Source organism: Micromonospora sp. NPDC023956 (assembly GCF_040639195.1).
In the GTDB taxonomy this organism is placed as follows: Bacteria; Actinomycetota; Actinomycetes; order Mycobacteriales; family Micromonosporaceae; genus Micromonospora.
In genome coordinates, this window is the sequence record NZ_JBEZZN010000007.1 from 229,909 (window position 1) to 340,210 (window position 110,302).

The 110,302-nt window shown below is 73.0% G+C and carries 107 protein-coding genes, 1 tRNA gene and 3 pseudogenes (1 of these 111 cut by a window edge); 61 read left to right on the top strand and 50 right to left on the bottom strand.

Annotation, left to right across the window (positions count from 1 at the left end; all coding sequences use genetic code 11):
- Positions 1 to 264 carry the final stretch of an MFS transporter gene (locus AB0F58_RS16370; protein ID WP_357143047.1) on the top strand. 1,140 nt of this gene lie to the left of the window's left edge, so only the last 264 of its 1,404 coding nucleotides appear in the window; its start codon lies off the left edge, out of view; its stop codon occupies positions 262 to 264.
- Between the two features lie 72 nt (positions 265 to 336).
- Here AB0F58_RS16370 and AB0F58_RS16375 read toward each other — a convergent pair whose 3' ends face one another.
- From AB0F58_RS16375 to AB0F58_RS16395, 5 genes are all read right to left on the bottom strand, one after another.
- A complete protein-coding gene (locus tag AB0F58_RS16375; RefSeq protein ID WP_357143270.1) occupies positions 337 to 1,995 on the bottom strand; it encodes a glycoside hydrolase family 13 protein in 1,659 nt (552 codons plus the stop codon).
- A 77-nt stretch (positions 1,996 to 2,072) separates the two neighbouring features.
- On the bottom strand, positions 2,073 to 3,098 hold the full coding sequence (locus tag AB0F58_RS16380; RefSeq protein ID WP_357143050.1) for a LacI family DNA-binding transcriptional regulator: 1,026 nt from the start codon (positions 3,096 to 3,098) through the stop codon (positions 2,073 to 2,075).
- A 66-nt stretch (positions 3,099 to 3,164) separates the two neighbouring features.
- On the bottom strand, positions 3,165 to 4,133 hold the full coding sequence (locus AB0F58_RS16385; RefSeq protein WP_357143052.1) for a carbohydrate ABC transporter permease: 969 nt from the start codon (positions 4,131 to 4,133) through the stop codon (positions 3,165 to 3,167).
- A gap of 1 nt (position 4,134) precedes the next feature.
- A complete protein-coding gene (locus AB0F58_RS16390) occupies positions 4,135 to 5,187 on the bottom strand; it encodes a sugar ABC transporter permease (RefSeq protein ID WP_357143054.1) in 1,053 nt (350 codons plus the stop codon).
- A 76-nt stretch (positions 5,188 to 5,263) separates the two neighbouring features.
- Positions 5,264 to 6,610: an ABC transporter substrate-binding protein gene (locus tag AB0F58_RS16395; protein WP_357143056.1), complete on the bottom strand. Its 1,347-nt coding sequence runs from the start codon at positions 6,608 to 6,610 to the stop codon at positions 5,264 to 5,266.
- A gap of 261 nt (positions 6,611 to 6,871) precedes the next feature.
- Between AB0F58_RS16395 and AB0F58_RS16400 the strand changes: the two genes are divergently transcribed.
- Entirely contained in the window at positions 6,872 to 7,654 is a 783-nt protein-coding gene (locus tag AB0F58_RS16400; RefSeq protein WP_357143058.1) for a peptidoglycan DD-metalloendopeptidase family protein, read from the top strand.
- Between the two features lie 67 nt (positions 7,655 to 7,721).
- Here the strand turns inward: AB0F58_RS16400 and AB0F58_RS16405 are convergent, their stop codons facing one another.
- From AB0F58_RS16405 to AB0F58_RS16425, 5 genes are all read right to left on the bottom strand, one after another.
- Entirely contained in the window at positions 7,722 to 8,213 is a 492-nt protein-coding gene (locus tag AB0F58_RS16405; protein WP_357143060.1) for a TspO/MBR family protein, read from the bottom strand.
- Between the two features lie 190 nt (positions 8,214 to 8,403).
- A complete protein-coding gene (locus AB0F58_RS16410; RefSeq protein WP_357143062.1) occupies positions 8,404 to 8,550 on the bottom strand; it encodes a GPGG-motif small membrane protein in 147 nt (48 codons plus the stop codon).
- Between the two features lie 41 nt (positions 8,551 to 8,591).
- The gene (locus tag AB0F58_RS16415; protein ID WP_357143272.1) at positions 8,592 to 9,317 is read right to left on the bottom strand and encodes a metallophosphoesterase; all 726 of its coding nucleotides are present in this window, start codon (positions 9,315 to 9,317) and stop codon (positions 8,592 to 8,594) included.
- A gap of 10 nt (positions 9,318 to 9,327) precedes the next feature.
- Positions 9,328 to 9,603 carry a hypothetical protein gene (locus tag AB0F58_RS16420; protein WP_357143064.1) on the bottom strand — a complete coding sequence of 92 codons (276 nt, stop codon included), beginning with the start codon at positions 9,601 to 9,603 and terminating at the stop codon, positions 9,328 to 9,330.
- On the bottom strand, positions 9,600 to 10,184 hold the full coding sequence (locus tag AB0F58_RS16425; RefSeq protein WP_357143066.1) for a nucleotidyltransferase: 585 nt from the start codon (positions 10,182 to 10,184) through the stop codon (positions 9,600 to 9,602). Before AB0F58_RS16425 ends, AB0F58_RS16420 begins: the two co-directional genes overlap by 4 nt.
- Before the next feature lie 169 nt (positions 10,185 to 10,353).
- Here AB0F58_RS16425 and AB0F58_RS16430 point away from each other — a divergent pair, with 169 nt between their 5' ends.
- The gene (locus AB0F58_RS16430; RefSeq protein WP_357143068.1) at positions 10,354 to 11,049 is read left to right on the top strand and encodes a dTMP kinase; all 696 of its coding nucleotides are present in this window, start codon (positions 10,354 to 10,356) and stop codon (positions 11,047 to 11,049) included.
- Positions 11,050 to 11,066: 17 nt separating this feature from the next.
- On the opposite strand, the gene AB0F58_RS16435 is transcribed toward AB0F58_RS16430, so the two are convergent.
- Positions 11,067 to 11,744 (bottom strand): SDR family NAD(P)-dependent oxidoreductase, encoded by a 678-nt coding sequence (locus AB0F58_RS16435; protein WP_357143070.1) that lies wholly within the window; start codon positions 11,742 to 11,744, stop codon positions 11,067 to 11,069.
- A gap of 196 nt (positions 11,745 to 11,940) precedes the next feature.
- Between AB0F58_RS16435 and AB0F58_RS16440 the strand changes: the two genes are divergently transcribed.
- The 4 genes from AB0F58_RS16440 (at position 11,941) to AB0F58_RS16455 (ending at position 16,316) form a co-directional block, all read left to right on the top strand.
- On the top strand, positions 11,941 to 12,948 hold the full coding sequence (locus AB0F58_RS16440; protein WP_357143072.1) for an NAD-dependent epimerase/dehydratase family protein: 1,008 nt from the start codon (positions 11,941 to 11,943) through the stop codon (positions 12,946 to 12,948).
- 172 nt (positions 12,949 to 13,120) lie between these two features.
- Complete coding sequence (locus tag AB0F58_RS16445) at positions 13,121 to 13,990, top strand: MurR/RpiR family transcriptional regulator (protein WP_357143274.1); 870 nt, start codon at positions 13,121 to 13,123, stop codon at positions 13,988 to 13,990.
- Complete coding sequence (gene murQ, locus AB0F58_RS16450; protein WP_357143074.1) at positions 13,987 to 14,922, top strand: N-acetylmuramic acid 6-phosphate etherase; 936 nt, start codon at positions 13,987 to 13,989, stop codon at positions 14,920 to 14,922. Before AB0F58_RS16445 ends, murQ begins: the two co-directional genes overlap by 4 nt.
- Before the next feature lie 404 nt (positions 14,923 to 15,326).
- Complete coding sequence (locus AB0F58_RS16455) at positions 15,327 to 16,316, top strand: sigma-70 family RNA polymerase sigma factor (RefSeq protein WP_357143276.1); 990 nt, start codon at positions 15,327 to 15,329, stop codon at positions 16,314 to 16,316.
- A 98-nt stretch (positions 16,317 to 16,414) separates the two neighbouring features.
- Here the strand turns inward: AB0F58_RS16455 and AB0F58_RS16460 are convergent, their stop codons facing one another.
- The 3 genes from AB0F58_RS16460 to AB0F58_RS16470 form a co-directional block, all read right to left on the bottom strand.
- Positions 16,415 to 17,386, bottom strand: a complete 972-nt coding sequence (locus tag AB0F58_RS16460; RefSeq protein ID WP_357143076.1) for an NlpC/P60 family protein — start codon at positions 17,384 to 17,386, stop codon at positions 16,415 to 16,417.
- 177 nt (positions 17,387 to 17,563) lie between these two features.
- Positions 17,564 to 17,887, bottom strand: coding sequence for a DUF3817 domain-containing protein (locus tag AB0F58_RS16465; protein ID WP_357143078.1), 324 nt, complete (start codon positions 17,885 to 17,887; stop codon positions 17,564 to 17,566).
- A 24-nt stretch (positions 17,888 to 17,911) separates the two neighbouring features.
- The gene (locus tag AB0F58_RS16470; RefSeq protein ID WP_357143080.1) at positions 17,912 to 18,373 is read right to left on the bottom strand and encodes a hypothetical protein; all 462 of its coding nucleotides are present in this window, start codon (positions 18,371 to 18,373) and stop codon (positions 17,912 to 17,914) included.
- Positions 18,374 to 18,505: 132 nt separating this feature from the next.
- On the opposite strand from AB0F58_RS16470, the gene AB0F58_RS16475 reads away from it, so the two are divergent.
- Genes AB0F58_RS16475 through AB0F58_RS16485 form a run of 3 tightly spaced genes read left to right on the top strand, consistent with a single transcriptional unit; the run spans position 18,506 to position 19,796 of the window.
- A complete protein-coding gene (locus AB0F58_RS16475; RefSeq protein ID WP_357143082.1) occupies positions 18,506 to 18,847 on the top strand; it encodes a DUF6158 family protein in 342 nt (113 codons plus the stop codon).
- A complete protein-coding gene (locus AB0F58_RS16480) occupies positions 18,847 to 19,182 on the top strand; it encodes a hypothetical protein (RefSeq protein ID WP_357143084.1) in 336 nt (111 codons plus the stop codon). The genes AB0F58_RS16475 and AB0F58_RS16480 overlap by 1 nt, the downstream gene beginning before the upstream one ends.
- A gap of 53 nt (positions 19,183 to 19,235) precedes the next feature.
- Positions 19,236 to 19,796: a DUF1360 domain-containing protein gene (locus tag AB0F58_RS16485; protein ID WP_357143278.1), complete on the top strand. Its 561-nt coding sequence runs from the start codon at positions 19,236 to 19,238 to the stop codon at positions 19,794 to 19,796.
- A 111-nt stretch (positions 19,797 to 19,907) separates the two neighbouring features.
- Here the strand turns inward: AB0F58_RS16485 and AB0F58_RS16490 are convergent, their stop codons facing one another.
- From AB0F58_RS16490 to AB0F58_RS16500, 3 genes are all read right to left on the bottom strand, one after another.
- Complete coding sequence (locus AB0F58_RS16490; protein WP_357143086.1) at positions 19,908 to 20,102, bottom strand: hypothetical protein; 195 nt, start codon at positions 20,100 to 20,102, stop codon at positions 19,908 to 19,910.
- A 31-nt stretch (positions 20,103 to 20,133) separates the two neighbouring features.
- Complete coding sequence (locus AB0F58_RS16495; protein WP_357143280.1) at positions 20,134 to 20,316, bottom strand: hypothetical protein; 183 nt, start codon at positions 20,314 to 20,316, stop codon at positions 20,134 to 20,136.
- A gap of 370 nt (positions 20,317 to 20,686) precedes the next feature.
- Complete coding sequence (locus tag AB0F58_RS16500; RefSeq protein ID WP_357143088.1) at positions 20,687 to 21,808, bottom strand: 3-deoxy-7-phosphoheptulonate synthase; 1,122 nt, start codon at positions 21,806 to 21,808, stop codon at positions 20,687 to 20,689.
- A gap of 596 nt (positions 21,809 to 22,404) precedes the next feature.
- Here AB0F58_RS16500 and AB0F58_RS16505 point away from each other — a divergent pair.
- The 11 genes from AB0F58_RS16505 to AB0F58_RS16555 all read left to right on the top strand — a co-directional run bounded on the left by AB0F58_RS16505 (position 22,405) and on the right by AB0F58_RS16555 (position 33,112).
- The gene (locus AB0F58_RS16505; protein ID WP_357143090.1) at positions 22,405 to 22,623 is read left to right on the top strand and encodes a hypothetical protein; all 219 of its coding nucleotides are present in this window, start codon (positions 22,405 to 22,407) and stop codon (positions 22,621 to 22,623) included.
- Between the two features lie 120 nt (positions 22,624 to 22,743).
- On the top strand, positions 22,744 to 24,036 hold the full coding sequence (locus AB0F58_RS16510; protein WP_357143092.1) for a pitrilysin family protein: 1,293 nt from the start codon (positions 22,744 to 22,746) through the stop codon (positions 24,034 to 24,036).
- 94 nt (positions 24,037 to 24,130) lie between these two features.
- Positions 24,131 to 25,477, top strand: coding sequence for a pitrilysin family protein (locus AB0F58_RS16515; RefSeq protein WP_357143094.1), 1,347 nt, complete (start codon positions 24,131 to 24,133; stop codon positions 25,475 to 25,477).
- A 99-nt stretch (positions 25,478 to 25,576) separates the two neighbouring features.
- Entirely contained in the window at positions 25,577 to 26,602 is a 1,026-nt protein-coding gene (locus AB0F58_RS16520) for an aspartate-semialdehyde dehydrogenase (RefSeq protein ID WP_357143096.1), read from the top strand.
- A 252-nt stretch (positions 26,603 to 26,854) separates the two neighbouring features.
- Positions 26,855 to 27,295 (top strand): PPOX class F420-dependent oxidoreductase, encoded by a 441-nt coding sequence (locus AB0F58_RS16525; RefSeq protein WP_357143098.1) that lies wholly within the window; start codon positions 26,855 to 26,857, stop codon positions 27,293 to 27,295.
- 188 nt (positions 27,296 to 27,483) lie between these two features.
- Complete coding sequence (locus AB0F58_RS16530; protein ID WP_357143100.1) at positions 27,484 to 27,900, top strand: CBS domain-containing protein; 417 nt, start codon at positions 27,484 to 27,486, stop codon at positions 27,898 to 27,900.
- Between the two features lie 224 nt (positions 27,901 to 28,124).
- Complete coding sequence (locus tag AB0F58_RS16535) at positions 28,125 to 28,496, top strand: SCP2 sterol-binding domain-containing protein (protein WP_357143102.1); 372 nt, start codon at positions 28,125 to 28,127, stop codon at positions 28,494 to 28,496.
- Positions 28,496 to 30,553, top strand: a complete 2,058-nt coding sequence (locus tag AB0F58_RS16540; RefSeq protein WP_357143104.1) for a glycogen debranching N-terminal domain-containing protein — start codon at positions 28,496 to 28,498, stop codon at positions 30,551 to 30,553. Before AB0F58_RS16535 ends, AB0F58_RS16540 begins: the two co-directional genes overlap by 1 nt.
- 156 nt (positions 30,554 to 30,709) lie before the next feature.
- Positions 30,710 to 31,462: a lysophospholipid acyltransferase family protein gene (locus AB0F58_RS16545; RefSeq protein ID WP_357143106.1), complete on the top strand. Its 753-nt coding sequence runs from the start codon at positions 30,710 to 30,712 to the stop codon at positions 31,460 to 31,462.
- Positions 31,463 to 31,590: 128 nt separating this feature from the next.
- A complete protein-coding gene (locus AB0F58_RS16550; protein WP_357143108.1) occupies positions 31,591 to 32,199 on the top strand; it encodes an isochorismatase family protein in 609 nt (202 codons plus the stop codon).
- 4 nt (positions 32,200 to 32,203) lie between these two features.
- Complete coding sequence (locus AB0F58_RS16555) at positions 32,204 to 33,112, top strand: DJ-1/PfpI family protein (protein ID WP_357143110.1); 909 nt, start codon at positions 32,204 to 32,206, stop codon at positions 33,110 to 33,112.
- A gap of 4 nt (positions 33,113 to 33,116) precedes the next feature.
- Here the strand turns inward: AB0F58_RS16555 and AB0F58_RS16560 are convergent, their stop codons facing one another.
- The 7 genes from AB0F58_RS16560 to yidD all read right to left on the bottom strand — a co-directional run bounded on the left by AB0F58_RS16560 (position 33,117) and on the right by yidD (position 41,338).
- Positions 33,117 to 36,440 carry an NACHT domain-containing protein gene (locus AB0F58_RS16560; RefSeq protein WP_357143112.1) on the bottom strand — a complete coding sequence of 1,108 codons (3,324 nt, stop codon included), beginning with the start codon at positions 36,438 to 36,440 and terminating at the stop codon, positions 33,117 to 33,119.
- Between the two features lie 105 nt (positions 36,441 to 36,545).
- Positions 36,546 to 37,268 (bottom strand): hypothetical protein, encoded by a 723-nt coding sequence (locus tag AB0F58_RS16565; protein WP_357143114.1) that lies wholly within the window; start codon positions 37,266 to 37,268, stop codon positions 36,546 to 36,548.
- Positions 37,269 to 37,348: 80 nt separating this feature from the next.
- Positions 37,349 to 38,077, bottom strand: a complete 729-nt coding sequence (locus AB0F58_RS16570; protein ID WP_357143116.1) for a response regulator transcription factor — start codon at positions 38,075 to 38,077, stop codon at positions 37,349 to 37,351.
- The gene (locus tag AB0F58_RS16575) at positions 38,047 to 39,180 is read right to left on the bottom strand and encodes a hypothetical protein (RefSeq protein ID WP_357143118.1); all 1,134 of its coding nucleotides are present in this window, start codon (positions 39,178 to 39,180) and stop codon (positions 38,047 to 38,049) included. The genes AB0F58_RS16570 and AB0F58_RS16575 overlap by 31 nt, the downstream gene beginning before the upstream one ends.
- Entirely contained in the window at positions 39,170 to 40,387 is a 1,218-nt protein-coding gene (locus AB0F58_RS16580; protein ID WP_357143120.1) for an ATP-binding protein, read from the bottom strand. Before AB0F58_RS16580 ends, AB0F58_RS16575 begins: the two co-directional genes overlap by 11 nt.
- A 151-nt stretch (positions 40,388 to 40,538) precedes the next feature.
- Complete coding sequence (locus AB0F58_RS16585; RefSeq protein WP_357143122.1) at positions 40,539 to 40,868, bottom strand: hypothetical protein; 330 nt, start codon at positions 40,866 to 40,868, stop codon at positions 40,539 to 40,541.
- Positions 40,869 to 40,939: 71 nt separating this feature from the next.
- Positions 40,940 to 41,338, bottom strand: a complete 399-nt coding sequence (yidD, locus tag AB0F58_RS16590) for a membrane protein insertion efficiency factor YidD (protein ID WP_357143124.1) — start codon at positions 41,336 to 41,338, stop codon at positions 40,940 to 40,942.
- Between yidD and AB0F58_RS16595 the strand changes: the two genes are divergently transcribed.
- The 4 genes from AB0F58_RS16595 (at position 41,337) to AB0F58_RS16610 (ending at position 43,955) form a co-directional block, all read left to right on the top strand.
- Entirely contained in the window at positions 41,337 to 41,891 is a 555-nt protein-coding gene (locus AB0F58_RS16595) for a YfbM family protein (RefSeq protein ID WP_357143126.1), read from the top strand. The genes yidD and AB0F58_RS16595 overlap by 2 nt on opposite strands.
- Positions 41,892 to 42,029: 138 nt before the next feature.
- Entirely contained in the window at positions 42,030 to 42,500 is a 471-nt protein-coding gene (locus tag AB0F58_RS16600; protein ID WP_357143128.1) for a GNAT family N-acetyltransferase, read from the top strand.
- An 86-nt stretch (positions 42,501 to 42,586) separates the two neighbouring features.
- Positions 42,587 to 43,102 carry a M23 family metallopeptidase gene (locus tag AB0F58_RS16605; RefSeq protein WP_357143130.1) on the top strand — a complete coding sequence of 172 codons (516 nt, stop codon included), beginning with the start codon at positions 42,587 to 42,589 and terminating at the stop codon, positions 43,100 to 43,102.
- A 325-nt stretch (positions 43,103 to 43,427) separates the two neighbouring features.
- Positions 43,428 to 43,955, top strand: coding sequence for a M23 family metallopeptidase (locus tag AB0F58_RS16610; protein ID WP_357143132.1), 528 nt, complete (start codon positions 43,428 to 43,430; stop codon positions 43,953 to 43,955).
- Between the two features lie 83 nt (positions 43,956 to 44,038).
- On the opposite strand, the gene AB0F58_RS16615 is transcribed toward AB0F58_RS16610, so the two are convergent.
- The 3 genes from AB0F58_RS16615 to AB0F58_RS16625 form a co-directional block, all read right to left on the bottom strand.
- Positions 44,039 to 44,914 carry an NlpC/P60 family protein gene (locus AB0F58_RS16615; RefSeq protein WP_357143134.1) on the bottom strand — a complete coding sequence of 292 codons (876 nt, stop codon included), beginning with the start codon at positions 44,912 to 44,914 and terminating at the stop codon, positions 44,039 to 44,041.
- Positions 44,915 to 45,130: 216 nt separating this feature from the next.
- Entirely contained in the window at positions 45,131 to 45,325 is a 195-nt protein-coding gene (locus AB0F58_RS16620; protein ID WP_357143136.1) for a DUF397 domain-containing protein, read from the bottom strand.
- The gene (locus AB0F58_RS16625; protein WP_357143138.1) at positions 45,318 to 46,205 is read right to left on the bottom strand and encodes a helix-turn-helix transcriptional regulator; all 888 of its coding nucleotides are present in this window, start codon (positions 46,203 to 46,205) and stop codon (positions 45,318 to 45,320) included. Before AB0F58_RS16625 ends, AB0F58_RS16620 begins: the two co-directional genes overlap by 8 nt.
- Before the next feature lie 252 nt (positions 46,206 to 46,457).
- On the opposite strand from AB0F58_RS16625, the gene AB0F58_RS16630 reads away from it, so the two are divergent.
- The 3 genes from AB0F58_RS16630 to AB0F58_RS16640 are packed head-to-tail and all read left to right on the top strand — an operon-like array spanning position 46,458 to position 47,624.
- Positions 46,458 to 46,637: a hypothetical protein gene (locus AB0F58_RS16630; protein ID WP_357143140.1), complete on the top strand. Its 180-nt coding sequence runs from the start codon at positions 46,458 to 46,460 to the stop codon at positions 46,635 to 46,637.
- Positions 46,638 to 46,671: 34 nt separating this feature from the next.
- Complete coding sequence (locus AB0F58_RS16635) at positions 46,672 to 46,950, top strand: hypothetical protein (RefSeq protein ID WP_357143281.1); 279 nt, start codon at positions 46,672 to 46,674, stop codon at positions 46,948 to 46,950.
- Positions 46,951 to 47,000: 50 nt separating this feature from the next.
- Positions 47,001 to 47,624 (top strand): hypothetical protein, encoded by a 624-nt coding sequence (locus AB0F58_RS16640; protein WP_357143142.1) that lies wholly within the window; start codon positions 47,001 to 47,003, stop codon positions 47,622 to 47,624.
- A 146-nt stretch (positions 47,625 to 47,770) separates the two neighbouring features.
- Here AB0F58_RS16640 and AB0F58_RS16645 read toward each other — a convergent pair whose 3' ends face one another.
- Positions 47,771 to 49,189 carry a hypothetical protein gene (locus AB0F58_RS16645; protein WP_357143144.1) on the bottom strand — a complete coding sequence of 473 codons (1,419 nt, stop codon included), beginning with the start codon at positions 49,187 to 49,189 and terminating at the stop codon, positions 47,771 to 47,773.
- A gap of 638 nt (positions 49,190 to 49,827) precedes the next feature.
- Between AB0F58_RS16645 and AB0F58_RS16650 the strand changes: the two genes are divergently transcribed.
- Entirely contained in the window at positions 49,828 to 50,340 is a 513-nt protein-coding gene (locus tag AB0F58_RS16650; RefSeq protein WP_357143146.1) for a hypothetical protein, read from the top strand.
- Positions 50,341 to 50,403: 63 nt separating this feature from the next.
- Here the strand turns inward: AB0F58_RS16650 and AB0F58_RS16655 are convergent.
- From AB0F58_RS16655 to AB0F58_RS16665, 3 genes are all read right to left on the bottom strand, one after another.
- Positions 50,404 to 50,476: transfer RNA gene (locus AB0F58_RS16655), tRNA-Arg, on the bottom strand.
- Between the two features lie 120 nt (positions 50,477 to 50,596).
- Positions 50,597 to 51,553, bottom strand: a complete 957-nt coding sequence (locus tag AB0F58_RS16660) for an alpha/beta hydrolase (protein ID WP_357143148.1) — start codon at positions 51,551 to 51,553, stop codon at positions 50,597 to 50,599.
- Positions 51,554 to 51,662: 109 nt separating this feature from the next.
- A complete protein-coding gene (locus AB0F58_RS16665; protein ID WP_357143150.1) occupies positions 51,663 to 52,082 on the bottom strand; it encodes an HPF/RaiA family ribosome-associated protein in 420 nt (139 codons plus the stop codon).
- Between the two features lie 416 nt (positions 52,083 to 52,498).
- On the opposite strand from AB0F58_RS16665, the pseudogene ssb reads away from it, so the two are divergent.
- The 3 genes and pseudogenes from ssb to AB0F58_RS16680 form a co-directional block, all read left to right on the top strand.
- Positions 52,499 to 52,975 (top strand): annotated as a pseudogene (gene ssb, locus AB0F58_RS16670) (single-stranded DNA-binding protein); the annotation flags it as partial.
- A 768-nt stretch (positions 52,976 to 53,743) separates the two neighbouring features.
- A pseudogene (locus AB0F58_RS16675) lies at positions 53,744 to 54,709 on the top strand (cobalamin biosynthesis protein); the annotation flags it as partial.
- A gap of 155 nt (positions 54,710 to 54,864) precedes the next feature.
- Positions 54,865 to 56,406: a cobyric acid synthase gene (locus AB0F58_RS16680; protein ID WP_357143152.1), complete on the top strand. Its 1,542-nt coding sequence runs from the start codon at positions 54,865 to 54,867 to the stop codon at positions 56,404 to 56,406.
- Positions 56,407 to 56,552: 146 nt separating this feature from the next.
- Here AB0F58_RS16680 and AB0F58_RS16685 read toward each other — a convergent pair whose 3' ends face one another.
- The gene (locus AB0F58_RS16685; RefSeq protein ID WP_357143283.1) at positions 56,553 to 56,954 is read right to left on the bottom strand and encodes a rhodanese-like domain-containing protein; all 402 of its coding nucleotides are present in this window, start codon (positions 56,952 to 56,954) and stop codon (positions 56,553 to 56,555) included.
- A gap of 6 nt (positions 56,955 to 56,960) precedes the next feature.
- Here AB0F58_RS16685 and AB0F58_RS16690 point away from each other — a divergent pair.
- From AB0F58_RS16690 to AB0F58_RS16705, 4 genes and pseudogenes are all read left to right on the top strand, one after another.
- Positions 56,961 to 57,720 (top strand): annotated as a pseudogene (locus AB0F58_RS16690) (hypothetical protein); the annotation flags it as partial.
- On the top strand, positions 57,698 to 59,065 hold the full coding sequence (locus AB0F58_RS16695) for a dipeptidase (RefSeq protein WP_357143154.1): 1,368 nt from the start codon (positions 57,698 to 57,700) through the stop codon (positions 59,063 to 59,065). The pseudogene AB0F58_RS16690 and the gene AB0F58_RS16695, both read left to right, overlap by 23 nt.
- Positions 59,066 to 59,132: 67 nt before the next feature.
- Positions 59,133 to 59,339 (top strand): hypothetical protein, encoded by a 207-nt coding sequence (locus AB0F58_RS16700; RefSeq protein ID WP_357143156.1) that lies wholly within the window; start codon positions 59,133 to 59,135, stop codon positions 59,337 to 59,339.
- Positions 59,340 to 59,369: 30 nt separating this feature from the next.
- A complete protein-coding gene (locus AB0F58_RS16705) occupies positions 59,370 to 60,962 on the top strand; it encodes an ATP-dependent DNA ligase (protein ID WP_357143159.1) in 1,593 nt (530 codons plus the stop codon).
- 18 nt (positions 60,963 to 60,980) lie between these two features.
- Here the strand turns inward: AB0F58_RS16705 and AB0F58_RS16710 are convergent, their stop codons facing one another.
- Positions 60,981 to 61,892, bottom strand: coding sequence for an SURF1 family protein (locus AB0F58_RS16710; protein ID WP_357143161.1), 912 nt, complete (start codon positions 61,890 to 61,892; stop codon positions 60,981 to 60,983).
- Between the two features lie 313 nt (positions 61,893 to 62,205).
- On the opposite strand from AB0F58_RS16710, the gene AB0F58_RS16715 reads away from it, so the two are divergent.
- Together AB0F58_RS16715 and AB0F58_RS16720 are read left to right on the top strand one after the other, a co-directional pair.
- Positions 62,206 to 63,660 carry a cobyrinate a,c-diamide synthase gene (locus AB0F58_RS16715; RefSeq protein WP_357143285.1) on the top strand — a complete coding sequence of 485 codons (1,455 nt, stop codon included), beginning with the start codon at positions 62,206 to 62,208 and terminating at the stop codon, positions 63,658 to 63,660.
- Positions 63,657 to 64,226, top strand: a complete 570-nt coding sequence (locus tag AB0F58_RS16720) for a GNAT family protein (RefSeq protein WP_357143163.1) — start codon at positions 63,657 to 63,659, stop codon at positions 64,224 to 64,226. Before AB0F58_RS16715 ends, AB0F58_RS16720 begins: the two co-directional genes overlap by 4 nt.
- Before the next feature lie 69 nt (positions 64,227 to 64,295).
- On the opposite strand, the gene AB0F58_RS16725 is transcribed toward AB0F58_RS16720, so the two are convergent.
- Positions 64,296 to 66,428: a transglycosylase domain-containing protein gene (locus AB0F58_RS16725; protein WP_357143165.1), complete on the bottom strand. Its 2,133-nt coding sequence runs from the start codon at positions 66,426 to 66,428 to the stop codon at positions 64,296 to 64,298.
- Positions 66,429 to 66,582: 154 nt separating this feature from the next.
- On the opposite strand from AB0F58_RS16725, the gene cobC reads away from it, so the two are divergent.
- From cobC to cobA, 3 genes are all read left to right on the top strand, one after another.
- Positions 66,583 to 67,668: an Rv2231c family pyridoxal phosphate-dependent protein CobC gene (gene cobC / locus AB0F58_RS16730; protein ID WP_357143167.1), complete on the top strand. Its 1,086-nt coding sequence runs from the start codon at positions 66,583 to 66,585 to the stop codon at positions 67,666 to 67,668.
- Positions 67,668 to 68,747: a nicotinate-nucleotide--dimethylbenzimidazole phosphoribosyltransferase gene (gene cobT / locus AB0F58_RS16735; RefSeq protein ID WP_357143169.1), complete on the top strand. Its 1,080-nt coding sequence runs from the start codon at positions 67,668 to 67,670 to the stop codon at positions 68,745 to 68,747. The genes cobC and cobT overlap by 1 nt, the downstream gene beginning before the upstream one ends.
- A gap of 108 nt (positions 68,748 to 68,855) precedes the next feature.
- The gene (cobA, locus tag AB0F58_RS16740) at positions 68,856 to 70,079 is read left to right on the top strand and encodes a uroporphyrinogen-III C-methyltransferase (RefSeq protein WP_357143170.1); all 1,224 of its coding nucleotides are present in this window, start codon (positions 68,856 to 68,858) and stop codon (positions 70,077 to 70,079) included.
- Between the two features lie 109 nt (positions 70,080 to 70,188).
- Here cobA and AB0F58_RS16745 read toward each other — a convergent pair whose 3' ends face one another.
- From AB0F58_RS16745 to AB0F58_RS16755, 3 genes are all read right to left on the bottom strand, one after another.
- Entirely contained in the window at positions 70,189 to 70,731 is a 543-nt protein-coding gene (locus AB0F58_RS16745) for a M23 family metallopeptidase (RefSeq protein WP_357143172.1), read from the bottom strand.
- Positions 70,732 to 70,929: 198 nt separating this feature from the next.
- Entirely contained in the window at positions 70,930 to 73,533 is a 2,604-nt protein-coding gene (gene otsB / locus AB0F58_RS16750; RefSeq protein WP_357143174.1) for a trehalose-phosphatase, read from the bottom strand.
- Positions 73,530 to 74,930 (bottom strand): trehalose-6-phosphate synthase, encoded by a 1,401-nt coding sequence (locus AB0F58_RS16755; protein WP_357143176.1) that lies wholly within the window; start codon positions 74,928 to 74,930, stop codon positions 73,530 to 73,532. The genes otsB and AB0F58_RS16755 overlap by 4 nt, the downstream gene beginning before the upstream one ends.
- A 328-nt stretch (positions 74,931 to 75,258) precedes the next feature.
- On the opposite strand from AB0F58_RS16755, the gene ettA reads away from it, so the two are divergent.
- The 4 genes from ettA to AB0F58_RS16775 all read left to right on the top strand — a co-directional run bounded on the left by ettA (position 75,259) and on the right by AB0F58_RS16775 (position 78,816).
- A complete protein-coding gene (gene ettA, locus AB0F58_RS16760; protein WP_357143178.1) occupies positions 75,259 to 76,935 on the top strand; it encodes an energy-dependent translational throttle protein EttA in 1,677 nt (558 codons plus the stop codon).
- A 2-nt stretch (positions 76,936 to 76,937) separates the two neighbouring features.
- Positions 76,938 to 77,390, top strand: a complete 453-nt coding sequence (locus tag AB0F58_RS16765; RefSeq protein WP_357143180.1) for a thioesterase family protein — start codon at positions 76,938 to 76,940, stop codon at positions 77,388 to 77,390.
- Positions 77,387 to 78,094, top strand: a complete 708-nt coding sequence (locus AB0F58_RS16770; RefSeq protein WP_357143182.1) for a hypothetical protein — start codon at positions 77,387 to 77,389, stop codon at positions 78,092 to 78,094. The genes AB0F58_RS16765 and AB0F58_RS16770 overlap by 4 nt, the downstream gene beginning before the upstream one ends.
- Positions 78,095 to 78,225: 131 nt before the next feature.
- The gene (locus tag AB0F58_RS16775; RefSeq protein WP_357143184.1) at positions 78,226 to 78,816 is read left to right on the top strand and encodes a YbjN domain-containing protein; all 591 of its coding nucleotides are present in this window, start codon (positions 78,226 to 78,228) and stop codon (positions 78,814 to 78,816) included.
- Between the two features lie 198 nt (positions 78,817 to 79,014).
- Here AB0F58_RS16775 and AB0F58_RS16780 read toward each other — a convergent pair whose 3' ends face one another.
- From AB0F58_RS16780 to AB0F58_RS16790, 3 genes are all read right to left on the bottom strand, one after another.
- Positions 79,015 to 79,434, bottom strand: coding sequence for a globin (locus AB0F58_RS16780; RefSeq protein ID WP_357143186.1), 420 nt, complete (start codon positions 79,432 to 79,434; stop codon positions 79,015 to 79,017).
- 67 nt (positions 79,435 to 79,501) lie between these two features.
- A complete protein-coding gene (locus AB0F58_RS16785) occupies positions 79,502 to 80,932 on the bottom strand; it encodes an MFS transporter (RefSeq protein ID WP_357143188.1) in 1,431 nt (476 codons plus the stop codon).
- Between the two features lie 256 nt (positions 80,933 to 81,188).
- Positions 81,189 to 82,166: a mechanosensitive ion channel family protein gene (locus AB0F58_RS16790; RefSeq protein WP_357143287.1), complete on the bottom strand. Its 978-nt coding sequence runs from the start codon at positions 82,164 to 82,166 to the stop codon at positions 81,189 to 81,191.
- Positions 82,167 to 82,507: 341 nt separating this feature from the next.
- Here AB0F58_RS16790 and AB0F58_RS16795 point away from each other — a divergent pair, with 341 nt between their 5' ends.
- The gene (locus tag AB0F58_RS16795; protein ID WP_357143190.1) at positions 82,508 to 83,053 is read left to right on the top strand and encodes an HNH endonuclease; all 546 of its coding nucleotides are present in this window, start codon (positions 82,508 to 82,510) and stop codon (positions 83,051 to 83,053) included.
- A gap of 124 nt (positions 83,054 to 83,177) precedes the next feature.
- Here the strand turns inward: AB0F58_RS16795 and AB0F58_RS16800 are convergent, their stop codons facing one another.
- The 3 genes from AB0F58_RS16800 to AB0F58_RS16810 form a co-directional block, all read right to left on the bottom strand.
- Positions 83,178 to 83,957: a class F sortase gene (locus tag AB0F58_RS16800; RefSeq protein WP_357143289.1), complete on the bottom strand. Its 780-nt coding sequence runs from the start codon at positions 83,955 to 83,957 to the stop codon at positions 83,178 to 83,180.
- Between the two features lie 271 nt (positions 83,958 to 84,228).
- Entirely contained in the window at positions 84,229 to 84,759 is a 531-nt protein-coding gene (locus tag AB0F58_RS16805) for a hypothetical protein (protein ID WP_357143291.1), read from the bottom strand.
- A gap of 215 nt (positions 84,760 to 84,974) precedes the next feature.
- Positions 84,975 to 85,454, bottom strand: a complete 480-nt coding sequence (locus tag AB0F58_RS16810; RefSeq protein WP_357143192.1) for an Lrp/AsnC family transcriptional regulator — start codon at positions 85,452 to 85,454, stop codon at positions 84,975 to 84,977.
- A gap of 144 nt (positions 85,455 to 85,598) precedes the next feature.
- On the opposite strand from AB0F58_RS16810, the gene AB0F58_RS16815 reads away from it, so the two are divergent.
- The 4 genes from AB0F58_RS16815 (at position 85,599) to AB0F58_RS16830 (ending at position 88,825) form a co-directional block, all read left to right on the top strand.
- Positions 85,599 to 86,498, top strand: a complete 900-nt coding sequence (locus AB0F58_RS16815; protein WP_357143194.1) for a tryptophan 2,3-dioxygenase family protein — start codon at positions 85,599 to 85,601, stop codon at positions 86,496 to 86,498.
- Positions 86,499 to 86,604: 106 nt separating this feature from the next.
- Entirely contained in the window at positions 86,605 to 88,071 is a 1,467-nt protein-coding gene (locus AB0F58_RS16820; RefSeq protein WP_357143196.1) for an amidase, read from the top strand.
- Between the two features lie 72 nt (positions 88,072 to 88,143).
- Positions 88,144 to 88,431 carry a hypothetical protein gene (locus AB0F58_RS16825; protein WP_357143293.1) on the top strand — a complete coding sequence of 96 codons (288 nt, stop codon included), beginning with the start codon at positions 88,144 to 88,146 and terminating at the stop codon, positions 88,429 to 88,431.
- Complete coding sequence (locus AB0F58_RS16830) at positions 88,418 to 88,825, top strand: DUF5130 family protein (protein WP_357143198.1); 408 nt, start codon at positions 88,418 to 88,420, stop codon at positions 88,823 to 88,825. The genes AB0F58_RS16825 and AB0F58_RS16830 overlap by 14 nt, the downstream gene beginning before the upstream one ends.
- A gap of 145 nt (positions 88,826 to 88,970) precedes the next feature.
- Here the strand turns inward: AB0F58_RS16830 and pepN are convergent, their stop codons facing one another.
- Positions 88,971 to 91,520: an aminopeptidase N gene (gene pepN, locus AB0F58_RS16835; protein WP_357143200.1), complete on the bottom strand. Its 2,550-nt coding sequence runs from the start codon at positions 91,518 to 91,520 to the stop codon at positions 88,971 to 88,973.
- 239 nt (positions 91,521 to 91,759) lie between these two features.
- On the opposite strand from pepN, the gene AB0F58_RS16840 reads away from it, so the two are divergent.
- The 4 genes from AB0F58_RS16840 (at position 91,760) to AB0F58_RS16855 (ending at position 94,558) form a co-directional block, all read left to right on the top strand.
- Positions 91,760 to 92,380, top strand: a complete 621-nt coding sequence (locus AB0F58_RS16840; RefSeq protein ID WP_357143202.1) for a disulfide bond formation protein DsbA — start codon at positions 91,760 to 91,762, stop codon at positions 92,378 to 92,380.
- 155 nt (positions 92,381 to 92,535) lie between these two features.
- Positions 92,536 to 92,751: a hypothetical protein gene (locus tag AB0F58_RS16845; protein WP_357143204.1), complete on the top strand. Its 216-nt coding sequence runs from the start codon at positions 92,536 to 92,538 to the stop codon at positions 92,749 to 92,751.
- Positions 92,752 to 92,797: 46 nt separating this feature from the next.
- Positions 92,798 to 94,000, top strand: coding sequence for a DUF1015 family protein (locus AB0F58_RS16850; protein WP_357143206.1), 1,203 nt, complete (start codon positions 92,798 to 92,800; stop codon positions 93,998 to 94,000).
- A gap of 90 nt (positions 94,001 to 94,090) precedes the next feature.
- Entirely contained in the window at positions 94,091 to 94,558 is a 468-nt protein-coding gene (locus AB0F58_RS16855) for a ribose-5-phosphate isomerase (protein WP_357143208.1), read from the top strand.
- Positions 94,559 to 94,723: 165 nt separating this feature from the next.
- On the opposite strand, the gene AB0F58_RS16860 is transcribed toward AB0F58_RS16855, so the two are convergent.
- Positions 94,724 to 95,053, bottom strand: a complete 330-nt coding sequence (locus AB0F58_RS16860; RefSeq protein WP_357143210.1) for a hypothetical protein — start codon at positions 95,051 to 95,053, stop codon at positions 94,724 to 94,726.
- A gap of 109 nt (positions 95,054 to 95,162) precedes the next feature.
- On the opposite strand from AB0F58_RS16860, the gene AB0F58_RS16865 reads away from it, so the two are divergent.
- A complete protein-coding gene (locus tag AB0F58_RS16865) occupies positions 95,163 to 95,702 on the top strand; it encodes a hypothetical protein (protein WP_357143212.1) in 540 nt (179 codons plus the stop codon).
- Between the two features lie 218 nt (positions 95,703 to 95,920).
- On the opposite strand, the gene AB0F58_RS16870 is transcribed toward AB0F58_RS16865, so the two are convergent.
- Entirely contained in the window at positions 95,921 to 96,187 is a 267-nt protein-coding gene (locus AB0F58_RS16870) for a hypothetical protein (RefSeq protein ID WP_357143214.1), read from the bottom strand.
- Between the two features lie 64 nt (positions 96,188 to 96,251).
- A complete protein-coding gene (locus AB0F58_RS16875) occupies positions 96,252 to 98,276 on the bottom strand; it encodes a hypothetical protein (RefSeq protein WP_357143216.1) in 2,025 nt (674 codons plus the stop codon).
- Positions 98,277 to 98,514: 238 nt separating this feature from the next.
- Here AB0F58_RS16875 and AB0F58_RS16880 point away from each other — a divergent pair, with 238 nt between their 5' ends.
- The 6 genes from AB0F58_RS16880 to AB0F58_RS16905 all read left to right on the top strand — a co-directional run bounded on the left by AB0F58_RS16880 (position 98,515) and on the right by AB0F58_RS16905 (position 107,195).
- A complete protein-coding gene (locus AB0F58_RS16880) occupies positions 98,515 to 99,312 on the top strand; it encodes a serine protease (RefSeq protein WP_357143218.1) in 798 nt (265 codons plus the stop codon).
- A gap of 301 nt (positions 99,313 to 99,613) precedes the next feature.
- Entirely contained in the window at positions 99,614 to 103,225 is a 3,612-nt protein-coding gene (locus AB0F58_RS16885; RefSeq protein WP_357143220.1) for an amino acid adenylation domain-containing protein, read from the top strand.
- 16 nt (positions 103,226 to 103,241) lie between these two features.
- Positions 103,242 to 104,225, top strand: a complete 984-nt coding sequence (locus tag AB0F58_RS16890) for an aldo/keto reductase (RefSeq protein WP_357143222.1) — start codon at positions 103,242 to 103,244, stop codon at positions 104,223 to 104,225.
- Positions 104,226 to 104,436: 211 nt separating this feature from the next.
- A complete protein-coding gene (locus tag AB0F58_RS16895) occupies positions 104,437 to 105,174 on the top strand; it encodes a hypothetical protein (protein ID WP_357143224.1) in 738 nt (245 codons plus the stop codon).
- On the top strand, positions 105,171 to 106,016 hold the full coding sequence (locus tag AB0F58_RS16900) for a family 3 encapsulin nanocompartment shell protein (RefSeq protein ID WP_357143226.1): 846 nt from the start codon (positions 105,171 to 105,173) through the stop codon (positions 106,014 to 106,016). Before AB0F58_RS16895 ends, AB0F58_RS16900 begins: the two co-directional genes overlap by 4 nt.
- Before the next feature lie 12 nt (positions 106,017 to 106,028).
- Positions 106,029 to 107,195 carry an MFS transporter gene (locus tag AB0F58_RS16905; protein ID WP_357143228.1) on the top strand — a complete coding sequence of 389 codons (1,167 nt, stop codon included), beginning with the start codon at positions 106,029 to 106,031 and terminating at the stop codon, positions 107,193 to 107,195.
- A 60-nt stretch (positions 107,196 to 107,255) separates the two neighbouring features.
- Here AB0F58_RS16905 and AB0F58_RS16910 read toward each other — a convergent pair whose 3' ends face one another.
- The 3 genes from AB0F58_RS16910 to AB0F58_RS16920 all read right to left on the bottom strand — a co-directional run.
- Positions 107,256 to 108,368, bottom strand: a complete 1,113-nt coding sequence (locus AB0F58_RS16910) for an FAD-dependent oxidoreductase (RefSeq protein WP_357143230.1) — start codon at positions 108,366 to 108,368, stop codon at positions 107,256 to 107,258.
- A 124-nt stretch (positions 108,369 to 108,492) separates the two neighbouring features.
- A complete protein-coding gene (locus AB0F58_RS16915; protein WP_357143232.1) occupies positions 108,493 to 109,725 on the bottom strand; it encodes a S8 family peptidase in 1,233 nt (410 codons plus the stop codon).
- A 70-nt stretch (positions 109,726 to 109,795) separates the two neighbouring features.
- Positions 109,796 to 110,302 (bottom strand): S8 family serine peptidase (locus AB0F58_RS16920; protein WP_357143234.1); only part of this gene is annotated, 507 nt, incomplete at its 5' end.

Consider the following 110,302-nt stretch of genomic DNA (forward strand, 5'->3'; position numbering starts at 1 on the left):
CCGCCCGAGCACCGGGGCACCGTCTACAGCCTCGGCAACCTGGTCAACGGGGTCGGCCGGGCGGCCGGGAACGGCCTGGTCGGGGTGGCCTTCCACGCCCTGCGGGGGGCGTTCCCGCCGCCGTTGAACTTCGCCGTCGGGCTGGCCGCCTTCCAGCTCTTCTTCGTCCCGACCGGGATCATGTACTGGCTCGCCTCGCGGACCTCACCCCGCGACATCGCCGACGTGCACGCCCTCCTGCACACCCGCGCCGAACGCCTCTGACCGGGCGGGCAGCACCGGGCCCCCGGCGTCTGGCAGGGGGCCCGGTACGACAGGAAGCGGCCCTGCCCCGCCTCAGGCGCGGTACCAGACCGTGACGTCGGTGGGCACCAGGCCGTCGTCGAGGGGGCCGCTGGCGTGCAGCAGCTCGGCGCCGTCCGGCAGCGGCACCGCCGCCGCGCCGAAGTTGGTCAGCACGCCCACCGCACCGTTGCCGAAGTGCAGCACCTCGTCGCCGGCGGCCAGCCAGCGCAGGGTGCCCCGGCCGAGGCCGTGCTCCCGGCGCAGGCGCAGCGCGGTGCGGTACAGCTCGTACGTCGAGCCGGGCACCCCGCGCTGCCGGTCCAGCGCGTACTCGGCCCAGAGCGGTGGCTGGGGCAGCCAGCTCGCGTCGGTCGGCCCGAAGCCGTACGACGGGGCGTCGGCCTCCCACGGGATCGGTACCCGACAGCCGTCCCGGCCCCGCTCGGTGTGCCCGCTGCGCTTCCAGGTCGGGTCCTGCCGGACCTCGTCGGGAAGGGAGGTGTGCTCCGGCAGCCCCAGTTCCTCGCCCTGGAAGAGGTAGGCCGAGCCGGGCAGGGCGAGCATCAGCAGGGTGGCCGCCCGCGCCCGACGCAGGCCGAGCGCGGCGTCCGGCTGCGGGTCGTCCACGCCGATGCCGTTGGGGCGGGGCGTGCCGATCGGCAGCCCGAGCCGGGAGGCGTGCCGGACCACGTCGTGATTGGAGAGCACCCAGGTGGTCGGCGCGCCGACCCCGTCGGTGGCCTCCAGCGAACGGGTGATCACCGCGTACTGGGCCGGCGCGGTCCAGGAGGCGAGCAGGTACTCGAAGTTGAACGCCTGGTGCATCTCGTCCGGGCGGACGTAGCGGGCGAGCCGCTCGGCCGGCTCCACCCACGCCTCGGCGACCAGGATCCGCTCGCCGTCGTAGCTGTCCAGCAGGCGACGCCAGTCACGGTAGATGTCGTGCACGCCCTCCTGGTCCCACATCGGCGGACGGGGCTTGTCGACCTCGTGGCCCGAGGAGAGGATCTCCTGGGGTTCCTGCCAGTCCGCCAGGTCGGCCTGCTTGACCAGCCCGTGCGCGACGTCGACCCGGAAGCCGTCGACGCCCCGGTCCAGCCAGAACCGCAGCACGTCCAGGAACTCGGCCCGCACCTCGGGGTTGTCCCAGTTCAGGTCGGGCTGGGCGGGGTCGAACAGGTGGAGGTACCACTGCCCGTCGGCGACCCGGGTCCACGCCGGCCCGCCGAAGGTGCTCTGCCAGTCGTTCGGCGGCTCGGTGCTGTCCGGACCGCGGCCGTCCCGGAAGACGTACCGCTGCCGTTCCGGGCTGCCCGGCCCGGCGGCCAGCGCCGCGCGGAACCAGGCGTGCGCCGACGAGGTGTGGTTGGGAACCAGGTCGACGATCACCCGCATGCCCCGGGCGTGCGCGTCGGCGATCAAACGGTCGGCGTCGTCGAGCGTGCCGAACAGCGGTTCGACGTCCCGGTAGTCGGACACGTCGTAGCCGGCGTCGGCCTGGGGCGACGGGTAGAACGGGGACAGCCAGACCGCGTCCACCCCGAGATCGGCGAGGTGCCCGAGTCGGGCGGTGATGCCCGGCAGGTCGCCGATGCCGTCGCCGTCGGAGTCGGCGAAGGAACGCGGGTAGATCTGGTAGATGACGGCTTCGGTCCACCAGCCGGTGGCCGGGCCACCGCCGGATTCCTGCGGGTCGTGGTGGGTGTTCAGGGCCTTCTCCCGAGTGTCGAGCCGGATGGTTCCCACCGGCCGTCGCCACGCTGCCCGGCCGGGGCGGTCGAATCCGTTCAGTGTGCCCTCGGTGGGGCGGTGGAATCACGTACCACCAGGCGAGTGGGGAGAATCACCGGCGTGGCGGACCGGCCGGTCCCGGTGGCGCCGACGAGCGGGTCGAGCACGATCCGGGCGGCGAGCCGGCCCTGCTCGGCGGCGGGTTGGGCCACCGTGCTGAGCCCCAGCACGACGGAGAGGTCGTGGTCGTCGATGCCGATGACGCTGACGTCCTGCGGCACCCGTAGCCCGGCCTCGCGCAGCGCGGCGATGGCGCCCATCGCCATCTCGTCGCAGGCGGCGAAGATCGCTGTCGGCGGGTCACCCCGGCGTAGCAGCTCGACGGTGGCCTGGTTGCCGCCGTCGATGGTGAACGGCCCCTCCACGTCCAGGCGGGGGTCCGGCTGCACCCCGGCGGCGCGCAGCGCCTCGTGGTGTCCGCGCCGTCGGTCGAGGTGGGTGGTGAACGCCAGTTCGTCCTCCGGGTCGCCGGAGAGGTGCGCGATCCGGCGGTGGCCGAGGGCGAGCAGATGGTCCGTGGCGGTCCGGGCGGCGGCCACGTCGTCGATCCGTACGCTCGGCCAGCCGGGGACGACGGTGCCGGAGCTGACGATGACGCCGGGCAGGTCGAGCGCGGTGAGCGCGGTCAGGTCGGCCGACCGCAGGGGGGTGGCGACCAGCAGCACCGCGTCGGCCCGCTTGTGCAGGTTGGCGGTCCGCAGCACCCGTTGCCGTGCCTGCGCCTGGCCGCCGAGGTTGTAGAGGAGCAGGTCGTACCCGGCGGAGTGGAGGACCGCCTCGACCGCCTCGACCACGGTGCCGAAGAACCACCGGGTGATCCGGGGAACGACCACCGCGACCGTGCCGGTGCGCCCGCCGGCCAGGCGGGAGGCGCTCGGCGAGACGGCGTAGTCGAGTTGCTCGGCGGCGGCCAGCACCCGTCGTCGGGTCGCCGGCGAGACCGTGGGGAGCCCGCGCAGCGCGCGGGACACGGTGGCCGTGGAGACCCCCGCGAGCCTGGCGACGTCATCAATCCTGGTCACGGTTTCCCCGTTCCGTCCACGTCGGCCGCCGCCCCCCTGCGCGGCGGGCGGCGGCCGACGCCGGAATCAACCCTTGACGCTACCCGCGAGCAGGCCCCGCACGAAGTAACGCTGGAGGGACAGGAAGACGACCAGCGGTACGACGATCGAGACGAACGCACCGGCGGTGAGCCGCTGCCACTCGTTGCCCCGGGTGCCGGCCATCTCGGCCAGCCGTACGGTGAGCGGTGCCGTTTCGTTGCCGCCACCGGCGAAGATCAGCGCGACGAGCAGGTCGTTCCAGACCCAGAGGAACTGGAAGATGCCGAAGGCCGCCAGCGCCGGGGTGATCAGTGGCAGGACGACGCTGCGGAAGATCTTGGGGTGGGTGGCCCCGTCGACCCGGGCCGCCTCCATCAGGTCCCTCGGCAGTTGCGAGATGAAGTTGTGCAGCAGGAACACCGCCAGCGGCAGCGCGAAGCAGGTGTGTGCGAACCAGACCTGCACGAACTTCTGCTCGTCGGCGAGGTCCCACGCCGGCATCAGCGTGATGCCGCCGACACTGACCCCGGTGGAGAAGAAGCTCAGCAGCGGCACCAGGGCCATCTGGAGCGGCACGATCTGCAACGCGAAGATGGCGATGTAGACCCAGTCCCGGCCCCGGAAGTTGATCCAGGCCAGGGCGTACGCGGCGAGTGCCGCGAAGGCCAGCGGGAAGAGCACCGAGGGCAGCGTGATCACCAGCGAGTTGACGAAGTAGCTCGCCAACTGGCCGGAAGAGGACGACCGCCCGAAGAGGACCTGCTGGTAGTTCTCGAAGGTGATCTGCGGGTCGGTGAAGAACGTCCACCAGCCGGTGGTCTTGATCTCGTCCTCCGGGCGGAGGGACGAGATGAACAGACCGAAGGTGGGGATGGTCCAGATCACCGCGATGACGATCGAGACCAGGGTCGCGGTCCGGCTGCTCAGCCGCTTTCGGACCCGGGCGGCGGCGGTGGTCCCGCCTCCGCCGGTCTTCTGCGTGCCGGCGGCGACCGGGGGAGTGGTGGTGGTCATCTCAGCCCTCCCGCTGCTGCCGCAGGTTGCGGATCTGGTAGATCACGATCGGGATGACCAGGACGAAGAGGAAGACCGCCAGCGCGGCGCCCTGCCCGTTCTGGCCGTACCGGAACGCCTGGTTGTACATCTCGTTGGCGACCACGCTGGTGTCGTAGTTGCCGTTGGTGCTGGTCCGGACGATGTCGAAGACCTTCAGCGTGGCGATCGAGATGGTCACCACGACCACGATCAGCGCCGGTCGGATGCTCGGCAGGGTCACCTGCCAGAACATCTGCCACGGGTTGACGCCGTCCAGCCGGGCCGCCTCGACGATCTCGGCGGGGATGGCCTTGATCGCCGCGGAGAGCACCACCATCGCGAAGCCGGCCTGGATCCACACCATGATCACGATCAGCAGGAGCGTGTTCAGCGGCGACTCGAGCAGCCACTGCTTCGGCTCCCCACCGAGGCTGACCACGATCTGGTTGAGCAGGCCGATCTGCTCCTGTCCGTCGCCCCGGTAGGCGTAGACGAACTTCCAGATGATGCTGGCGCCGACGAAGGAGATCGCCATCGGCATGAAGATCAGCGACTTGGCGAGCGCCTCCAGCCGGGCCTTGTCCACCATGACCGCGTAGAGCAGGCCGATCGTGGTGGCGACCAGCGGCACCAGGAACACCCAGACCATGGTGTTGATGACCACCCGCAGGATGTCGTCCTGCGTGAAGATCCACCCGTAGTTGCGCAGCCCCACCCAGTTGTCGCTGCCGCCGTCCATGAACGACAGGATCGTGGTGCGGACCGCCGGCACGACAAGCCCGATGGTGAGCAGCAGCACGGTGGGTAGCAGGAAGAAGAGCGCGAAGAGGCCCTCCCGGGGCTTGGTGCGCCGACGGGACAGCGGCGCTCCCCCCTCCGCCGCGGCGACCAGTTGGGCCTCCCGGCGACGGGCGAACCAGGCCGGCACCGCGTCCAGCAGCAGGAGTAGACCGCCCACCACCACGACGAAGGCCACCAGGCCGTACAGCAACATGACGAGCTTCGGTGACTCGTCGGCGAAGTCGAAGTTCATCCGCACTCCCAGGGAATCGCGGCCCGGCGGCGCCGGGAGGCCGGCCCGCGTGACGCGGACCGGCCCCCCGGACGACTCACTTGGGCCAGCTGCTCTCGATGGTGTTGAGCACGGTGGCGGTGTCCTTGCCGTTGATCCAGTCGATCATGCCCTTCCAGAAGGTGCCCGCGCCGACGGCGCCGGGCATCAGGTCGGAGCCGTCGAACCGGAAGACGGTCCCCTTGTCCTGGAGGATCTGGACGGAGAGCTTGTCGATCGGGTTGGCCACGTTCGCCGAGTCCAGCTTGTTGTTCGCCGAGACCCAGTTGCCGAGCTTGGCACGGGAGTTGGCGTACTCACCGGAGGCGAGGTAGGTCTGCACCGCCTGGACCTCCGGGCGGTCGGCGAAGGCGACGGTGAACTCGCCACCACCGAGGACCGGCTTGCCCTTGGCCTCGTCGATGGCCGGGAAGTAGAACGCGAAGACGTCGCCGTCCTCGGCCACCTTGGTGCCCTCGGGCCAGTTGTTGGCGTAGAAGGACGCCTGGCGGTGCAGGGCGCACTTGTTCTGCAGGATCGGCGTGCCGGCCTCCTGGAAGGAGGTGGTGACGATGCTCTTGACGCCGCCGAAGCCGCCGTTGACGTACTTCTCGTTCTTGAGGATGGTGCCGGCCCGGTTGAGCGCCTCGGCGACCTTCGGGTCGTTGAACGGGATGCCGTGGGTGGTCCACTGGTCGTAGACCTCGGGGGTCTGCGTGCGCAGCATCAGGTCTTCGATCCAGTCGGTGGCCGGCCAGCCGGTCGCGTCCTGGGACTCGATACCGACGCACCACGGCTTGGTGCCGTCCGCGGCGATCTTGTCGCTCAGCGCGATGAGCTGGTCCCAGGTGGTCGGAACCTCCCAGCCCTTCTCCTTGAAGGTCTTCGGGGAGTACCAGACGAACGACTTCACGTTCGAGCCGAGCGGAGCGCCGTAGAACTTGCCGTCGACGGTGCTGTACTTCAGCCAGTCGGGCGAGTAGTTCTGCTCGGCCATCGCCTTGGTGTCGGCCGAGGCCTCCTTGAGCTTGCCGGCCTGGGCGAACCGACCCAGCAGGCCGGGCTGCGGGATGAAGGCGATGTCCGGGGCGTTGCCGCCGTCGACGCGCACCTGGAGCTGCGCCTCGAACTCACCGCTACCCTCGTAGTCGATCTCGATGCCGGTGCAGTCCACGAACTGCTCCCAGGACTGCTCGAGCAGGTCGGCCTCGGCGTCCCGGATCGACGCGTAGATCGAAACCTTCTTGCCGTCGTTGCCCTTGTACTTCTCGTATGCCGAGCACTCCGCCGAGCCGGCGTTGTTGCCACTCTTGTCGTCGTCGCTGCCGCAGGCGGTGGCGGAGAGCACCAGTCCCAGCGCACCGATGATCGCGATGGCCTGGCGTGGTCTGGCAGAGACCGCCATGCCGTCCTCCTTCACTAGGCGGCGCGGTCGTAAGCGGTGACCTCGCCGATCCGATTGGGCGTCTCCACATGTAAGCGCTTGCATCGGCGTCGGTCCAGCCCCCTGCCGGACACGAGCAAGTAACAATCCGGAAACCCTGAGGTCTACCCGGAGCGCGCCCCCTACCAGCCGGAGAACCTTCAATCGATCCCTTTCGACGGCTGAAGTTTTCTGTCACTCTGTCATCCAGCAATGGAAAGCTTTCGACATAGGAGGCTCTGGATGCGTAAGCGGTTGCTCACACTGGCGGCGGCGGCCGGACTACTCGCCGCGACGGTCGTGGTGCCGGCGGCCCCGGCCATGGCGGCACCCACCTTCAAGGTGCCCTTCAAGTGCGGACAGGCCTGGTCGGGCCAGACCCGCACCAACCACAGCCCGGCGAACTCCATCGACTTCAACCGCACCGACGACCTCGGCGACCCGGTGGTGGCCAGCGCCCCGGGCACGGTCGACCGGGTGACCGACCTCGGCGGGACCAGCTACGGCAAGTACGTCCGGATCAGCCACAGCGGCGGCTACCACACCTACTACGCCCACCTGAACGGCTTCGCCAGCGGGATCACCGTCGGCAAGTCGGTCGGGTACGGCACGGTGATCGGTTACGTCGGCACCACCGGTGGGTCGACCGGCCCGCACCTGCACTACGAGCAGCGGCTCAACGGCAACGACATCCAGATCCGGTTCAACGGCAGCCTCGCGCTGTACTGGGGCACCAAGACCTACACCAGCGACAACGGTTGCTCCGGTTCGAGCGGCTCCGGAACGGTGAACACCAGCGGCACCCCGCTGACCGTGCGCTCCGGTCCGGGTACCGGCCACAGCTCGGTGGGTACGGTCGCCGACGGCACCCGGGTCACCATCCAGTGCCAGACCACCGGCACCACCGTCACCGGCACCTACGGCACCAGCAACATCTGGGACCGGATCGGCTCCGGCCGGTTCATCGCCGACGCCTACGTCCACACCGGCTACGACGGCTTCATCCCCGGCGTGCCGCGCTGCTGACCGCACCCGTCGCCGCCCCGTCGCTGCCGGCAGAGCTGGGCCGGCAGCGACGGGGCGGTGCGCGTCGTCAGTTGAGTCGCCAGATGGCGAGGTTGAGGCACGCGGCGAAGGTCACCCAGGCCCAGTAGGGCAGCATCAGCAGGGTGGCCGGCCGGGAGACCCGCCGGAAGAGGGCGACGGTGAGCCCGATCAGCAACCAGAGCACGACGATGTCGAGGAAGGCCAGGCCGTACCGGCCCGCGCCGAAGAAGACCGGGGTCCAGATCGCGTTGAGCACGAGCTGTGCCGCCCAGGCTCCCAGTGCGGGTCCGAAGCCGACCCGGCGCCACACCAGCCAACCGGCCACGGCGATCATGGCGTAGAGCAGGGACCAGACCGGGCCGAACAGCCACGACGGGGGCGCCCAGGCGGGCTGGCGCAGGCTCGCGTACTCGCCGGAGGTGTTCGACACGCCGAGCACGCCGATCCCCGCGGCGACGACCACGGCGGCGCCGAAACCGAGCAGGGCCAGCCAGGGACGGATCCCGTGGGTCCGGGCGGCGCCGTGGGCCATCGTCATGCCCCTGAGGTCCCCGGACGGGCCGCTCCGCAAACCCGCCGACGCCACCGGACCGGGACCGCCCGGCCGACCCGCCGCAGGGGCCACCGACATGCGGCGCCGGGGCCGTCGGCCCGGGTTCTCCTGTCGGGAGGACGGAGAACCCGGTCCGACGACCCCGGCGGGTCTTCGGGGATACGGATGACGAACGTCAACTACTGAAGATGCTGACACCACCCGGGCCGACCAGCAGGCCCACCACGATGAGGACGACGCCCCACAGGATCTGCCGGCGGAACAGCGCCATGATGCCGGCGATCACGAGTACGACTGCGAGAATCCAGAGAATCAGCTCCATAACTGCTGAATACCCGACCCCCAGTTTCGGGAAACCTGTCCTCAGTCGGTCTGGTTGCCCAGGTGGAAGATGCTGTAGGCCTGCTTGATCACAGGGTGCGCGACGTTGCGGACCCGCACCCCGCCGGGCGTGGTGCCGCGCTCGCTGCCGGCGTGCGCGTGCCCGTGCAGGGCCAGTGCGGTGGGCGCCGAGTCGATCGCCTGACCGAGCTGGTACGAGCCGAGGAACGGGTAGATCTCCAGGGGTTCCCCGGCGAGGGTGTCCGGCACCGGCGCGTAGTGCGTCAGCGCCACCAGCACGTCGCAGTCCAGCCCGCGCAGTGCCGCGCCCAGCCGGTCGGCGCTGTCGGTGGTGGTCCGGACGAAGGCCTTCATCTCCGGCTCGCCGAAGTCGCTGGCACAGCGCCCGGCGAAACCGCCGCCGAAGCCCTTCACCCCGGCCACCCCGAGCCGGCGTCCGCCGCAGTCGAGCACGACGCCGTCGCCCTCCAGCACGGTGATGCCCGCGTCCTCCAGGACCTTGACCACCTGCGGCACCTGGTCGCACTGGTGGTCGTGGTTGCCCAGCACGGTGATCACGGGTACGCCGAGCCCGCCGAACTCCTCGGCCACGCAGCGGGCCTCGTTCTCCGTGCCGTGCCGGGTCAGGTCCCCGGCGAGCAGCAGCGCGTCGGCGTGGTCGGGCAGCTCCTCCAGGGCGGGGCGGAACCGGCCCACCACGTCCTCGTCGAGATGCACGTCGCCGACGGCGGCGATCCGGATCATGATTCAGTCCCCCTCACGGCAGCTCCTCGATCTCCGTCGGGGCCTGGGCGCGGGTCACCCCGATGTCGCTGGTGACCGGGACGTCCGGGAAGCGCTCGGTGACCCGACGCACGATCTCCTCACGACGGTGCGGGCTTTCGACCTCGCCGTAGAGCACCAGGCCGTGCTCCCGGCGGACCACGGTGATGCCCTGCTCGGCGACGGCCGGGTCCTCGGTCAGCAGTCGCTGGATCTCGGCCTCGACGTACTCGTCGGGTGGTCCGGTGGCGGCGCTGAGGTGGTCGGTCACGGTTGCTCCCTTCCTTCCGGGGCGCCGGAGTACGGCACCACGTCGAGCCGGTCCAGCAGCACCAGGAACGCCTCGGCGTACGGAGAGTGCTGGGTCTCCTTCCGTACCCGTTCCCAGTCGATCTGCTCCCGCAGGGAACGGGCGAGGGGGAGGCCACGGGCGAAGTCGCAGTAGTGCTGGGAGAAGCTGAGCAGCTTGTGCACCATGAGCTGGGTGGCCGAGAGCACCGGCATGTGGATCGCGTCCACCGGCCGGATCATCGTGTCGGCGAAGGTCTCCTCGGTCACCGGCGTCTCGATCGGCCGGTGGATCAGGTCCACCATCCGCCCGTCGTCGTAGACCTTGACCAGCCAGTCCTCCGGCGGGCGCTCGGCGGTGAAGCCGTCCGCCACCAGTGCCTCGAGGGCCGACTCGACGTCCTGGTGGCGGATCAGGAAGTCGACGTCGTGCTCGCTGGAGTGTCCGCCGTGCGCGTAGACGGCGAAGCTGCCGCCCAGGGCGAAGGGGATGTCGGACTGCTTCAGCACAGCGGCGACCCGCTTGAGGGTGTGCAACAGACTGGCGTCCCCGTTTTGTGCCATCGAAGTCTCCCTGGTCGGTGGTCGGCAATGAAGTTGCGTACCCGGCATTCCGATCGGCCACACCTGTCACCGGGGCGGAGCCTGGACCCATTGTGAGGTAAATCCGGTTCGTGTCGGTATGACGGTAGGTGGCCTACCTGTCAAGCGTGGGTCGGATATCCTCGGGAGGGTGGCCAGATCACTGTGGGCGCGGCGCGGCACGGCCCGACTGCGCGCCGTCGCCCTGATCGGCATCGACGGCTCGGGCAAGACGACCCAGGCGCACCGGCTCGCCGATGCCCTCACCGCGGCCGGACTGCCGGCCACCTACCACCGCAACGCGGGCGGACGCGCCTGGCTCGGCCGGCTCGCCCAGCGGCTCGGGCGTCACGACGCCCAGGGACTGCTCGGCAACCGGGGCATGCTCACCGTCGAGTCGGTGCTGCGCTGGCTCGCCATCGCGCGGGCGCTGCTCGGCACCCTGCTCACCGGTCGGACGGCGGTGATGGACCGGTACGCCGTCTGCCAGTACGCCAGCATCCGCGCCCACGACGGCCGGCGGGGCGAGCGGCTGGCCCGGCTGACCTACCGGCTCTTCCCGGCGCCACAGATCACCTTCCTGCTCGCGGTCGAGCCGATGGAGGCGTACCGGCGGATCGAGCGGCGTGGCACCGACCACGAGCCGATCGACTACCTCGGGGCGGCCGACGCGGCGTACCGGTCGCTGCCGGAGTTCCCGACGTTCGTGGTGATCGACGCCAACCGGACGCCGGACGAGGTGACCCGACAGATCCGCGACCACCTGGCGGCCTGGCTGCCGGCGGCCGACGCGCCGGTGCCCCGGCCGCCCCTGCTCACCCCGCTGGCCGCCTCCGCCCACCCCTGACCGCCGGTCGCGGGTGCTCAGGCGCGGCCGTGCACCGGGACGGCCGCGCCGCTGGTCGGTGCGGACTCGTCACCGGCCAGGAAGCGCACCACCGGGGCGATCTGCGCCGGGTCGACCCACCGGCTGTGGTCGGCGTCGGGCTGGGCGGCCCGGTTGGCCGGAGTGTCGATCACGCTCGGCAGGACGGTGTTGCAGCGCACCCCGCTCGCGCGGTACTCCACCGCCACCGCGTTGGCGAACGCCAGCACCGCCGCCTTGGCGGTCACGTAGCCCGCCACACCGGGGAAGGGCGCGAGGGCGGCCCGTGCCGACACGCAGACCACCGCGCCGCCCCCGGCCGCCGTCAACCGGGGCAGCGCCGCCCGGGTGACCAGGTACGTCGGACGCAGGTTCAGGGTGAACATCCGGTCGAACTCCTCGACCGGAGTCTCGTGCACCAGCCCGCCGCTGGCGTACCCACCGACCAGGTTGACCACGGCGCGCAGCGGGGCGGCCGGTTCGCCCGCGGCCACCTCCACCGCCCGTGCCGCCCCGGCCGGGTCGGTGAGGTCGGCGGCGACGGCGAGCGACCCGTCCCCGTCGCCCGGACGCAGGTCGGCCACTACCACCCGCCAGCCCGCCGCCGTGAAGGCGGCGGTCACCGCGCCGCCCAGTCCGCCGCCGCCACCCGTGACCAGTACGCTCCGCTCCGTCATGCGGCACACGCTAGCGGTTGCGGGCGCCCGGCGCGGGTGACCCGCACCGGGACCGGCGGGACCGACAGCCGCGCCGGCACGGTGGTCGTCCGGGTCACCGGCCGCGCCGGGACGCGGGTTGCGCCGAGGGCGTAACGCTTCTGCCCAGGGCTAACCGACCTGGAGGTTCCGTCCGGCCGGGAGCAGCATCGTCGCCATGCGACTCCTCATCCTTGGTGGTACCCAGTTCCTCGGCCGGGCGGTGGCCCGGCTCGCCGTGGCCGGGGGGCACGACGTCACCTGCGTGGCCCGGGGCACGTCGGGCGCACCCGTGGCGGGCGTACGGTTCGTGGCGGCGGACCGGTCCGACCCCGCCGGGCTCGCACCGCTCGACGGTGAGCGGTTCGACGCGGCGATCGACGTCACCCGTTGGCTGGACCAGGCCCGGCACACCCTCGCCGCCCTCGCCGACCGGGTCGGCCACTGGTCCTTCGTCTCCAGCATCTCCGTCTACGCCAGCTTCGCGACCCCCGGCGGGGGCGTGCCGGACACCCCGCTGCTCCCGCCGGCCCCGGACGGCGTGACCGGGCCGGGCCCGGACTTCACGTGGTACGGCGAGTGCAAGGTCAGCATCGAGCGGGCGTACGCCGAGGCGGTGGAGCGGCTCTTCGTCTGCCGGGCCGGCCTGATCATCGGACCTGAGGACCCGAGCGACCGGTTCCCGTACTGGGTGCGGCGGCTCGCGGCCGGCGGCGAGGTGCTCGCTCCCGGCGGACCCGACGATCCGGTGCAGTACGTCGACGTCGACGACCTGGCCGCCTGGCTCCTGCACGCCGCCGGGACCGGCCTGACCGGCACCTACGACGGCATCGGCGCGGCGGTTCCCCGGGCAGCGGCGCTGCGCGGCATCGCGGCCGGTGTAGGCTCGGCCGAACCCCGCCTGACCTGGGTGGATGGTGACTTCCTCCAGGCCCGGGAGGTGAACCCCTGGTCGGGGGCGCGCTCCCTGCCGCTCTGGGTGCCCGGCGCGGACTGGGCCGGCTTCCTCGCCCGGGACGCCCGCCCGGCGCTCGCGGCCGGACTGGTCACCCGGCCGGTGGCGGAGAGCGCCCGCAGGACCCTGGCCTGGATGGAGGCGGATCCCGGCGCCGTCCGGCAGGGTGGACTCGACCCGGCGGACGAGGCGACCGTCCTGCGGGAATGGCACGCTGAGGGTGGGCGGTGACCACTCGGAACGAGTTTTCCCGATAAGCCGGATCGTGGTTGACGCGTACGCCTGATGAAAGTAAGTTTCATCCGTGGCGAAGAGTCCGAAGATTTCCGCGAGGAACGAGCCTGGTGGCTCAGCGAGAAGCGGGCCGGGCGGTTCCGCGAGCCGGAGTCACGAGCCCGGCGGGCTGATCGTCCACATCAGTGGCCTGCTGCCCTCGCTCTCGCCGGCCGAGCAGCGGGTCGCCCGCCTGGTCGTGGCCGACCCGGCCGACGCCGCGCGCCGGACCATCACCGACCTCGCCACCGCCGCCGAGACGTCGGAGGCGACGGTGATCCGGTTCTGCCGCTCGGTCGGCATGAACGGTTACCCGCAGCTGCGGATCCGGCTCGCCGCCGAGGCGGCGCGCCGGATCGAGCCGCCGGACGCCCGGGTCGTCGGGGGTGACATCCCTCCCGGCGCCGACCTCGCCCAGATCATCGCCACCATCGCGTTCAACGACGCCCGCGCCGTCGAGGAGACGGCCGAGCAGCTGGACCCGGCGGTGTGCGAGCAGGTGGTGGAAGCGATCTCCCACGCCGGCCGGGTCGACATCTACGGCGCCGGGGCCAGCGGGTTCGTCGCCTCCGACTTCCAGCAGAAGCTGCACCGGATCGGCCGCACCGCCTTCTACTTCCCCGACGTGCACACCGCGCTCACCTCGGCCGCCCTGCTCGGCCGGGGAGACGTGGCGGTGGGCATCTCGCACACCGGGACGACCTCGGACGTGATCGAGGTGCTGGAGCAGGCGCGAGCCCAGGGCGCGCTCACCGTCGCCCTGACCAACTACCCCCGGTCGCCGATCACCGAGGGCGCGGACTTCGTCCTCACCACGGCGGCCCGGGAGACGACGTACCGCTCCGGGGCGATGGCCAGCCGCCTCGCCCAGCTCACCGTGGTCGACTGCCTCTTCGTCGGGGTCGCCGCCCGCAACCGCGTCAAGGCCCGGAAGGCCCTGGAGGTCACCGCCGAGGCGGTCCGGTCCCGCCGGGTCGGCTCCACCCGGAGGAAGGCATGACCACCGACCAGATCCCGCCCGAGGTCCGTCCGGTGGTCCGGGTGGGTGCGCCGACCGAACGGCGTAACCCGCTCAGCGCCGACCTCGACCTGATGTCCACCCGGGACATGCTCGCGGTCATCAACGAGGCGGACCGGCGGGTGCCGGCGGCGGTGGCCGAGGTGCTCGACGAGATCGCCGCCGCCGTCGACCTCGCGGTGACCGCGCTGCGCGACGGGCACCGTGTGCACTACTTCGGTGCGGGCACCTCGGGCCGGCTCGGTGTGCTGGACGCGGTCGAGCTGATCCCCACCTTCAACTCCCCCCGGGACTGGTTCTGCGCCCACGTCGCCGGCGGGCAGGACGCGATGTGGCAGGCGGTCGAGGACGCCGAGGACAACCACCGGCTCGGCGCCGCCGAGGCGGCCGGATGCGTGGCCTCCGGTGACGTGGTGGTCGGTCTGGCCGCCAGTGGACGCACACCGTACGTTCTCGGGGCGCTGGCCGCGTCCCGGGCCCGGCAGGCCGCGACGGTGCTGCTCTGCGCCAACCCGGAGGCCGAGGCCGCCCGGGACGTGGACGTCTTCATCGGGGTCGACACCGGCCCCGAGGTGGTGACCGGGTCGACCCGGATGAAGGCGGGCACCGCGCAGAAGCTGGTGCTGAACGCCTTCTCCACCGCCGTCATGGTCCGCCTCGGACGGGTCTACTCGAACCTCATGATCGACGTGGTGGCCACCAACGCCAAACTCCGGGGACGGATGATCACGATCCTGGTCGAGGCGACCGGGTGCAGCGAGGAACTCTGCCGGCAGGCCCTGCACGCGGCCGACGGCGATCTGAAGACCGCCCTGGTCTCACTGGTCTCCGGCGCCGACGTGACGAAGGCGCGGGCCGCGCTCACCCGCTCCGCCGGCCAGGTACGCGGCGCGCTCGCCCTGCTCGCCACCTAGCGCGCCCGCCGCCGTCCGGACCGCGCCCGCCCGCCGCGGGCGGGATACTTCACCGGGGGGCGGGGTATTCATCCGGGTGTGGATGAACCGACCGCTCCGCCGGTACGTCTGTCACAGTGACCGGAATCGCAGTTCGCCGGTGACGTGCGTCGCTGCGCGCGGCGGGTACCCGATGGTGCCATGACAGGGCACGCCCGACTGTCGCGCCGCCCTGCACCATGCCCGCCGACGACCATCCGGCGGGATGCTGACAGCAAACGTCAACCGTGCTTTCAGCTAGCACTCAGGCATTCGTGACAGCTTCGACTCATGACATGGAATCCCCGACGCGTCCCATCTGTTGTGTAGGTGTCAGCACCGGTGGGCACAGCGGAGGTTACGGGGGAGGGCTGATGGGCGTGGGGATGGCAAGGAACCGGGCAACCGGCGCGAGCGAGGGGACCGTGATCAACGTGGACAAGAACATCGGCATGCGAACCGACGAGGTTGCCGAGGAGCGCGACCTGGTCGGTGTCTACCTTCACGAGATCTCCCGGACGCCGCTGCTGGACGCCGCGCGGGAGGTCGAGCTTTCCAAGGCGATCGAGGCGGGCCTCTACGCCGAGCACCTGCTCGGCGCGGACCGGATCCCCGAGGGCGTCGACCGGGAGGACCTGGAACGGCTGGTCGTCGAGGGGGAGCGGGCCAAGGACCTGTTCATCCGGGCGAACCTGCGGCTGGTCGTGTCGATCGCCCGCCGCTACGTCCGCTCCGGGATGCCCATGCTGGACCTCATCCAGGAGGGCAACACCGGCCTGGTCCGCGCGGTCGAGAAGTTCGACTACGAGCGGGGCTACAAGTTCTCCACCTACGCGACCTGGTGGATCCGTCAGGCGATCAGCCGGGCGATCGCCCAGCAGGAGCGCACCGTGCGCCTGCCGGTGCACCTGGTCGAGGACGTCAACCGGATGCGCAACATGGCCCGTCAGCTGACCCGTGAGCTGGGCAGCGACCCGGAGCCGGAGCAGGTCGCGGCGGCGCTCGGCGTCACCGTCGAGCGGGTCAACGAGCTGATCCGCTGGTCGCAGGACACCGTCTCGCTGGACACCCCGGTGGGCGACGACGGCGACACCAACCTCGGTGACCTGGTGGCCGACAGCGACGCCCCGTCGCCGGAGGAGATCGTCCTCACCGGCCTGGAGCGGCAGCGCATCGAGGGCCTGCTCAACCACCTCGACGACCGGTCGGCCGGCATCATGCGGGCCCGGTACGGCCTGGAGGACGGGCGGGAGCACTCGCTGACCGAGGTCGCGTCGCGCTTCTCGCTCTCCCGGGAGCGGATCCGGCAGCTGGAGATCCAGGCGCTCGGCCGGCTGCGGGAACTGGCCCGCGCGGAGGGGCTCCGGGCGGCCTGACACCCGGGGCGTCCGCGCGGCGGGCAACGACGGCGTACGGCCGGCGTCCGAAGACGGACGCCGGCCGTTCCGCGTACCGGTGGTGCCGGCGGGCAGGCTCAGCGCACCCGGCCGTAGCCGTACGGGGACATCAGGTCGACGTCCCGGAGCTCGACGTTGCGGCCGAACGTCGGGGCGTGGATCACCTTTCCGCCGCCGACGTAGAGCGCCACGTGCCCGAGACCACGGTAGAAGACCAGGTCGCCGGAGCGCAGCTCGGAGCGACTGACCCGGGCGGTGGCGTTCCACTGCATCGCCGCGTTGTGCGGCAGCGACTTCCCGGCGGCCCGCCAGGCGGCCAGGGTCAGCCCGGAACAGTCGTACCCGCCCGGACCCTCGGCACCCCACCGGTACGGCTTGCCGAGCGCCCCGTACGCGTACCGGACGGCGACGCCGGCCTTACCGGAGACGGTGGGTGACTTCGGCCGGGCGGCCGGCGGCGCGGGTTTCTCCGTGGCCGCCCCGTACGCCTGCCGGCGCAGCTCGTAGAGGCGGCTCAGGTCACGCTCGATCCGCTTCTTCCCGGCGGCCAGTTCCCGCGACTGGGCGGCCTGCCGGGTCAGGGTGGCCTCCAGCCGCGCCTTGGCGTCGACCAGCTTGCGGCGGTCCGCGCCGAACCCGGCGACCTGCTGCTCCCGGCGTCGGGTGAGCTGGTCGAGGGTGCCCAGCCGGGCGAGCAGGGCAGACCGGTCGTCAGCGCGCAGCAGTACCTCCGTGGTGCCCAGCCCGCCGGTCTTGTACGCGGTGACCGCGTACCGGTCCACGTCGGCGCGCCCCTGGGCCACCTGCCGCTCCAACGGCCCGATCCGAGCGGTCAGCTTCGTCACCGCCGCCCGGTTGGCCTTGATGTCCTCGTTGAGCTTGTTCCAGGACTCGACGACCCGCTCCAGCTCGGTCGAGGTGCGGTCGATCCGGCGGGTCAGCTCGGCCGGTGTCGGCTCCGCCCGGACCACCGAGGCCGGGGCGAGCAGGACAGCGACCAGACCACCGGTCACCAGTGAACGCAGCAGGATCCGAAGCGACGAGGACACGAGTGGCGGACTCCTCTCCCGGGGACGGACCGCCGGACGTCCGGCGGTGTCGGCCGGGCCCGTCCGTGACGATCACCCCGGCCGGCGTCCCAACCTAACCGGTTCCGCGTCGCCACGGGAGGGCGCGGTGTCCACCGATCGGCCGCACCACCCCGACCGCCTCCCGGCGGAGGTGGGTCAACCGGCGACCGGCTGGGGGGTGCGGGTGCCGGCGGTCACCCAGTGGCTGACCCGGCGCTCGGCGTAGAACGAGACGAACGGCACCGTGCCGGCGAGCATCACCAGCGCCATCCGCTTCAGCGGCCAGTTCGCCCGACGGGCCAGGTCGAACGCGGCGACGAGGTACACCATGTAGAGGAAGCCGTGCGCCGGACCGATCGTCTCGACCACGATCGGGTCGTCGAATCCGTACTTCAGCGGCATACCGATCACCACGAGCAGGATCAGCACCACGCCCACGATCCAGGCGATCACGCGGTACCGGGTAAGGGCTGCGCCCACGGTCTGTCGTCCTTCCGCCCCGGCTCAACCGGGGTAGTCACCGGGTCGCGCGCCCGGGTTGGCGTTCAACCATGTCAGGTAGCGGTTGTACTCGGCCAGGTCGGCGTCCTCGCCGTCGCCGGCCGGGACGGTGGCCCGTACGACCCGCACCGGGCGGCGTACCGCCGGGGTGGTGGGGCTGGGGGACTCTCCGGCGGCTGCCGCCGCGGTGGCCGGAGCCGTGCCGGGCGGGGCGACCGACTGGTCCGTCGCCCCGGCCGGCTCGGCCGGGTCGGGCTCCCCGCGCAGCGTGTGGCGCAGCTCCCGCCACCACACGAAGATCACGAAGACCGCGAAGATCGGCCACTCCACCGCGTACGCCCAGCTGAGGGTGTTGCCGGCGGCGGCCCGGCTGATCTGCCACCAACCCAGCGCGCAGAACCCGACGACCAGCACGACCATGGCCACGTGGCGGAAGATCCACGCCGGTGTCCAGAGCCGCTTCATGGCAACGAGAGTACCGGGCCGGACCGGCGTCTCCGACACGACGTCGTAGTCCCGCACGGGGTGGGTGGTTTGCTGCCCCCGGGTGTGGGCATCCGTCTAGATGCCAGCCCAAACGAGATCAGGGGGGCGACGATGACCGGATCGGTACGACAGGACGGGTTCCCGCAGCGCGCGGCGGGCGACGCCAGCCCGGAGCAGCGGCTTCCCGAGTGGGACGGCGACCACCTGCACGACATGGCCGCCACCGAGGCGAACGAGGACCCCGAGATGCTCGGGGTCGATCCCGCCGAACTGGGCGACGAGGATCTGATCCGCGAGATGCACAGCCTGCACCGCACCCGCCTGGACACCCTGCGCCACGCGGCGGACTCCGCGCTCGCCACCCACCTGCGGCGGACCGCCGAGCTGGAGACGGAGTACCTGGCGCGCCATCCCGGCCGCGAGGTCGACCCGAGCCGGCTGCGGGACGCCTGATGGCGGCACGGGAGCGGGGTATGTCCGCTCCGCCCGAAGTGGTCTTCAGCACCGCCACCGACCCCGACCGGGCCCCGGCCTGGCTGCCGGAGCCGCTGCGCGGCGATGGCGCCGGACAGCCGCAGGTCGAGCCGGAGGGGCTCCGGGCGCGGTGGCGCAGCGGCTCCGTCCCGGAGTGGTCGGCCGAGATCCGGGTCGAGCCGGCGGACGCCGGTGGGGCCCGGGTGCGGCTCGACCTGACCGGCGGGTCCGGTGAGCAGGACACCGCCGCACTGGCCGAGGAGACCCTGGCCAACCTCGACCGCGAGGTGGCCGACAACCTGACCGCCGGCTGAGCGGGTCCGGACGCCGGCCGTCGCCCCTGCGCAAGAAGACGAGGAGAGACGTGGTGACGCAGAGCGGCCCGAAGCAGCAGAGCGGCCTGAAGGACAGGGTGGCGCGGCTGCGCCGGGCGTACGCGCCGCACGAACACCGGCCGCTGGGCGGCTACCTGGTGGCGATGGGCACCTACGCCGGGGTCGCCGGGGCGCTCGCCGCACTGGTGAAGGCCACCGGCCGACCGGTGCCGGAACGACCCGCCCCGGCCGACGTGGTGCTGCTGAGCATCGCCACCCACAAGCTGAGCCGGCTGCTCTCCAAGGATGCGGTGACCAGCCCGCTGCGGGCCCCGTTCACCCGGTACGACCGGCCGATCGGCAGCGGCGAGGTGATGGAGCAGGTCCGCGACTCCGGCAGCTCGACCCGGCACGCGATCGGCGAGCTGTTGAGCTGCCCGTTCTGCCTGGCGGTCTGGGTGGCCACCGGCCTCACCGGCGGGCTCGTCCTCGCGCCCAGGCTGACCCGGCTGGTCGCCACCGCGCTGACCGCGGTCGCCGCCTCCGACTTCCTCCAGATGGCGTACGCCGTCTCGCAGCAGGCGGCCGAGGGGGGCAGGCAGCAGCAGGACTGAGCAGCGGGGCGCAGGACATCGGAACGGGGGCCCTCGGCCCCCGTTCCGATGTCCGCGTCTGTCGTCTCTCCGTCGGTCGTCCCGGTCCGGCCGTCGGCGCTCCCGACGGGGTCAGCGCTGCATGCCGGACCAGCCGTGGGGCGACTCCGGCTCCCGCTCCTCCTCGTCCTCGCCGGTGATGATGTCCCGGTCGACGGCCGTCCGGTCGTGCTCGTTGGCGAAATCGGGCTCCGGGGTGGTGTCCAGGCCCTCGGGGGGCTGGCCGAGAGCAGGCAGGTCCTCCTGCTTGTCGTCCCGATCGGTCATCGTCGCTGTCCTCTCCGTGGTCGGCGGGGCCTCACACCGTCGAGCCGCCGAGCAGGTCGGCCGCCTCGTCCAGCGCGTACTCGCCCTGGGGCAGGGCCGAGATGCGGGTCAGCAGGTCCGCAGGAAGCGCGGCGGCGACCGCCCGGCGCTGGATCTCGGCCTGGCTGATCCGTTCCTGCCCGTGGTAGATGTCGTCGAGCAGGTCGTCGATCATCCGGCTGGCTGGTTCGTCGGTCACGTGATCAGCTACCCGTGCCGGAATCGGTCAAACGTCACGACGTCCCGCCCCGCGCCGGCAACTCGCCCGCCGGAGCATTGTGACCCAGACCACACCGCTGCCCGGAACACCAGGGCCACCCGACCCGTTGAGTCAGGTGTCGGTGTGTCCAGTGTCCCCGGGCCTCACCTCATTGCCTTCGCGGAATACCGTTCGGCTGGAGCCGCGTCGCGCCGTTCGCCGAGAGGCGACCTGCACACCGACACCAGCGCCGCCCCGGGCCAGCCCGGGGCGGCGCTGCGTTTCCCGCCCCACCGGTCCCGCCCCACCCGGCCCGGAAGGGGGTGGGAGGACGGGACCGGTCAGGTCAGGCGGAGGTGCGGAGGCGGCCGGTGGTGGGAGCGGACGGGGTCTGCGGGGCGCCGGCACGCCGGGCGCGGACGGCACCGGCCAGGGTCTCCAGCACCTCGGCGGTGTCCTGCCAGCCGAGGCAGGCGTCGGTGATCGACTGACCGTACGTCAGGCTCCGGGTCGGGTCGAGGTTCTGACGCCCGGCCTCCAGGAACGACTCCAGCATGATCCCGACGATGCCGTGCTGGCCGGCGGCGAGCTGCTCGGCCACGTCCGCCGCGACCACCGGCTGGCGACGGTGGTCCTTGCCGCTGTTGTCGTGGCTGGCGTCGATCACCACCCGCTCCGGCAGGTTCGCCGCCCGGAGCTGGGCCAGCGCGCCGGTCACCGATTCGGCGTCGTAGTTGGGCACCCCGCTGCCGCCGCGCAGCACCAGGTGCCCGTCCGCGTTGCCCCGGGTGTGCAGGATGGCCGGGGTGCCGGAGACGTCGATACCGGGGAAGACGTGCGGCACCCCGGCGGCGCGGATGGCGTCCACCGCGGTGCTGATGCTGCCGTCCGGGCGGTTCTTCATGCCGATCGGCATGGACAGGCCGGAGGAGAGCTGCCGGTGCACCTGGCTCTCCACGGTCCGCGCGCCGATCGCTCCCCAGGCCACCGTGTCGGCGATGTACTGCGGGGTGATCGGGTCGAGGAACTCGCAGCCCACCGGGAGGCCGAGCCGGAGCACGTCGAGCAGGAGCGCGCGGGCCAGCCGCAGGCCCGTGTTGACGTCACCGGAACCGTCCAGGCCCGGGTCGTTGATGAGCCCCTTCCAACCGACCGTGGAGCGCGGCTTCTCGAAGTAGACGCGCATGACCACGAGCAGGTCGTCGGCGTGCTGCTCGGCCGCCGCGCGGAGCTTGTGGGCGTAGTCGAGGGCGGCGACCGGGTCGTGCACCGAGCACGGGCCGACCACGACCAGCAGTCGGTCGTCGGCGCGGTCCAGCACCCGGCTGACCGCCCGTCGGCCGGTGAGCACGACGGAGGTGAGCGTGGCGTCCAGGGGTAGCTCGTGGTGGAGCAGTGCGGGGGTGGTCAACGGCACGATCCGTTCGATCCGTTGATCGATGACGCGATCGGTGTCCGGGGTCGTCACGGTGGATGTCCTTCCGCCGACCACTCTCGGGGCCGGCGCCCGAGACCGAGCCGGCTGCTCGTGTAGGCAAGAGGGCGGGAGGACCGCCTGATCCTCCGCCTGGCCGGCTCGGAGAGTGGTGACGTCAGCTCATGGTCGAGTCACCGGCTCCTGAGCCGGCTGGATAAACCATCGATACGAGCGCGTCACGGGGACCAGACTACCCGACGGATCGGCCGACAGCCCGGCCGGAGATGGGCGGGGCCCCTGCCTGCTTTTGCAGATGTCGATGAAACCGATCGACCCGCGTCGTCCTCCCGAGCGGCCCCGGGGCGGTGTCGCACCCCGCCGGGCGGTCCCGTCCCCGCAGGCGACCGGTGGGTCGGAAGGCGGGCTGGGTGCGCTCGGCGGCACCGCCGGGTCAGCTCGGCCGGCGGGGCGGAGGGGCGCGGCGGTCAGCCGGATTCGTGTCCCACGGTCCGGGAATCGGCGCGCCGGTCGAGTCGGCCGATGGCGTCGGGGTCGTCATCCGGGCGTACCGGATCCTGGGATGAGGAGGGTGCGGCGGGCGTCCGGACGCGGCTTAGCGGAAGCGGCGGCGGGGTATCAGGGCCGCCATGAGTGACGAGCTGAGCGACCAGGACCGGGTGGCGTCCCGCGCCGTGCACCTGCTGCCCGAGGAACGGGCGGCGGGCAGTGACGATCCGGAGGCGCAGGCGCGGGCCATCCTCGCCGAGTCCGACCGGCGGGAGGCGGACCGGAACGCCGCCCCGGACACCGTGCTGGAGAGGCGTACCTCGGAGGAGACGGTGACCCCGATCGAGCCGCCGGACTGACCGGCGGCCGGGACACCGGACGGCGCCGGCGTACGGGGGCCGGCGCGTCCGGAGCGAACCGGCGGACGGCCCGGAGCCGGTCGGCGGTCCCGGACAGGGGCGATCGGATAGCGTCGTGCCATGCCCGACAGCGGTTACCCCTGGCCGATCGAGACGACCCGACTGGACAACGGCCTGCGCGTGGTGGTGAGCGAGGACCGCACCGCCCCGGCGGTCGCGGTGAACCTCTGGTACGACGTCGGCTCCCGACACGAGCCGACGGGCCAGACCGGTTTCGCCCACCTCTTCGAGCACCTGATGTTCGAGGGGTCGGTGAACGTCGCCAAGACCGAGCACATGAAGCTGATCCAGGGTGCCGGTGGTTCCCTCAACGCCACCACCAACCCGGACCGGACCAACTACTTCGAGACCGTTCCCGCCGAGCACCTGGAACTGGCGTTCTGGCTGGAGGCCGACCGGATGGGCGGCCTGGTGCCGGCGCTGACCCAGGAGACGCTGGACAACCAGCGCGACGTGGTGAAGAACGAGCGGCGGCAGCGCTACGAGAACGTCCCGTACGGCGACGCGTGGCTGCGGCTGCTGCCGATGCTCTACCCACCGGGGCATCCGTACCACCACGCCACGATCGGCTCGATGGCCGACCTGAACGCCGCTGACCTGGCCACCTTCCAGGACTTCCACCGCACCTACTACGCGCCGAACAACGCGGTGCTGACGGTGGTCGGCGACGCCCGCGCCGAGGAGGTCTTCGCGCTGGCCGAGCGGTACTTCGGGCCGATCCCGCCGCGCGCCGACATCCCGGCCGCACCGGACGGCCACACCGTCGCCGCGTCCGGGGAACCGGCCCGGGAGACGGTCACCGCCGACGTACCCGCCCCCCGGGTCTTCCTGGCGCACCGTACCCACCCCTTCGGCAGCCCCGGCTACGACGTGGTGACCGTCCTCGCCACCGTGCTCGGCAGCGGCCGGGGCAGCCGCCTCTACCAGCGGCTGGCCGACGGCGAGCGGATCGCCCAGCCCGACCTGGTCGGCGCGTACGGGGTGGACCTGGCCCACGCGCCGGCCCCGCTGATCGCCACCGCCACCGCCCGCCCCGGCGTGACCGCCGAACGGCTGGAGGCCGGGCTGGCCGAGGTGGTCGACGAGCTGGCCAGCGTGCCGGTCACCGCGACCGAGCTGGACCGGGCCAAGGCGCTGCTCACCACCGCCTGGTGGCGGCAGATGTCCACGGTGGACGGGCGGGCGGACACGCTCAGCCGGTACGCCACCCAGTTCGGGGATCCGGCCCGAGCCGCCGATCGACTGCCGGCCTGGCTCGCGGTCACCGCGGAGCAGATCGCCGAGGTCGCCGCCGAGGTGCTCGCGCCACGGGACCGGGCGGTCCTGCGCTACCTGCCCGAGGCGGACGCGTGAGCCCCGCCCGCTCCGCAGCCACGCCCGGATCCGCAGCCATGCCCGGGTCCGCAGCCTCGCCCGGGTCCGCAGTCGTGAACGGAAGGAAGCCCCGATGAGCCTGATCGCCGAACGTCCCGGACCGGGCGTCGCCCGCCCGTACCGGTTCCCGACGGTGACCCGCCGAACGGTGGCCGGCGGGGAGGTCGTCGCCGCGCACCTGCCCGGACAGAACCTGGCGGTGGCACTGCTGCTGCTCGACGCCGGAGCCGGCCGGGAACCGCTCGGCCGGGAGGGGCTCGGCGGGGTCCTCGCGAAGGCGATCGAGGAGGGCACGGCGCAGCGGGACGCCACCGCGTACGCGCTGGCCATCGAGGCGCTCGGCACCGAGCTGGTGATCGGCCTGGACTGGGACTCCTTCCAGATCAGCGTGCAGGTGCCGGTGGACCGGCTGAGCGCCGCCGTGGAACTGCTCGCCGAGGCGGTCCGGACGCCGCGCCTCGACCCGGCCGACATCCTGCGGGTCCGTGACGACGAGACCACCGCGCTGCGGATGGACTGGGCGAACCCCGGCCCGCGCGCCGACGCGGTGCTCCGTGCCGACCTGTACGGGGTGGAACACCGGCACGGCCGCCCCATGTACGGCGACCCGGACTCGGTGGCCGGGCTGGAGGTCGACGACGTCCGGGTCTTCCACTCCGAGTGGTTCCTCCGGCCGGGCACCCTGGTCGTCGCCGGTGACCTGGAGCGGATCGACCTGGACGCGCTCGGCGCGGCGGCCTTCGCCGGTGCCGGCGGCGGCCCGGCCCGGCAGGAGGGCCCGATCCCGGTGACGCTGCGCGAGGGACGACGGATCCTGCTCGTCGACCGCCCCGGGTCGGTGCAGTCGACGTTGCGCCTCGGGCATCCCTCCCCGCACCGGGCGCACCCGGACCACGTCCCGACGACGCTCGCCGGTACGGTCCTCGGCGGGGCCTTCACCTCCCGGCTCAACCACCTGATCCGCGAGGTGCACGGCTACACGTACGGCATCCGGGGCGACTTCGCCACGTCCCGCCGGTTCGGCCGGTTCGCGGTCGCCTCCGGCGTACAGACCGCGGTCACCGCGCCCGCGCTGGTCGAGGCGGTGGGGGAGATCTCCCGTACCCAGCTCACCGGGGTGACCGAGGAGGAGCTGACGGTGGCCCGTTCCTGGCGGGCCGGGCAGCTCTCGATCGAGTTGCAGTCCCCCCGGGCGATCGCCTCGGCGCTGACCACCCTGGTGGTGCACGGGCTCCCCGACGACTACCACGCCCGGCTGCGGGAGTCGCTGCTCTCCGCCGACGTCGAGCAGGTTTCCGCGGCGGCTGCCGCGCACCTGCATCCGGAGGCGCTGACCCTGGTGGTCGAGGGCGACGCGGCGGCCATCCGGGACGAGCTGGTGGCCACCGGTCTCGGCGAGGTGGTCGACGCCACGCTCTGACCGTGGCCGCCGCCGAGCCGGTGTGACGTGCGTCGTCCGGGGTCCGGGCCGTGGGAAAGCGCTCCCGGTCCGGGCCCCGGCCTGGGTAGCCTCGCGACCATGAGGATCGGCATTGTGGGGGCCACCGGCCAGGTCGGTGGCGTCATGCGGCAGGTGTTGGCGCAACGGCGGTTCCCGGTGGACGAGCTGCGGCTCTTCGCCTCGGCCCGGTCGGCGGGGCGCACCCTGCCGTGGGGCGACGGCGAGGTCACCGTGGAGGACGCGGCCACCGCCGACTACCGGGGGCTGGACGTCGCGCTCTTCTCGGCCGGCAAGGGCACGTCGAAGGAACTCGCCCCCCGGGTCGCCGCGGCCGGCGCCGTAGTGATCGACAACTCCTCGGCGTACCGGATGGACCCGGACGTGCCGCTGGTGGTGGCCGAGGTCAACCCGCACGCCGCCGCCGTCCGCCCGAAGGGCATCATCGCCAACCCCAACTGCACCACGATGGCCGCGATGCCGGTGCTGCGTCCGCTGCACGCCGAGGCCGAACTGATCAGCCTGGTCGTCGCCACCTACCAGGCGGTCTCCGGCGCCGGCCTGGCCGGTGTGGCGGAGCTGGACGAGCAGGTCCGCAAGGTGGTCGCCGAGGCGACCGGGTTGACGTACGACGGCAGCGCCGTCGAGTTCCCCGCGCCGCGCTCGTTCGCCGAGCCGATCGCCTACAACGTGCTCCCGCTCGCCGGCTCGCTCGTCGACGACGGCTCCGGCGAGACCGACGAGGAGCAGAAGCTGCGCAACGAGAGCCGCAAGATCCTGGAGATCCCGGGTCTGAAGGTCGCCGGCACCTGCGTCCGGGTGCCCGTCTTCACCGGCCACTCGTTGCAGATCCACGCGCGCTTCGCCCGGCCGATCACCCCGCAGCGCGCCCGCGAGCTGCTCGCCGACGCCCCGGGCGTGGCGCTGGCCGACGTACCGACCCCGCTGCGGGCCGCCGGCCAGGACCCGACGTACGTGGGCCGGATCCGGGGCGACGAGACCGTCGAGCACGGGTTGTCGTTCTTCTGCTCCAACGACAACCTGCGCAAGGGCGCCGCACTGAACACGGTCCAGATCGCCGAGCTGATCGCCGCCGAACTCGGCTGACCCGTCCGCCGTCCGCGACCCGCCGGTCCGTCCGGCCCGTGGCCACCCGCCGTCCCCGGTGGGTGGCCACGACCGTGTCCGGGTGGCCTCGGCTCCGACGGCGCACGAGGTCGATCGTGTTGGATGGGGTGCGTGGCTGCGCCGGGTGGTTGCCGGGGTCCCCTCCTCCGCAGAACGCGGTGACCGGGAAGCTCGGCAACCGACGAAACGGGTGCGGGCGTGGCCGGGCCGACCCCGATTTTGGAGGAATCCGTGACGGACGCCGAGCGCGAGGACAAGCTGATCGACACCATCGCCGCCCACTCGCAGGGGGTGCTGGCCACCATCCGGCGGGACAGCAGTCCCCAGCAGTCCACCGTGGTCTACAGCTTCGACCGGGCCGAGCGTCTGATCCGCGTCTCGGTGACCGGTACCCGGGCCAAGACGGCCAACCTGCGTCGTGACCCCCGGGCCAGTTTCCACGTCAGCAGCGCCGACGGCTGGACGTACACGGCGGCGCAGGTCCGGGGCGAGTTGACCGGGGTGGCCACCGATCCGCACGACGAGGTGGTCGAGGAGCTGGTCGGGCTCTACCGCGCGGTGCGCGGGGAACACCCGGACTGGGACGACTACCGGCGGGCGATGGTGCAGCAGGGCCGGATGGTGCTGCGGCTGCGCGTCGAGCGGGTGGTCGGCATCCCCGCCGGGGACTGACCGCAGCGGCCACCCGCCGCGGTGTCGTCGGTGTCGCCCCGCAGCCGCAGCCGCAGCCGGAGCCCCAGCCGCAGCCGCAGCCGGAGCCCCAGCCGCAGCCGGAGCCGGAGCCCTCCGCGTGCCGGGAGCGGGTGTTACCCGGCGGACGGGACGGGTAGACGGCGGGCCGACACCGAGAGGGGAGCACCATGACTACCGTCGGAGACTTCATGACGACCCGTCTGGTGACCATGGACGCCAACGAGACGCTCACCGCGGCGGCGCAGGAGATGCGGGACAGCGCCATCGGGGACGTGGTGGTGACCGAGGGGGACGACGTGGTCGGGATCGTCACGGACCGGGACATCGCGGTGCGGGGGGTGGCCGCGCAACGGGACCCGGACCGCACCGTCCTGCGGCAGATCACCAGCACCGACCTGGTCACGGTCAGCCAGTACGACGACGCGGTGGCCGCCGCCGACCTGATGCGCACGTACGCCGTACGCCGCCTGCCGGTGATGGAGGACGGTCGGTTGATCGGGCTGATCTCCATCGGTGATCTCGCGGTCGAGCGCGAGCCGCAGTCCGTGCTGGCCGACATCAGCGCGGACGACCCGAACAACTGACCGCCCGACGGCGGTCGGCCCCGGCCACGACGCGCCGGTCCCCGCTCCGGGGGCCGGCGCGTTGCCGTGCCGCCACACCCACGGGGCGCTGCTCGACCAGGAGACCGACCGGACCGTTCACCCGATGCGGGTGAGGTTGCCGCGCTGCCCGGCGGGGACCCTGCTCGAGCGGCGGCGCGTTCGCCGCCCCAGACCGGACGGGAACGACGGGGAGGAGCGACCCGATGGCGGACGCGATCACTCGGTTCTTCGAGGACCTGAATCGGCGGGGGTTCGAGCCGTCGCTGGAGCGGACGTCCGGGACGATCCGCTTCGACCTGGACGAAGGATCCCGGACCACGCACTGGCTGCTCGCCATCGACCGGGGACGGTTGCGGGCCGACCAGGAGGACCGGGAGGCGGACACGATCATCGACACCGACCCGGTCCTCTTCGCGGACCTCGTCAGCGGACGGGAGGACGGGATCGCGGCGCTGCTGCGCGGCGACCTCATCGTCACCGGGGACCCCCGGCTGGTGGTGCTGGTGGAACGGCTCTTCCCGAGCCCACCGGGCACCCGGGGACCGCAGCGGGTCGGCGCGAGGGGGACTTCCTGATGGGACAGAGCAACATGGTCCGGATCCTCGACGGGAACACGTTCGTGGTCTGCGAGGACACCGGTGACATCGAGGCGACGCCGACCGAGCCGACCGGCCTGTTCTCCAACGACACGCGTTTCCTCTCCACCTGGGTGCTGACCGTCAACGGGGAACGGCTCAACTCGCTCTCCTACGACGACCTCCAGTACTACGAGGCGCGGTTCTTCCTGGTGCCGGGGGCGGCCACCCACTACACGGACGCGAAGCTGTCGCTCATCCGGGAGCGGGCGGTCGGCGGGAGCTTCCACGAGGAGCTGACCGTCCTCAACCACGACGAGCAGCCGGTGGAGCTGAAGATCCGGTTCGAGGCCGGCGCCGACTTCGCGGACCTGTTCGAGGTCAAGGACGAGATCCTGAACAAGAAGGGCGAGTTCTACACCGACGTGCAGTCCGACCGGCTCCGGCTGGGCTACCGGCGCGGCAACTTCAAGCGGGAAACCGTCATCACGTCGTCCGAGACCGCCCGCTTCGACCCGGGTGGCCTGACGTACTCGGTGCGGCTGGAACCGAACGAGCAGTGGCGTACCCGGATCGAGGTGGACACCCTCGTCCTCGGCCGGGGCAGCCGGGACCTGCGCCTCGGCGTCCGGGCGCACGGCACCGAGCGGCTCGCGCTCCAGCACGACCTCGAGGAGTGGTTCGCCCGCGCGCCGAAGGTGAACTGCGAGTGGGACACGCTCGCCCGGACGTACCAACGGAGCCTGGTCGACCTGGCGGCGCTGCGCTTCGGGCCGGTCTCGGTGTCCGGGGCGATCCCCGCCGCCGGCCTGCCCTGGTTCATGACCATGTTCGGCCGGGACAGCATTCTCACCTGTCTCCAGACGCTGCCCTTCACCCCGGAGCTGTCCCGGACCACGCTCCGGATCCTCGCCACCCTCCAGGGCAGTCGATTCGACGACTTCCGGGAGGAGGACCCGGGCCGGATCCTGCACGAGATGCGGTACGGCGAGACGGCCGCGTTCGAGGAACAACCGCACTCGCCCTACTACGGCTCGGTGGACGCCACCCCGCTGTTCGTGGTGCTGCTCGACGAGTACGAGCAGTGGACCGGGGACGCCGACCTGGTCCGGGAGCTGGAACGGGAGAGCCGGGCCGCGCTGCGCTGGATCGACGACCACGCGGACCTGGTCGGTAACGGCTACGTCTGGTACGAACGCCGCAACACCGACACCGGCCTGGAGAACCAGTGCTGGAAGGACTCCTGGGACTCCATCTCGTACCGGGACGGCCGGCTGCCCGGCTTCCCCCGGGCCACCTGCGAGGTGCAGGGTTACGCGTACGACGCGAAGATGCGCGCCGCGCGGCTGGCCCGGCAGTTCTGGGGCGATCCGGCGTACGCCGACCAGTTGGAGCGGGAGGCCGCCGCGCTCAAGGAACGCTTCAACCGGGAATGGTGGGTCGAGGACGGTCAGTACTACGCCATCGCCCTGGACCCCGACGGGCGGCAGGTGGACAGCCTCAGCTCCAACATCGGGCACCTGCTGTGGAGCGGGATCGTGACCGAGGAACGCGCCGCCAAGGTGGCCGAGCACCTGGTCGGGCCCCGGCTCTTCTCCGGTTGGGGAGTGCGCACCCTCGCCGAGGGGGAGGCCCGGTACAACCCGATCGGCTACCACAACGGCACGATCTGGCCGTTCGACAACTCGTTCATCGCCTGGGGCCTGCGCCGGTACGGCTTCGCCGAGGAGGCGGCCCAGATCGCCGACGGCATCATCGCCGCGGCGGGCTACTTCGACGGACGGCTGCCGGAGGCGTTCGGCGGTTACCGCCGGGACCTGACGAAGTTCCCGGTGGAGTATCCGACGGCGTGTTCCCCGCAGGCCTGGTCGACCGGGGCCCCGCTGCTGCTGATCCGCACCATGCTCGGTATCGAGCCGCACGACGGGCACCTCGCGGTCGATCCCCGGCTGCCGGTCGGGGTGGGGCGGATCGAGGTGCTGGACATTCCCGGCCGGTGGGGCCGGGTGGACGCCTTTGCCCGGGGCCGGCTGCGGGTGGAGCACCACCCCGAGTGAGCCGGGCCGCCCACCGGGGCACCGGAGTCGGTGGGCGGCCGGGCCTGATGGGCGGTGGTGCCCGGTGCGGGCGGCCGGGCCCGGTGGGCGGTGGTGCCCGGTGGCGGCGGTGTCCGGCCAGGCTTCCGGGACCGGCCGGCAGGGTAATGTCGCGACATGCCGGAACTCGTGTACCCGCCCGTGATCGCCGCTCTGAAGACGATGTTCCGGGTCCTCGACCTGCGCATCACCATCGAGGGCGCGCACCACGTGCCGCGGACCGGCGGAGCGGTGATGGCCGCCAACCACGTCAGCTACCTCGACTTCATCTTCTGCGGCCTCGGCGCGCAGGAGTCGAAGCGGCTGGTCCGCTTCATGGCCAAGCAGTCGGTCTTCACGCACAAGGTCTCCGGTCCGCTGATGCGGGGCATGCGGCACATCTCGGTGAACCGGGAGGCCGGCGCCGGCTCGTACAACCAGGCGGTCGCGGCGCTGCGGCGCGGCGAGGTGGTCGGCGTCTTCCCGGAGGCGACGGTCAGCCGCTCGTTCGTCATCAAGCAGTTGAAGAGCGGCACCGTCCGGATGGCCAAGGACGCCGGGGTGCCCGTGCTGCCGGTCGCGCTCTGGGGCGGGCAGCGGCTCTGGACCAAGGGCCGCCCGCGTACGCTCACCCGCCGGCACGTGCCGATCACCATCCTGATCGGCGAGCCGCTGCATCCGGGCGACTACGAGTACGCCGGGAAGATGAACGCCGACCTGAAGGCCCGACTCGTCGCCCTGGTCGACCGGGCCCAGCGGGAGTACCCGGATCAGCCGTCCGGCCCGGACGACGCCTGGTGGCTGCCGGCGCACCTCGGCGGCACCGCGCCCACCCCGGAGGAGGCCGCCCTCCTGGAGGGCAAGCCACCGCGTACCGCCCACACCACCTGAGCACGGGTCGGCCCCGGGACGACCGGATCGTCGTCCTGACCGCGGGCGGGCCGGGGCGACCGGATCGTTCCGGAGGCGGACGGGATGGTGCCTGTCGGAGGGACGACGCGGCGACCAGGATCGGGGGCATGAGCCGATCAGCACTCGTCGTCATCGACGTCCAGGAGTCCTTCCGGCAGCGGCCGATCTGGGCGTACCGCTCCAACCCCGATCTGGTCGAGCGGGTCGGCCGGCTGGTCGACGCCGCCCGGGACCGGGGTGACCTGGTGGTCTGGGTCCTGCACGCCGAACCGGGCAGCGGCGGCGTCTTCGACCCGGTCAGCGGTCACGTCCGGCTGCTCGACGGGCTCGAACCGCGCGACGGCGAGCCCCGGCTGACCAAGACCGTGCACAACGCGTTCACCACCACCGACCTGCAACTCCTGCTGACCACGCAGGGCATTCGGGAGCTGGTCGTCTGTGGCATCCGTACCGAGCAGTGCTGCGAGACCACCGCCCGGCTCGGCTTCGATCTCGGCTACCAGGTCACCTTCGTCACCGAGGCGACGATGACCTTCCCCACCCCGCACCGGGACCTGCCGGAGACGGCAGGCGTCGAGGAGATCCTCGCCGACCCGCGCACCCTCTCCGCCGAGGAGATGACCGTCCGCACTGAGTACGCCCTCGCCGGCCGGTTCGCCACCATCCGTACCGTGGACGAGGTGGTCGGCGCGGTGCCGGCCGACGTGGCAGGCTGAAACGGTGGCCCGGGTCGTGTTCCTGCTGGTCCCGCAGCTGCACCTGCTGGACCTCGCCGGACCGGCCCAGGTCTTCTCCACCGCCGCCGACCTCGGCCACGACTACCGCCTGCACTACGTCGCCGAGCAGGCATCCGTGCCGACCGTGCAGGGCGTGCCGCTGGGGGCCGAGACCCGGTGGCCGGAGCTGACCCGGGACGACCTGCTCGTCGTACCCGGTTGGCGACCCGCCGCGCACGGACCGGCCGGTCCGGTCGGGCCGGGTGACCTGCGGCGGCTCGCCGCGCACCACGCGGCCGGCGGGGTGGTCGCGAGCATCTGCGCCGGCGCGTACGCGCTCGGCCGGGCCGGACTGCTCGACGGCCGCCGCTGCACCACCCACCACGAGGTGCAGGACGACCTGGCCCGCCGGCATCCGGCGGCCCGGGTGGTCCGGGACGTGCTCTACGTGGTCGACGACCGGGTGGTCACCTCGGCCGGCATCGCCAGCGGCATCGACGTGGCGCTGCACCTGCTCGCCACCCGGCACGGACCGGCGGTGGCCGCCCGGGTCGCCCGGTCGCTGGTCGTGCACACCCGGCGCAACGGCGACGAGCAGCAGGCCAGCGCGATGCTGCGGCACCGGTCCCACCTCAGCGACGCGGCGCACCGGGTGCAGGACGTCATCGACGCCCGGTTCCCGGAGAAGCTGCCGCTGGCCGAACTGGCGGCGGCCGGCGGGGTGGCCGAGCGGACGCTGACCCGGCTGTTCCGGCAGGCCACCGGGCTGACCCCGCTCGGCTACCAGCAGCTCCTGCGGGTGGAACGCGCCGAGCACCTGATCGGGCACGGCTCCACGGTGGAGGCCGCCGCCCGCGCGGTCGGCTTCGCCGACGCCCGCATGCTCCGCCGCCTGCGCGCCCGCACCCGCTGAAGGATCACGGCCGGATCCTTACGCCCTCCCGGTTGTGGAGCAGCTGGTCGGTGTTGGCGTGCACGGTGAGGCGACGACGGTCGTGAAGCGGCCCCAGGTCGAGGCCGGTGGCGGGCGGCCCGGCGCCGTAGAGGTACAGCGTGTGCAGCCGCGGCATCGTGGCCAGCGGAGCCAGCTCGGTCAGACCGGCACAGCCCCGCAGGTCGACCGTCTCCAGGGTGGGATGACCGGCCAGCGGGGCGAGATCGATCCGACCGGTGGAGGAGTCGAGGTCCAGGTGCTCCAGCGGCAGGTCCCGAACCGTCACCAGGTTCAGGCCTGCCACGTCGAGGTGCATCAGAGTCAGGCGCTTCAGGCCGTGATGGGTAGCGACGTGGTCCAGGACGCGCGGGTCGGTACAACCGTCGAGCCAGATCAAGGCCAGTGCGGAAAGCTGTCGCAGGAAGGTCACGTCGTCCAGCGGGCGCCGACCCGGCGCGGCGGCGAGGAGCACCGAAGTCAGTTCCGGCAGATGGGTCAGCGGTCGCCAACTGTACGGCCGGTAGAGGTGTCCCAGGGACAGGGTCCAGAGTCGAGGGAACCGGGCGAGCCAGGACAGGTCTGTCCGCCCGGTCTGCGGTGGCAGGAGGTCGAGGCTGAGGTGCCGGAGTCGGGGGAGAGCCGCCGGGATCGCCACCGGGCCCAGCGGTTGATTGACGGCCAGGTGTTCCAGGCCGGGATGGGCGTGGAGGGCGTCGATTTCCCTGTCGACCGGTCCTCGGATGCCGTTGTGCAGGATCAGGCCCCGCACCGGCGGAAGGGAACGGATCACCTCCGGCGAGGGCTGGACGTGGAACCGAACGTTGTGGAGATGTCGCAGGTGGTGGGTCATCGGCGCGGTCCACTCGTCGACGGTGATCCACTCGTTCTCGAGGGGGCAGTCGGCGAGGACGCGGCGGCCGTACTCGTCGGGCTCGAAGTGGTCGGCGGCGCGGATCAGGGCATCGATCACCTGGCGACGCGGGTCCGCACCGTACCGGCTGAGCTTGTCCAGGGCGCGCGGGCCGCCGACGTAGGCGGCGGTGGAGACCACGGCTGCCGCCACCGGAGCGGTGAGGTCGGTGAGGTCGTCGGGCAGGTAGTCGAGGACGCGCTCCCCGGCCAGGGCGAGAGAGCGTGCCTCCACCGTGCTGCGGGGCGGCAGGAGCGCCACCAGGCTCACGTCGATGCGGGCCTGGAGGGCCGGGGTCAGGCCGGGGGCGGTCTCCACGCAGGCCGCCGCGAGCAGCCGTAGCCAGCGCTGCTTCCGGCTGGACGCGGCGTCGGCCCGGTCGAGCAGCCCGTGGATCAGCCGCTGCCGGTACTCGCTGTTGGCCAGGCCGGCGGTCATGATGACGGTCTCCCGCCAGATGTCCCGTCCGGCCTGCTCCAGCAGCGCGTCGACGTAGTTCTCCTCGGCGATCTCCTTGGCCGCCAGGTACTCCTGGAACGTCCGGTGCACGAAGGAGAGCCGGTCCTCCGCCACGTCCTTGAGCACCCCGCTGCGGTCCAGCAGGTGCTCGAACACGTCGGCCGGTTCGGCGGTGACCTTCGGCATCGTCGCGAGCTTCCGGGTCACGTGCTCCCGGGCCTGCCCGGTGTCCAGCTCCGAGCGGTTGCTGATCGCCAGCCGCCAGGCGAGGTCCTGGAGCAGCGTCCGGGCATGCTGCGCGCCGAGCCCCACCCGCCGGTACGCGGGCACGTTCCGGGCGGTGTCGCGCCGTTCCAACAGCATGTCCAGCGCGGCCTGGTAGAGGCTGATCCGGTCGTGCGGCAGGTCGTCGCCCCGGTCGAGGTTCAGCGCGCAGAGCATCGCGCACATCAACGGGTTGGTGGCCAGCCCGCGCAGGTGCCGGTTGGCTTCCAGCCGGGCCAGCAGCCGACGTTCGTACCGGGGCAGCTCGTCGGCCTGGCACGGCAGGTAGCGCGCGCTGCCGATGGCCCGGTGCCAGCGGCGGACGAAGACCACGATGTCGGCCGGGCTCAACTGCTCCAGTGCCAGGGTGCTGAAGTCCTCGCCGGCCAGCCAGCGGACCGGTGCCGCCGTGGGCCGGGAGGTCACCACGACGATCACGCCCGGATACCGGTTCAGGATCCGGCGCAGCCAGTCCCGGACGCCGGCCCGTTGGCTGCTCACCAGTTCGTCCACCCCGTCGACGAGGAGCAGGCCCCGCCCCTCGGCGAAGATCCGCTCGACCCAGCCGGTCGGTGCCTCGGTGGCGAACTGGGCCATGTCGTCGCCGAGCTGCGGGCCGACCGGGGGCAGCGGCCGGTCGGCGTACGAGCGCAGCTTCACCAGGAAGGGCACCCGCCCGTTCCAGTCCTGCAACTCGCCGGTGAAGGTACGGCGGGCGGCGTTGATCGCCAGCCAGCGCAGCAGGGTGCTCTTACCGGAGCCGGCCTCGCCCCGCAGCAGGACGCGCCGGTGCTGGCCGAGTGCCCCCTCGACCCGCAGGCCGGTCTGCCCGTCACCGAACAGTCCCTTGCCGGAGCCGGCGTCGACCAGCCGGCCGAAGGTTCGCGGGGCGGGGGACCGGACGGCGGTCGCCCGGCGGCTCCCGCCGCTGCTCGAACCGGTGACGCTGAGGCTGAGGTAGGCGATGCTGAGCGTGGTCTCCGGGGTGAAGTTGTGCACGTCCACCCCGAAGAGTTCGAGCTGGTCGTGATGCGTGGAGACGAAATCCCGGTACCGCTGCTCGAAGGAGTCGTCGTCGCCCGCGTCCGCGTCCGCGCTCGGCGGAGCGGGCAGCCGGGCGAGCACCTCGGCCAGGTCGGCGGAGAGCCGGGAGAACCGGGCGAGGATCTCCTGGCTGGCCCGGTTGGTGAACTCCGGCAGGTGCCGGACCAGCTCGACGTGGCAGCGTACGCAGTCGGCCAGCACCCGTTCGCCGAGCCGGGTGGCGGCCTCGCTGAGCCGGGCCCGCTCGGCGGCGGCGGTGTAGGCGGGCTGGAGTGCTCGGGCGAGCCGGGTCGGGTCGGCGTCGGCGGCGAAGAGCTGCTCGTCGGAGGCGACCCCGTGCGTGACCACCTGCCCGACCGTGTCGAGGGCGGCCGCCACCTCGTGCTCGGGCAGGTTGCCGTACTCGGTCTCGAAGGTCTGCTCGATGCGTTCGGTGACCTCGGTGACCAGGCTCCGGATCTGCGCCTCGGCCTTGCGGCGCACGATCCGGTCCCGGAACGTCGTGGCGACCAGCTCCGACAGGTCGAGGCGGCGGGCGTCCCGGGCCTGGCGGTGGCCCAGCCACTGCCCGACCGCGCGGGTCACCACCGCCTTCGCCAACCCGGTCGCGGCGGCTTCGATCACCGGCATCTCGGCGCTCCCCATCCGTGGGCCGACCCGGGGTCGGGCCGTCGGGCCCAGAGTCGAGGAGCCTAGGCGATGGCCGACCGAACGTCCACGATGGACGGGGGGACGTCAGCAGGCCGAGCCGGGGCGGTCGGCGGTCGGTCGGCGGGCAGCGCGGCGGAGCCGGGCCGACGCGGGGTAGTAGTAGTCGTCGCGGCTGAGGAACTCCACCGGCAGCGACCCGGGCAGGGTGACCGGCACGCCGCGTACCACCGACCCGGTGCCCGCCCGGTGCAGCAGGACGTCCCGCTCCGCCACCGACAGTTCCACGACCATCGGGTTGGCCAGCCGGAACGCGGCGACCGCCCGCCGGACCAGCCGGGCCAGCGCGGCGATCTCCCGGGCCGGACCGCCGAGGGCGAGCGCGGGTTGCGCGATGGTCCGCAGCGCGTCGCAGACGACCAGCAGGTCGGCGGTGCCGTCCGGGGTGGTCGGACGCAGCTCCAGCCGGGACGGCCACTGCCAGCGGATCTGCCCGCTGACCGGGCGGGCCGCCCGCAGCCGGTGCCGGGGGCCGGTGTCGACCGGGGCGAGGGCCAGGTCACCGCAGTAGTGCACGATCCGCCGGTCGGTGACGGTCACCGTGGCGGTCGGCGTGAGCGACCACTGCCGCCGGTCGTCGGCCGGGCCGAGCAGGTGGCCCGCGAGGGCCAGCCGGTGTCGCGCGAGCACCTGCTCACCCGGCTCGGGGACCGGCTCGTGGTGCCGGTCCAGCACCGGCTGGTCGGCTGCCTCGGACGCGTCGAACCGGTGCGGTGCGATGAAGAAGGGGGAACCGTCGTCGGTTGTCATCACGGCCTCCCGGCGGACGCGTCGTGCGGGCGGTCTGCCGTCGAGAGTTCCCGGCCGGCCGGCCGGTGTCATGACACCCGTTAGGGGGTCGGCCGGTCGGACGACGCGTACGACTGATAGACGCCGATCTCCTCCGGACGGATCAGGCCGTCCTCGATCGCTCGGGCGAGCAGCGCCGACTTGGTGGCGGCCGGCCGCCCGGCCCGGGTGTACTTGATCCGCGCCCGGTCGACGTACTGCTTGACGGTGTGTTCGCTGATCCGCATCCGGCGGGCCACCGACGCCTTCGACATCGACTGGAACCAGAGCAGCAGCGCCTCCCGTTCCTTGTCGGACAGGGCCGGCCGGCCCGGACGGGCGTCGCCGACCATCGCACCGGCCAGGGCCGGCGGCACGTACGGCCGGTCGGCCGCCGCCGCCAGCAGCGTGGCCACGCAGTGCTCCCGTCCCTCGTGCTTGGCGAGGAAGGCCACCGCCCCGGCGTCCAGCACGGCGAGGATCGTCGCCGGGTCGGTGTGCTCGGAGTAGACCACCACCCGCCGTCCCGCCGCGCTCAGTCCGGCGACCCCGTCCACCGCCATCCGGCCGTGCAGTCGCAGGTCCAGCAGGACCACGTCGGCGTCCGGGGCGTTCCGCAGCACCACGTCCGGGTCGTCGCCGGTGGCGACCACGGTCAACCGTGGGTCGACGACCAGCCACGACCGGATCCCCTCGATCACCACCGGGTGGTCGTCGACGATCGCCACGCGCACCGGAGCGGGTCCGGTCGCCCCGTCGTTCACCGGGCCCGCCACTGCGTCCGGGTCCATCTGACCTCCCCGTCGCGTTCCTGTTCGTATTCGACCGGGTCGTTCCCGGGTGGGGACGCGACCTCCTCAAGAGTGCCCCGGTCCGGCGTGACCAGACTGATCTCCACGGCGTCCGGGGACGCCAGGACGGTGAGCCGGGCCCGGTCGTCCGCCTGGGCCAGGGCCGTGGTGAGCGGATCGACCAACCGTCGGCGGATCTCCACCGGCAGCGGCGGTGGCGTGCCCAGGGTGATCAGGTCGACCGCCACACCCCGCCGTTCGGCCAGGTCCGCGCTGGCGCGCAGCTCGTGCAGGAGCGGATCGGGCACGTCGTCGGACTCGGCGATCAGCCGGCGCAGCCGGGCCGCGGCGAGCGCGCAGCGCCGCTGCACCAGCGGGTCCGCCGGGTCGGCCCGCCCGGCGGCGAGATCGGCGAGGATCTCGCCGGCGGCGGCGTCGACCAGGGCCAGCCGGTCCCGCCGGTCGCGTTGGGCGTGCGCGGCGGCGAGCCGCTGGGCGGTGACGGCCGCGCTGGTCGCGGCGGCGCGAGCCCGTTCGGCGGCGAGGCTACGCAGGGCCGTCGCCCCGACCGCCAGCGCGATCGGTAGCACCGCCACGCCGTACACGTACATCGCGTAGCGGCTCAGGTCGGCGGCATCCGCGCCCTGCGCGAGCACCGCCACCAGCGCCACCACCGCCCCGGCCGCGATCGTGGCGACCAGGTCCCGCAGTGGCCGTCCCCAGCAGAACAGCACCGCGAACCAACCGACGGTGCCCCAACCCCAGTTCGCCGAGTGGAACAGCAGCGCCTCCCCGCTGGCCGGGAAGACCACCGCGTCGACCAACAGCAGCCCGACGACCAGTGGCAACGCCGGCAGCGGCAGGTCGCGCAGCAACCGCCGGGCCGCGAACGCCCCGACCACGGCCACCACCAGCCAACCTCCGCCGACCACCCACGGCCACCGCAGCTGCGACCAGGTCAGCAGTACGGCGGGCAGGCTGATCAGCAGGTGCCAGCCGTACGCGATCAGCACCGCCGCGATCCGGGCACCCCGGTCGGCGTTGGTCGCCACCGCCGCTCCGGCCGTCGACGCCGCGCCGCCGGTGGCGAGTTCAGCCGGCATCCGGCCACTCCAGGGTGATCCGGGTGCCCCGGCCGGGAGCCGAGTCGACCCCTGCGCGGCCACCCGCCGCCGCCATCCGGCCCCGGACGGACTCGCGCAGCCCGTACCGGTGGGGCGGCACCCGGGCCGGGTCGAAGCCCGGCCCGTCGTCGGACACCTCGACCACGACACCGTCCTGGGTCCCGGTCAGGCGCAGTCGCACGGCCGCGCCCGACGCGTGTCGCTGCACGTTGGTCAGCGCGGCGGCGGTGCTCTCGGTGACCGCGCCGGCCACCGCCGCGGGCACCACCACGGTGGCCGCCGGCAGTTCGGCGGTCACCGGCAGGTCGGGAAAGCGGGCGAGCACCCCGCGCAGCCGGTGGTCCAACGCCACCGGGCGGTCGACGGCCGGCTCGGTGGCGGCCAGGGCGAGCAGGTCGGCGGCGGCCCGTTCACGCAGCAGCGTGGAGTCGGAGCGGACCGCGCCCAGCCCCACCATGGTCAGGGTGGAGAGGACGGTGTCGTGCAGGTCCCGGTTCTGTCGGCGTTCGGCCTCCCGGGCGGTCCGGGCGATCACCGCGTCCCGGGCGACCCGCTGCCCTTCGGCGAAGACCCGGTCGGCCCGGCGGCTGCTCCGGCGCAGTACGGCGGCGAACACCGTCGCGGAGGCGGTCTGCACGGTGAGGGTGGCGGCGTGCATGACCGCCTCGGTGTCGTTGCCGGCCAGGTGCGCGCCGAGCGCGTACGCGGTGGCGACCAGCAGGCCGGCCGGCACCGCCCACCGTGGACGCAGGGCGAGCTGGGCGACGATCACCGACGTGCTGGCCAGGATCGCCACCCAGCTCACCTCGCCGGGCAGCACCGCCGGGGCGACCAGACGGGGAATGAGCAGGCAGGCGGCGACGGTCAGCGTCACGTCCACCGCGATCAGGCCGCCGGTGAGCCCGGACCGGCTGCCCGCCCGGGCGAACCAGACCGACCAGCCGGTGAGGATGCCGACCACGACGACCAGCAGCCCCGAATCGACCGGCTCGGTACGGACCGCCAGGGCGGCTGCGGCGCTCGCCACGCCGCAGGTCAACCGCAGCATGATCGGCAGGGTGGTGAAGAGCTTGCCCAGCGCGTCGGCGGCCGGGTTCTCCGAGGGCGCCGGGGCAGGCGGCGACGGGACGGCCGTGAGGTGGCCCGGTACTCCCACCGCAGAGGACGGCGTGGTGACGACCGACATTCCGGAGGCGTCCTTCCGGCAGTGATCCGTACGGGCGCGCGAGGGGGGCGGCGGCGGGAGAATAGCACGCAGTGTCCCCGATTCGGCCGGTCAGCGAACCTGCCCGGCGGGGCGCGGACGGCCGGCACCCGGTGCCGGTGCTCCGGCGTGGTCAGTCCTCGGTGCGGGCGGCGACCCGCGCCGCGTGGTGCGCGACGGTCGCGCCGAAGATGCCGTTGAGGTGACCGCAGTCCCGGCAACCCAGGTCGGGCCCGATCCGGCCGCCACAGTGGTCGCACTGGCCGGCGTCGTCCGGGTCGCTCCAGGTCGCCAGGGCCTGCACGAGCGCCGCCGCCGTGCGTTCGGTCAGCTCGAACCGGCCCCGGAGCCGCCCGCTGCGCAACTCGACCGAGAGCACGGGTGAGCTGTCCGGAGGATCGAAGCGGGCGATCCGGGCGACGAACCGTTCCATCGCCTCGATCGCATCCGGGTGACTGGTCACCGCTCCACGTTAGCCGGTTGCGGTCGCCGGTCCGGTCGGCGCCCCGAGCCGGACCAGGTCAACGGGTCACGTCAGCGCACCGGGTCAGCGGTGCCCCGGGGCACGTCCGGGCGGCAGCGGCGGAGCCGGTCGGCGGCCATCCGACCACCCACCGCCAGGCCGTACCGCTCCACGGCGGTCAGGCCGTACGCGCTGCACGTCGGGGTGAAGCGGCACTGGCCGGGCCAGCGGTGCGACAGCCAGCGACGGTAGCCCAGGATCGCCGCCCGGCCGGCCCGGTCGACCAGCGGGGTGGGAGCCACCCGGGCGGTCGTCGCGCCGAGCGTCAGCAGGAAGGAGAAGAGCCCGAAGTTGCAGCAGTCCGGGCCGTCGCAGTTGGGGCCGTTGCAGCTCGGGAGGTCACCGCAGCTGTCGCAGTAGTCGCGCTTGCGCTTGCGCCCGTGGTGCTGGTGGTGGTTCACCTTGATCATGCGCGCCATCATGGGGCATGCCCACCACCCCTACCGCCGGGGTGCGTCGGCGGTGGCCGGCACACTGTCGGCCATGGGCATGATCCTCATCGGGCGTCGACTCACCGTCGCCGACCACCAGCGTCTGCTGGCCGACCATTCGCTCGCCACCGAACTGCTGCACGCCGACCGGGCCGGGCCGGAACTCGACCTGGACAAGGCCTGGCACGGGATCCACTTCCTGCTGGCCGGGAATGCCTGGGAGGCCACCGGTGGGGCCGGCGAGGCGGTGCTCGGCGGCGAACCGGTCGGCGACGAGGCCGGCTACGGCCCGGCCCGGCTGCTCGGCCCGGAACAGGTCCGGACGGTCGCCGCCGCGCTCACACCGATCACCGTCGACACGCTCCGCTCCCGGTACGACGGGCCCACGCTGGACGCCGCCGAGGTCTATCCACACATCTGGGACGAGGAGGACGTGTTCGACACGTACCTGGCGCCGAACTTCACCCAGTTGCGGACCTTCTACCTCGCGGCGGCCGACGCCGGGCAGGCCGTGCTCCTCGCCGTGGTCTGACCGGATGCCCGGCGGGGCCCCGGAGCCGGAGTCCTTCGCCGAGGAGGACGGCGCGTAGCGCCAGGTCGACACAGGCCGGGACCAGCAGGACGGCCGCGACGGACCCCGGATCCGGGGCCGGACGCCTATCGTGCGGGCATGCAGAGCCTTCGACTCGAACCGATGACCGAGGAACAGTACGACCGTTACGACGAGAGTGCCGTGGCCGGCTATGCGGAGAGCATCGCCGCCAGCGGTTCGATGCCCCTGCCGGAGGCGCAGGAGAAGGCGCGCGCGGACCACCGACGGCTGCTGCCCGCCGGGGCACGTACGCCGGGTCACCGGCTCTGGACCGTCTACGACGACGACGTCGAGGTCGGCATCCTGTGGCTGCACACCGAGCAGAAGTCGGACGGCCCGCACGCCTTCATCTATGACGTGGAGGTGCGGGAGGGGCTGCGCCGGAAGGGGTACGGCCGGCGGATCATGCAGGCCGTCGACCGGTGGTGTCGGGAGGCGGGCGTGGTGTCCGTGGGCCTGAACGTCTTCGGCCAGAACACCGGTGCCCGCGCCCTGTACGAGGAGATGGGTTACCGGGTCGTCTCCCTCCAGATGCGAAAGTACCTGTAGCGCGCCCCGGAACCAGGACTTCTCACCGTCGGGGATCACTGGCAATATGCATTGAAGGCAGTGAATCTACTGACGTGGAGGTTCGGATGCGTATCCGTCTGGCGAGTCTCATCGGTGCCGGTGTGATGCTGGCGGCCAGTGTGCTGGTTCCGGCGTCGCCGGCTGCGGCGGCACCGTCGTTCCGGGTGCCGTTCCCGTGCAACCAGGCGTGGTCCGGTGAGACCCGGCCCGGTCACAGCCCGGCGTACGCGATCGACTTCAACCGGGCGGACGATCACGGCATGGCGGTCAAGGCCAGCGCCCCGGGCACCGTCGACATCGTCACCAATCTCGGTGACACCAGCTACGGCCGGTACGTGCGGATCAACCACGGGGGTGGGTACACCACCTACTACGCCCACCTGAGCGGCTTCAACGTCTCGGTCGGCCAGGCCGTCGACTACGGCACCACGATCGGGTACGTGGGCAACAGTGGCGGCTCCAGCGGCTCGCACCTGCACTACGAGCAGCGCCTCAACGGCGGCGACATCCAGGTGCGGTTCAGCGGCAACCTGGCGTACTACTGGGGCACCACGAGCTACACCCGGACCGCCGGCTGCTGACCCGTCCCGGTCCCGCCGGTGCGTGAGGCAGCGCCCCGACGCGCCGGCGGGACCGGCCACCCGTACCCGGTGGGCGACCGCGCCGCCGGCGCCGGTGATGCCCCGTCGTGACCGACCTGTCGCCCGGGAGCGCTCGTTGCCGCCGGCGGCGTCCGTGCGGTCGAGGGGCGATCACCTCGGCCGGTCGTGGCGTGCTGCCTGCGTTCTCTGCCCTCGGCCATGAGCCCGGCGCGACACGGGATGCGCTTCAGCGGGCCTCGAGGTCGAGCCTTCCCACAGATGGGATTCCCTGGCACCATGCATCGAGGTATGTACCTTGATCATCATGGAGGTTCAGATGCGGATCCGTCTGGCGAGCACCATCGGCGCCGGTGTGATGTTGGCGGCCAGCGTGCTGGTCCCGGCGTCGCCGGCTGCGGCGGCACCGTCGTTCCGGGCGCCGTTCCCGTGCAACCAGACGTGGTCCGGGCAGACCCGGACGAACCACAGCCCGGCGTACGCGATCGACTTCAACCGGACGAACGATCACGGCATGGCGGTCAAGGCCAGCGCCCCGGGCACCGTCGACATCGTCACCAATCTCGGTGACACCAGCTACGGCCGGTACGTGCGGATCAACCACGGGGGTGGCTACACCACCTACTACGCCCACCTGAGCGGGTTCAACGTCTCGGTCGGCCAGAGCGTCGGTTACGGCACCACCATCGGGTACGTGGGCAACAGCGGCGGCTCCAGCGGCTCGCACCTGCACTACGAGCAGCGGCTGAACGGCAGCGACATCAAGGTGCGGTTCAGCGGCAACCTGGCGCTCTACTGGGGGACCAGGAACTACACCCGGACCGCCGGCTGCTGAACCGTCCCCGGTCCGCCGGAAGGGCAGTCCCGCCGTCGGTGACGGCGGGACTCCTCGCGGCCGTGGACCGGTCGGGCGTCGGTTCAGATCCCCGGAACGCGGTGCGCGGTGTACTCCGAGCTGTTCAGGTAGTTCGTGGCACTGCTGATCACCACACCCGTCCAGGTGCCGTCGGCGTTCTGCCACTTGGGGGTGGCCTCGAGGACCGATGCCACCCCGTCGCCGTCCCCGTCACCGAGGTAGACCGCGACGTGGCCGTTCTTGGCGAGGAGGTCGCCGACCTGGATCTGCGACTTGGCGACCTGGGGGATACCCGACTTCATGGCGCTGGAACTGGTCCAGGGGAAGTACACCCCGGCGTGCTGGAACATCTTGTGGATCAGGCCCGAGCAGTCGTAGCCCTTGACCCCGGCGGGCTGCTTGTAGACCCGACTCTGACCGCAGGTCCTGCCGTCGTGGTGGAGCGTGCCGGTGGGTACGGTGCCGAACCGGTACGTCCCGGCCGCGCAGCCCACGTAGATCGAGTCGAGCTGGGCGAGCCCGTAGCTGAGCGCCTGCCGGACCTTGACCGACGGCGACTCCTTCACCTTGCAGTGGTTCATGAAGTACGGGATGCCGTGCGCCGGGATGCCCACCACCTGGACGCCGTCGAGGTGCACCAGGTAGTCGTCGTTCGGCACGATGGCCACGTGGGCGATCGCACCGACCTTCCACTCCCCGGGCGCGGCGGTGTAGCTCTGGTCGGACTGGATGCCGACGCCGGGCCGGTTGACCAGGACCCGGGCGGTGTGCCAGCCGCCGGTGCCGTTGAGCAGGTTGTTGCTCACCTGGTAGACGCCGCCGTAGGCGGTGACCTTGTCCCAGCAGGCGCCGACGTGGGGGTCGGTGCGGTAGAAGGTGAAGTCCGCCTGGGCGGCCGGGGCGGCCACGGTGCTGCCCAGCACCACTGCCGCCGTCACGACACCGATGCGACGCGGTATCGACATGGGCTCCGCCTCTCGTAGCTGGTTCCGGCGCGGTGTCGCCACGGGGGCGGCGAGCCTGGAGATCGGCCTGCACCTGTCTGCGTGATCTTACGCAGGTATCGGTGCACGTCAATATAAACAGTCGCGCCGCGCCGGCCGGCAGTCGCCGAGGCCAACCGCGACCGGCACGAACCCCGACCCCCGGTGCCGCTATCCCCGCCGGGGGAGGCCGCGCAGGAACGCGGACCACGCGTCGGTGGGGAAGGCCAGCCCGGGGCCGTCCGGGTCCTTGCTGTCGCGGACGGCGACGACGCCGGGAACGTGGTGGGCCACCTCGACGCAGTTGCCGCCGCTTCCGCCGCTGCGGGTGCTCTTGCGCCAGACGGCACCGGCACGATCAGTCATGATGCTCCTCGATGATCGATTTGATCAACCTTCCTGATTCTGCCTCAGTCGGCGCGAGCGTTTCGAGGTCGCGCCAGACGTGTTCGTAGGCCGCCACTTCGGTCGGCCGGTCGAGGTAGAGCGCGCCGGTGATGTTCTCGACGTAGACCGTGGTCGGCTCGGACGAGGCGCGGCCGAACGCCTGGGGGAAATCGAGCAGGACGAAGGTGCCCGTCTCGCTGGCCAGGGGCGGACCGGCGGCGAGCGGGAGCACCCGGAGGTGGACGTTCGGCAGCGCGGCCACGTCGAGCAGGTGCCGTAGCTGGTCGGCCATTGCCGCCCGGTCAGAGATGGTGCGCCGCAGCACCGCCTCGCTGAGGACGACGGTGAGGGCCGGTGCGCTGGGCAGCCGCCGGACGAGGATGCGCTGCCGCTGCAACCGCACCGCGACCAGCTTTTCCCGTTCCTCGGTGCTCAGGTGGGGATTCTTCCGGCGGAACAGTTCGTCGGCGTACTCGCGGGTCTGGAGCAGCCCCGGGATCAATTCGGATTCGTAATGGCGCAGCGAGGACGCGGACGATTCCAGGCCGACGTAGAGGGAGAACCACGACGGGACGACGTCGCCGTAGGAATGCCACCAGCCCTTGGCGCGGGTCTCCTTGGCCAGGCCGACGACGATGGCCGTGAGGTCCGCCGGGACGCGGTAGCGCTCACACATGGCGCGGGCGTCCACGACGCGGACCGGCACGAGCCCCTTCTCGACACGCCAGACCTTCTGCCGGGAACAGTCCAGCGCTTCGGCCACCGCGTCCAGGCTCACCCCGGCCTCCTCCCGCAGCTCGGTGAGGAGCCGGCCGAGCTGGCGGCGGGGGACGGTGGAACCGCTCGTTTCATCCGTCATGCAACATCACCACATTCCTCCTGCAACAGCGGACGTTTCTTCCCGCGTGCATTTCTCTTGCATTCCTCGCGCGTTTCAAGGAAAAGAGGCTAAGGGGGCGCGGGGTGTTGCGCAAGGTGGTGGCGGGGTCGCATTCTGTGGACGTCGCGCTGGCGGTCGACGATTGCGGAAATGTCGCCGGCGCCCGTCGAGCACACTTGTCGCCAGTGGCGATCCGGTGGCGCGACGTATTCCTGTCGGAAAGGACACCCGATGCGTGTGTCGTACGACCATTACCTGACCGCCACCGCGCTGACGCTGGCGCGGCGGCACGGGCCGGCGTGGAACCACATCCTCCGGCGGATCACCTGCCGCTGCGGCGCGGACCTGCCCTGCCGGATCCGGCACCGGATCCCGATCCGCCGGCTGCACTGGCCCGGGGAGACCCGATGAGCACGTACGGGCCGGTGCCGTGGCTCCGGTGGGCGTGACACTCGGGGCCGGTGACCTGGTGGAGGTGAACCGGGAAGCCAGTGTGCAGTTCGTCCGGCCGTTCCTGTTCCGGGTGATCCGGGTGCTCGACTGGGTCACCTTCGACGGCTGGGTGTGGCTCGACGGATACCAGCTCGACGCGAAGGGCGACGCGGTCGCCCGACGTTCGATCTTCGTGCAGCCGGCCGGGCTGATCCGGCGGTCGGCCCCGGTGCCCCGGCGGTCGACCCGGGTTGCCGGGGCACCGGCGCGGACGGCACGCCGGCGGCTGTGACCTCGGTGCTACCTTCACGGCCAATGCCCCCTGAGCAGTCGGAGCCCGCCGTGGAGAAGAGGCACGTCGGCACGTTGGTCGTCATCGCGGTGATGGCCTGCGTCGCCGTTGTCGGTGCGGTCGGGGGGACGTACCTCGCCAACCGCAACGCATCCCAGTCGCCCGACCCCACCCCGACCGTCACCGGATCGTCGGAGCCGTCGCCGTCCTCCGAGTCGTCGGAGTCGCCGGGATCGGAGTCACCGGAGCCGGAGCCGGAGTCGCCGGAGCCTTCCGCGTCGCCCGAGCAGGTCAAACCCGGGACGTACCAGATCAACGAGGTGGTCTACGACGCGTTGTCGCTGAGCGTCACGCTGGTCAGCGCCGAGGTCGCCGACGGCAAGCTCAAGCTGAACGTCAGGTACCGCAACGACTCGTTGATCGCGTGGCCGTTGGCCTGTCCGGTCGTCGAGATCGACCGGATCTCGTCGAAGGTCGTGCTGTCCTCCGACGACAGGACCGTGTACGCCGAGAGCAGTTGGTGCGCCACGACGCGGGCCGGTGAGTCCTTCAGCCTCGCACCCGGCAAACAGGCGACGAGTTGGGCGCTCTACCCGGTGGTGCCGGAAGCCGGCGCACCCTTCGACGTCACCTGGTACGACTTCCCCGTCGTCGAGGACGTCCGACTGCGCTGACCGCCGGACCGTACGCCCGGCAGCCCCGGCCCCCGCCGGTGGACGACCTGTGTGCCGTCCACCGGCGGGGCCGGGCGTGCCGCCGGTGGACGGCCCACGCGGAGCGGGCGTGCCGCCGGTGCCACGGGTGAGGGCCGGGGCGTCCGTCAGCTGTCGTAGCGGCAGACCCCGCCGGTGTTCGCCGAGCAGTCGTTGAGCTGGAGACTGTCCACGGTCAGTGCGTGGTTGCCGGTGGTGCTCTGGTTCGGCACGGCCACGGTGACCCGCACGCTGGCGGCGTTCGCCGGGGCGGTGCCGGTCACCCGGTACTCCACCCAGCTGCCGGTGACCGTGGAGGTGCTGCCGGAACTGGTGGAGAGCAGCGTTCCGCCCGCGTTGTACCAGGCAAGCTGGAGCTGCGCGTCCACGGAGGTGGCGCTGCGCAGCCGGGCGAACGCCTTGTACGTCCGGCCGGAGGTGACCGCCGGACGGCTCGACAACGCGATCGACGACGCGTTGTGCGGGCCGCTGTAGGTGTTGAACTGCACCGACCGGCGGCCGTCGGAGTAGATGCAGGAGTTCGCGGCGACGCCGCAGGCCGGGGTGACCTGGTGCCAGCCGCCGGACGAGGTGAACGTCGACGTGCTGCTGCCCGGGGTGGCCGCCTCGACGGTCCGCTGCTCCGCGCTGAGCAGGTCGTTGCTGGCGCCGGTGTCGCAGCAGACCGGCGCGGTCAGCATCGGGTGGTTGGCGATGTTGCCCAGCGTCGAGGACGGGTGGTTGTCGATGTAGAACTGGGCGGACAGCTCACTCGGGTCGTAGTAGTTGCGGAAACCCGGGTCGACGTTCCAGTTGTCCCACCAGCCGTACATGATGTCCTGGTAGTAGGGCTGTCCCGTCTCGGCGAACCAGGCGTGCGGCGCGCCGAGGACGTGGAAGAGTTCGTGCCCGCCGACCCCCACCGTCCAGGATTCGGTCACCGCCGAGCAGTGCGTACCGCTGGAGGTCCCGCCGCCGGGGCAGAGGTACGCGTCGGAGTTCGACGCGAAGTCGGTGAAGATCAGGTAGATCCGGTTGCTGTCCTGGTAGCCGGCGGAGATCAGGTCGCTGCGGACCGTACTGGCCGGGGTGTTCGGGTTGGCCCCGGCGTCGATCTTCTCGGGCACGACCAGGGACCGGGCATAGCCGGCGTACGTGCTGGTGTCGTACCCGGTACGGCAGCTCAGATTGAGATGCTGGTCGTAGTTGGACGACTGGTCGAAGGCCCAGTCGATCCGGTCCACCACCTTGGCGATGTACTCGACGTTGGCCTCGTAGTTGTTGCCGTTGCCGTCGTGCCAGGCGTAGACCACCTGGAGGGCGTTGGTCGCCCCGGTGGGGGCGGCCGGGTTGGCGACGGTCGACTGGCAGCCGCGCTTGGGCACGTCGGGCAGGGCCGGCAGCGCGTACGGCTGGGTCGGCTCGGCGCCGGGCCCCCAGGCCAGGGCGGGGGCGGGGTGGACCACCGCGAGGGCGGTGGCCAGGAGGGCCGCGACGGCGACGGCGAGACCGCGTGGTCGGCGCGTCCGGAGCAGGGATCGGGGCAAGGGGATCTCCTGGGATCGTGGTGGAAGCGTTCCCAACTGGACCGTGCGCGCTCATCCAAGCTCACCGGAGTGATGACAATCAATGAATATGGATAGTGAAGAAGATCATTCCCAAGTCCTGAGTGGATACTTGCCGAATCGCGGCGGCAGGTGTGGCCGACGGCGGACCGTTATGGGGATTTCTCGCTGAGCAGCGGCGGGGAATGGTCCGTTCGGTGATGGCGGGTAGGTCTGAGCCGGGCGGCCTGACCGCTGCGTCGGTGTGGCGACCGCTCCGCCGAAGAGGCGACAAATGGTGCCCTACCCGCCTTCGCGCCCTGCCGCCTCCGCTACGGACGTCCGCGCGGCGCGTGCCTGCAACGGCGCACCTCGATGGCGTGGGCAGCCGGAACACCTGCGTAACCTGTCGTTTCACATCGTCGGCGTGGCCACGCCGTCCTGACCATTCGATCTCCGTGAGGGTGCCGGACCGGCGGATCGGGTTGCGGCCGTCGAGACAATGTCGGTATGCGTGTGTTGCGAGACGCGAAACCGAAGTCGTCGGGTGTGCGGGCGGTCCTGCTGTCGCCATGCCCCTGGCCGCCGGGGGAACTGCCGATGATGCGACTCGTGTCCGTGACGCTGTCCAGGGGTTCCAGATGAAACCGTCCGACTACCTGGCAGTCGCGGCGCTGGCGGCCTCGCTGCTGTCCGCGATCTACACCTATCGTCTGTCCCGGCAGTCCCACCACGTGTCCACCTACTACGGCGCCATCGGCCTGTTCAGGGAACTGGACAAGACCTTCGTGGAGTACCCGGAGATGCGGCCGTACTTCTATGAAGGTAAGCCGGTCGCTGTCGATGACCCGAACCGCCAGAGGGTCAAGGCTATGGCGGAGATGGTCTTGGATGCCTTCGAGTGGATCTGGCTTCGTCGGCGAAGCCTGAATGCGGAGGGCGAGTGGGGATGGCGGGCCTACATCATCGACACTTTTTCTTCCAGCCCGGCGTTGCAGCAGCATTACGCGAGATCGGATTCCTGGTACCCGGGAATCACGCGCCTGATCGCCGACTGTTCGATAGAGCTGAAATACGGGACAACTCACCCGAACGACGTAAGTGCAGGCTCGTGCCAGGTGCAGGAAGTCTCGCTGGTGCGGGCGAAGGAGTAACCCGCCAAGGGTCGTGCTTGCCGTGGAGGCGGCACGCGACGCAATCGGCGGTGGAAGGTGCTGCGCGCCTGGCAGGATTCGAACCTGCGGCCTTGGGATTAGAAGTCCCCTGCTCTATCCGCTGAGCTACAGGCGCATGGCGTGGTGGTCCGGCGGGGCCGGACCGTACCGGGTGTGCGCCAAGAGGGTACCGCTGACCGGGGGTGTCGCGGTGGCACGGGGCGCGGCGGATCGGTGCGACACCGTGCCGCCCCGGTCAACGGTCGGCGCTGACGAGGGTCGTGGCGACCCACCGGTCGATCTCGGCGAAGACCTTCTCCCGTACGGCGGGGCCGGAGAGGGTCAGGTCGTGCATGCCACCGTCGATGCGGGCCACGGTCACCCGTGGCCCGAGCCGGGGAGCCCAGCGGACCATGTGCGCCACGTCCAGGACGGCGTCGGCGAGCATCGCCGAACCGTGCCACCGTCGACGTCGGAAGGTGCGGGTGGAGCAGGCGACCAGCACCGGCACCGGGATGTCCAACCCGGCCCGGAGCTGCCGTTGCGCCCGGCGGACCGCGGCCAGCCAGCCGATCCGGACCGGGAACCCGGCGAGCGGCTTCCAGCTGAGGTCGTAGCGCCACTCGCCCCGGTGGTCGGCGTGCAGGCACTCGCCGTACACCGAGCCCAGACCGAAGGGGACGATGCGGTGCGGCGCGCCACGGCCGAGCCGGGTCACGGTCGCCGCGAGGGGGCGGCGGACCAGCCAGGGCGCGTTGATGTCGAAGAAGGGGCTGTTGAGCAGGAGCGCGTCGACGAGGCCGGCGTCGCGGCGGGCGTGTGCCCAGGTGGCGGCGAGCAGGCCGCCGGTGGAGTGGCCCATCACCAGCAGCGTGTCGTGGCCGTCGCCGGTGCGGACGAAGGTGGCGGCGGCGTCGAGTTCGGGGAAGTAGTCGCCCAGGTCCCGGCAGTAGTTCGGCGTCTGGTGCGGCAGTAGGCTGCGACCGTACTTGCGCAGGTCGAGGGCGTAGAAGTCCCAGCCCCGGTCGGTCCAGTACTCGGCCAGGTGGCTCTGGAAGAAGTAGTCGACGAAGCCGTGCACGTAGAGCACGGCCCGCCGGCTCGGGCGTTCGGCACGGCGGCGGACCAGGGTGGCGACGACCGGGCCCTCGTCGTCGGGTTCCAGCTCGATCGTGTACCGCTCGAAGGGCGATCCGAGTACGTCCGGTTCCACTCCCGTCACGCTACGCCCACTGGTTACCCGACGGTAGACCCGTATCTATCTCACGTACCCACGACGTCGCCGCCCACCGGGGGGCGGTGGGCGGCGACGGGTGGTGCGGTCAGGCGACGCCGGTCTGGGCCGGCGCCTCCGCGTCGTCGTCCGACGGGGCGGCGGTGACGGAGTGGCCCTCCTCCCGCAGGTGCTTGTTGTGCCGGGGCTCCTGCCGGGTCTTCGCGTCGTTGAGCCGGCGGCGCAGGTCGTCGCGGACGTCGTTGAGTGCCGCGTGCAGGTCCTCCTCGGCGGAGGTGGTGACGATCTTCTGTCGACCCGCGATCCAGCACTCCAGGGTGACCTTCTGCCCCCGGGCCTCCCGGTCCTTCACCGACACCTCCAGTTCGGTGGCGTCGGCGTGGAACGAGGCGAGCCGGGCGTCCAGCGTGGCGAACTGTTCGGCGATCCAGTTCCGGTCACCCTGCGAGAACCCGGCACCGACGCGCAGGCACTCGGCGACGGTGGCGGGATTCGCGACGGCGCTCATCGGGTCACCTCACGCCGGGTGGCGATGGTCATACCGGACGAGGCTGCTCTGCACATGGTCGCTGACCTTTCCGTTGGACGACGCGGCGCGGTGGCTTCCGGACGGTGCCGGCCCCCGCCGATGTCGGCTTCTCCTGCGGTACGCGTGGACGCTTTCCGCTTGACCGAACCCATACCCAGCCGTCCTCCCCGCGGAAACCGCCCCGGCGACTCCGGGCGATCCGATCGTCGCCCGCCGTGCGGCCGGGCGCGCCAGGGCCGGTGGACCTAGCACACCGGGACCTTGATCAGGGCGTTGTCCACAGCCGGTCGGGTTGTCCACAGGTGGGCGGACGAGGGTGGACCGCCGGGTGGCGGTCGGACAGGCTCGGCGGCGAGTCGACTCGTCACCGCAGGCCACGATCCCCTGGAGGGATGATGTTCGATACCTACGTCACGATAGTCGGGAATGTCCTGACCGCTCCGGAATGGCGGCGGACCACGCAGAGCGGCACGCTGGTCGCCAACTTCAAGGTCGCCTCGACCGCGCGCCGCCTCGACCGGGAGAGCGGCCGGTGGGTCGACGGCAACAGCCTCCGGGTCCGCGTCAACTGCTGGCGCAAGCTCGCCGAGGGGGTCGCCGCCTCGGTGATGGTCGGCGATCCGGTGGTGGTCGCCGGCCGGCTCTACACCCGGGACTGGATCGACGACGCCGGCAACCAGCGCACCCTCTACGAGATGGAGGCGGTCACCGTCGGGCACGACCTCGCCCGGGGCCGGGGCCGATTCCTGCGCAACCGTCCCAGCCCGGCGACCAGCAGCGTGGAGGACGCCGAGGCGGAGCGGCGCGTGCACGGCGTGCCGACCGAGCCCGTGCCCGGCGACGAGGTGCCCGTCCCGGTCGACGACCGCCCGCTGGACGACGACCTCGACCTTCGGGTACCGCGTGACCCGCGTCGGCTGCCCCGGTTCGCCACCGGCCCGGTCGGCCCCGGTCCCGACCCCTTCGACACCCCGGCTGACGACTCGATTCCGCCGCTGCCCGGCACCGCCTACCCGGTGACCGGCGCTGGCGGGTCGTCCGGCGTGACCGCCGGGTTCGTCGACGACGAACTGGCCGACCTGTCGGAGTCGAACGACCTGTCGGAGTCGTACGACCTGTCGGAGCGGCCGGTCGGGGCGGAGGCGACCAGGTCGGTCGGGGAACTCGACCCGCTGCCCGAGGAAACCGGGCTCGACAGCGGGACGGGGACCGGGCTCGACGGCGGAACGGGGACGCCCGGGGAGACCGGGTTCCCGGGCGGGACCGGAACGCCGGAGGAGGTCGCCCCGCCGGTGCGCCGGGGACGGCGCGGCAGCCGGGGCAGCGGCGGCAGCGTCCGGGGCGACGTCGCCGGTCCGGTCCGGCGACCCGTACCGGCCTGAGCGAACCGTCCCGGGCCGGGGCGCCCGGTCCGCGACGGACGGAATCGGGTGGGGTGACGGCTCTCCGACCGGCTCCCCACCCGGGCGGCGGCGTCTCGGCCCGGCCGAGCGAGAGCGGCCCACCGGAGGCGCGTCGGCGCTCGTGCGAAGGGCCGTCGGGCACGCTCCGCCACCGTTCGGTCGCGGCGCTGTGACCCCGTCCGCCGTGCCCGGGAGGCTGGGCGGTGCGGGCTAGGCTACCGGCCGGAGGTGGTGTGGGTGCGGCAGGCAGTCACCGTTGCCGACGCGGCCGGGCTGGTGGCGGGCTACGCCTTGGACACGTTCCTCGGCGACCCGCGCCGGTGGCACCCGGTAGCCGGATTCGGCCGGGCCGCCGGTGCCCTGGAGCGACGTCTCTACCGTCCGGACCGGGCGGCGGGCGCGGCGTTCACCGCGCTCGCGGTCGGCGTGCCGGTGCTGCTCGGCGCGGCGGGGGCGCTCGCCACCCGTCGGCGACCGGTGGCCCGTGCGGTCCTGGTGGCGGCCGGCACGTGGACCGTGCTCGGCGGTCGTACCCTCCGCCACGAGGCCGACGTGATGGGGCGGGCGCTGCGCGACGGTGACCTGCCCGCCGCCCGGCGTCGGCTCAGCCACCTCTGCGGACGCGACCCGTCCGTCCTGGACGAGCCGGAACTCGCCCGTGCCACCGTCGAGTCGGTCGCGGAGAACACCTCCGACGCCGTGGTGGCACCGCTGTTCTGGGGGGCGGTCGCCGGCCTGCCCGGCCTGCTCGGCTACCGGGCGGCGAACACCCTGGACGCCATGGTCGGTCACCGCTCGGCCCGGTACGCCCGCTTCGGCACCCCCGCCGCCCGCCTGGACGACCTGCTCAACCTGGCCCCGGCCCGGCTGACCGGGCTGCTCACCGTGGCCGTGGCCCCGGTGGCGCGGGGCGACCGGGAGCGGGCCTGGCACGTGTGGCGACGGGACCGCAACGACCATCCGAGCCCCAACGCCGGGCAGTGCGAGTCGGCCATGGCCGGGGCGCTCGGAGTGCGGTTGGGCGGCCGGAACGTCTACTACGGGCGTTCCGAGGTGCGGCCGTTCCTCGGGGACGGCCCCCGGCCGGAGGCCCGGCACCTGCGGCGGGCGGCCCGGATCTCCGGTGCGGTCGGCCGGTCCGCGCTCGCGCTGGCGGTCGCCGTCGCGGTGGGCCGGGCGGTGCTGGGTCGGGCGGTGCCGGGCCCAGCGGTGCCAGTCGGGGCGGTAGCCCGGTCGTGGGCGGACCGGGCGGTGCTGGGCCGGGCGGTGCCCGGTCGGGCGGCGCAGGCTGCGGTGGCGTTGGTGCGGGGCACCCGGTCGGGCGCGTCGCGGGTCGGGTCGGGGAGAGGGGGAGCGGCATGAGTGGCGGGCTGCTGGTCGCCGGGACCACCTCGGACGCCGGCAAGAGCGTGCTGACCGCCGGCATCTGCCGCTGGCTGCACCGCCAGGGCGTCCGGGTGGCGCCGTTCAAGGCGCAGAACATGTCCAACAACTCGGCCGTGGTGGTCGGCGCGGACGGCCGGGGCGGCGAGATCGGTCGGGCGCAGGCGATGCAGGCCGCTGCCTGTGGGATCGCTCCGGACCTGCGCTTCAACCCGGTGCTGCTCAAGCCCGGCAGTGACCTGGCCAGTCAGGTGGTGCTCCTCGGCGAGGCGGTCGACACGGTCACCGCCGGCAACTTCCGGGTGCTGCGTCCCCGGCTCGCCGAGACGGCGTGGGCCGCCCTCGCCGAGTTGCGCGCCGAGTACGACGTGGTGATCTGCGAGGGGGCGGGCAGCCCGGCCGAGATCAACCTGCGCGACGGCGACTACGTCAACATGGGGCTGGCCCGGCACGCCGGGCTCCCGGTGATCGTCGTCGGCGACATCGACCGGGGCGGGGTGTTCGCCTCGATGTTCGGCACGGTGGCCCTGCTGGACCCGGCCGACCAGGCGCTGGTCGCCGGCTTCGTGGTCAACAAGTTCCGGGGCGACCTCGGTCTGCTCCGGCCCGGCCTGGACATGCTGCGTCAGGTCACCGGCCGCCCCACGTACGGGGTGCTGCCCTGGAACCTCGACCTCTGGCTGGACGCCGAGGACTCACTCGCCTACGGCCGGGTACTCGGCCGGCCGGCCGCCCCGCACGGCGACGAGTGGCTGGACGTGGCCGTCGTCCGGCTGCCCCGGGTCAGCAACGCCACCGACGTGGAGGCGCTCGCGACCGAGCCCGGCGTACGGGTCCGGCTCACCGTCGAGCCGGCCGAACTCGCCGCCGCCGACCTGGTCGTCCTGCCCGGCTCGAAGTCCACCGTGGCCGACCTCGCCTGGCTGCGGGAGACCGGGCTCGCCGACGCGGTCCTCGCCCACGCGGCGGCGGGAAAGCCGTTGCTCGGCATCTGCGGCGGCTTCCAGATGCTGGGGCGGGCGATCCACGACCCGGTGGAGAGCCGGCGGGGCAGCGTGCCGGGGCTCGGGCTGTTGCCCGTCGAGATCACCTTCGACCCGCGCAAGACCGTCCGCCAGTCGGCCGGTGTCGCCTTCGACGGCGTCAAGGTCCAGGGCTACGAGATCCACCACGGGTACGTCTCCGCCGCCGACCCCGACCTGCCCCCGCTGCTCACCCACACCGACGGACGGAGCGAGGGAGCCCTGCTCGGCACGGTGTACGGCACGCACTGGCACGGGGCCTTCGAGTCCGACGACTTCCGCCGCCGCTTCCTCGCCGAGGTGGGGCGACAGGCCGGGCGGCGGGGCTTCCGACCGGCCCCGGCCACCTCGTTCGCCGCCGCCCGGGAACGCGGCCTCGACATCCTCGGCGACCTGGTCGAGGAGCACCTGGACACCGACGCCCTGTGGCGGCTCGTCGAGTCCGGCCCCCCACCCGGCCTGCCCTTCATCCCCCCGGGCGCCCCGCCCGGCTGAGGCCGAGCGCCGGCACCCCGTGGCCGGACGTGCCGCCGTGCCCGGATGGGTCGTGACCGCATGGGGTCGTGACCGGGCGTGGGGCCGAGACAGGGCGTGGGTCGTGGCCGGTCGGCCACGGGCGAGCCGGGACGCCGAGCGGTGGCTCAGTGACGGACGTCGGCGGGGCGGTCGGAGAAGGGCAGGCCCGCCGCCCGCCACGCCTCGACTCCGCCGATCATGTCCGTCGCCCGGTGCAGTCCGAGCGCCCGCAGGCTCGCCGCCGCCAGGCTGGAGCTGTAGCCCTGTCGGCAGACGACGACGACCTCCAGGTCGTACCCGGTGGCCTCGGGGATCCGCCAGGCGCTGGCCGGGTCCAGCCGCCACTCCAGCACGGTCCGGTCGACCACCACCACGCCGGGCAGTTCGCCCTGCTCGTGACGTTGCCGGTCGGTGCGGGTGTCGACCACGAGCGCGCCCCGGCCGGCGGCCTGGATGGTCTCGTGCGGGGTGAACCGACGTACGCCGGCCCGCGCCTGTTCGAGCAGGGCGTCGACACCGGGACTCATCACGGAATGGGACACGAACCGATCATGCCGATCCGGGCGACCACCCGCCAGGCGAACCCCGTCCCGCCACCCGATCGGTAGCGTCGGCGGACGTGGTGGCGGTGGTGGAGGCGTACGCGGAACTGGCCCGGCGGGTACTGGCCCGGCCGGCACGGTTGGGGCGTACCCGACTGGTGGCGGTGGACGGGCCGAGCGGCGCGGGCAAGAGCGTCTTCGCCGACCGCCTCGCGGACGCCCTGGCCGTGCTCTCCGACGGCGACCGGCCCCCGGTGGTGCACACCGACGACCTGCTGGACGGCTGGGCCGACCAGTTCACCTTCTGGCCCCGGCTCGCCGAGGAGGTGCTCGCCCCGCTGCGCGCCGGCCGGCCGGGCGCTTACCACCGTTACAGCTGGGTGCGCCGCCGGTTCCTGCCCCGGGCGGTCCCGGTGCCGGTCGCGCCGGTGCTGATCGTGGAGGGGGTCAGCGCGGCCCGCCGGGAGATCCGCCCCGAGACGACCCTGTCGGTCCTGGTCACCGCACCGGCGCAGCTGCGGCTGGCGCGCGCGGTGGCCCGCGACGGCGCGGGGATCCTGCCCGAGCTGCGCCGCTGGCACGCGGGGGAGCGGGCCCACTTCACCGCAGACGGTACGGCGGCGGGCGTCGATCTCGTGGTGGACGGCGCACCGACCCTGCCGCACGACGGCCGGTACTACTTCGTGCGCCGGAGCGTGCCCGGACAGGGCCGGCATACGATGCCGGTCATGACCACTCCGATCATGACCGAGTCCGAGCTGCGGGTCGCCGTCGAGCGGGAAATGCCCGGCGTCCGTGCCGACCTGGAACGCCTCGTCCGCATCCCCGGCATCGCGTTCGACGGCTTCGACCACGCGCAGGTGGAGCGATCCGCCGAGGCGGTGGCCGAGCTGCTGCGCGGCTGCGGCCTGGCCGCCCGGATCGTGCGTGCCGGTGGGCAGCCCGCGGTGATCGGGACGAGGCCCGCCCCGCCCGGGGCGCCCACCGTGCTGCTCTACGCCCACCACGACGTCCAGCCGGTCGGCGACCGGTCCCGCTGGGAGTCCGACCCGTTCGAGCCGGTCGAGCGGGACGGTCGCCTCTACGGTCGGGGCGCGGCCGACGACAAGGCCGGCGTCATGGCGCACGTCGCCGCGCTGCGCGCCTTCGGTGACGCCCTGCCGGTCGGGGTGGTGCTGTTCGTCGAGGGTGAGGAGGAGTACGGCTCCGACTCCCTGGAGCGGCTGCTGGCCGAGCACCGGGACGAGATCGCGGCCGACGTCATCGTCATCGCCGACTCGATGAACTGGGACGTCGGCGTGCCGGCGCTGACCACCTCGCTGCGCGGCATCGTCAACCTCTTCGTCGAGGTGCGCACCCTCGGCAACGCCGTGCACAGCGGCATGTACGGCGGCCCGGTCCCGGACGCCCTCACCGCCCTGTCCCGCCTCCTCGCCACGCTGCACGACGACGCCGGGGACGTGGCGGTCGAGGGGCTGACCCGGGCGGCGGACGCGACCGTCGACTACCCGGAGGAGCGGTTCCGCGCGGACGCCGGCCTGGTCGACGGGGTGTCGCTGCTGGGCACCGGACGGATCACCGACCGGCTCTGGTCCCGGCCCGCGCTGGCGGTGCTCGGCATCGACGCCCCGGCCACCGCCGAGGCCCCGAACGCCCTGGTCCCGGCGGCCAAGGCCAAGATCAGCGTACGGCTGGCGGCGGGCGACGACCCGAAGCGGGCCTTCCAGGCCGTCCGGGACCACCTGGAGCGGCACGCCCCGTGGGGGGCCCAGGTCACGGTCACCCTGGAACACGACGGCGCGCCCTGCGTGATCGACAGTTCCGGCCCGTTGTTCGACGCGGCCCGTGCCGCCTTCCGGAGCGCCTGGGACGGTACCGAGCCGGTGGAGATCGGGATCGGCGGCTCGATCCCGTTCATCGCGACCTTCCAGGAGATGTTCCCGCAGGCGGCGATCATGGTGACCGGCGTCGAGGACCCGCACGCCCAGGCCCACGGGCCGAACGAGAGTCTGCACCTCGGCGAGTTCGCCCGGGTCTGTCTGGCCGAGGCGCTGTTGTTGGCCGGGGTGGCCGAGGCGGGCACGAAGCGGAACTGACCGGACACGCAGCCGGATTTCCGGGATTTTGGCACGTCAGGGACGGTCGTACGCTAACCTCTCGAACATGAGTACGAACGAGGTGATGGTGCGGCTGGAGGCCGCCGTCAGCGCCCTGGGGGATGTGGACGTCTCCGCCTGGCCGGACGAGACGCTCCGTGAGCGGCTCGGTGAACTCTCCACCGCGCTGGTCGCGCTCGACGCCCTCCTGGCGCGGGTCGCCGGTCAGGTCCGGGACCGTGGCCTGCGGATCGAGGAGCCGGTCTCGGCCTGATCGTCGGTGTCGTCGGAGGTGGCTGGCAGGATGGGAGCCGTGCGGTTCCTCGACCTGGCGGCCACCTCCGCCGCGGTCAGCGCCACCAGCGGCCGTCGGGCCAAGGTGGAACTGCTCGCGGGGGCGTTGCGCGCGCTCGATCCGGTGGAGGTGCCGGCCGGTGCCGGCTGGCTCGCCGGCGAACTCCGCCAGCGACAGACCGGCGTGGGCGGGGCCAGCCTTCGCGACCTGCCCCCGCCGGCCGCTGTGCCGACCCTCACCGTGGCCTCGGTCGACCGGGCGATCGACGAGATCGCCGCCGTGCACGGACCGGGCTCCCAGGCCCGCCGCCGTGCCCTGCTGCACGCGCTCTTCGCCGCGGCCACCGCCGCCGAGCAGCGCCTGCTGGTCGGTCTGTTCAGCGGCGAGCTACGCCAGGGCGCGCAGGCCGGGCTGCTCGCCGACGCCGTCGCCCGCGCTGCCGACGTGCCGCTGGGCGCGGTCCGTCGGGCCCTGCTCGTCGCCGGTGACCTCCGCGCGGTGGCGGTCGCCGCCCTCGACGGGGGCGCCGCCGCGCTGGCCGGGTTCGGGCTGCGGGTCGGGCGTCCGCTCGCCCCGATGCTGGCCCAGAGCGCGCCCACGGTGGCCGAGGCGCTCACCGCCACCGGCACCCCCGCCGTCGTCGACGTCAAGCTCGACGGCATCCGGATCCAGGTGCACCGCTCCGGCTCCGACATCGCCGTCTTCACCCGCAGCCTCGACGAGATCACCGCGCGGGTTCCGGAGGTGGTGGCGGCCGTCCGCGCGCTGCCCGCCCGGGAACTGGTGCTCGACGGGGAGGCGATCGGGCTCGACGCCACCGGCAGACCGCTGCCGTTCCAGGAGACGTCGAGCCGGGCCGCCCGGCGTACCACCGGCAGCACCACCGGCCGGGCCCCGGTCGCCCCGGCGGTGCTCGCCGCCGCCGCCACGACCGGCGGCACCGTGCTGACGCCGTACTTCTTCGACCTGCTGCACCTCGACGGCGAGGATCTGATCGACCTGCCGGGGCGGGAGCGGTGGGCCGCGCTGGCTCGGGCGGTCGACGTCGACTTGCTGGTCGGGCGGACGGAGGTCGACAGCCCGGAAGCGGCGGCGGAGGCGTTCGCCGGCGCGCTGGCCGCCGGCCAGGAGGGCGTCGTGGTCAAGTCCCCCGACGCACGGTACGACGCCGGCCGGCGCGGGGCGGCCTGGGTGAAGGTGAAGCCCCGGCACACCCTCGACCTGGTCGTCCTGGCCGTGGAGTGGGGCAGTGGCCGCCGTCGGGGCTGGCTGTCCAACCTCCACCTGGGTGCGCGGGACCCGTCCACCGGCGGCTTCGTCATGCTCGGCAAGACCTTCAAGGGGCTCACCGACGAGATGCTGCGCTGGCAGACCGAGCGGTTCCTCTCACTCGCCGTGGAGCGGGGCGAGTACGTGGTGCGGGTCCGCCCCGAGCAGGTGGTCGAGATCGCCTTCGACGGCGTGCAGACCAGCCCCCGGTATCCGGGCGGGGTGGCGCTGCGCTTCGCGCGGGTGGTGCGCTACCGCGACGACAAGAGCGCCGCCGAGGCCGACACCATCGACGCCGTCCGTGCGTTGCGTCCGACGTCGGCCGCCGGCTGACCGAGCTGCGGCCGACCGTCAGACCGGACCGGTCCGGGTGGTCTCCCCGACCCGGTCGCCGGTCGGCTCACCGACCTCGTTGCCGGTGGGCTCCGCGCCCCGGTCGCCGACGTCCCCGTCCCCGGCGTCGGTGGCCTCGTCGAGGCGGTCGCCGGAAGGGCGGCGGATGCCGGCCAGCCGGTGCGCCTCCCGACGGGCCACCCAGCCGTACGCGACAAGTGTCATCGCGGCGAAGAGCCACCACTGCACCACGTAGCCGAGGTTCTGCCAGTTGTTCTCGTGCCGCACCGGCACCGCCTGGAAGACCCGTTCGGCGGCCGGGGTCTGCTCGTCGAGCAGCAGGTAGGCCCCGTGGAGCGGATAGGGCAACTCCCGGGCGAGCTGACCGACGCCGATCCGGCGGGTCTCCAACCGGCCGTCACGCCGCTCGACGCCGCCCGCGCCGCTCTCGCTGAGCCGGACCCGGCCGACCACGGTCACCTGGCCACCCGGCGTGGCCGGCAGTTCGGGCCGCGCGGTCGCGTCCCCGCCGGGGGTGGGCGGCACCCAGCCCCGGTCCACCAGGACGGCCGAGCCGTCGGGCAGCAGCAACGGGGTGACCAGCTCGAAGCCGACCTGACGTTCGAGGCTGCGCCCCCGGATCCAGACCGAGTTCGCCGGGTCGTACCGCCCGGTGACGGTGACCCGGGTCCAGACGTCCTCGGCGGCGGGCGCGGCCCCGGTCGTGCCGGCCGCTCCGGCGGGCGCGGCGAGCACGTCGCGCAGCGGCACCGGCGTCATCCGCGCGGTCGTATCGATGCGCTCGTTGATCGCGGAGCGTCCCTGGTAACGGTCGAGCTGCCAGTTGCCGAGCTGCACCATCACCGCGGCGGCGACCAGCGCCAGCACGAGGTAGCCCAGCCAGCGGGGCGTCAGGAGGAACCGGTACACGCCCCGAGGCTACTCGTATGACCGGAGCCACCACCCCGGACCGGGGACGGTCGGGCGGGAGCCGGGCGGAGCCACCCGCGTCGGGTCGGCCGGCCGACCCGCTGTGCGGGCGGGGGAGCCGGTCGGCGCGGGACCACCGGTGGGGGAATCCGTCGGTGCGTGGCGGGTCGGTTACCGCCATTCGGCGGGGTGGTTGGGTATCGTCACGCGGACGAACCGCCGGGCGGCGTCCGGGTCACCGTGGCACGACCGCCCGCGTCCCGCCCACCGACCGTGCGCGTTCGCCGCGTACCGCCGCCACGGAGGATCGATGATGAGCGTCGTGCCACGTCTCGTGGTCGCCGCGCCCTCGTCGGGGCACGGCAAGAACGCCGTCTCGATCGGCCTGGTCGCCGCCTTCCGGAAACGGGGCCTGGACGTCGCCGGGTTCAAGGTGGGACCGGACCACGCCGACGCCGCCTACCTCGGGGTGGCCGCCGACGGGCGACCCGGGCGCAACCTCGACCCGCGACTGGTCGGGCCGGAACGCGTCGCCCCGCTCTTCGCGCACGGGGCGGCCGGGGCGAAACTGGCGCTGGTGCAGGGCACCATGGGCCTCTACGACAGCGTCGCCGGCCCGTCCGAGGTCGACTCCACCGCCGCGGTCGCCACCGCGCTGCGCAGTCCGGTGGTGCTGGTGGTCGACGTCTCGGCGATGGGGCAGTCGGTGGCCGCGCTGGTGCACGGCTTCCGCTCCTACGACGAGTTGCTCTGGCTGGGCGGGGTGATCCTGAACCGGGTCGCCTCGCCCCGGCACGAGGGGCTGCTGCGGGAGGCCCTGGACGACATCGGCGTACCGGTCTTCGGGTCGCTGCGTCCGGGGGACCTGCCCCCGATGTTCCCGGCCCGGTCGTACGGCATGGTGCCGGCGCTGGCCGGGGAGCCGGAGGTGACCCGGGCGGTCCGGCGGCTGGGGGACGGGATCGCCGGCCGGGTCGACCTGGACGGGCTGCTCGGGCTGGCCCGCTCCGCGCCGCCGTTGGCGGTCGAGCCCTGGTCACCCGGTGTACCGTCCGCTGCCGCCCGGCCGGACCGCCCGGTGGTCGCGCTCGCCGGCACGGCACGCGGTGGCTACGGGTACGCCGAGACCGCGGAACTGCTCGCCGCCGCCGGGGCCGAGGTGGTCCCGGTGGACCCGATCCGCGACGAGGCCCTGCCGGCGGGCACCGCCGCGCTGGTCGTCGGGGCGGGGCTGCCCGAGGCGTACGCGGAGCAGCTCTCCGCCAACGACCGGCTCCGCGCGGCAGTGGCCGAGCTGGCCCGCGCCGGACGCCCGGTGCTGGCCGAGGGGGCGGGCCTGCTCTGGCTGGCCCGGGAGCTGGACGGCCGGCCGATGTGCGGGGTGCTCGACGCGACCGGGACGACCCAGGACGGCATGGTGCTCGGCTACCGGGAGGCGACGGCCGCGACGGAGTGCCTGGTGGCGCCCCGGGGCGCGGTACGCGTCGGCTTCAAGCAGCACCGGGCGGTGCTCACGCCCCGGGCCGGGGACCGCCCGGCGTGGACGTGGCCGGGTGGCCCGCCCGAGGGGCACGTCTGGTCCGGCGGGTACGCCTCACAGCTCGCCCTGCACTGGGCCGGCGCGCCGGACATCGCCGTCCGGCTGGTCGCCGCCGCCCGGCGGGCCCCGGTGCCGACCGGTCCCGGAGCGACCGTGCCGACCGGTGCCGAACCCACCGTGCGGGTCGCCGTCGTCCGGGCCGACCACACCCCGGGAGTCCCGGCGTGATCGGTCAGGTGGCGGTGCGCCGTTTCCCGGAGCTGATCGTCTCCACCCCGCGCACCGAGGTACGCCGGCACACCGCCCGGGACGCCGACCCGGTCTCGGTGATCTTCGCGGACCGGTTGACCCAGCGCTGGCTGCCGCTGGCCGACGAGGCGGGACAGATCGACGGGCTGGCCTGGTGCACGGACCTGGCCCGGCAACGCCGGGACAGCGGCGACGGCGACCACTTCGCGGTGGTCCGTCGGGAGGACGCCCGGGTGGTCGGCTGTCTCTGGACCAAGCGGACCGACTGGGGCGCCCGGCTCACCGAGGTCTCGTACGCGATGGCGGCGGAGGCGCGTGGCTACGGCCTGGCGGCGGAGGCGGTCCTGGCGCTGGCCATCGCGTTGATCATGGAGCACGGGTTCCAGCGGGTCGAGTTGCGGGTGGCCCCGGGCAACGTGGCCTCCCGCCGGGTGGCCGAGAAGGCCGGGTTCAGCTACGAGGGCCTGCTGCGCAACGCCGGCTACGTCCGGGGCAACCGCGTCGACCTGGAACTCTGGTCCTTCGTCAGCGCCGACCTGCGCTGACGCCCCTCAGAGCCGGATCAGACCGGGGCCGGACCGGGGCCGGGGCCGGTCCGGCGTCGCCCGGTCGGGTCAGCCGACCATCCGGTCCGGTGGCGGGGTGAACTGACGGGTGGGCTGGCCCTTGAGGGCGTCCCGGAGGGTCTTGGCCACCGCGTCGACGGGCTTCTGCGACTGCCCGTCGCCGACCGCGTTGAACGGGTTGTCCGGGTCGGCGATGAAGCTCGCCGCCGCCAGTTCCGGGGTGTAGCCGACGAACCAGGCGGCCCGGGTGCTGTCGGTGGTACCGGTCTTGCCGGCGACCGGGCGGCCGACGGTACCCCGCACGCTGTCGGCGGTGGACCAGCCCCCGCAACTGCCCCGTGCCGGTGTGTCCCCGGTCGGGCAGCGGGCCGCGTCCGTGGCGGCCCGAGCCGCTCCGGCGTCCACCACCTGCCGGCAGCGCGGCTTGGCCACCTCGCGTTCCAGTCCGGCCGGGGTCCGGTAGGTGGCCGGGGTGCCGTCCCGGTTGGTGATCGACAGCACCGGCATCGCCTCGCAGTACCGGCCGTCGGCGGCGATCGCCGCGTACGCGTTGGCCAGCTCCAGCGGCGTCGCGTCGGAGACGCCGAGGGTGAACGCGCCCCACGTCTTCGCCTTCTCCGGTGACGCGTGGTGCCGGTCGACGTCGGTACGCCAGCGCAGCCCGAGCTGTTCGGCGAGGCGGACCGCCCGGTCCGCGCCGACCTTCTCCTCCAGCCACACGAAGTACGTGTTGACCGACTTGCCGAAGCCGGACCACATGGTCTGTCGACCGGTCATCGCCCCGCTCGCGTTCGAGGGCGACCAGCCGTCGTAGACCTCGGAGCGGTACCGGTGCGGCGCGTCGAACGCGGTGGAGAGCGGCATCCCGGCGTCCAGCGCGGCGAGCATCGGGAACATCTTGAACGTCGAACCGGCCTGGTATCCGGCGAGGCTGCCGCCGCCGAGCAGCGGTGTGACCGTGTTCGGGAAGTTGGCCTTGACCTTCGGGTCGGCCTCCGGATTCGAGGTCGGCCCGTTCTCGCTGGTGTCCAGGGAGTACGTCCGGTTCACCGCCATCGCCTTGACCCGGCCGGTGCCCGGCTCGGCGACGACCAGGCCGTGCGCGAACGGGCTGCCGGTGGTGCCCTTGGCGTCGATGTTCTTCTCCGCCGCCTCCTGGATCTTCGGGTCGATGCTGAGCACGATCCGGTAGCCGCCCCGGCGCAGTTCGTCGATGCGTTCCAGCCGGTTCTCGCCGAACGCGGGCTGGGCGCTCCACCAGTTCTTCAGGTAGTCGCAGGCGAAGCCGAGGCTGTTGTGCCGCTGCGGGATCGAGGCGCAGTCGTTGCGCGGGTCGCTCTGGTCCAGCCGCAGCGGTTCGGTGCTGGCCCGCGCGGCGGCCTCCGGCGAGAGGTAGCCGAGCTGCCCCATCCGCTCCAGCACGTAGTTTCGCCGGCCGATCGCCTCCTGCTGGTCGGAGGTGACCGGGTCGTACTCGGAGGGGGACTTGACCAGACCGGCCAGGGTGGCGGACTCGACCGGGGTCAGGTCCTTCGGCTTCTTCGAGAAGAAGATCTGCGCGGCGGCGTAGATGCCGTACGCCCGGTGGCCGAAGTACGCCGAGTTCAGGTAGCGCTCGAGGATGTCCTCCTTCGACATCTGCTTCTCCACGTCCAGGGCGAGCCGCATCTCCCGGATCTTGCGGATGCTGGTCTGCGCGGTCGCCTCCTGCACCTCCTGCGGGGTGGTGGCGCTGTCCCGCAGGGCCATCCGGACGTACTGCATGGTGATCGTCGAGGCGCCCTGGGAGACGCCGCCGGACTGCGAGTTGGCGACGAACGCCCGGACGACACCCTTCGGGTCCACGCCCCGGTGCTGGTAGAAGCGGGAGTCCTCGGCGGCGACCATGGCCTGCTGCATGCTCGGCGCGATGTCCTTGAGCTTCGTGTACTGCCGGTACTCCTCGTAGAACATGGTGAGCACGGTCTTGCCGTCGGCGGCGTAGACGTAGGAGGTCTCGGCGGGCAGCGAGGTGCGGAGCAGGTCGGCCCGGTGCTCGGAGAGTTCCGCGCCGGCCCTGGCGCCGATGCCGGCGACGGCCACGATCGGGTACGCCACGGCGGCCAGGATGATCCCCGCGATCAGGCCGGCGCGGAGGAGAGGGACACAACGACCGAGGAAGGAGAGGGGTCGGTAGCTCACGCCGTCAAGCTATGACATATCCCGTTAAGAGATGAGTCATATTCATAATCTGGTCGGGGGTCCGGACGCCGGGGTCCTGGATTCCGGCGGTGGTGACGCGTCCCACGCCCCGATCCGCTGTCCCGCGCGCCGGCTTCCCGGCAGGATCGCGGGCATGCGTGGTCAGCCGATCGGAGCGCCGTCGGGCGTCGTGCCGGAACCCGACCTCGGCCACCACGGTGACGTCGAGGTCGGTGCCGGCCTGGTCGACCTCGCGGTCAACGTCCGGCGGGCCCCGATGCCGCCCTGGCTGGCCGGACCGCTGGCCGCCACCCTGACGGACCTCGCCCGCTATCCCGACCCGGCCCCGGCGCGCGCGGCGGTCGCCGCCCGGCACCGCCGTTCCCCGGCGGAGGTGCTGCTCACCGCCGGGGCCGCCGAAGCCTTCGTGCTGATCGCGCAGGCCCTGCGCGGGATCCGCCGGCCGGTGGTGGTGCACCCGCAGTTCACCGAGCCGGAGGCCGCCCTCGTCGCCGCCGGTCACCGGGTGGAGCGGGTGCTGCTCGACGCGGCCGACGGGTTCCGGCTCGACCCGGCCCGGGTGCCCACCGACGCCGATCTGGTCATGGTCGGCAATCCCACCAACCCGACCTCCGTGCTGCATCCGGCCGCGACGATCGCCGCGCTGGCCCGGCCCGGTCGGGTCCTGGTGGTGGACGAGGCGTTCGCCGACACCACGGTCGCTCCCGGCGTGCCGGGTGAGCCGGAGTCGCTGGCCGGCCGACGCGACCTGCCCGGCCTGCTGGTGCTGCGCAGCCTCACCAAGACCTGGGGGCTGGCCGGGCTGCGGATCGGCTATCTGCTCGGCGAGACCGCCCTGGTGGACCGGCTGGCCCGGGTCCAGCCGCTCTGGGCCGTCTCCACCCCGGCGCTGGCCGCCGCGACCGCCTGCGCCGCGCCGGAGGCGGTCGCCGCGGAACGCGCCATCGCCGTGCGCCTCGCCGCCGACCGCGACCACCTGCTGACCCGCCTCGCCACCCTGCCCGGGGTACGCGTCGCGGGTCGCCCGGCCAGCGCGTTCGTCCTGGTGGAGATCCCCGGCGCGGACCGGATCCGGCTCGCCCTGCGGGACCGGGGCTGGGCGGTGCGTCGGGGCGACACCTTTCCCGGGCTGGGCCCGGACTGGCTGCGCGTGGCGGTCCGCGACCCCCGGACCACCGACGCGTTCACCGAGGTACTGGCGGAGATCCTGGAGGCGTGATGGTGGAGAGCACGATCGCGGGCATCGGCCCGCTCGACGAGGCGGCGATGGCCGCCGCCCGGGACCTCCAGGCCCGGCTGACCAAGCCGGCCGGTTCCCTGGGCACCCTGGAGGATCTTTCGGTACGCCTCGCCGGCCTGGCCGGCACCTGCCCGCCGCCGCTGCCCGAACCGGCCGCGGTGGCGATCTTCGCCGGGGACCACGGCGTGCACGCCCAGGGGGTCACCCCCTGGCCGCAGGAGGTCACCGCGCAGATGATCGGCAACTTCCTCGCCGGCGGGGCGGTGGTGAACGCCTTCGCCCGCCAGGCCGGTGCCACGGTCACCGTGGTCGACGTCGGCGTGGCCACCCCGCTGCCGCTCGCCAGCCCCGATCCGGCCGGCGGGCCCGAGGCCCCCCGGCTGGTGGCGGCGAAGGTCCGCCCCGGCACCCGGGACCTGACCGTCACCGCCGCACTGACCCGGGACGAGGCGCGGGCGGCGGTGGAGATCGGCATCCGGGTCGCCGAGGAGCTGATCGCGGCGGGGGCGGGCATCCTGCTCACCGGGGACATGGGCATCGCCAACACCACCCCGTCGGCCGCCCTGGTCGCCGCGTTCACCGGCGCCGACCCGGCCGAGACGACCGGCCGGGGCACCGGGGTGGACGACGAGACGTACCGGCGGAAGGTGGACGTGGTGCGGCGGGCGCTGCACCGGCACCGGCCGGACCCGGCCGACCCGCTCGGCGTGCTCGCCGCCGTCGGTGGTCTGGAGCACGCCGCACTGACCGGGCTGATCCTGGCCGCCGCGGCCCACCGGATCCCGGTGCTGCTGGACGGCGTGATCGCGGTCTCCGCCGCGCTCGCCGCCGCCGCCTTCGCGCCGGAGGCGGTGGGCGCGATGGTCGCCGGGCACCGGTCCGCCGAGCCGGGCGCCACCGTCGCCCTGCGCCACCTCGGGCTCGATCCCCTGATCGACCTGGGGCTGCGCCTCGGTGAGGGCACCGGCGCGTTGCTCGCCCTGCCGGTGGTGACCGGGGCGGCCCGGGTGCTGCACGAGGTGGCCACCTTCGACGCGGCGGGAGTGGCCGAGAAGTGAGCGAGAGAAGCGTCGGGCTCGTCGGCGGGGCGGCGGCGTGAGCGGGAGGACCACCGGATTCGGCGGCGTGGCGCGGACCGTCGCCGGTGAACGGTCTGGGGCGGCGGCGTGAGCGGGAATCCGTACCCGATGGGGTTGCGGCTGGTGGGGCGGCGGGTGGTCGTGGTGGGCGGCGGCACGGTCGCCACCCGCCGGGTGCCGGCGCTGCTGGACGCCGGTGCGGACGTCCTGCTGGTCGCTCCGGAACTCACCCCGGCGCTGCGTGCGCACGTCGACGCCGGCCGGCTGCACTGGGAACCGCGCCGCTTCGTCCCGGCCGACCTGAACGGGGCGTGGCTGGTCCACGTCGCGGTGGACGACCGGGCCGCCGCCGCGGCGGTCAGCGCCGTCGCGGCCGAACGCCGGATCTTCTGCGTCCGCGCCGACGACCGGTTCGCGGCCAGCGCCTGGACCCCGGCGGTGACCCGGCACGGTCCGGTGACCGTGGCCGTGCTCGGCGGCGGCGACCCGCACCGGTCCCGGGCGACCCGCGACGCCGTCCGCGCGCTGCTGGACGGTCCGGACAGCCCGCTGCGGTCGGACGCCGTGTTCGGGGCGCGGCGGCGGGCCGGGCAGGTGGCCCTGGTCGGGGCCGGGCCGGGCGACCCGGAGCTGATCACCCTGCGGGGCTGGCGGCTGCTCGCCGAGGCCGACGTGGTGGTCGCCGACCGGCTGGTGCCCGGACTGCTCCTCGACGAACTGCACCCGGACGTCGAACTGGTCGACGCCTCGAAGATCCCCTACGGGCCGTCCCGGGCCCAGGAGGAGATCAACCGGATCCTGGTGGAGCGGGCGTCGGGTGGCGCGTTCGTGGTCCGACTCAAGGGCGGTGACCCGTACGTCTTCGGCCGGGGCGGCGAGGAGGTGCTCGCCTGCGCGGCGGCCGGGGTGCCGGTGGTCGTGGTGCCCGGGGTGACCAGCTCGATCGCGGCCCCGTCGGTGGCCGGTATCCCGGTCACCCACCGGGGGGTGGCCCACGAGTTCACCGTGGTCTCCGGGCACCTCGCCCCGGAGCACCCGGAGTCCCGGGTGCACTGGTCGGCGCTGGCCGCGCTGCGCGGCACGCTGGTGATCCTGATGGGGCTGAAGAACCTGGCGGCGATCACCGCCACCCTGGTCGCGCACGGGCGGGCCCCGTCGACCCCGGCGGCCGTGGTGCAGGAGGGGACGACCGGCGGACAGCGGGTGCTCCGGTCGACGCTCGGCGCGGTGGCCGCCGACGTGGCCGCCGAAGGGCTCCGGCCGCCCGCTGTGGTGGTGGTCGGCGACGTGGTGGGCGCGCTCGACGGCTGAGGCGGCCGGCGTGGGCGGAGAAGGCGGCCGGCGGGGGCGGACAAGGCGACGGCCGGAGCGGACCCGCTCCGGCCGTCGGTGGTCGGCAGGCCGGGCCTACCAGCGGAGGTCAGGCGCGGTTGTTGACGCTCACCGGCCAGGAGCCGGTGGGCGGTGACCAGCCCTGGAGGGTGGCCGGGATGCCCACCCGGGTGTTGCAGTTGATGACCTGGAAGTGCAGGTGCGCCCCGGTGGCGTTGCCGGTGGCGCCGGACGAGCCGATGACCCGGCCCTGCGGGACCCAGTCGCCGGTGTTGTAGATCGCCTGGTTCAGGTGGATGTAGTGGGTGCACTGGCCGTTCGAGTGCCGGATTATCACCTCGATGCCGTTGCCCGGGTAGACCGACCAGTCGGAGACGAGAATGGTGCCGGCCTGCGCGGCGGAAACCTCGTACCAGGCCGGAAGCCCGAAGTCCCAGGCGTACTCGTTGTACGGGCCGACGTGCGAGTAGGTGCCCTCCGGCCCCTGGGTCACCCGGTAGGACTCACCCGCCGGGTAGGGCAGCTCGTAGTAGTAGTCCACCGCCGAGGCCGGACTGGGTCCGGCGACCACGACACTGGCGACCACCAGCACCGTACTCAGCGCCGCGCCCGCCCCGCGCAAGGCTCTCATCACTTTGCCCACGACCGTGTCTCCGTCCTGAAAAGTGCGCAGCCATATCGCTTATGGTCAATATTTATTGATACAAGCAGAACGTGCTGGGAGTGTCAATCGATCGTGGTGGCTGCCGAGCGGGGAGCGGAGGGCAACTGCCGCCGTACACGCGACAGCGCCCGGAGGCGGGGCCTCCGGGCGCTGTCGTACGTCAGCTCAGACCTTGAGCATGTTGTCCAGCAGCAGAGCACAGCGGATCAGCCCGAGGTGGCTGTACGCCTGCGGGTGGTTGCCCAGCCCGCGCTCGGCGAGCGGGTCGTACTGCTCGGGGAGCAGGCCGGTCGGCCCCGCCGTGTCGATCATCTGGTGGAACAGCTCCTCCGCGTCGGTACGCCGACCGGTGCGCAGGTACGCCTCGATCAGCCAGGCCGTGCAGATGTGGAAGCCGCCCTCCCGGCCGGGCAGACCGTCGTCCCAGTGGTACCGGTAGACCACCGGTCCGCTGCGCAGGTCTGCCTCGATCTTCAGCACGGTGGAGAGGAAGCGCGGGTCGTCGCCGGGGAGCAGCCCGGACAGGCCGATCCAGAGCGACGAGGCGTCCATGTCCTCGTCCCCGTACGCCACGCTGTACGCCTCGACACCGGAGTGCCAGCCGTGCTCCAGCACGTTCGCGCCGATCCGCTCGCGCAGCTCCACCCACTCCGGCCGGTCGCCGTCGCCGTGCTGCCGCACCACGTGCAGTGCCCGGTCGACGGTCATCCAGCACATCACCTTCGAGAAGATGTGGTGGCGCGGTGGGAGGCGGGCCTCCCAGATGCCGTGGTCGGGTTCGTGCCAGCGGCGGCGGACCGCCTCGACCATGTTCTCCAGCACCCGCCACTCGGTCTCGCGCACCGAGCCCCGGGCGTCGGCCACTCCCGCGATGAGGTCGGCGATCGGGCCGAACACGTCCAGCTGGAGCTGGTGGTTGGCGAGGTTGCCGACCCGGACCGGCCGGGAGCCGGCGTAGCCGGGGAGGGTGTCGATGACCGCTTCGGCGCCCAGCTCGTAACCGTCGACGGTGTAGAGCGGGTGCAGCCGCTCCGGGTGTCCGCCGGTGCGCTCGACGCAGCCGTCCACCCAGCGCAGCAGCCCCTCGGCCTCCGCCAGCGAGCCGAGGTCGACCAGCACCCGCGCGGTCATCGCCGCGTCCCGGAGCCAGCAGTACCGGTAGTCCCAGTTGCGGACGCCGCCCAGCTCCTCGGGGAGCGAGGTGGTCGCCGCCGCGAGGATCGAGCCGGTCGCCTCGTGGCAGAGCCCCCGCAGCGTCAGCGCGCTGCGGGCGACCAGGTCACGGGCGGTCTGCGGCAGCCGCAGCGAGGACACCCACTCCTTCCACGGCTGCTCGGCGGTGGCCTGCCGCTCGTGCACCGGGACCCGGTGGTGCTCCAGGCTGTGCGTGCCGAAGCGCAGCTCGCAGGTGACCTGCCCACCGGCGGCGGAGAGGTCGACCACCGCCTTGGCGGTCTCGTACCCGCCGTCGTTGGTCACCTGCCACCGTACGCCGGGGGAGTAGAGCGACACCGGCTCGTTGGAGCCGAGCACCAGCAGCCCGTCGCCGAGCGGCTGGAGCTGGATGGCCACCTGACCGAACTCGGGGCGCGGCGCGAACTCCAGCCGCACCCGGCCGGAGCCGGTGAGCACCCGGATCAGGGTGGAGTCGCCGGACATCACGGTCGAACCGCTCGGCGCGTCGTCCCGGGACGGCAGGTCGAGCCAGTCGGTCACGGTCAGCCCGGACCAACGGGTCTCCACCGTCATGGTGCCGTTGCGGTAACGCTGCCCCAGCGGGATGCCGCCCCGCTCGGGGGCGACGCTGAAGTGCCCGGCCGGGCTGCCGCCGACCAGGTCGGCGAAGATGGCCGCCGAGTCCGGCTTCGGGTGGCAGAGCCACGTGACCTTGGCTTCCGGGGTGAGCAGCGCGACCGTCCGCCCGTTGGCGAGCATCGAGTGCCGCTCGATCGGCACCGCCCGCTCGCCGAAGAGCCAGTGTCGCCGGGTGTCCAGCAGCAGCGCCAGCGCCCGCGCGGCCTCGATCGGCTCGGCGACCCGGAAGTGCGCCTTCGTGTCGCCCGGCCCGATCTTGATGCCGACGTCGGGGCCGTGCAGGTTGCCGAAGGCGTTCTCGTCGGTGACGTCGTCGCCGATGAAGAGCACCGCACTCGCGGAGAGCTGGGTACGGAGCTGGTCGACGGCGGTGCCCTTGTGGGTGGCGACCACCGACAGCTCGATGACCTCCTTGCCCTGGGTGACCGTGACCCCGTCCCAGGTGGCCGGACCGCTGCGGACCGCCTCGATGGCGTTGGCCGCGACCTGCGGCGGCACCCCCCGGGTGTGCACCGCGACGCTGGCCGGCTTGCGCTCCAGCCGGACGCCCGGGTGGGCGGCGGCGATCTCCCGCAGCTCGTTGCGCAGGCGGGTGCGGACGGCGATCAGCTCGGGGCTGAGCCGCTCGACGAAACCGATGTCGAACTCGGAGCCGTGGCTGCCGACGAGGTGCACCTCGCTGGGCAGCCGGGACAGGGCGGCCAGGTCGCGCAGCGCGCGTCCGGAGACCACCGCGACGCTGGTCTGCGGCAACGCGGCGAGCGCCCGGACGGCAGCCACCGACTCGTGCAGCGGTACCGCCTTGCTCGGGTCCTCGACGATCGGCGCCAGCGTGCCGTCGTAGTCGCAGGCGACCAGGAGCTGCGGCACCCGGGCGATCCGGCCGATCGCCGCCCGCAGTTCGGGGTCGATGACCTCGTGGGTCGGCGTGGACTCGATGACGCTCGTGTTCACGCCGCCTCCACGCCGGGTGTGCCGAGTTCGCTGAGGAACGACCGGGCCCAGTGGCCCACGTCGTGGGTCCGCAGGTGTCGTTGCATGATTCGCATGCGGCGGCGGGCCTCCGTCCGCTCCACGTGCACAGCCTTCAGCAGGGCTTCCTTGACCGCCTCCGGGTCGTGCGGGTTACACAGAAACGCCTGGCGCAGCTCGGTCGCCGCACCGGCGAACTCACTGAGCACGAGCGCGCCGCCCTGGTCGGCGCGCGATGCCACGTACTCCTTGGCCACCAAATTCATTCCGTCTCGCAGCGGGGTCACCATCATCACGTCCGCCGCAACATACATCGCGGCGAGCTCACTGCGAGAGTACGACTGGTGGAGGTAGTGGACCGCCGGCACGCCGACCCGTCCGTACTCGCCGTTGATCCGGCCGACCTCGCGCTCGACCTTCACTCTCAGTGCCTGGTAGTGCTCGACCCGCTCGCGGCTCGGGGTGGCCACCTGGACCATGACGGCGTCCGGAACTGTCAGCTTTCCGTCAGAAAGCAGCTCCCGGAAGGCCTTGAGGCGTAGCTCGATGCCCTTGGTGTAGTCCAGCCGGTCCACGCCCAGGATGATCGTCTTCGGATTGCCCAGTTCCTCCCGGATCTGCTTGGCGCGCGCCTGGATGGCCGGGTCGGCGGCGAGCCGTTCCATCTCCCGGACGTCGATGGAGATCGGGAAGGCGCCCGCCTTCACCTGGCGTCCGTCGACCTGGATCATCTGCCCCTCGTAGCGCAGCCCGAGCAGGTGCCGGGCCAGGCGGACGAAGTTCTGCGCGGCCAGCCGCTGCTGGAAGCCGACCAGGTCCGCCCCGAGCAGGCCGCGCAGCACCTCGGCGCGCAGCGGCATCTGCATGAACAGCTCGATCGGCGGGAACGGGATGTGCAGGAAGAAGCCGATCCGCAGGTCGGGGCGGAGTTCGCGGAGCATCGCCGGGACCAGCTGGAGCTGGTAGTCCTGCACCCAGACCGTCGCGCCCTCCGCCGCCACCTCCGCCGCGGCCTCCGCGAACCGGGCGTTGACCAGCCGGTACGCGTCCCGCCAGCGGCGCTTGTACGCCGGGGTCTCCACCGCGTCGTGGTAGAGCGGCCAGATCGTCGCGTTCGACTGCCCCTCGTAGTAGCGCTCCAGCTCGTCCGCGCTCAACGGCACCGGGTGCAGCCGGATGCCCTCCAGGTCGAACGGCTCCGGGGCGGCGCCGGTGCCGCCCGCCCAGCCGACCCAGGTGCCCTGGTGCTCGGCGAGGACCGGGTGCAGCGCGGTGACGAGACCGCCCGGACTACGGCGCCACTGCCGTCCCTCCGGAGTGCTCACCTCGTCGACCGGTAGACGGTTCGCCACAACGACAAAGGAGCTACGGACGGTCACGATCGGCCACCTCCGGTAAACGACGGGTCCACCGCACGAGCGTACTGAGCGTATCTGCGGTGTCTGGGGCCCCGTGCGGCAGTTACTTCCCCGGCCGACGGCGGCCGAACCTGGACGTGATCTGCCCGACGTCCCCTTGACGGGTCGGCGGTGACCAGGGAAGGCGGCGACAGCGCCGGGGGCGGGGTGATGTGGGCGGAGCGCGGCGTACCTGTCAGGATTGAGGATGGCGTGCGTGCGCCCGGCCGACGGCCGGCGGCACCCGGGCGGTCCGGTCCGCCCTTCGCTCGCCGGCTCCCAATCGCAACGTACGGAGGTAGCCCGCACCGTGGCTCAGTACATCTACGTCCTGGAGAAGGCCCGCAAGGCGCACGGCGACAAGGTCGTGCTCGACAACGTGACGCTGAGCTTCCTGCCGGGTGCCAAGATCGGTGTGGTCGGCCCGAACGGCGCGGGCAAGTCCAGCCTCCTCAAGATCATGGCGGGGCTGGACCGCCCGAGCAACGGCGAGGCCCGACTGATGCCCGGCTTCACCGTTGGCCTGCTCGCCCAGGAGCCCCCGCTCAACGAGGCCAAGACGGTCCTCGGCAACGTCGAGGAGGCGGTCGCCGAGACCAAGGCGAAGCTGGAGCGGTTCAACAAGATCGCCGAGCAGATGGCGACCGACTACTCCGACGAGCTGATGGAGGAGATGGGCAAGCTCCAGGAGGAGCTGGACCACGCCGACGCCTGGGACATCGACTCCAAGCTCGAACTGGCGATGGACGCGCTGCGCTGCCCGGCGCCGGACGCCGACGTCACCCAGCTCTCCGGGGGCGAGCGCCGCCGGGTGGCACTCTGCAAGCTGCTGCTGGAGGCCCCCGACCTGCTCCTGCTCGACGAGCCCACCAACCACCTGGACGCGGAGAGCGTGCAGTGGCTGGAGCAGCACCTCGCCAAGTACGCCGGGACCGTCCTGGCGATCACCCACGACCGGTACTTCCTCGACAACGTGGCCGGCTGGATCCTCGAGCTGGACCGGGGACGGGCCGTCGGGTACGAGGGCAACTACTCCACGTACCTGGAGAAGAAGGCCGCCCGCCTCTCCGTCGAGGGTCGCCGCGACGCCAAGATGAAGAAGCGCCTCTCCGAGGAACTGGAGTGGGTCCGCTCCAACGCCAAGGCCCGGCAGACCAAGTCCAAGGCCCGGCTCGACCGGTACGACGAGATGGCCGCCGAGGCGGAGAAGACCCGCAAGCTGGACTTCGAGGAGATCCAGATCCCGCCGGGCCCGCGCCTGGGCAACACGGTCATCGAGGCGAACAAGCTCACCAAGGGCTTCGGCGACCGGGTGCTGATCGACAACCTCTCCTTCTCGCTGCCGCGCAACGGCATCGTCGGCATCATCGGCCCGAACGGCGTCGGCAAGACCACCCTGTTCAAGACGATCGTCGGGTTGGAGCAGCCGACCGACGGCGCGGTCCGGGTCGGCGAGACGGTCTCCCTGTCGTACGTCGACCAGAACCGGCAGGGCCTCGCCGGCGACAAGACCGTCTGGGAGGTGGTCTCCGACGGACTGGATCACCTGATGGTCGGCAAGGTCGAGATGCCGTCCCGGGCGTACATCGCGGCCTTCGGCTTCAAGGGGCCGGACCAGCAGAAGCCGACCAAGGTGCTCTCCGGCGGCGAGCGCAACCGGCTCAACCTGGCGCTGACCCTCAAGATCGGCGGCAACGTCATCCTGCTCGACGAGCCGACCAACGACCTGGACGTGGAGACCCTCTCCAGCCTGGAGAACGCGTTGCTGGAGTTCCCCGGCTGCGCCGTGGTCATCTCCCACGACCGGATGTTCCTGGACCGGGTCGCCACGCACATCCTGGCCTGGGAGGGCGACGAGGAGGATCCGGCCAAGTGGTTCTGGTTCGAGGGCAACTTCGAGGCGTACGAGAAGAACAAGATCGACCGGCTCGGAGCGGAGGCGGCCCGGCCGCACCGGGTGACCTACCGCAAGCTGACCCGCGACTGAGCATGAGCGACCGCTTCGTCTACCACTGCACGCTGCGCTGGTCCGACCTGGACGCGTACGGGCACGTCAACAACGCCCGCTTCCTCACCCTGTACGAGGAGGCGCGGGTGGCGTTGATGTTCTCCGGCGGCCGGGCGTGGGGGGTCGGCTCGTTCGCCGAGGGCGTGGTGATCGCCCGGCACGAGATCGACTACGTCCGCCCGGTCGACTACGCGCTCGCTCGGGCCACCGCGGAGGCGGCACCGACCGTGCGGATCGAACTCTGGGTGGAGGAGATCCGCCGGGCGGCCTTCACCATCGCCTACGAGCTGTACGACGGTGACGTGCTGGCCAGCCGGGCCCGGTCGGTGCTGGTCCCGTACGACCTGGCGGAGAAGCGGCTGCGGCGGCTCAGCGACGCCGAGCGGACCTTCCTGGAGAACTACGCGCTGCCACCCGTGCGGGAGCCGGCGTGACCGGCGCCCCGGTGGCCGGTCGGCCCGCGTCCGCCCGACCGGGCGGGCACGGGCTGGCCGGCGTCGCCGACGCGGGCGCCTTCCTGGCCCGGCTGGTCCGCTTCGACCCGGCGGCGGTGGTCCGGCTCCGGCCGGTCGACCGGTCCGGCCGGACGGTGCTCTGGGCCCGGCTGCCCTGGGGGGTGCTGGTCTGCCGGACGGTCGCCGGCCCGGGGCCGGGCGACGCCACGGTGGCCGCCGCCGACCTCTTGGCCGAGCTGGGCCGGGCCGGGACGGCCCTGCCGGCGCGGCGGGACACGCAGTGGCGCTGGCCGCTGCCGTCGGCGGCCGGCCGGGTGGTGGAGACGATCCCCGCCGCCGAGCTGCGCCGGGTGGCCGACGCGGCGGCCGGCACCCTGCGCGCCGCCGCGACACACGGGGTGGCGGGGCGGGCGGTCGGGCAGCGCGTGGTCCGCGACGCCCTGCTGGACCACGTCGCGGTGGTGGTGACCGGCGAGGCGGGGGAGCGGGTCGAGGTGAGTCAGCGACTGGTGCAGGGGGTGGTCCGGATGGGCTTCCTCGGGCCGGCAGGGGCCGCCGCCGAGGGGGTGCAGGTGCGCCTGGCCAACCGTTGGACCGGTCTGGCCGCGCCGTACGGAGTGGCATGGTCGCAGAACGTGGCAGACCTTGCCATAAAGCCACAGGGTGATCACCCGAACGGATGACCCCTATTCCTTCTTCCGTCCCGGGGCTGGCGTTGGGGGGATGCTTCACGCCGGCTGTCCGGGTACCGTCCATCCTCGGATCCAACGCACGGTAGGCGTCCGGATCCGCTGGGGAGTGAGGTGCGCGAGTGATGCCGTGGTGGTCATGGCGCCCCGGCCACGCCAGTGGTGGCGAGCCGGACAGTCGAAGTGGGATCACAATGGAGGGCAGCGTCCGGGTCGGACCACCGGCACCGCGCGAGCCGGGAGACGACTGTCTCGCCGCGGCCGCGGACCGGTCGGTGCGCAAGGAGATGTCGGCCGACGTCGGCCCGGTGACCCTCGGTCGGGTCTGCGACGCGCTCGACCTGTTGGACGTCCGCTACCTGGCGGACGGTGACGGCAACCTGCTGGCCATGTGGGAACGGCACGCGGTGCTGGTCACCCTGGAAGGGCCGGAGGACGAGATCCTGGTCATGCGGGCCCGTCCACACGCGACCGTTCCGCCGGACTGGGCCGACCGGGCCTACCGGGTGGTCAACGAGTGGAACCACACGCGGCGGTTCTGCAAGGCGTACATCGGCGACCCGACCGAGCGGGGACAGCTGCCGATCTACGCCGAACTCCAGGTGCCGCTGGGCGCCGGGACGCACGACGCGCTCCTGGTCGAGCTGCTCGACTGTGGTGCGGCGGTGGCGACGAACTTCGTCGACTGGCTGCACGACGAGGGTGCCCTGCTCTGAGGGGCCCAGGACGGCGTCGCCGTCCGGGGGAATGAGGACGGCGTCGCCGGTCGGGACTCCCGGCCGGCCGCCGCCGGTTCCGTCCGCCCCGGGCGTTCCGCTCCCGGGCCCGCCCCGGGCGTCCTGCTCAGTGGGCAGGCGGGACAGGCCCCGTGGGCCCGGCCAGCGTACGGCCGGGTCCTCCGTCACGTCGACCGGTCAGCGTACGGCCGGGTCGTCCATCACGTTGACCATGAAGTACGCCGCCCGCTCCAGGTAGTCCCAGAGCACCGTGGCCACGTCCGGCGGCAGTTCCAGGGAGTCGACCGCCCGACGCATGTGCCGCAGCCAGGCGTCCCGCTCGGCGGGCCCGATCCGGAACGGGGCGTGCCGCATCCGCAGCCGCGGGTGGCCGCGCTGGGCGGAGTAGGTGTTCGGCCCGCCCCAGTACTGCATGAGGAAGAGGGTCATCCGGTCCGCGGCCGGGGCCAGGTCCTCCTCCGGGTACATCGGGCGCAGCAACGGGTCCTCGGCGATCCCGGCGTAGAACTCGTCGACCAGCCGGCGGAAGGTCGGCTCACCCCCGACCGCCTCGAAGAGGGTCAGGTCATTGCGGTCGGCGTCACCTGCGGCACTCACCGTTCCATCCTGCCAGGTGCCGTCGGACCCGGCGGGTACGGCCGCCCGCGTGCGGGTGCGGGCTCCGTCACAGCGTGGCGGTGCCGCCCGCCGTCGCCCGCCGTCCGGTCACCGGGTTCTCGTCACCGGCCTGCTCGCCGGTCGACGCGACACCGAGCCCGGTCGCCGGGGCGGGGGCGGCGTCGTCGGAGCCCGCCGACGGCTCGACGTGTGCCCGCCCGCCGGGCGCCGCCGCCGCAGCGATGGCGGCGTCGAAGGTGGCGGCGGTCGGCCAGCGGGCCACCACCACCAGCATCAGGAGCACGCCGGCCGCGCTCCACACGCCGACCACCCCGGGAATGGAGAACCGCTCGGCGAGCAGCCCGGTGACGATCACCGCGAAGCCCTGGATCACCTGCATGCCGGTCGCCATCACGCCGAACGCCCGAGCCCGGTAGCCGTCGGGCAGGGCCCGGACGAAGAGCCCGTTGGCGACCGGCAGCAGCCCGGCCACCGAGAAGCCGCAGACCGCGACGAGCAGCGCCACCACGCCCGGCGGTGGGTCGAACAGGGCCGGCACCAGCACCAGGGGAGCCAGCACCGCGAACGGCCGGATCAGGGCCACCCGGCGGGCCGGCCGGACGGCCCGCCCGATGATCAGACCGCCGAGGATGAAGCCGACCGGGGCGGCAGCCATGATCACGGCCTGGCTGGCGGCGGCGTCCACGCCCGCACCGGAGCGCTCGCCCGCCCAGGCCCCGGCCAACCCCTCGGGGACGATGGAGAAGAGCATCGAACTGAACACCAGTACGGCGATCGACCGCAGCACCGGGGTCCCGAAGACGATCCGGAAACCCGCCGCGGTCTCCCGCAGCAGGGAGGCGCCCGGCTCGGCGGTGGCCATCCGGGGGTGGTCGTGGACCCCGAACCGCACGATCAACGCGGACGCGCCGAAGCTGGCCGCGTTGACCAGCAGCGCGGCCGTGGGGCTGGCGGTGGCGATCGCGGCACCGACCAGGTACCCGGTCACCTGGGCGGCCTGGCCGACGCTGCTGTTGAGGGAGAGACCGACCACCAGCCGGTCGCCGCTGAGGATCACCGGCATGAGCGCGGAGCGGGCGGCCTGGCTCGGCGGATTGGCCAGCGTGGTGGCGAAGAGGAGGCCGAGGATCGCCCACACCGGCAGGTTCGGCACGGCGACCAGCGCGACCAGCGCCATCCGGAGCAGGTCGGAGTTGACCATCACGGACCGGTACCGGCACCGGTCGGCCACCGTGGAGAGCAGCGGGCCGCCGATCAGCCACGGCAGGTAACTGACCGCGAACGCCGCCGCCGACAGGGCCACCGAGTCGGTCTCCCGGTAGACCAGGACGGTCACCGCGGCCTTCGCGATGTAGTCGCCGATCCAGGAGAGGGTGGTGGCGGTGAGGACCGCTCGGTACTCGCGCTGGGCGAACACTTCACCGAAGGTGGCCGGACCTTCGTGGAGGGTTCGCTCGTCGGACACCGTGGCCTCCATCGTTCCCGACGGCGCCACTCGTGGTGGCCGGGCCGGGAATCGTCGTCAGATCAACGGAGCAGCGAGGACGTGATCACGCTCCGGAGGAGCTCGTTCCCGGATTCTGCCCGATCGTCTGAATGCTGGCTAGGGTGAACGGATTGATCGTCGCATCTCCGACTGAACGAACGGACGATACCCGAGGGGCCGGGCGGACCGCGACCCCTCCGTGGTCGGCCCCCTCGACGCTGGCCGGTCGACCGGAACGAGCCGCAGGTCAGGCGGGGGTGGCTGGTCCGCCGGTGGGGATGCCCGGATAGAAGCGGGCCGCGGCGATCTTGGCGGTGATGCCGGAGTTCTCCAGGGACTCGGCCAGCCGTCGGCGCAGTTCCCGAGCGACCGCGAACTGCCCGTCCGCGCTGGTCTTGACGACCGTACGGATCACCGCGCCGTCGATGGTCACCTGCTCCACGCCGAGCACCTCCGGCGGCTCGACGATCTGCGGGGCCAGGTCCGGGTCGAACGCCAGCGAGGCCGCCGCGGTCCGCAGCACCGCGGTCGCCTCCTCGGTGCTGGCGAAGCCGATCGGCAGGTCGACCACGACCAGCGCCCAGCCCTGGCTCTTGTTGCCGACCCGGATGATCTCGCCGTTGCGGATGTACCAGAGCACCCCCCGGGCGTCGCGGACGGTGGTGACCCGTAGACCCACCGACTCGACCACCCCGGTCGCCTCGCCCACGTCCACCGTGTCGCCCACGCCGTACTGGTCCTCCAGCAGCATGAACAGCCCGGCGATCAGGTCCTTGACCAGGCTCTGCGCGCCGAAGCCCAGGGCCACGCCCGCGATGCCGGCGCTGGCCAGCAGGGGAGCCAGGTCGAAGCTGAACTCCTTCAGGACCATCAGCAGGGCGATGCCGAAGACGAACGCGGTGACCATGCTGCTCAGCACCGACCCGATCGCCTCGGCCCGCTGCCGGCGCCGCTCGGGCACGAACTCCCCGTTCGCGGTGGCCGCCGTCGGGATCCGCTCCCGCAGCGGTTTCAGCAGGGTCGGCACCGCGGCGTCCGTGGTGCTCCGGACCAGTCGTTTGATCGCCCGGTGCAGCAGGAACCGGGCGGCGACGGCGAGCAGCAGGATCAGCGCGATCCGCAGCGGCTTGAGCAGGATCCAGTAGCTGCCCTCGGCGAACCAGGTGGAGCCGGTCAGGTCGTAGACGTTCTTGCAGAGCGCGTCGGCGAGGCAGTCGGGGCTCAGCTCCGGCTTCGGGGTGTCCGTGGCCGGTGGCGTCGGTGGGGCAGCAGTCACGTCTGTCTTCGTACCGCACGCTGCGCCAGGGGCGCAGGCCACCCCGCCCCTCGACCGCGTCGGCCGGTCGTCCGGCGGCGTTGATCAACGGATGCGAAACCGGCCATCCTCGCACAGTCGAGAAAAGCTTCACCGGGGACCCCGGATTAGTGCGTGCAATCCCGGGTCCGATCAGGGACGATTGGCGCACGGAACGTCGGTGATCCTTCCGGCGTCGACCGCGGCTGGGCTCGTGCTGCCCGCGGTCGGCCGCGAGGACGCGACGCGGCTGGACCGGGAGGGTGAGCACGATGCCTGACATACGACCCGCAATGGGCTCCGGCGCGTTGGTCCTCAACGCCACCTACGAGCCGTTGTGTGTCGTGTCGGTGCGTCGCGCCGCGATCCTGGTGCTCACGGCCAAGGCCGTCTGCGTGGCCGACGGCGACGGCGTTCTGCACAGCGCCTTCGACGCGGTGCCCGTCCCCTCGGTGGTCCGGCTGACCCGGTTCGTCCGGGTGCCGTACCGCACCCACGTGGGGCTCTCCCGCCGGGCGATCTTCGCCCGGGACGGGTGGCGGTGCGCCTACTGCCGGGGGCCCGCCGAGACCATCGACCACGTCTTCCCGCGTAGCCGGGGCGGCCGGCACGCCTGGGAGAACGTGGTCGCCGCGTGCGCCCGCTGCAACCACACCAAGGGCGACAAGACCCCGGCGGAGATGGGCTGGCGGCTGCACAGCCTGCCGGCGCCCCCCAAGGGCACGGCCTGGCGGGTGCTCGGCCACCGCGCGCCCGACCCGCGCTGGGCGGACTGGCTGGACCTGCGGGAGAGCGAGCCGATCGCCGAGGCGGCCTGACCCCCGCCCCTTCCCGAGTCGGTCACGCCGGCGCCGGGCGGCCCCGGCTGGTGCCGGCGTCGCCCGTGCCCGGCGACCGTACGTCGTCCGACCGGCTTCCGGGGCCGGGTGGCCGGCGGGATGGTCAGGGCCGCCGCGCCCGGACCAGTGAGGCGAAGACCACGACGTTGTCGGCGTAGCCGGTCGCGCCGCCCACCCAGCGGCCACCACAGGTGATCAGGCGCAGGTTCGGGCGGTCGAAGTCGCCGAAGACCTCGTCCACCGGCAGTCGTTCCTTGTCGAACCGCTCCACCGCGTGCACCTCGAAGACCGCCACCGACCGGTCGGCCCGGTCGACCTCGATCCGGTCGCCGGAGCGCAGTCGCTTCAGGTCGTGGAAGACCGCCGGCCCGGTCGAGGTGTCCACGTGACCGACGATCACCGCCGGGCCGTACTGCCCCGGGGTCGGACCCTGGTCGTACCAGGCGGCCTCGTGGGCGCGCTTGTCGTCCGGCACGCCGATCGTCCCGTCGGCGGCGAGCCCGACGTGGTGGACGGGCGCACGCAGGTCCAGCGCCCGGATCTCGATCTCCACCGGCGGGCTCGCCGGCAGCACCGGGAACGCCCGGGGCGGCGGACGCAGGCCGGCACCGAGCCGGTCCGGCAGCAGGCTGGTCCCGGTGACCTGCTCGACCCCGAGCATCGCCATGATCGACACCATCAGCGTGGCGACCACCAGCACCGGGGCTCCCGGACCCGAGCGCACCGCCCGTCCACCCGCCCAACGCCGGGCGGGCGTCGCCCGTCGCGGGGCGACCGGGTGCCGCCGGGCAACCGGGTCGAGGACCAGCAGACCCGCCCGGCTCGCCTCGACCGCCACCCTCCGCAGTCGGTGTAGTCCACCGCGCAGGCCCCGGCCGAGCAGGACGCCCGCCCGGTCGAGGACGGAAGCGCCGTACCGGAGCAGGAGGCCGTCGTGTCGCAGTCCGCGCCCGACGAGGACGAGCACGGACCAGACGGCGCCGACCAGCCCGACCACGCCGTGACCGAGCAGCGCGAACGGCCTTGCCGGGGTACGCCGTCGCCGTGCGGCGGGTCCGCGGGGCCCGAGGGCGCGAGCGGGGTCCGACCGCCGGGTCGCCCGGCGGCCCCGGCGCGGGTCGCGCTGGCGTGAGCCGGCCATGGCGTACCCCCGGTCAGGGACTCCCGGGCCGTCGGCGGCTGCCGAACAGGCCCAGCCCGGCCACGACGGCGGCGGTGACCAGGCCACCGGCGAGCAGCAGCGACCCCATTCCCCGGCCGCCGGCGGTCCCCCCGCCGCCGGTCGCCGGCCCCTTGCTCGGCTGGCTCATGTTCAACACCGTCAGCACGGTGCTCGCCCGGTTGCCGTTCGGGCAGCGCAACTCCACCGGGTAGTCGCCCGGAGCGGTGCCGGGCGGAACGGTCACCGCGCCGGTGAGGAAGCCGCTGTCGGCGCGGTTCGCGTCGGGCGCGTCGCTGTTCGGGGCGTTCCCGCCCCATCGCTGGTCGTGCGGGCGGAGCACCACCCGGCCGAAGGCGTCCGAGGTCACCTCCGCCTGGCGGTCGTTGTTCCGGTCGCAGCTTGCCCGGAGGTCCACCCGGCTGCCCGCCTGGACGGTGCTCGGCCGGACCTCGACGAAGACGTTCTCCCCCGCGTAGGCGGGGGTCCGCGCGGCCAGGACGAAGACCCCGACCAGCGCGATCATCACCAGCGCCGTCCGGACGGCGCGACCGGGTCCGTGACCCCGCATGATCCTCCCCTTCCCGGCACCGGTGGTGCGCTGGGCGACCCGCCCTGCATTCCCGCTGCCCCGGAGGCAAACCCGGCCCTACCGTCACCCCGTGCCCCGTGCGGTCCGGTGCGGGGTCGACTGCCCGGCGGCCGGCTGCGTCCCGGTCGGCGACGACCGGCCGGAGCGGTTCAGCGGCGTCGGCCGGGCGGCTCCGGCCGGTCGGCCGACGCCGAGGCGAGCGGGGTGACCGGCTGCCAGCCCAGCGGGGTGGAGAGGACCATGGTGCTGGACGGCTGGCCGTACGGGGCGAGACGGTCGATCACGGCCTCGAACTCGTCGATCGAGCCGGCGGAGACCTTGAGCATGCTGCACGCGTCCCCGGTGATCCGGTGGATCTCCAGGATCTCCGGCCAGTCGGCGACCGTCGGGTCGTGCAGGATGCACCGGGGGCCGTAGCAGGACATCCTGATCAGGGCGAGGACGCTGCGTCCGGCGCGGGCGAGGTCCACGTGGGCGTGGTAGCCGGTGATCACGCCGGACTCCTCCAACCGGCGTACCCGTTCGGCCACCGCCGGTGGGGAGAGGTGGACCCGGCGGGAGAGCTCGCTGAACGACAGGCGCGCGTCGGCCTGCAACTCCCGCAGCAGCGCCCAGTCCATGTCGTCCATGCTGAACCTTCCTTTCCCCAAGTGGTTAGAGGATTTCACCTTCGCCCCGACAGGTGGTGCACGGCAAGGACCGTGGTTCCGGCATTCCATCAGACGTTCCAACCGCGAGATCATGAGATGACCGGCTCACGGAGGGAGACACAGGTGGAAAACACGGACCTGCGGGCGCCCACCCTGACCGCGGTGCGCCCGCTGACCCCGCGGCAGCGCGCGGCACAGGCGGCCCGCAACGGTGGCAGTCCGACGCTCGAGTTCACCGAGCGCGTGCCGTACGACGCGTACGTGCACGCCAGCACGCTGCACACGCTGCAACAGCCGCTCAGCGACGATCCGGGCGAGATGTCCTTCCTGATGGTCAGTCAGATCATGGAGTTGTACTTCGGGTTGACCTGCCACGAACTGCGGGAGGCCCAGCGGTTGCTGCGCGCCGACCGGATCACCGACGCGCTGGCCCCGCTGCGCCGTACCGCCCTGCACCTGGAGGGGCTCAACGCCGCCTGGAAGAGCCTGCGCTGGATGACCCCGGCCGACTTCAACCGGTTCCGCGACCTGCTCGGCGAGGGCTCCGGGTTCCAGTCGGCGAAGTACCGGGAGCTGGAGTTCCTGCTCGGGCTCCGCAACGCGGCCCTGATCCGCCCGTTCAAGCGGCAGACCGAGGTGTACGCGCAGCTGTGCTCCGCGCTGGACGAGCCGAGCCTGTGGGACGACGTGATCGCCCTGCTCGCCCGACACGGCTTCGACCTGCCGGCCGACCTGCTCGACCGGGACGTGACCGTCGAACACGAGTCGCACCCGCTGGTCGAGTCGGCCTGGGTGCACGTCTACGCCGACGCCGGGCACGACAACCACCTCCGGCTGCTCGGCGAGGCGCTCACCACGGTCGCCGAGGAGTTCGGCGACTGGCGGTACCAGCACCTCAAGGCGGTGCAGCGCGCCATGGGCGCCAAGGTGGGCAGCGGCGGCTCGGCCGGCCTGTCCTGGCTGCGCCGCAGCATGGAACGGGTGGTCTTCCCGGAACTCTGGTCGTCCCGCACCGCCATGTGAGCACTCCCGCGCTCCGTCACCATTCACCTCACCCGGCCGCGCCGACCCCGAGGGGCGAGGCGTGCCGTGGTCGACGTGGGGGTGGCGGGCGGGGCAGGATGGCGGTATGGCCGAGCCACACGACCTGAACGCGTTGGAGCAGGCCGCGGCGGTCGCCCGGGGCGACGTCTCCAGCGTCGAGCTGGTCGCGCACCACCTCGCCCGGGTGGCGGCGCTGGGCGACACCGTCGGGGCGTTCGTCACCGTCACCCCGGAGGAGGCCCGCCGGGCGGCCCGCGCCGCCGACGCGGTGCCGGCCGCCGAGCGGGGGCCGCTGCACGGGGTACCGACGGCGGTGAAGGACCTGACCCTCACCGCCGGGGTGCGGACCACGTTCGGCTCGGCCGCCTTCGCCGACTTCGTGCCCACCGTCGACGCCGACGTGGTGCGGCACCTGCGGGACGCCGGCCTGGTCAGCCTCGGCAAGACCACCACCTCGGAGCTGGGCTGCTCGCTCTACTCCGAGGGGCTGGTCGCACCGCCGGCCCGGAACCCGTGGGACCTGGCGTGCACGGCGGGCGGGTCGTCCGGTGGCGCGGCGGCCGCGGTCGCCGCCGGGCTGGTGCCGGTCGCCCAGGGCTCCGACGGGGGTGGCTCGGTGCGGATCCCGGCCGCCCTGTGCGGCCTGGTCGGGCACAAGCCGAGCCGGGGCCTGGTCTCCGGCGGTCCACTCGGCTCCGGCGCGTTCGGCCTGCCCACCAACGGCGCGATCGGCCGGACCGTCGCCGACGTCGCCGCGCTGCTGGACGTCCTGGCCGTACCGGTGCCGGGGGAGCCCTACCTGCCACCTCCGCCACCGCCCGGCGGTCACCTGGCCGTGGTCCGTCGGGCCGCGCCCGGCCGGCTGCGGGTGGGCCGGTTCACCCGCCCGATGCTCGTCGACGGGCCGGTCCACCCGGACTGCGTGGCCGCCGTCGACCGGGCCGCCGCGCTGCTCGCCGGGGCCGGGCACGAGGTGGTCGAGGTGGACCCGCCGTTCGGGCCGGAGTCGTGGCCACTGTTCGAGACCGTCTGGACCGTCCTGGCGCTCGCGCCGGTGGCGCCGGGGCGGGAGTCCGACCTGCTGCCGTTGACGCGGTTCCTGCGCGAGCGGGGCGCGCGGGTGAGTGTCGCCGCCCTGACCGCCACCCTCGCCGAACTGCAGGCCCTGGTCCGCCTCGCCGCCCGCCGGACCACCGGGTTCGACCTGTTGCTCTGCCCGACCCTGGCCACCCCGCAGGCCCCGATCGGCTGGTTCCACTCCGGTGTCGACCCCGCGGAGGACTTCGACCGGCAGCGGCGGTTCTCGCCGTACTGCGCGGTTTTCAACCTGACCGGCCAGCCGTCCGTGTCGCTGCCGGTCGGCCGCACCGCCGGGGGCCTCCCGGTGGGTGTCTTGCTCACCGGTCGGTACGGCGACGACGCCCGGCTGTTGGCCGCTGCCGCCGAGGTCGAACGGGCCGACGGCGGGTGGGATCATCGCCACCCCGCGATATGGCGGGCCGTCGACTCCGCTAACGTGAACAGCAGCGGGGTCGGAGGGGCGACGCCATGACGCCCGATCCGGCCCGGTGGATCTGGTCACTCTTTCCGCCTGGGGGCGTTGGGATTGTCTGTTACCGAGACGTTGCTGGTCTTCGTCGGCATCCCGGCGGCGGCGACGCTGGTGATCGCCGGGTTGGCCCTCGCCAGTAGTGGTCGAGGCGGCCGTGGTGGCGCCAAGCGCTACCGGCCGGGCCGGCCCTTCGACTTCACGCCGGTCTGGTTCCTCGGCCGGCCCGAGCAGCTGGCCGACTCGGCCGGCACGGCCCTGGCCGCGGGCGCACAGGCCCCGGCGCTGAGCAGCCGTAAGCAGGAACAGGCCGGCATCGAGGCGCCGGCCGGGGCAACCGGAGGCGCAAGTGACCGTTGGTGAGAAGCAGATCGAGGCGGGCACCCCGCCCGAGGTGCTGGACGGCCCCTTCACCACCCGGCAGCTGCTCCGCATCGACGAGGCCCTGCGCCTGGCCGACCAGGGCACCGGGCTGGTCTTCTCGGTCTTCGTCGGTGCGCTCGACGAGCCGGTCCGCGAGCACGCCGAGCGGCTGCACCGGCAGCTCGCCGAGCCGGACCGGTCGATCCTGATCGCCGTGTCGCCCAACCAGCGCCGGCTGGAGGTCGTCACCGGCAAGCAGGCCCGCAAGCGCATCCCGGACACCTACGCCAAGCTCGCCGCGCTCTCCATGGTCGCGGCCTTCGGCGGCGGTGACCTGGCCGGCGGGATCATCAACGGCCTCGACCAGCTCGCCTCGCACGCCGGCAAGGGCTGACCCACCCGGTACGACGACACCCGGCCCGCCGCTCGGCGGACCGGGTGTCGGTGTCTGCGGGTCCGGTGACCCAGCGGGGCCGGGTGTGCGGATCGAGGGGCGGGCGCGGGTCGTCCCCGCGCCCGCCCCTTCCGGTCGGTGCCGGTCAGGCGCTGCGAATGTCCCGTGCCCGCGCCTTCAGGGCCCGGACCACACCGTCGCGTCCCTCGGCCACCAGGCGGCGCAGCGGCGCCGGGTGCCCCTCGCCGGCCAGCCAGGCGTCGGTCGCGGCCACCGTGTCCTCCGCGACCAGGTAGGCCGGGTACGCCAGCTGGGTGAACTCCTGCGCCGGCTCGCTGTCCCGGTTGGCCCAGACCTGGGCCACGGTGGCGAAGTACCGCTCCCGGTACGGCTCGGTCAGCTCCACCTGCGCCGGGTGCGCGAGGCCCTGCAACAGGGCCCGGTGGCGCCAGTTCGGCAGCGCCTCCGCGCCGGTGAGCTGGGCCCAGACCGCGGCCTTGTTCTCCGGCGTCGGCACCAGCGCGTGCGCGTACGCCGCCTCCCGCTCGCCGCTGGCGGTCTTGTCGCGCGCCAGCTCGGCGTCGATCTCGGGGGCACCGGCGCGGCCGTTGGCGACCAGCGACTGGAGCAGCGACCAGCGCAGCTCGGTGTCGATGGTGAGCCCGGCCGGCACGTTCGACCCGTCCAGCCAGCCGCGCAGGGTGGCCAGGTCCTCGGCGGAACGGGCCGCCGAGACGTACGCGCGTGCCCAGGCGAGCTGGAAGCCGCTGCCCGGCTCGGCGGCCTGCATCGCCGTCTTCGCGGTACGGGCCAGCTCCGCCCAGCCGGTCGGGGCCCACGCCGGGTCGGCGTAGAAGACCAGCGTGCTGGCCGCCTGGCGCAGCGTCGCGGTGACCAGGTTGATGTCCGTCTCGGCGGGCAGCCCGGCGAGCGCCAGCGCGACGTAGTCCCGGGCGGCGAGTTCGGCGTCCCGGACCATGTCCCAGGCGGCCGTCCAGCACAGGGCTCGGGCCAGCGACGACTCGAACCCGGCGATGTGCTGCACCACGGTGGACATGGACCGATCGTCGAGGCGGAGCTTGGCGTAGGTGAGGTCGTCGTCGTTGAGCAGCAGTACGTCGGCGGCGGGCTTGCCGTGCAGCGCGGTGAGTTCGGTCCGCTCGCCGGTCACGTCGACCTCGATCCGGTCCCGGCGCACCAGCCGGCCGTCGGTCAGGTCGTAGAGGCCGACCCCGATCCGGTGGGTCCGCAGGGTCGGGTGTTCGGCCGGGGCGTCCTGGTGCACCACCACCCGCTCGTAGCTGCCGTCGGCGCCGATGGCGACCTCGGGGCGCAGGGTGTTGACCTGGGCGGTCTCCAGCCACTGCGCGGCGAACTTGCGCAGTTCGCGGCCGGAGGCCGACTCCAACTCGGAGAGCAGGTCGTCGAAGGTGGCGTTGCCCCAGGCGTGCTTGCCGAAGTAGCTGCGCAGACCGGCCAGGAACGGCTCCATCCCGACGTACGCGACGAGCTGCTTGAGCACGCTCGCGCCCTTGGCGTACGTGATGCCGTCGAAGTTGACCTCGACCGACTCCAGGTCCGGCATCTCGCAGTAGACCGGGTGGGTGGAGGAGAGCTGGTCCTGGCGGTAGCCCCAGTTCTTGCGGACGGAGAGGAAGGTCGTCCAGGCGTCGGTGAACCGGGTGGCGTGGGTGTTGCACCAGTGGCTTGCCCACTCGGCGAACGACTCGTTCAGCCACAGGTCGTTCCACCAGCGCATGGTGACCAGGTCGCCGAACCACATGTGCGCCATCTCGTGCAGGATCGTGTTGGCGCGCTGCTCGTACTCGAAGTCGGTGACCTGGGAGCGGAAGATGTAGTGCGACTCGGCGTGCGTGACACAGCCGAAGTTCTCCATCGCCCCGGCGTTGAAGTCGGGCACCCAGAGCTGGTCGTACTTCGGCAGCGGGTACCGCACGCCGAACTGCTCGTGGAAGAAGTCGAAGCCCTGCTTGGTGACGAGGAGGAGGTCGTCGGCGTCGAGGTACTGGGCCATCGACGCCCGGACGAAGAGGCCCAGGTCGATGCCGTCGTGGCTGTCCCGCACCTCGTGGTACGGGCCGGCGCAGAGCGCGGTGATGTAGGTGCTCATCCGGGCCGACTCCACGAAGTGGACGGTCTTGCACCCCTCGGCGGCCGGCTCCTCCCGCTCGACCGGCATGTTGGAGACCACCCGCCAGTGCTCCGGGACGGTGGCGTGCCAGGTGTAGAGGCTCTTCAGGTCGGGCTGGTCGAAGCAGGCGAAGACGCGCTGCGCGTCGGCCGTCTCGAACTGGCTGTAGAGGTACGTCTCACCGTCGACCGGGTCGACCGTGCGGTGCAGGCCCTGCCCGCTCGTCGAGTACGCGAAGTCGGCGTTCACCACGAGGGTGTTCTCGGCCGCCAGTCCGGGCAGGGCCAGCCCCTTCTCGGCGGACCAGCCGTCGGTGTCCAGCGGCGTGCCGTTGAGCGTCGCCGACCGTACCGCCTCGGCCGCCACCTCGATGAAGGTGCTGGCGCCCGGTTCGCTGCACCGGAACCGGACCTCGGTGACCGAGTTGAACGTGTGTCCGTCGGCCGGCTGGACCGCCGACGACAGGTCGAGCGTGATGTCGTACCCGGTCACGTCGAGTAGGCGGGCCCGCTCGGTCGCCTCGACCTGCGTCAGGTTGCGCACTCCCGGCACTGTTTGTCTCCATCCCACTGTCAACGGCGTCCCTGCCAGCTTGCCGGCCCGGTGGCCGGGCCGACAGCGGATTCGAGTCTTCCATGCAGACGCCCCGCCCGGCGTCCGAGGTTGTCGCAGCCGGTGGCCGAGGTCACCGTGGAATGCGGTGCCGCCCGGGAGCGCGGGAGACGAAGATCGGGGGAGGTGCCGCGCCGTCGGCGCGGCCGGGTTTCGCGAAGGGAATCACCGTGGCCGAACGCGTCACCGTCGACATGTGGTTCGACCCGACCTGTCCGTGGGCGTGGATCACCTCCCGCTGGTTGCTGGAGGTCGAGCGGGTCCGTCCGCTGGACGTCCGTTTCCACGTGATGAGCCTGTCGGTGCTCAACGAGGGGCGGGAACTGCCCGAGCGGTACCAGGACCTGATGCGCACCGCCTGGGGACCGGTCCGGGTCTGCGTCGCCGCCGAGCAGCGGTACGGCAACGACGTGCTCCGGAAGCTCTACACCGCGCTGGGCACCCGGATCCACCTCGGTGGGGAGCGGAGCCCGGACACCATCGCCGCGGCGCTGGCCGACGCGGGACTGGACCCGGCGCTCGCCGACGCGGCCGGCAGCACCGAGTACGACGACGCGCTGCGGGCCAGCCACCACGCCGGTATGGACCCGGTCGGCCAGGACGTCGGCACGCCGGTGATCCACGCTCCCGGCCCGGACGGCCAGCAGGTCGCCTTCTTCGGCCCGGTGGTCACCCCGGCCCCGAAGGGCGAGGCGGCCGGGCGGCTCTGGGACGGTGTCCTCCTGGTCGCCGGTACCCCGGGCTTCTTCGAGCTGAAGCGTTCCCGGGACGTCGAGCCCAGCTTCGAGTGACCGCACCCGGGCCGGCGGGGGAGCGCGGGCGGCCGGGCACGGTGTCGTTCGTCACCCGGCGGCACCGGAGTCGTTGCATCCGGTGTCACTCCCGCCGGCCCGGACCCCGGGCCGTGCCCGAGCCGGAGGCATACCGAATGGCGGACCATCGCCCCGTGTCCAGCCGTGAGCCCGTTCGCCGGTCGGTCGTCGCGCCGCCGGGTGCGTCGTACTGGTCGGTGGACGCCGCAGCCTGGTCGTCCTGGCGACCGGGTCTGCCGGCGAACCTGGTCGACCTGCTGGCCCCGCCGATCGTGGTGGGCGTCGCGCGGGCGGGCGACCGGCCGGCCCGCGGCGCCGACGGGGTAGCAGCGGGTCCCGGGCGGCGGTGACAGGGGTCCCTCCTTTCACCTGGTGGACCCGGTAGCGTCAACGCCCATGACGGTCGTGCATCCGATCGCCCGGGCCTGGATCACCACTGGCGGCACCGGCGCGCAGAACTACGACGAGTTCGCCGACGACGCGGAGATCACCGCGATCATCCAGGCGAATCCGCACAGTGCCCTGGGCATCGAGATGCCCCACCGGGCGCCGGAGAGCCTGGGCAGGTCGTTCCTCGACGCCCTGCCCGACGCGGTGGCCCGGCTCGCCGAGGCCAAGGCCGACGGCAGCTACACCCCCGCCGAGCAGGTGGTCGTCCTCTACCGGATCAGCGCGGCGGGGGAGGAGACCGCGTACGGGATGTTCGCGATGGTCGACACCGACCAGATCTCCACGAGCCGGGACGAACCGGGTCTGGTGATCCGGAACGAGGACGTCTTCATCGCCAAGGTGCGGGAGCGGGTCGCGCTGGCCGAGACGCTCGGGCACCTGCTGTCGCCGGTGCTGCTGTTGCAGACCGGCACGGGTGAGGAGTTGCACGCCCGGCTCGCCGCCGCCACCGAGGCGGCCGGCGCGCCCGCCGCCACCGACACCGACCAGGCCGGGCGGACCCACGCGATCTGGCTGGTCGGGCCGGGCCCGGAGCAGGACGACCTGACCGCGCTGGCCGGCGGCGGCGAGCTGGTGGTCGCGGACGGCAACCACCGCAGCCTGGCCGCCCAGACCGGTGGCCTGCCGCGTTTCCTGGCCGTGGTCACCACGCCCCGTTCGGTGGCGATCCAGCCCTACAACCGGCTGGTCAGTGAGTTGACCAGCAGCCCGGACGAGCTGCTCGACCGGCTCCGCGCGGCCGGCGCGCGGGTCAGCCCGATCGACGGCCCGGTGGAGGTCCCGGCGGCCGGCGGCACCGTGCACCTCCGCCTCGCCGGCCGGGGGTACGCGGTCGACCTGCTCCCCGACGAGCGGGCCGGACGCTTGGAGAACCTCGACCACGCACTGGTCGAGCGGCTGCTGCTGCGGGACGCCCTCGGGCTCGACCCCGGCGACAAGCGGATCACCTACGTCGGCGGCGACTACCCGGCGAGCTGGCTGACCGGGGAGGTGGACGCGGGCCGTGCCGAACTCGCCGTCCTGATCGCGCCGGTGACCGTGGACGACTTCGTGGCGGTCAACCTGGCCCGGGAGAAGATGCCGCGCAAGAGCACCTGGTTCACCCCGAAGGCCCGGGGTGGCCTGGTGGTGGCGGAGCTGTCCCGCTGACCGGTGACCGGCCGGCGGTGATGTGACGAACCGGCTCCGCGGTGCCGCCCTCGGCGACACCGCGGAGACCGGCCTGACAGACTGCGCGGTATGCGCGTCTACCTGGGATCCGACCACGCCGGTTTCGAGTTGAAGGTGCACCTGGCCAGCCACCTGGCCACGCAGGGGTACGAGCTGGTCGACGTCGGCCCGCACGCCTTCGACCCGGACGACGACTACCCCGCGTTCTGCCTGCACACCGGAGACCGGGTGGTGCGCGACCCGGGCAGCCTCGGGGTGGTGATCGGCGGCTCGGGCAACGGCGAGCAGATCGCCGCGAACAAGGTCGCCGGGGTCCGGGCGGCGCTCGCCTGGAACACCGACACGGCGCAGCTGGCGCGGCAGCACAACGACGCCAACGTGGTCGCCGTCGGTGCCCGGCAGCACACCCTGGACGAGGCCACGGCGATCGTCGAGGCGTTCCTCGGCACGCCCTTCTCCGACAACGAGCGGCACTCCCGCCGGATCGCCCAGGTCGCGGCGTACGAGACTTCCGGCAAGCTGCCCGATCTGCCCTGAGGCGTACGGACCGGGCCGGGGCGGCACGTCCGGCCCGGCCCGCCGGGATGCCCGCGACCGTCTCCCCGGGCTCGGGGCTGCCGCGTCCGGGACTGCCGTGTCCGCCGGACCTGGATATCGGCCGCCGGGGCGGGCTCCCGCCGGTCGGGGCGACAGCGGGCGGGGTCAGCGACCGGGGCGGGGCAGTTCGTCGCGGGGTATCCAGTTGCGCCGCACCAGCACCAGCCGGCTCTCGGCCTCGGCCACGTCCTGCTCGGTGGGTCGGCTGGCGTCCCGCGCCCGTAGCGCCGCCGTGATGCCGACCTGCGAGGTGCCCGAGCCGACCAGGCCGCGCAGGCCACGGTCACCGTCGCGTTCCTCCGGCCCACCACCACGGCGGGCCGGGACGGGCGTCCCGTCGTGCGTTCCGGCGGTCGTCGCCGAACCACCCGCCTGGTCCCGGTCCTGCCCAGCCGGGTGACGCAGCCGCCGTCGCCGTCGCTCGGTCTCCGCCATCCGCCGACGGTACCCCACGGGGGGTGCGCGCGCGGGGCCTGCGGTGCGCGCTGGCTACCCTCGGAAGGGACAGACCGATCCGCAGGGCCGGCGTCAGGGAGGAAATGAGATGTCAGACCAGACACAGCCGTGGGCGGAGCGGACCGTGGAGGTGCCGAAGGACTCCGGCCCGGTGGTTCCTCCCCAACGGGACGGGTTCCAGCGGGGGGTGGCGTCGGTCGGTCGGCCCCGGACCTCGCGGACCGAGGCGTTCCCGGCGGTCGAGCCGGAGGAGCCGACGGGCTGGTTCTCGCCGGGGCCCAGCCGTCCGCTGAGCTGGTACCTGGCCCAGTGGCGCAACGGGGCCGAGTGGAGTGCCGCCGGCGGGTTGTTCGCCTTCGTCTGCTGGGGCATCTGGGCGATCTCCTCCCGGGGGGACCTGACCTCCCCGGTGGTGACCTTCCTGCTGACCCTGCTGGTGGCCGCCGGCCTCTTCGCCCTTGCCCGGCTGCTCGGCCGGCTGGTCTGGGAGCGGCAGCTCGGCCGGGTGCGGCGCAGTGCCCGGGGCGCCCACGCGGTGACCGCGGTCTTCCTGGTCGGTGTCGGCATCGCCTACCTCCAGCAGACCGGGTGGGTGGTCTCCGCCTGGAACTGGATCACCGGCGGCTGAGGCGTACCGGGGACAGTCGTGACGCCCGGGTGGGTCGGCATCGTGCCGCCCGCCCGGGCGTCGTCGTCGCGGCCCACCGCGACAGCGGTCCTCCTCCACCAGGTCGACCGGGCTTACCCGGCCGGCCGCGATTCATCCCACCGGGCCCGGCCGATGGCCGTCGAGGCCTGGCGGGTGGCCGGCGGGAACCCGCCGCAGGCCGTCGGGGCCCGGCCGGGTCACCGTCGGTCGTCCGGCCCCTCGGCGTCCGCCCGAGGTGAGGCGACCCGTGCCGCGGGGTCCTCGACGCCGGGCTCGCCCCCACCGGGGGCGACCACGCCGTCGTAGTTGTAGACCGTGGTGTTCTCGTCGTGCTGCTGCGTGGTCCGGATGTACCGGTGCATCAGGCCGTCGATCTCCAGCTCGAGCAGGGCGGAACCGCCCGCGTCGTGGGTGCTGCCGTCCCGGGGTCCACCGACCAACCATGCGTCCGTTTTCGTGTCCATGACCGTTCCGTACCCGACGACGTGGCCGGACTAACCGCCCGCACCGTCCGGTCCGGACGGCGGGTCACCCGGTGGGGGCGGTGCAGGGGGCTCCGGCGCAGGTGTCCACCAGCGTGCCGGATTCGAGGAAGCGCGCGATCATCGTTCGGATCTCCGGCGAGTTCCTCGGGTGCCCGTGCGGGTCGAGCCCCGCGCGCGGCGGGGTGTTCCCGGCCGGGGGTGCGGGCGAGCCGCTGTCCACCATGACCAGCACGCTGCCGGGGTAGGGCAGTGCCGGGACGGCCGGGATGCCCCAGAACGGTACGACGTCGGGGCTGCGTCCGGCCGCGAGCGCCGGGGTCCGCAGGCGTGCCCCGATCGTGCGGGCCTGCACCTCGGTGGCGATGTTCGCGACCTGGTGGTCGCCGAACGCCTCGATCATGATCACCTGCTTGGCCGGGGTGCCGGGCAGCGGGTCGGCGGTGAGGTGGTGCAGGTAGCCGTTCGCCTCCCCCCGGTCCCAGAGCATCTGCGCCAGGGCCAGGCAGAGCTGCTGGTCCACCGGGTCGGGGTACGCGTTGTGGAAGACCGGATGGAACTGGTCGAAGTCGACGCTGCGGTCCAGCAGCGTCGAGTAGTTGGCGCCCGGTACGCCGAGGGCGCAGCGGGTGAAGTCGGTGGCGACCGCGCAGAGCGCCCCGCCGAGGATCCCGCCCTGACTGTTGCCGAGGTAGCCGAGCTGACCGGCACCGGAGCGGGTGAGTGGGGCGGTTCCGTCCCGGAAGGCGTCCTTCGCGGTGACGCCCCGGGCGTGGATCAGGGCGCGACCGAGGTAGAGGAAGTTCAGGAAGGACTGCTGGGAGCGGTCCGGGATCGTGCCGAACCGCGAGAAGTCCCCGAGCGAGCGGATGACGTTCGGGACGTCCCCGGTCGCCATGCCGATCCACGGGGTGGCGCAGAGCATCGAGTTCGACTCACGGGCGTACTCCTTGAGCTTGCGGGAGTCGATCTCGGTGGGGGAGCCGAGCAGGCCGTGGCCGTACAGGGTCGGCCGGGCCGGGGTGGCGGCGCTGGCCGAGCGGGGGATGTTGCAGTAGAACTTCGCCGTGAGGTTCACGCCGCGCTGCTCAGGCAGCCCGTCCGGGCCGTAGTTGAGCCGCGAACCGGGTGGGCCGAGCGGGGTGTCGAGGTAGTTAGGCACCCGCACGCTCCCCTCCACCTGCCGGCGGACGTCCGGGTCCTGCTCGGCGGTGTAGTCGGTGACCCGGTCCACGGTCACCACCGGGGCGGCGGTGCCGAGCTGGCCGAACGCCTCGTCCCGCAGGTGTCGGACGCGTTCGGTCAGGCTGCGCTCGCTGGCCACGGTGAAGTCCCACGCGAGGTGCAGACCGGCCGGGTCGACACCGGCGGTGGCCAGCGCGCCGATCGCCCGCTGGGCGTACTCCCAGCGGCGGTGCAGCGCCGGGTCGGCCGGCGCGGTCGGCGTCCGCAGCGTGGCGAACAGCTCCGACGCGGGGATCGTCGCCCCGGCCGAGTCGCGCAGGTGGCGCAGGCCGACCGCGTACCGGGTGTTCTCGTCGAGGTTGCGGGCGGGTCGGATGATCAGCGCCTGGCGGTCCGGGTCGTCGGCGGCGTTGGCGTCGAGTTCGGCCCAGTACGGGTGGCGTTCCCCGGTCCGCGTGTTGACCAGCACGATCGGGGCGTCCGGCGCGAGGGAGCGGCCGATGTCGGTGGACGGGGCGATCCCGGAGCCCACCGGGTCGAGTCCCGGGATCCGGGTGAGCAGCATCGAACCGGGGGAGAAGCCGTCGTTGCGGTTCCAGTCCGTGGGGTCGATGTTGGTGCCGAAGATGTTCTCCGGCATCGCGGAGCGTTGCAGGTCGACCCGGATCCCGGTGTCGGTGGCCGGGTCGGCGACGGTGTACAGGTCGCTCGGGAACGGCAGCAGGCAGGCCGCCGGGTCGACCGGGTCGCAGCCGTCGGCCAGGCTCGCGGTGACCCCGGCGGGTGTCGGCGGCGGTGCGGCGGACGCCGGTACGGCCGCAGCGGGGACGGCGAGCAGCAGCGCCAGGACGGCGGAGCGGAGTGCGTACGCGCTTCGTGAACGCATGGGACCCTCCGGGAGCGGTTGGCCGGCAGGTTACGCCCATCACACCCCGTATAAAGATCGACGTCAATACGTAACGCCGGGTTGATCACTGTGCACCGTGGACGGTGGGGCGGTCGTGGTATGACGAATGCGGAATAGTCGCCATCCATTGCCAATCATCGATGGAAAACCGTAGGCTTCCGCCATCGTGATCTCGGCACGCCGGCGGCGTGTCACCCCCAGGTTCGGGAGGCTCCCCATGGCACGTTGGCGCAGCGTTCTCCGCCGTACGGCCGTCGCGTTGGCGGCGGTGACCGTCGGCTCGTTCGTCGTGACGGCTCCGGCCGCCGCCCAGCCCGAGGCCGACGTGACGCCCCAGGTGGTCGGCGGCACCCCGGCCGCCCAGGGCGAGTTCCCGTGGATGGTCCGGCTCTCGATGGGCTGCGGCGGCTCGCTCTACAGCCCGAACCTGGTGCTGACCGCGGCGCACTGTGTGGGCCGGACCGGATCGAACACCAGCATCACCGCCACCCTCGGGGTGGTCGACCTCCAGTCGTCCAGCCGGATCACGGTCCGGTCGAACTACGTCTACCGGGCGCCCGGCTACAACGGGTCCGGCAAGGACTGGGCCCTGATCCGGCTCGCCACCCCGGTCACCACGCTGCCGACCCTGAAGATCGCCAACACCACCGCGTACGACAGCGGGACGTTCACCGTGGCCGGCTGGGGCGCGGCCCGTGAGGGCGGCGCGCAGCAGCGGTACATGCTCAAGGCGAACGTGCCCTTCGTCAGCGACGCCACCTGTAGCGCCAACTACGGCGGCGACATCATCCCGGCCGAGGAGATCTGCGCCGGCTACGCCAGCGGCGGGACCGACACCTGCCAGGGTGACTCCGGTGGCCCGATGTTCCGCCGGGACGCCAGCAACGCGTGGATCCAGGTCGGCATCGTCAGTTGGGGTCAGGGCTGCGCCCGCCCCAACTACCCGGGTGTCTACACCCAGGTGAGCTACTTCGCCCCGGCGATCGCCTCGGCGGCGGCCAGCCTCGGCGGCTGACCCCTCGTCGCTCCGCGCGACCGGGCCGACCGGTCGCGCGGGACGACCCGCCCGCTGACCCGAGCGGATTCCTCCCGGTGGGCCCGGTCGACACACCTCTGTCGACCGGGCCCGCCGGCGTGTCCGGCCGCCGACCCGCCCTGAGCAGGAAATCTACTCTGCCGGGAATCCCGTAACTGAAAGTTACATATTCCCATCTCTCGATGGCTCCTCTAGTGTCCCTGCCCAGCGGCGGGTGACGCCGGTCACCTGTGACCGGTGCCGGTGCCGCGTCATCCGGCACGGGACGTTGGAGGGCGGCATGAGATCCGGTGACACCGGTTCCGCAGTACCGGTCCACGCCGCCGACGGCCTCACCTACCGGTACGCCGTGGCCCGACCGGCGGTCCGCGCCGCCGCCGACCACGCCGCCGCCGCGCTGCTGGCCGCCGTCGAGCTGGTCGACCGGCTCGGCCGGGAGCTACCCGTCCGGGTGCGGGCCGCCGCCGAGATCCTGGACCTGCCGGAATGGCCGGCGAGCCTGCACCGGCTCCCCGGCGGAGCGGCCCGCGCCACCGTCCGGTCGCTGGCCGCCGCCGGACCACCCGTCGAGGGCGATCCCGGAGCGCTGGTCGTGCTCCTCGACGGCGACCCGGGAGCCGACCTGGCCACCGTGCCGGTGCTGCTCGGTGCCACGGTCACCGCCGACGGGGTCACCGTCGTGGTCCGTTGCGCCCCCGCCGACCCGTGGTCGGTGTGCGTGCCGGCGGTCGCCGAGACCTTCGCCGAGGTGTTCGCCGCGCTGCTGGCCGATCCGCGGCTGCCGTCCGGTCGGGCCCCGGCGGTCGGCCCGGCGACCCGGGCGCTGGCGTTCGGCCGGCTGGCCGGGCGAGGGACGGCCGAGCCGCAACCGTTCCGGGCGATCCCCGCCCTGATCGAGGAACGGGTCGACCGGCACCCGGACCGGCCCGCCGTCTCCTCCCGGGGACGCCGGCTCAGCTACCGACAGCTCGACGAGCTGGCCAACGGCTTCGCCGCCGACCTCGCCGGCCGGGGCGTGGTCCGGGGCGACGCGGTGCCGGTACTCCTCGCCGACGGTCTCGAACTACCGGTGGCGTACCTGGCGCTGATGAAGCTCGGGGCGGCGTTCGTTCCCTTCGACCCGGGCTGGCCCACCGAACGGCTGCACGCCGCCCTGGCGGTGGTCCGCCCCCGGCTGATGGTCACCGGCGGCTCCGGCCCCACCCCGGACGGCCCGTTGTCCGAACCGGGGGACGCCACGCCCGGGATGTCCACCGCACCGGTGCGGCTCGACGCGATCACGCCCACCGCCACCCGTCCCGGTGTCCCGGTCGGACCCGACGACCTGATCTACGGCATCTTCACCTCGGGCACCACCGGCACCCCGAGGTGCGCGATGAACCGGCACGACGGACTGGCCAACCGGTTCCGCTTCATGACCCGCTGGTTCCACGCCACCGGCGACGAGGTGGTGCTCCAGAACAGCCGGCACACCTTCGACTCCTCGGTGTGGCAGTTGTTCTGGCCGCTCACCACCGGGGGCCGGGTCGTCGTGCCGGTCCAGGGCGGCTTCCTGGACGTCGAGGCCACCGTCCGCACCATCGCCGACGAGCGGGTCACCATGACCGACTTCGTGCCGAGCATCCTCGGTCTCCTGGTGGCCATGGTGGACCGCGACCCGGACGCCCGCCGGGCGATCGGCACCCTGCGCCACCTGATCGTCGGGGGCGAGGAGATCGATCCGGCGGCCGTGCACCGGCTCGGCGAACTCGTGCCGGCCATCGCGGTCACCAACGGGTACGGCCCGACCGAGGCGTCCATCGGCATGGTCTTCCACCCGGTGACCCCGGCCGACGGCGACACCATCCCGATCGGCCGCCCGATCGACAACTGCCACGCGGCGGTGGTCGACGCCCACCTGCGGCCCCTGCCGCCCGGCGCGGTCGGCGAGATCGTCATCGGCGGGGTCTGCCTCGGCGCGGGCTACCTCGGCGCGCCGGCCCGCACCGCCGAGGTGTTCGTGCCCAACCCGCTGCCGGAGATCCCCGGCCGACGGCTGTACCGCACCGGGGACCTGGGCCGCCTCGACGCGGACGGGCGGCTGCACTTCGTCGGCCGCCGGGACTTCCAGTTGAAGGTCAACGGCGTCCGGATCGAGGCCGGTGAGATCGAGACCGCCGCGACCCGCTTCCCGGGGATCCACCAGGCCAAGGTGATCGTGGCCCGGGACGGCGGCAGCAGGTCCCTGGCCCTCTTCGTCGCCGCCGACCGCGAGGTGCCCGAACCACGGCTGCGGGAACACCTGCGCCGACAGCTGCCCCGCACCAGCGTCCCCCGCCACCTGGTCGTCCTCGACACCCTGCCGCTGACCCGCAACGGCAAGGTGGACCGGCGGACGTTGCGGGCCCGCCTCGACGCCCTGCTCGCCGAGCGGGCCACCCGGCTGGCCGGGGGCACCGGCGACCCGTTGCCGGATCCGGTGCTGGCGGTGTTCCGGGCCGTCCTCGGCCAGCCCGATCTCGACGCCGACACCGACTTCCTGGCCGCCGGGGGCGACTCGCTCCAGGCCGTCGCGGTCACCACCGCGCTCGCCGGGGAACACGGCGTCCCGCTCGGCGTCCAGGACCTCTTCGAGCACCCCACCCCCGCCCGGCTGGCCGACCTGCTCGCCCGGCGGCGGCGCGTGCCGGTCGAGCCCGAGGCGGACCTCGTCGCGGCCGACGCCCGACTCCCCCTCGACCTGCCGGTCCGCGCCGCCGACCCGCGCCGCGAGATCCGCAGCGTGCTGGTCAGCGGAGCGACCGGCTTCGTCGGCAGCCGCCTGGTGCACGAGCTGCTCACCACCACCGACGTACGGGTGCACTGCCTGACCCGGGGCACGGACGACACCGAGGCCACCGCCCGGGTGGTCCGGGCCCTGGCCGACCGGGGCCTGTGGGCGCCGCACCTGGCCGACCGGCTGGCCGGCTACGCGGCCGACCTGTCCCGCCCCGCCGTCGGCCTGGACGCCCGCACCTGGAACCACCTGGCCCGCGACTGCGACCTGGTACTGCACGTCGGCGCGTTGGTCAACTTCCTCTTCGACTACCGTGCCCACCGCCTCGCCAACGTGCACGGCACCGCCGAACTGCTTCGGCTGGCCCTTGCGGACCGGCCGAAGCCGCTGCACCACGTCTCCACCCTGGGCGTGCTCGACACCGAGGCGGCCCGGCACCGGCTGCCGCTGCCCGAGACCTTCGACCCGGCCGCGGCGGCCCCGCCGACCAGCGGGTACAGCCGGTCCAAGTGGGTGGCCGAGCGGTACCTGACGGCCGCCCGCCGCCGGGGCGCGACGGTCACCCTGCTGCGCCTGGGCGAGGTCATGCCGGCCGCCGACAACGGGACGCCGAACCGCCGTGCCCTCACCCACCTGCTCCTCGCCGCCTGCCAGCGGCTCGGCCTGCGTCCCGACGCCACGATCAGCTCCGACTGGACCCCGGTCGACTACGCCGCCCGGCGCATCGTCGCCGCGGTCGCCGACCGGACCGCCTGGGGGCGGGCACTGCACGTGCTGCGTCCGGGCAGCGTCGACTTCACCGAACTGCCGGCCGGCGGCGACGCCGTACCCCGGGTCAGCTGTGCCCAGTTCCTCGCCGCGCTGCGGGACGCGGTGACCGACGGCGACCGGGACGCGGCGGCGCTGCTGGCGCTCTTCCCGACCCGGCTCGGCACCGACGAGGAACAGCTGCGCGCGGTGTTCGGCGCGCTGCTCACCGACAACCCCCGGCTCTTCCGCCGGGACGGGTGCGACCGGCTGGAACGCCGGCACGGCTTCACCGACGCGGACCTCCGCCCGTCGGTCGACGCCTACCGGAGATGGCTCACCGGGCAGGAACGGATCGGCGGGGACCGGACCCCGTCGCCGGCAGCGTGACGAAAGGGACATGCGCATGCGCTATCGCAGGTTGGGCCGCCTCGGCTGGGAGATCAGCGAGGTCGGGTACGGGATGTGGGGCATCGGCGGCGGTCCCGGCGGCTTCACCGGCTGGGACTACGACGTGGCCCCCCGCTGCCTGGACGAGGCGGTGGAGCGGGGCTGCAACTTCTTCGACACCGCGTGGGTGTACGGCCGGGGGGTCAGCGAACGCCTCCTGGGCGACCTGGTCCGCCGGCACCCGGACCGGCGGCTCTACCTGGCCACCAAGATCCCGCCGAAGAACCGGGAGTGGCCGCCCGGCCCGAACGACACCCTCGACGACGTCTTCCCGGCCGACCACATCCGCGAGTACACCCGGTACAGCCTGGAGAACCTGGGCGTGGAACGGATCGACCTGTTGCAGTTCCACGTCTGGGAGGACCGCTGGGCCACCGACGGACGCTGGCAGGAGACGATCGCCGACCTCAAGCGGGAGGGGCTGGTCGACGGGGTGGGCATCAGCGTGAACCGCTGGGAGCCGACCAACTGCCTGGCCGCCCTGGACACCGGGCTGATCGACGTCGTCCAGGTCATCTACAACATCTTCGACCAGGCCCCCGAGGACGAGCTGTTCCACCGGGCGCTGCGCGACGACATCGGCATCATCGCCCGCGTCCCGTTCGACGAGGGCACGCTGACCGGCACCCTCACCGCGGAGAGCACCTGGCCGCCGGAGGACTGGCGGAGCACCTACTTCGGACCGGAGAACCTGCTGCCCAGCGTGGCCCGCGCGGAGAAGCTCGCGGCCGACGTACCGCCCGGGACGACCATGCCGGAACTGGCGCTGCGCTTCATCCTGCACCACCCGGCGGTGAGCACGGTGATCCCCGGCATGCGCCGGCCGGAACACGTCCGGGCCAACCTGGCGGTCAGCGACGGTCAGCCGCTCGACGCGGAACTGCTCGCCCGGCTGCGCGCCCACCGCTGGGACCGCGAGCCGACCTGGTGGTCGCAGTGATCCCGGCGGCGCCGTGGCGGACGGGAGGATGCGCGCCGCCGCCCGGGGTGACCGTCCGGCCCGGACCGCGCCGCCCGGCCGCGCCCACCCCACCGACCCGCCCCGCCCGGCCCGCCCCGGCGGAGGCGGCGGGCCGCTCCGCCGCGCCGGCACCGGCACGGCGCGGCGTACCGGCGGAGGCGGCACGGCCCGGGGAGCCGACGGAGGCGGTATGGCGCTGATCGCCATGTGGGCGCACCCCCGGGCGATCTCCACCGCCTTCCTGCGGATGATGATCGCCCGGGGGGACGTCACGGTGGTCCACGAGCCCCTGGTGACCCTGGTGGACACCGGCCGCGTCGAGCTACCCACCGCCGACGGGGGCACCGTCACGGTGACCAGCCCGACCGAGGTCACCGCGCACCTGCTCGACCTGGGCCGGGACCGCCCGGTCTTCGTCAAGGACACGCTGGAGTACCGGTACGGGCACCTCTTCGACGCGCCGGACCGGATCGCCGACGTCACGCACACCTTCCTGGTCCGACACCCGGCCCGCACGATCAGCTCGCACCACGCGATCAAGCCGACGGTGGCCTGTCACGAGATCGGCTACGAGCACCAGTGGGAGCTGTTCGAGCTGGTCCGGACGACCGCGCACCGGCCCCCGGTGGTGCTCTCCGCCGAGGCGCTGCTGCGCGACCCGGCCCGGGTGGTGGCGGCCTGGTGCGCGGCGGTCGACCTGCCGTACCGGCCGGAGGCGCTGGCCTGGGACCCGGGGGACCGGACGGAGTGGGCCCGCACCCGCGTCTGGCACCTGGACGTCGAACGGACCTCCGGTTTCCGCCCGGTGGAGAAGGACTTCGCGGCCACCGTGGAGAACGACGCCACCCTGCGCGCGTACTACGACTACCACCACCCCTTCTACCAGCGCCTCATCCAGCACGCCATCCCGGCCGAGGAGTCGTCATGACCAGCGTCAGCGCGCCGTCCGTCCCCCGATCCCCCGGCGAGGAGTTCGCCGCGGCGTACGCCGCCGACCCGGCGGGAGCCGAGGTCCGGTTCGACTTCACCATCACCGACGCCTTCCAGCCGACGAAGGAACGGCCCCGGGTGACCGTCCGCAACCTGTTCCGGAAGCGGCCGGTGGGGACCGAGCCGGTCCGGTTCTGGTGCGAGGGCCGCCCGGCCGCCACCGAGGCGGCGGCGGTGCACGAGTCGGAGCTGCGCCGGGAGGCCGCGTTCCGGTTCGGCATGGCCGAGGCCGGGGTGCACCCGATCCGGGCCTGGGTGCAGATCCCCGAGGAACTGGCGAAGGACCCGGAGGGGCTGGCCGTCTTCGTCGACTACCGGCTGCTGGTCCGGCTCGCCACCGCCGAGAACCAGGCGCTCACCATCGGCGAGCACGGGCTGCTGCGGCACCCGGAGATCGCGAAACTGCCGTACCGGCACGACTGGCTCACCGGACTGCTGGCCGCCTGCGACGAGATCGAGCAGACCGGGGCCACCCCGCACGCGATGATCGTCAACCCCCGCGACTACTACACCCACCTGCTCGGCCGCAACGGGCTGCTGGAAGACCTGGCCCGCAACGGCGTGCAGATCTCCCGTACCCGAATGGTGGCGCCGGGGGAGGCGGTGGTGGGGGACTTCGCGATGGCCGCGCGGCTGCTCGACGCCGGACGCTCGGCGATCCGGATCGCCGTACCGCCGCCCGGTACCTTCGCCACCGACGGCCCGGCGGTCTGCGCGGAGATCCACGAAGGACTCGCCATCCACCTGCCGACCCACTTCTTCCACGTCGTCCCGGCCTAGGAGAGACCGCTGATGACCGCGACCGCGCCCGGCGGCACCCTCAGGTTCTACCGCCCGTACCTGCCGCTCTTCGGGGCGATCCTGCTCTGCCTGCTCGGGGTCGGGGCGTCCCTGGCGGTGCTGCCCTTCCTCGTCCTGGAGGAGTTGGACGGCAACCGCGTCGAGGTGGGCGTGGTGATCGCGGCGATCGCGGTCGCCGCGGTCGTCGCCCGTCCGATCGCCGGCCGGATCGGCGACCGGCACGGCTACCGGACGGTGATGCTCGCCGGGGCCGCCCTCTGCGGCCTGGCCAGTCTCGGCTACCTGGTCGCCGGGAGCATCCCGCTGCTGGTCGCGGTCCGGATCGTGCACGGCGTCGGGGAGGGGGCGGTCTACACCGCCGGGGCGGCCTGGCTGGTGGCGCTCGCGCCGGCGCAACGGCGGGGCCGGATCGTCGGGCTCTACGGCATCCACATGTGGGCCGGGATCACCCTCGGCGCACTGCTCGGCACGGTTCTGCTGCGTACCGGCGGGGGATACCCGGCGGTCTGGGTGTTCGCGGCCCTGACGTCCGTGGCCGGGCTGGCGCTGGTCGCCGGCCGGCGCCGGCCGACCCGGGCGCCGGCCGCCGGGCGGGCCGGGTTCCTGCCCCGCAGCACGGTCGCGCCGGGGGTCGCGCTCTCCCTCGCCGGTCTGGGGTACGCCGGCCTCGCCGCCTTCGCCGCACTGCACCTGGCCGACCGGGGGGTGGAGAACGGCATCGCCGCGTTCAACGCCTTCGGCGTCACCTACGTCGGGGTGCGCCTCTTCGCCGGTGGGCTGCCGGACCGACTGGGGGCGGGCCGGGTGGCGCTCTGGTCGGCACTGGTGGAGGCGGTCGGTCTGCTGCTGGTGGCGGTCGCGGAGAACCTGTGGGTGGCGATCCTCGGCGGCCTGGTCATCGGGGCCGGGCTCTCGCTGCTCTTCCCGGCGCTGGCCCTTCTGGTGATCAACCGCACCGACCCGGCGCACCAGGGCGCGGCGCTCGGGGCGTTCACCTCGTTCTGGGACATCGGCCTGGTGGCGGGTGGGCCCCTCGCCGGCCTGGTGGCCAGCGCCGCCGGCTACCCGGCGGTCTTCTGGGTCACCCTGGTGGCGGCCCTGCTCTCCGCCGTCATCTCCGCCTCCCCGCTGAGCGCACCGCCGGCCAGATCCCGCTGACCCCGCCCGCGCTCGCCCCGGTGGTCGTGCCGTCGCCGCCGCCGGGGACCGCCGGCGGCCTCACGGTCGACCGGCGGTGAAGCGGGCCGGCGAGTAGGGGGTGGGGTCGACGGGGGGAGGGCCGGCGGTGGCGAGGGCGGCGAGCAGGACGCCGGCGGCCGGGGCGGTCTGCACGCCGTAGCCGCTGAGCCCGGCGAGCCAGAGGAAACCGGGCGCGTCCGGTGCCGGCCCGATCACCGGTACGTCGTCCGGCGCGGCCGTGCGCAGCCCCGCCCAGGCGTGCCGGATCCGCCGGACGGTCACCGTGGTCGCCTCCTCCACCCGGGCCGCCCCGAGCGCCACGTCCAGGTCGTCCGGACGGACGTCTCCCGGCGGGACCGGGGTGGCATCCTGCGGGGAGATCAGCAGGTGGCCCGACTCCGGCTTGAGGTAGAAGGTTCCCGCCACGTCGTTGACCATCGGCCAGCCGGTGACGTCCAGGTCGGACGGTGCGTCCACCAGGAACGCGGTACGTCGCAGCGGGGTCAGCCCCACCGGGCGCACGCCGGCCGCCCCGGCGATCTCGTCGGCCCACGCCCCGGCGGCGTTCACCACCGTCCGGGCGGTGACGTCCCCGGCGTCCGTGGTGACCCGCCAGCGTCCCCGCTCCCGACGCAGCGACCGGACCCGGGTGAGTCGGCTGATCGTGCCCCCGGCCGCGCGGATGCCCCGCAGGTAGCCCTGGTGCAGCGCGTCGACGTCGAGGTCCCGGGCGGCGGGCTTCACCATCGCCCGGCGCAGCCGGTCCCGCCGCACGATCGGGCAGACCCCCGGCACCTCGGCGAGGTCGATCTCCCGGGCCGGCGGGTCGACCTCGGCGCCGTCGCGCAGGTGGGCGTCGAACAACTCCTCGTCCCCGGCCGGGCAGAGGGTCAGCACGCCCCGCGGGGTGAGCAGCGGGTGGGCGGCGAAGCCCGGCGGCGGGTGGGCCAGCAGGTCGCGGCTGGCCCGGGTCAGCGCGCGGACCGCCGGGCCGCCGTAGTACTCGGTGAACAGGGCGGCGGAGCGGCTGGTGGAGTGGTGGCCGGGCACCTGCTCCATCTCGACCAGCAGCACACGGCCGTACCGGGCGAGGTGGTAGCCGGCGGTGGCGCCCGCGATGCCACCGCCGATGACCATATAGTCAATCGTCACTGGATTGGACGGTAGTCGGGTCCGTGGTCACGGGCAATGCCTCCGCCCTGAGTGGGTCTGCGGTGGCCACCCGGGGGACCGGGTGGCCACGGGCGTGCCGCGTGGTCGGGCGGCGGGCGACGGGTCAGGGCCCGCAGTAGAGCAGTCGGTTCGGGGTGCCGCTGGGCACGCCGGTGACGATGTTGGCGGTCGCCCGGCTGGTCAGGTAGCTGGACACCTGGGCCGCGGTCCAGGTCGGGTTCGCCGACAGGGCGAGGGCGGCGCAGCCGGCGACGTGCGCGGAGGCCGCCGACCCGCCGCTGATCGTGTTGACGGCGGTGTTGCTGGTGTACCAGGTGGAGGTGATGTTCTGGCCCGGCGCGTACAGGTCGATGCAGCTGCCGTAGTTGCCGCTCGACAGCCGGGCGTCGGTCGCCGAGGTGCCCACCACGGTCAGCGCGCCCGGGACCCGGCCGGGCGAGAAGTTGCAGGCGCTCCCGTTCGAGCTGCCCCCGGTCGTGACGTAGGTGATCCCCCGGTTGATCGAGTTGGTCACCGCCGCGTCGAGGGTGGTGTTGGCGGACCCGCCGATGGCCAGTTCCACCACCGCCGGCCGGGCGGCGTTCGCGGTGATCCAGTCGATACCGGCGATCACCGTGGCGAAGGTGCCGCTGCCGGCGCAGTTCAGCACCCGGACCGGGTGGATCGCGACCTCCTTGGCGACCCCGTGGCTGGTGCCGCCGATGGTGCCGGCGAGGTGGGTGCCGTGGCCGTTGCAGTCGTCGGCCGGCAGCGCGCCGTCGACGAGGTCGACCCCGCCGGTGACCCGGGGGCCGAAGTCCAGGTGGGTGGCCCGGACGCCGGTGTCGACGACGTACACGTGCACGTTGTGCGCGGTGTTCGGGTAGCTGTACCGGTTGTCCAGCGGCAGGTTCCGCTGGTCGATCCGGTCCAGGCCCCAGGACGGCGGGCCGAACTGCGTGCCCGGACCGATCAGCGGGGTCATCCGGTTCTGCTCGACGTACGCCACCGCCGGGTCGGCGGCGAGGCGACGGGCGGCCCGCTCGGACAGGCGTACCTCGAACCCGTTCAGGGCGTTGCCGTAGACGTGCCCCACCGTCCCGCCGTGGCGGGCGCGCAGCCGGTCCGCGACCCGGGTGACCCCGGCGGTGCCGGTGGCACCGTCGACCGACCGCGCCACGTCGTCCCGGAGCACGACGATGTAGCTGTCCCGGACGGCGTCGGCGGCTCCGGCGTGGCGGATCGTGCCCTCGGCGACGCCGGCCGCCGACGCGGTGCCGGCCGGCGCGAGAACGGCGGTGAGGGCGGTTGTCAGGGCGAGGGCGAGCAACCGCCCCCGGAGGCGTGATCTGGTCATGGTCTCTCCTCGCAGATGGGGCCGGCCCCGGGGCGAGAGGTCGCCTCGGGGCCGGTGGAGCGGGGGTCGATCAGAAGGTGGGGGCCAGGTAGAGCAGCCGGTTCGGGGAGCCGGTGCCCGGGCTGGTGATCACGTTGGTGGTGGCCTGGCCGACCAGGTACGCGTGCACCTGGGCCGGGGTCCAGGTCGGGTTCACCTCGAGCACCCGGGCAGCCGCACCCGCGACGTGCGGGGAGGCCATCGAGGTGCCGCTGATGGTGTTGGTGGCGGTGTCGCTGGTGTGCCACGCCGACAGCACGCTCACACCCGGGGCGAAGAGGTCGGTGCAGGTGCCCCAGTTGGAGAAGGAGGCCCGCGCGTCGTTGCTCTGCGAAGCGTTGACGGTCAGCGCGGTCGGCACCGACGCCGGCGAGAAGTTGCAGGCGTTCTGGTTCGAGTTGCCGGAGGCCACCGCGTAGGTGACGCCGTCGGCGATCGAGTTCGCCACGGCGGTGTTCAGCGAGGTGTTCAGGCCGCCGCCGAGGCTCATGTTCGCCACCGCCGGCTGGCCCGGCTGGTGGTCGGCGGTCACCCAGTT

Excerpts from the sequence above, each read along its gene's own strand:
- AB0F58_RS16390 (WP_357143054.1), bottom strand. The coding sequence starts at position 5,187 with ATGAACTTCGACTTCGCCGACGAGTCACCGAAGCTCGTCATGTTGCTG.
- AB0F58_RS16425 (WP_357143066.1), bottom strand. The coding sequence starts at position 10,184 with ATGGCACAAAACGGGGACGCCAGTCTGTTGCACACCCTCAAGCGGGTC.
- AB0F58_RS16520 (WP_357143096.1), top strand. The coding sequence starts at position 25,577 with ATGAGGATCGGCATTGTGGGGGCCACCGGCCAGGTCGGTGGCGTCATG.
- AB0F58_RS16880 (WP_357143218.1), top strand. The coding sequence starts at position 98,515 with ATGGCACGTTGGCGCAGCGTTCTCCGCCGTACGGCCGTCGCGTTGGCG.
- AB0F58_RS16435 (WP_357143070.1), bottom strand. The coding sequence starts at position 11,744 with ATGACGGAGCGGAGCGTACTGGTCACGGGTGGCGGCGGCGGACTGGGC.
- AB0F58_RS16570 (WP_357143116.1), bottom strand. The coding sequence starts at position 38,077 with ATGGACCCGGACGCAGTGGCGGGCCCGGTGAACGACGGGGCGACCGGA.
- cobT (WP_357143169.1), top strand. The coding sequence starts at position 67,668 with ATGGTGGAGAGCACGATCGCGGGCATCGGCCCGCTCGACGAGGCGGCG.
- AB0F58_RS16610 (WP_357143132.1), top strand. The coding sequence starts at position 43,428 with ATGGAGGTTCAGATGCGGATCCGTCTGGCGAGCACCATCGGCGCCGGT.
- AB0F58_RS16620 (WP_357143136.1), bottom strand. The coding sequence starts at position 45,325 with ATGACTGATCGTGCCGGTGCCGTCTGGCGCAAGAGCACCCGCAGCGGC.
- AB0F58_RS16685 (WP_357143283.1), bottom strand. The coding sequence starts at position 56,954 with ATGAGTCCCGGTGTCGACGCCCTGCTCGAACAGGCGCGGGCCGGCGTA.
- AB0F58_RS16885 (WP_357143220.1), top strand. The coding sequence starts at position 99,614 with ATGAGATCCGGTGACACCGGTTCCGCAGTACCGGTCCACGCCGCCGAC.
- yidD (WP_357143124.1), bottom strand. The coding sequence starts at position 41,338 with ATGATCAAGGTGAACCACCACCAGCACCACGGGCGCAAGCGCAAGCGC.
- AB0F58_RS16630 (WP_357143140.1), top strand. The coding sequence starts at position 46,458 with ATGCGTGTGTCGTACGACCATTACCTGACCGCCACCGCGCTGACGCTG.
- AB0F58_RS16915 (WP_357143232.1), bottom strand. The coding sequence starts at position 109,725 with ATGACCAGATCACGCCTCCGGGGGCGGTTGCTCGCCCTCGCCCTGACA.
- AB0F58_RS16600 (WP_357143128.1), top strand. The coding sequence starts at position 42,030 with ATGCAGAGCCTTCGACTCGAACCGATGACCGAGGAACAGTACGACCGT.
- AB0F58_RS16480 (WP_357143084.1), top strand. The coding sequence starts at position 18,847 with ATGGCGGCACGGGAGCGGGGTATGTCCGCTCCGCCCGAAGTGGTCTTC.
- AB0F58_RS16575 (WP_357143118.1), bottom strand. The coding sequence starts at position 39,180 with ATGCCGGCTGAACTCGCCACCGGCGGCGCGGCGTCGACGGCCGGAGCG.
- AB0F58_RS16405 (WP_357143060.1), bottom strand. The coding sequence starts at position 8,213 with ATGACGATGGCCCACGGCGCCGCCCGGACCCACGGGATCCGTCCCTGG.
- AB0F58_RS16535 (WP_357143102.1), top strand. The coding sequence starts at position 28,125 with ATGGCGGACGCGATCACTCGGTTCTTCGAGGACCTGAATCGGCGGGGG.
- AB0F58_RS16700 (WP_357143156.1), top strand. The coding sequence starts at position 59,133 with ATGAGTACGAACGAGGTGATGGTGCGGCTGGAGGCCGCCGTCAGCGCC.
- AB0F58_RS16650 (WP_357143146.1), top strand. The coding sequence starts at position 49,828 with ATGAAACCGTCCGACTACCTGGCAGTCGCGGCGCTGGCGGCCTCGCTG.
- AB0F58_RS16545 (WP_357143106.1), top strand. The coding sequence starts at position 30,710 with ATGCCGGAACTCGTGTACCCGCCCGTGATCGCCGCTCTGAAGACGATG.
- AB0F58_RS16870 (WP_357143214.1), bottom strand. The coding sequence starts at position 96,187 with ATGGACACGAAAACGGACGCATGGTTGGTCGGTGGACCCCGGGACGGC.
- AB0F58_RS16565 (WP_357143114.1), bottom strand. The coding sequence starts at position 37,268 with ATGACAACCGACGACGGTTCCCCCTTCTTCATCGCACCGCACCGGTTC.
- AB0F58_RS16775 (WP_357143184.1), top strand. The coding sequence starts at position 78,226 with ATGCCGTGGTGGTCATGGCGCCCCGGCCACGCCAGTGGTGGCGAGCCG.
- AB0F58_RS16455 (WP_357143276.1), top strand. The coding sequence starts at position 15,327 with ATGGCAAGGAACCGGGCAACCGGCGCGAGCGAGGGGACCGTGATCAAC.
- AB0F58_RS16695 (WP_357143154.1), top strand. The coding sequence starts at position 57,698 with ATGACCACTCCGATCATGACCGAGTCCGAGCTGCGGGTCGCCGTCGAG.
- AB0F58_RS16540 (WP_357143104.1), top strand. The coding sequence starts at position 28,496 with ATGGGACAGAGCAACATGGTCCGGATCCTCGACGGGAACACGTTCGTG.
- AB0F58_RS16475 (WP_357143082.1), top strand. The coding sequence starts at position 18,506 with ATGACCGGATCGGTACGACAGGACGGGTTCCCGCAGCGCGCGGCGGGC.
- AB0F58_RS16865 (WP_357143212.1), top strand. The coding sequence starts at position 95,163 with ATGTCAGACCAGACACAGCCGTGGGCGGAGCGGACCGTGGAGGTGCCG.
- AB0F58_RS16400 (WP_357143058.1), top strand. The coding sequence starts at position 6,872 with ATGCGTAAGCGGTTGCTCACACTGGCGGCGGCGGCCGGACTACTCGCC.
- cobC (WP_357143167.1), top strand. The coding sequence starts at position 66,583 with ATGCGTGGTCAGCCGATCGGAGCGCCGTCGGGCGTCGTGCCGGAACCC.
- AB0F58_RS16890 (WP_357143222.1), top strand. The coding sequence starts at position 103,242 with ATGCGCTATCGCAGGTTGGGCCGCCTCGGCTGGGAGATCAGCGAGGTC.
- AB0F58_RS16510 (WP_357143092.1), top strand. The coding sequence starts at position 22,744 with ATGCCCGACAGCGGTTACCCCTGGCCGATCGAGACGACCCGACTGGAC.
- AB0F58_RS16785 (WP_357143188.1), bottom strand. The coding sequence starts at position 80,932 with ATGGAGGCCACGGTGTCCGACGAGCGAACCCTCCACGAAGGTCCGGCC.
- AB0F58_RS16860 (WP_357143210.1), bottom strand. The coding sequence starts at position 95,053 with ATGGCGGAGACCGAGCGACGGCGACGGCGGCTGCGTCACCCGGCTGGG.
- AB0F58_RS16440 (WP_357143072.1), top strand. The coding sequence starts at position 11,941 with ATGCGACTCCTCATCCTTGGTGGTACCCAGTTCCTCGGCCGGGCGGTG.
- AB0F58_RS16795 (WP_357143190.1), top strand. The coding sequence starts at position 82,508 with ATGCCTGACATACGACCCGCAATGGGCTCCGGCGCGTTGGTCCTCAAC.
- AB0F58_RS16875 (WP_357143216.1), bottom strand. The coding sequence starts at position 98,276 with ATGCGTTCACGAAGCGCGTACGCACTCCGCTCCGCCGTCCTGGCGCTG.
- AB0F58_RS16560 (WP_357143112.1), bottom strand. The coding sequence starts at position 36,440 with ATGCCGGTGATCGAAGCCGCCGCGACCGGGTTGGCGAAGGCGGTGGTG.
- AB0F58_RS16625 (WP_357143138.1), bottom strand. The coding sequence starts at position 46,205 with ATGACGGATGAAACGAGCGGTTCCACCGTCCCCCGCCGCCAGCTCGGC.
- AB0F58_RS16855 (WP_357143208.1), top strand. The coding sequence starts at position 94,091 with ATGCGCGTCTACCTGGGATCCGACCACGCCGGTTTCGAGTTGAAGGTG.
- AB0F58_RS16385 (WP_357143052.1), bottom strand. The coding sequence starts at position 4,133 with ATGACCACCACCACTCCCCCGGTCGCCGCCGGCACGCAGAAGACCGGC.
- AB0F58_RS16745 (WP_357143172.1), bottom strand. The coding sequence starts at position 70,731 with ATGAGAGCCTTGCGCGGGGCGGGCGCGGCGCTGAGTACGGTGCTGGTG.
- AB0F58_RS16495 (WP_357143280.1), bottom strand. The coding sequence starts at position 20,316 with ATGATCGACGACCTGCTCGACGACATCTACCACGGGCAGGAACGGATC.
- AB0F58_RS16665 (WP_357143150.1), bottom strand. The coding sequence starts at position 52,082 with ATGAGCGCCGTCGCGAATCCCGCCACCGTCGCCGAGTGCCTGCGCGTC.
- murQ (WP_357143074.1), top strand. The coding sequence starts at position 13,987 with ATGACCACCGACCAGATCCCGCCCGAGGTCCGTCCGGTGGTCCGGGTG.
- AB0F58_RS16595 (WP_357143126.1), top strand. The coding sequence starts at position 41,337 with ATGCGCGCCATCATGGGGCATGCCCACCACCCCTACCGCCGGGGTGCG.
- AB0F58_RS16765 (WP_357143180.1), top strand. The coding sequence starts at position 76,938 with ATGAGCGACCGCTTCGTCTACCACTGCACGCTGCGCTGGTCCGACCTG.
- AB0F58_RS16850 (WP_357143206.1), top strand. The coding sequence starts at position 92,798 with ATGACGGTCGTGCATCCGATCGCCCGGGCCTGGATCACCACTGGCGGC.
- AB0F58_RS16680 (WP_357143152.1), top strand. The coding sequence starts at position 54,865 with ATGAGTGGCGGGCTGCTGGTCGCCGGGACCACCTCGGACGCCGGCAAG.
- AB0F58_RS16820 (WP_357143196.1), top strand. The coding sequence starts at position 86,605 with ATGGCCGAGCCACACGACCTGAACGCGTTGGAGCAGGCCGCGGCGGTC.
- AB0F58_RS16705 (WP_357143159.1), top strand. The coding sequence starts at position 59,370 with ATGGGAGCCGTGCGGTTCCTCGACCTGGCGGCCACCTCCGCCGCGGTC.
- AB0F58_RS16505 (WP_357143090.1), top strand. The coding sequence starts at position 22,405 with ATGAGTGACGAGCTGAGCGACCAGGACCGGGTGGCGTCCCGCGCCGTG.
- AB0F58_RS16895 (WP_357143224.1), top strand. The coding sequence starts at position 104,437 with ATGGCGCTGATCGCCATGTGGGCGCACCCCCGGGCGATCTCCACCGCC.
- AB0F58_RS16810 (WP_357143192.1), bottom strand. The coding sequence starts at position 85,454 with ATGGACGACATGGACTGGGCGCTGCTGCGGGAGTTGCAGGCCGACGCG.
- AB0F58_RS16605 (WP_357143130.1), top strand. The coding sequence starts at position 42,587 with ATGCGTATCCGTCTGGCGAGTCTCATCGGTGCCGGTGTGATGCTGGCG.
- AB0F58_RS16490 (WP_357143086.1), bottom strand. The coding sequence starts at position 20,102 with ATGACCGATCGGGACGACAAGCAGGAGGACCTGCCTGCTCTCGGCCAG.
- AB0F58_RS16900 (WP_357143226.1), top strand. The coding sequence starts at position 105,171 with ATGACCAGCGTCAGCGCGCCGTCCGTCCCCCGATCCCCCGGCGAGGAG.
- AB0F58_RS16580 (WP_357143120.1), bottom strand. The coding sequence starts at position 40,387 with ATGTCGGTCGTCACCACGCCGTCCTCTGCGGTGGGAGTACCGGGCCAC.
- AB0F58_RS16410 (WP_357143062.1), bottom strand. The coding sequence starts at position 8,550 with ATGGAGCTGATTCTCTGGATTCTCGCAGTCGTACTCGTGATCGCCGGC.
- AB0F58_RS16805 (WP_357143291.1), bottom strand. The coding sequence starts at position 84,759 with ATGATCGCGCTGGTCGGGGTCTTCGTCCTGGCCGCGCGGACCCCCGCC.
- AB0F58_RS16715 (WP_357143285.1), top strand. The coding sequence starts at position 62,206 with ATGAGCGTCGTGCCACGTCTCGTGGTCGCCGCGCCCTCGTCGGGGCAC.
- AB0F58_RS16470 (WP_357143080.1), bottom strand. The coding sequence starts at position 18,373 with ATGAAGCGGCTCTGGACACCGGCGTGGATCTTCCGCCACGTGGCCATG.
- AB0F58_RS16905 (WP_357143228.1), top strand. The coding sequence starts at position 106,029 with ATGACCGCGACCGCGCCCGGCGGCACCCTCAGGTTCTACCGCCCGTAC.
- AB0F58_RS16550 (WP_357143108.1), top strand. The coding sequence starts at position 31,591 with ATGAGCCGATCAGCACTCGTCGTCATCGACGTCCAGGAGTCCTTCCGG.
- AB0F58_RS16530 (WP_357143100.1), top strand. The coding sequence starts at position 27,484 with ATGACTACCGTCGGAGACTTCATGACGACCCGTCTGGTGACCATGGAC.
- AB0F58_RS16395 (WP_357143056.1), bottom strand. The coding sequence starts at position 6,610 with ATGGCGGTCTCTGCCAGACCACGCCAGGCCATCGCGATCATCGGTGCG.
- AB0F58_RS16515 (WP_357143094.1), top strand. The coding sequence starts at position 24,131 with ATGAGCCTGATCGCCGAACGTCCCGGACCGGGCGTCGCCCGCCCGTAC.